This is a genomic window from Paenibacillus sp. 1_12, assembly GCF_900114475.1.
Classification (GTDB): Bacteria; Bacillota; Bacilli; order Paenibacillales; family NBRC-103111; genus Paenibacillus_S.
On the sequence record NZ_FOTE01000001.1, the window covers coordinates 115,344 to 230,686 of the forward strand.

At 45.4% G+C, this 115,343-nt stretch carries 105 protein-coding genes, 1 pseudogene and 2 other annotated features (1 of these 108 only partly in view); of the genes and pseudogenes, 16 read left to right on the forward strand and 90 right to left on the reverse strand.

The window, feature by feature from the left end; genetic code table 11:
- Nucleotides 1-134: 134 nt before the first annotated feature.
- The 14 genes from BM210_RS00455 to BM210_RS36130 all read right to left on the reverse strand — a co-directional run bounded on the left by BM210_RS00455 (nt 135) and on the right by BM210_RS36130 (nt 18,620).
- Nucleotides 135-1,460, reverse strand: coding sequence for a replication-associated recombination protein A (locus BM210_RS00455; RefSeq protein WP_091163500.1), 1,326 nt, complete (start codon nt 1,458-1,460; stop codon nt 135-137).
- A gap of 163 nt (nt 1,461-1,623) precedes the next feature.
- Nucleotides 1,624-2,376 carry a tRNA threonylcarbamoyladenosine dehydratase gene (locus tag BM210_RS00460; RefSeq protein WP_091163501.1) on the reverse strand — a complete coding sequence of 251 codons (753 nt, stop codon included), beginning with the start codon at nt 2,374-2,376 and terminating at the stop codon, nt 1,624-1,626.
- Between the two features lie 390 nt (nt 2,377-2,766).
- Nucleotides 2,767-4,548, reverse strand: a complete 1,782-nt coding sequence (gene aspS / locus BM210_RS00465) for an aspartate--tRNA ligase (RefSeq protein WP_091163502.1) — start codon at nt 4,546-4,548, stop codon at nt 2,767-2,769.
- Between the two features lie 69 nt (nt 4,549-4,617).
- Complete coding sequence (gene hisS, locus BM210_RS00470) at nt 4,618-5,895, reverse strand: histidine--tRNA ligase (protein ID WP_091163504.1); 1,278 nt, start codon at nt 5,893-5,895, stop codon at nt 4,618-4,620.
- 435 nt (nt 5,896-6,330) lie between these two features.
- Nucleotides 6,331-8,289, reverse strand: a complete 1,959-nt coding sequence (locus BM210_RS00475) for an FAD-dependent oxidoreductase (protein WP_091163506.1) — start codon at nt 8,287-8,289, stop codon at nt 6,331-6,333.
- A 255-nt stretch (nt 8,290-8,544) separates the two neighbouring features.
- Nucleotides 8,545-8,721 (reverse strand): hypothetical protein, encoded by a 177-nt coding sequence (locus tag BM210_RS34585; protein ID WP_177237566.1) that lies wholly within the window; start codon nt 8,719-8,721, stop codon nt 8,545-8,547.
- A gap of 156 nt (nt 8,722-8,877) precedes the next feature.
- On the reverse strand, nt 8,878-9,318 hold the full coding sequence (dtd, locus tag BM210_RS00480) for a D-aminoacyl-tRNA deacylase (protein WP_091163508.1): 441 nt from the start codon (nt 9,316-9,318) through the stop codon (nt 8,878-8,880).
- Nucleotides 9,319-9,378: 60 nt separating this feature from the next.
- Nucleotides 9,379-11,571 carry a RelA/SpoT family protein gene (locus tag BM210_RS00485; RefSeq protein WP_091163510.1) on the reverse strand — a complete coding sequence of 731 codons (2,193 nt, stop codon included), beginning with the start codon at nt 11,569-11,571 and terminating at the stop codon, nt 9,379-9,381.
- 145 nt (nt 11,572-11,716) lie between these two features.
- A complete protein-coding gene (locus tag BM210_RS00490; protein WP_091163512.1) occupies nt 11,717-12,229 on the reverse strand; it encodes an adenine phosphoribosyltransferase in 513 nt (170 codons plus the stop codon).
- Nucleotides 12,226-14,673 (reverse strand): single-stranded-DNA-specific exonuclease RecJ, encoded by a 2,448-nt coding sequence (recJ, locus tag BM210_RS00495; RefSeq protein WP_091163514.1) that lies wholly within the window; start codon nt 14,671-14,673, stop codon nt 12,226-12,228. The genes BM210_RS00490 and recJ overlap by 4 nt, the downstream gene beginning before the upstream one ends.
- A gap of 190 nt (nt 14,674-14,863) precedes the next feature.
- A complete protein-coding gene (locus BM210_RS00500) occupies nt 14,864-15,826 on the reverse strand; it encodes a cation diffusion facilitator family transporter (RefSeq protein WP_371263397.1) in 963 nt (320 codons plus the stop codon).
- A 53-nt stretch (nt 15,827-15,879) separates the two neighbouring features.
- Nucleotides 15,880-16,791, reverse strand: a complete 912-nt coding sequence (secF, locus tag BM210_RS00505) for a protein translocase subunit SecF (protein ID WP_256223181.1) — start codon at nt 16,789-16,791, stop codon at nt 15,880-15,882.
- Complete coding sequence (gene secD / locus BM210_RS00510; protein WP_091163518.1) at nt 16,781-18,007, reverse strand: protein translocase subunit SecD; 1,227 nt, start codon at nt 18,005-18,007, stop codon at nt 16,781-16,783. The genes secF and secD overlap by 11 nt, the downstream gene beginning before the upstream one ends.
- Nucleotides 18,008-18,119: 112 nt before the next feature.
- Nucleotides 18,120-18,620 carry a post-transcriptional regulator gene (locus tag BM210_RS36130; protein ID WP_371263398.1) on the reverse strand — a complete coding sequence of 167 codons (501 nt, stop codon included), beginning with the start codon at nt 18,618-18,620 and terminating at the stop codon, nt 18,120-18,122.
- Between the two features lie 164 nt (nt 18,621-18,784).
- Between BM210_RS36130 and spoVB the strand changes: the two genes are divergently transcribed.
- Entirely contained in the window at nt 18,785-20,350 is a 1,566-nt protein-coding gene (gene spoVB, locus BM210_RS00520; protein WP_091163519.1) for a stage V sporulation protein B, read from the forward strand.
- A 32-nt stretch (nt 20,351-20,382) separates the two neighbouring features.
- Here spoVB and BM210_RS00525 read toward each other — a convergent pair whose 3' ends face one another.
- On the reverse strand, nt 20,383-21,051 hold the full coding sequence (locus BM210_RS00525) for a DUF421 domain-containing protein (RefSeq protein WP_256223182.1): 669 nt from the start codon (nt 21,049-21,051) through the stop codon (nt 20,383-20,385).
- Nucleotides 21,052-21,328: 277 nt separating this feature from the next.
- Between BM210_RS00525 and BM210_RS00530 the strand changes: the two genes are divergently transcribed.
- From BM210_RS00530 to BM210_RS00545, 4 genes are read left to right on the forward strand one after another with little or no spacing between them, the layout of a single operon-like run.
- Entirely contained in the window at nt 21,329-22,297 is a 969-nt protein-coding gene (locus BM210_RS00530) for a metal ABC transporter solute-binding protein, Zn/Mn family (RefSeq protein ID WP_371263410.1), read from the forward strand.
- A 19-nt stretch (nt 22,298-22,316) separates the two neighbouring features.
- On the forward strand, nt 22,317-23,084 hold the full coding sequence (locus BM210_RS00535; RefSeq protein WP_371263399.1) for a metal ABC transporter ATP-binding protein: 768 nt from the start codon (nt 22,317-22,319) through the stop codon (nt 23,082-23,084).
- A 5-nt stretch (nt 23,085-23,089) separates the two neighbouring features.
- Nucleotides 23,090-24,025, forward strand: coding sequence for a metal ABC transporter permease (locus BM210_RS00540; RefSeq protein WP_091163525.1), 936 nt, complete (start codon nt 23,090-23,092; stop codon nt 24,023-24,025).
- A complete protein-coding gene (locus BM210_RS00545; RefSeq protein ID WP_091163527.1) occupies nt 24,022-24,918 on the forward strand; it encodes a metal ABC transporter permease in 897 nt (298 codons plus the stop codon). The genes BM210_RS00540 and BM210_RS00545 overlap by 4 nt, the downstream gene beginning before the upstream one ends.
- Before the next feature lie 93 nt (nt 24,919-25,011).
- Here BM210_RS00545 and BM210_RS00550 read toward each other — a convergent pair whose 3' ends face one another.
- Nucleotides 25,012-26,313 carry an SLC13 family permease gene (locus BM210_RS00550; protein ID WP_091163528.1) on the reverse strand — a complete coding sequence of 434 codons (1,302 nt, stop codon included), beginning with the start codon at nt 26,311-26,313 and terminating at the stop codon, nt 25,012-25,014.
- Between the two features lie 137 nt (nt 26,314-26,450).
- On the opposite strand from BM210_RS00550, the gene BM210_RS00555 reads away from it, so the two are divergent.
- Nucleotides 26,451-26,810: a TIGR04086 family membrane protein gene (locus BM210_RS00555; RefSeq protein ID WP_091163529.1), complete on the forward strand. Its 360-nt coding sequence runs from the start codon at nt 26,451-26,453 to the stop codon at nt 26,808-26,810.
- A gap of 62 nt (nt 26,811-26,872) precedes the next feature.
- Here BM210_RS00555 and yajC read toward each other — a convergent pair whose 3' ends face one another.
- The 14 genes from yajC to BM210_RS00625 form a co-directional block, all read right to left on the reverse strand.
- A complete protein-coding gene (gene yajC, locus BM210_RS00560) occupies nt 26,873-27,202 on the reverse strand; it encodes a preprotein translocase subunit YajC (RefSeq protein WP_091163531.1) in 330 nt (109 codons plus the stop codon).
- Between the two features lie 30 nt (nt 27,203-27,232).
- A complete protein-coding gene (gene tgt / locus BM210_RS00565) occupies nt 27,233-28,366 on the reverse strand; it encodes a tRNA guanosine(34) transglycosylase Tgt (protein ID WP_091163532.1) in 1,134 nt (377 codons plus the stop codon).
- 90 nt (nt 28,367-28,456) lie between these two features.
- A complete protein-coding gene (queA, locus tag BM210_RS00570; protein WP_091163534.1) occupies nt 28,457-29,509 on the reverse strand; it encodes a tRNA preQ1(34) S-adenosylmethionine ribosyltransferase-isomerase QueA in 1,053 nt (350 codons plus the stop codon).
- 7 nt (nt 29,510-29,516) lie between these two features.
- Nucleotides 29,517-31,679: a SpoIID/LytB domain-containing protein gene (locus BM210_RS00575; protein WP_218184881.1), complete on the reverse strand. Its 2,163-nt coding sequence runs from the start codon at nt 31,677-31,679 to the stop codon at nt 29,517-29,519.
- An 18-nt stretch (nt 31,680-31,697) separates the two neighbouring features.
- Nucleotides 31,698-32,708, reverse strand: a complete 1,011-nt coding sequence (ruvB, locus tag BM210_RS00580) for a Holliday junction branch migration DNA helicase RuvB (protein ID WP_091163535.1) — start codon at nt 32,706-32,708, stop codon at nt 31,698-31,700.
- 29 nt (nt 32,709-32,737) lie between these two features.
- The gene (gene ruvA / locus BM210_RS00585; protein ID WP_091163537.1) at nt 32,738-33,373 is read right to left on the reverse strand and encodes a Holliday junction branch migration protein RuvA; all 636 of its coding nucleotides are present in this window, start codon (nt 33,371-33,373) and stop codon (nt 32,738-32,740) included.
- The gene (gene ruvC, locus BM210_RS00590) at nt 33,370-33,873 is read right to left on the reverse strand and encodes a crossover junction endodeoxyribonuclease RuvC (RefSeq protein ID WP_091163538.1); all 504 of its coding nucleotides are present in this window, start codon (nt 33,871-33,873) and stop codon (nt 33,370-33,372) included. The genes ruvA and ruvC overlap by 4 nt, the downstream gene beginning before the upstream one ends.
- 151 nt (nt 33,874-34,024) lie before the next feature.
- The gene (locus BM210_RS00595; protein WP_091163539.1) at nt 34,025-34,723 is read right to left on the reverse strand and encodes a BofC C-terminal domain-containing protein; all 699 of its coding nucleotides are present in this window, start codon (nt 34,721-34,723) and stop codon (nt 34,025-34,027) included.
- A gap of 181 nt (nt 34,724-34,904) precedes the next feature.
- Nucleotides 34,905-36,680 carry a LysM peptidoglycan-binding domain-containing protein gene (locus BM210_RS00600; protein ID WP_091163541.1) on the reverse strand — a complete coding sequence of 592 codons (1,776 nt, stop codon included), beginning with the start codon at nt 36,678-36,680 and terminating at the stop codon, nt 34,905-34,907.
- Nucleotides 36,681-36,929: 249 nt separating this feature from the next.
- Nucleotides 36,930-37,808, reverse strand: coding sequence for a branched-chain-amino-acid transaminase (gene ilvE / locus BM210_RS00605; protein WP_091163543.1), 879 nt, complete (start codon nt 37,806-37,808; stop codon nt 36,930-36,932).
- Between the two features lie 8 nt (nt 37,809-37,816).
- Entirely contained in the window at nt 37,817-38,695 is an 879-nt protein-coding gene (pheA, locus tag BM210_RS00610; RefSeq protein WP_091163544.1) for a prephenate dehydratase, read from the reverse strand.
- A complete protein-coding gene (thrB, locus tag BM210_RS00615; protein WP_091163546.1) occupies nt 38,692-39,666 on the reverse strand; it encodes a homoserine kinase in 975 nt (324 codons plus the stop codon). The genes pheA and thrB overlap by 4 nt, the downstream gene beginning before the upstream one ends.
- Nucleotides 39,667-39,743: 77 nt before the next feature.
- Nucleotides 39,744-41,030, reverse strand: a complete 1,287-nt coding sequence (locus tag BM210_RS00620) for a homoserine dehydrogenase (RefSeq protein ID WP_091163547.1) — start codon at nt 41,028-41,030, stop codon at nt 39,744-39,746.
- Nucleotides 41,031-41,074: 44 nt separating this feature from the next.
- Nucleotides 41,075-41,557 carry an ACT domain-containing protein gene (locus tag BM210_RS00625; protein WP_256223231.1) on the reverse strand — a complete coding sequence of 161 codons (483 nt, stop codon included), beginning with the start codon at nt 41,555-41,557 and terminating at the stop codon, nt 41,075-41,077.
- Nucleotides 41,558-41,767: 210 nt separating this feature from the next.
- Here BM210_RS00625 and BM210_RS00630 point away from each other — a divergent pair, with 210 nt between their 5' ends.
- Nucleotides 41,768-42,271: an NUDIX domain-containing protein gene (locus BM210_RS00630; protein WP_091163549.1), complete on the forward strand. Its 504-nt coding sequence runs from the start codon at nt 41,768-41,770 to the stop codon at nt 42,269-42,271.
- Between the two features lie 113 nt (nt 42,272-42,384).
- Here the strand turns inward: BM210_RS00630 and BM210_RS00635 are convergent, their stop codons facing one another.
- From BM210_RS00635 to BM210_RS00675, 9 genes are all read right to left on the reverse strand, one after another.
- Complete coding sequence (locus BM210_RS00635) at nt 42,385-43,617, reverse strand: MFS transporter (protein WP_091163551.1); 1,233 nt, start codon at nt 43,615-43,617, stop codon at nt 42,385-42,387.
- A gap of 103 nt (nt 43,618-43,720) precedes the next feature.
- The gene (gene obgE, locus BM210_RS00640; RefSeq protein ID WP_091163553.1) at nt 43,721-45,022 is read right to left on the reverse strand and encodes a GTPase ObgE; all 1,302 of its coding nucleotides are present in this window, start codon (nt 45,020-45,022) and stop codon (nt 43,721-43,723) included.
- Between the two features lie 12 nt (nt 45,023-45,034).
- Nucleotides 45,035-45,679 carry a Spo0B domain-containing protein gene (locus BM210_RS00645; protein WP_091163554.1) on the reverse strand — a complete coding sequence of 215 codons (645 nt, stop codon included), beginning with the start codon at nt 45,677-45,679 and terminating at the stop codon, nt 45,035-45,037.
- An 81-nt stretch (nt 45,680-45,760) separates the two neighbouring features.
- Nucleotides 45,761-46,072, reverse strand: a complete 312-nt coding sequence (rpmA, locus tag BM210_RS00650; RefSeq protein WP_076231585.1) for a 50S ribosomal protein L27 — start codon at nt 46,070-46,072, stop codon at nt 45,761-45,763.
- 14 nt (nt 46,073-46,086) lie between these two features.
- Nucleotides 46,087-46,419: a ribosomal-processing cysteine protease Prp gene (locus BM210_RS00655; protein ID WP_091163556.1), complete on the reverse strand. Its 333-nt coding sequence runs from the start codon at nt 46,417-46,419 to the stop codon at nt 46,087-46,089.
- Nucleotides 46,420-46,429: 10 nt separating this feature from the next.
- Entirely contained in the window at nt 46,430-46,741 is a 312-nt protein-coding gene (gene rplU / locus BM210_RS00660; RefSeq protein ID WP_091163557.1) for a 50S ribosomal protein L21, read from the reverse strand.
- A gap of 14 nt (nt 46,742-46,755) precedes the next feature.
- Nucleotides 46,756-46,842 (reverse strand) — a sequence feature (ribosomal protein L21 leader region).
- A 74-nt stretch (nt 46,843-46,916) separates the two neighbouring features.
- Nucleotides 46,917-48,158, reverse strand: a complete 1,242-nt coding sequence (locus BM210_RS00665; RefSeq protein WP_091164625.1) for an Rne/Rng family ribonuclease — start codon at nt 48,156-48,158, stop codon at nt 46,917-46,919.
- 22 nt (nt 48,159-48,180) lie between these two features.
- Nucleotides 48,181-49,068, reverse strand: a complete 888-nt coding sequence (locus BM210_RS00670) for a site-2 protease family protein (protein WP_256223184.1) — start codon at nt 49,066-49,068, stop codon at nt 48,181-48,183.
- Nucleotides 49,061-49,831 (reverse strand): M23 family metallopeptidase, encoded by a 771-nt coding sequence (locus BM210_RS00675; protein WP_091163560.1) that lies wholly within the window; start codon nt 49,829-49,831, stop codon nt 49,061-49,063. Before BM210_RS00675 ends, BM210_RS00670 begins: the two co-directional genes overlap by 8 nt.
- Before the next feature lie 218 nt (nt 49,832-50,049).
- Between BM210_RS00675 and uraA the strand changes: the two genes are divergently transcribed.
- Nucleotides 50,050-51,324: a uracil permease gene (gene uraA, locus BM210_RS00680; RefSeq protein ID WP_256223185.1), complete on the forward strand. Its 1,275-nt coding sequence runs from the start codon at nt 50,050-50,052 to the stop codon at nt 51,322-51,324.
- 98 nt (nt 51,325-51,422) lie between these two features.
- Here the strand turns inward: uraA and BM210_RS00685 are convergent, their stop codons facing one another.
- From BM210_RS00685 to BM210_RS00750, 14 genes and pseudogenes are all read right to left on the reverse strand, one after another.
- Nucleotides 51,423-52,574 (reverse strand): FtsW/RodA/SpoVE family cell cycle protein, encoded by a 1,152-nt coding sequence (locus BM210_RS00685; RefSeq protein ID WP_091163562.1) that lies wholly within the window; start codon nt 52,572-52,574, stop codon nt 51,423-51,425.
- Nucleotides 52,575-52,581: 7 nt separating this feature from the next.
- Nucleotides 52,582-53,376: a septum site-determining protein MinD gene (gene minD, locus BM210_RS00690; RefSeq protein WP_091163564.1), complete on the reverse strand. Its 795-nt coding sequence runs from the start codon at nt 53,374-53,376 to the stop codon at nt 52,582-52,584.
- 19 nt (nt 53,377-53,395) lie between these two features.
- Nucleotides 53,396-54,046 carry a septum site-determining protein MinC gene (locus BM210_RS00695; RefSeq protein ID WP_091163565.1) on the reverse strand — a complete coding sequence of 217 codons (651 nt, stop codon included), beginning with the start codon at nt 54,044-54,046 and terminating at the stop codon, nt 53,396-53,398.
- A gap of 72 nt (nt 54,047-54,118) precedes the next feature.
- Nucleotides 54,119-54,643: a rod shape-determining protein MreD gene (gene mreD / locus BM210_RS00700; protein WP_091163567.1), complete on the reverse strand. Its 525-nt coding sequence runs from the start codon at nt 54,641-54,643 to the stop codon at nt 54,119-54,121.
- A gap of 7 nt (nt 54,644-54,650) precedes the next feature.
- Nucleotides 54,651-55,511, reverse strand: coding sequence for a rod shape-determining protein MreC (gene mreC, locus BM210_RS00705; RefSeq protein WP_091163568.1), 861 nt, complete (start codon nt 55,509-55,511; stop codon nt 54,651-54,653).
- Between the two features lie 32 nt (nt 55,512-55,543).
- The gene (locus BM210_RS00710; RefSeq protein ID WP_091163570.1) at nt 55,544-56,578 is read right to left on the reverse strand and encodes a rod shape-determining protein; all 1,035 of its coding nucleotides are present in this window, start codon (nt 56,576-56,578) and stop codon (nt 55,544-55,546) included.
- A gap of 33 nt (nt 56,579-56,611) precedes the next feature.
- A complete protein-coding gene (radC, locus tag BM210_RS00715; protein WP_091163572.1) occupies nt 56,612-57,301 on the reverse strand; it encodes a RadC family protein in 690 nt (229 codons plus the stop codon).
- Nucleotides 57,302-57,339: 38 nt separating this feature from the next.
- Nucleotides 57,340-57,531 (reverse strand): Maf family protein, encoded by a 192-nt coding sequence (locus BM210_RS00720; protein WP_256223186.1) that lies wholly within the window; start codon nt 57,529-57,531, stop codon nt 57,340-57,342.
- A gap of 410 nt (nt 57,532-57,941) precedes the next feature.
- Nucleotides 57,942-59,561 carry an extracellular solute-binding protein gene (locus BM210_RS00725; RefSeq protein ID WP_256223187.1) on the reverse strand — a complete coding sequence of 540 codons (1,620 nt, stop codon included), beginning with the start codon at nt 59,559-59,561 and terminating at the stop codon, nt 57,942-57,944.
- Between the two features lie 83 nt (nt 59,562-59,644).
- Complete coding sequence (locus BM210_RS00730; protein WP_091163575.1) at nt 59,645-60,505, reverse strand: carbohydrate ABC transporter permease; 861 nt, start codon at nt 60,503-60,505, stop codon at nt 59,645-59,647.
- 13 nt (nt 60,506-60,518) lie between these two features.
- Nucleotides 60,519-61,478 carry an ABC transporter permease gene (locus BM210_RS00735; RefSeq protein ID WP_091164630.1) on the reverse strand — a complete coding sequence of 320 codons (960 nt, stop codon included), beginning with the start codon at nt 61,476-61,478 and terminating at the stop codon, nt 60,519-60,521.
- A 144-nt stretch (nt 61,479-61,622) separates the two neighbouring features.
- Nucleotides 61,623-61,852: pseudogene (locus BM210_RS36135) on the reverse strand (family 43 glycosylhydrolase); the annotation flags it as partial.
- Nucleotides 61,853-62,554: 702 nt separating this feature from the next.
- The gene (locus tag BM210_RS00745; protein WP_091163577.1) at nt 62,555-63,346 is read right to left on the reverse strand and encodes a Maf family protein; all 792 of its coding nucleotides are present in this window, start codon (nt 63,344-63,346) and stop codon (nt 62,555-62,557) included.
- Between the two features lie 57 nt (nt 63,347-63,403).
- Nucleotides 63,404-63,646 (reverse strand): DUF4321 domain-containing protein, encoded by a 243-nt coding sequence (locus BM210_RS00750; protein WP_091163578.1) that lies wholly within the window; start codon nt 63,644-63,646, stop codon nt 63,404-63,406.
- A 260-nt stretch (nt 63,647-63,906) separates the two neighbouring features.
- Between BM210_RS00750 and BM210_RS00755 the strand changes: the two genes are divergently transcribed.
- A complete protein-coding gene (locus tag BM210_RS00755; protein WP_091163580.1) occupies nt 63,907-65,214 on the forward strand; it encodes an N-acetylmuramoyl-L-alanine amidase in 1,308 nt (435 codons plus the stop codon).
- 22 nt (nt 65,215-65,236) lie between these two features.
- On the opposite strand, the gene BM210_RS00760 is transcribed toward BM210_RS00755, so the two are convergent.
- The 8 genes from BM210_RS00760 to BM210_RS00795 form a co-directional block, all read right to left on the reverse strand.
- Nucleotides 65,237-66,649 carry an SPOR domain-containing protein gene (locus tag BM210_RS00760; protein WP_091163581.1) on the reverse strand — a complete coding sequence of 471 codons (1,413 nt, stop codon included), beginning with the start codon at nt 66,647-66,649 and terminating at the stop codon, nt 65,237-65,239.
- Between the two features lie 170 nt (nt 66,650-66,819).
- Nucleotides 66,820-67,326, reverse strand: coding sequence for a ferritin (locus BM210_RS00765; RefSeq protein WP_091163583.1), 507 nt, complete (start codon nt 67,324-67,326; stop codon nt 66,820-66,822).
- Nucleotides 67,327-67,471: 145 nt separating this feature from the next.
- Nucleotides 67,472-67,696, reverse strand: a complete 225-nt coding sequence (locus tag BM210_RS00770) for a DUF1450 domain-containing protein (RefSeq protein ID WP_091163585.1) — start codon at nt 67,694-67,696, stop codon at nt 67,472-67,474.
- A gap of 175 nt (nt 67,697-67,871) precedes the next feature.
- Nucleotides 67,872-69,257, reverse strand: a complete 1,386-nt coding sequence (murC, locus tag BM210_RS00775; protein WP_091163586.1) for a UDP-N-acetylmuramate--L-alanine ligase — start codon at nt 69,255-69,257, stop codon at nt 67,872-67,874.
- A gap of 7 nt (nt 69,258-69,264) precedes the next feature.
- Complete coding sequence (locus BM210_RS00780) at nt 69,265-70,650, reverse strand: bifunctional folylpolyglutamate synthase/dihydrofolate synthase (protein ID WP_091163588.1); 1,386 nt, start codon at nt 70,648-70,650, stop codon at nt 69,265-69,267.
- A 5-nt stretch (nt 70,651-70,655) separates the two neighbouring features.
- Nucleotides 70,656-73,313 (reverse strand): valine--tRNA ligase, encoded by a 2,658-nt coding sequence (locus BM210_RS00785; protein WP_091163590.1) that lies wholly within the window; start codon nt 73,311-73,313, stop codon nt 70,656-70,658.
- 114 nt (nt 73,314-73,427) lie between these two features.
- Nucleotides 73,428-73,765: a binding site (T-box leader), on the reverse strand.
- Between the two features lie 139 nt (nt 73,766-73,904).
- Nucleotides 73,905-74,942, reverse strand: a complete 1,038-nt coding sequence (locus tag BM210_RS00790; RefSeq protein WP_091163591.1) for a LysM peptidoglycan-binding domain-containing protein — start codon at nt 74,940-74,942, stop codon at nt 73,905-73,907.
- Between the two features lie 103 nt (nt 74,943-75,045).
- On the reverse strand, nt 75,046-75,921 hold the full coding sequence (locus BM210_RS00795) for an RluA family pseudouridine synthase (protein ID WP_091163593.1): 876 nt from the start codon (nt 75,919-75,921) through the stop codon (nt 75,046-75,048).
- 258 nt (nt 75,922-76,179) lie between these two features.
- Here BM210_RS00795 and BM210_RS00800 point away from each other — a divergent pair, with 258 nt between their 5' ends.
- Nucleotides 76,180-77,979: a phosphodiester glycosidase family protein gene (locus tag BM210_RS00800; protein WP_256223188.1), complete on the forward strand. Its 1,800-nt coding sequence runs from the start codon at nt 76,180-76,182 to the stop codon at nt 77,977-77,979.
- A 90-nt stretch (nt 77,980-78,069) separates the two neighbouring features.
- On the opposite strand, the gene hemL is transcribed toward BM210_RS00800, so the two are convergent.
- Entirely contained in the window at nt 78,070-79,374 is a 1,305-nt protein-coding gene (gene hemL, locus BM210_RS00805) for a glutamate-1-semialdehyde 2,1-aminomutase (RefSeq protein ID WP_091163595.1), read from the reverse strand.
- A gap of 111 nt (nt 79,375-79,485) precedes the next feature.
- On the opposite strand from hemL, the gene BM210_RS00810 reads away from it, so the two are divergent.
- The gene (locus tag BM210_RS00810) at nt 79,486-80,148 is read left to right on the forward strand and encodes a Crp/Fnr family transcriptional regulator (RefSeq protein WP_091163596.1); all 663 of its coding nucleotides are present in this window, start codon (nt 79,486-79,488) and stop codon (nt 80,146-80,148) included.
- 108 nt (nt 80,149-80,256) lie between these two features.
- Here BM210_RS00810 and hemH read toward each other — a convergent pair whose 3' ends face one another.
- The 15 genes from hemH to lonB all read right to left on the reverse strand — a co-directional run bounded on the left by hemH (nt 80,257) and on the right by lonB (nt 97,029).
- On the reverse strand, nt 80,257-81,192 hold the full coding sequence (hemH, locus tag BM210_RS00815; protein ID WP_091163598.1) for a ferrochelatase: 936 nt from the start codon (nt 81,190-81,192) through the stop codon (nt 80,257-80,259).
- Nucleotides 81,193-82,257 carry a uroporphyrinogen decarboxylase gene (gene hemE / locus BM210_RS00820; RefSeq protein ID WP_091163600.1) on the reverse strand — a complete coding sequence of 355 codons (1,065 nt, stop codon included), beginning with the start codon at nt 82,255-82,257 and terminating at the stop codon, nt 81,193-81,195.
- Nucleotides 82,258-82,512: 255 nt separating this feature from the next.
- Complete coding sequence (gene hemB, locus BM210_RS00825) at nt 82,513-83,511, reverse strand: porphobilinogen synthase (protein WP_091163601.1); 999 nt, start codon at nt 83,509-83,511, stop codon at nt 82,513-82,515.
- Nucleotides 83,512-83,543: 32 nt separating this feature from the next.
- Nucleotides 83,544-85,073, reverse strand: coding sequence for a uroporphyrinogen-III C-methyltransferase (cobA, locus tag BM210_RS00830; protein WP_091163603.1), 1,530 nt, complete (start codon nt 85,071-85,073; stop codon nt 83,544-83,546).
- 6 nt (nt 85,074-85,079) lie between these two features.
- Entirely contained in the window at nt 85,080-86,024 is a 945-nt protein-coding gene (gene hemC, locus BM210_RS00835) for a hydroxymethylbilane synthase (protein WP_091163604.1), read from the reverse strand.
- 10 nt (nt 86,025-86,034) lie between these two features.
- On the reverse strand, nt 86,035-86,739 hold the full coding sequence (locus BM210_RS00840; RefSeq protein WP_143100970.1) for a precorrin-2 dehydrogenase/sirohydrochlorin ferrochelatase family protein: 705 nt from the start codon (nt 86,737-86,739) through the stop codon (nt 86,035-86,037).
- Between the two features lie 4 nt (nt 86,740-86,743).
- Nucleotides 86,744-87,568, reverse strand: a complete 825-nt coding sequence (locus BM210_RS00845) for a cytochrome C assembly family protein (RefSeq protein ID WP_091163607.1) — start codon at nt 87,566-87,568, stop codon at nt 86,744-86,746.
- A gap of 21 nt (nt 87,569-87,589) precedes the next feature.
- Nucleotides 87,590-88,984 (reverse strand): glutamyl-tRNA reductase, encoded by a 1,395-nt coding sequence (gene hemA, locus BM210_RS00850; protein WP_091163609.1) that lies wholly within the window; start codon nt 88,982-88,984, stop codon nt 87,590-87,592.
- 190 nt (nt 88,985-89,174) lie between these two features.
- Nucleotides 89,175-89,702 carry an S-adenosylmethionine decarboxylase gene (locus BM210_RS00855; RefSeq protein ID WP_091163610.1) on the reverse strand — a complete coding sequence of 176 codons (528 nt, stop codon included), beginning with the start codon at nt 89,700-89,702 and terminating at the stop codon, nt 89,175-89,177.
- Nucleotides 89,703-89,897: 195 nt separating this feature from the next.
- A complete protein-coding gene (gene speD, locus BM210_RS00860) occupies nt 89,898-90,299 on the reverse strand; it encodes an adenosylmethionine decarboxylase (RefSeq protein WP_076231477.1) in 402 nt (133 codons plus the stop codon).
- A 254-nt stretch (nt 90,300-90,553) separates the two neighbouring features.
- Nucleotides 90,554-91,141 (reverse strand): non-ribosomal peptide synthetase module, encoded by a 588-nt coding sequence (locus tag BM210_RS00865; protein ID WP_091163612.1) that lies wholly within the window; start codon nt 91,139-91,141, stop codon nt 90,554-90,556.
- A gap of 274 nt (nt 91,142-91,415) precedes the next feature.
- Nucleotides 91,416-92,117, reverse strand: a complete 702-nt coding sequence (locus BM210_RS00870; protein ID WP_091163613.1) for a DNA alkylation repair protein — start codon at nt 92,115-92,117, stop codon at nt 91,416-91,418.
- 16 nt (nt 92,118-92,133) lie between these two features.
- The gene (gene yihA / locus BM210_RS00875) at nt 92,134-92,802 is read right to left on the reverse strand and encodes a ribosome biogenesis GTP-binding protein YihA/YsxC (protein WP_091163615.1); all 669 of its coding nucleotides are present in this window, start codon (nt 92,800-92,802) and stop codon (nt 92,134-92,136) included.
- Between the two features lie 41 nt (nt 92,803-92,843).
- Nucleotides 92,844-95,177, reverse strand: a complete 2,334-nt coding sequence (gene lon / locus BM210_RS00880) for an endopeptidase La (protein WP_091163616.1) — start codon at nt 95,175-95,177, stop codon at nt 92,844-92,846.
- A 148-nt stretch (nt 95,178-95,325) separates the two neighbouring features.
- Complete coding sequence (gene lonB / locus BM210_RS00885) at nt 95,326-97,029, reverse strand: ATP-dependent protease LonB (protein ID WP_091163618.1); 1,704 nt, start codon at nt 97,027-97,029, stop codon at nt 95,326-95,328.
- Between the two features lie 209 nt (nt 97,030-97,238).
- Here lonB and BM210_RS00890 point away from each other — a divergent pair, with 209 nt between their 5' ends.
- Nucleotides 97,239-97,943 carry an N-acetylmuramoyl-L-alanine amidase family protein gene (locus BM210_RS00890; protein ID WP_091163619.1) on the forward strand — a complete coding sequence of 235 codons (705 nt, stop codon included), beginning with the start codon at nt 97,239-97,241 and terminating at the stop codon, nt 97,941-97,943.
- On the opposite strand, the gene BM210_RS00895 is transcribed toward BM210_RS00890, so the two are convergent.
- From BM210_RS00895 to BM210_RS00925, 7 genes are all read right to left on the reverse strand, one after another.
- Nucleotides 97,940-98,713, reverse strand: coding sequence for a divergent polysaccharide deacetylase family protein (locus tag BM210_RS00895; protein WP_091163621.1), 774 nt, complete (start codon nt 98,711-98,713; stop codon nt 97,940-97,942). The genes BM210_RS00890 and BM210_RS00895 overlap by 4 nt on opposite strands.
- Before the next feature lie 207 nt (nt 98,714-98,920).
- On the reverse strand, nt 98,921-100,033 hold the full coding sequence (gene ispG / locus BM210_RS00900; protein WP_091164635.1) for a flavodoxin-dependent (E)-4-hydroxy-3-methylbut-2-enyl-diphosphate synthase: 1,113 nt from the start codon (nt 100,031-100,033) through the stop codon (nt 98,921-98,923).
- Between the two features lie 101 nt (nt 100,034-100,134).
- On the reverse strand, nt 100,135-101,406 hold the full coding sequence (gene clpX / locus BM210_RS00905) for an ATP-dependent protease ATP-binding subunit ClpX (RefSeq protein ID WP_091163623.1): 1,272 nt from the start codon (nt 101,404-101,406) through the stop codon (nt 100,135-100,137).
- Between the two features lie 11 nt (nt 101,407-101,417).
- Nucleotides 101,418-102,011, reverse strand: a complete 594-nt coding sequence (gene clpP / locus BM210_RS00910; protein WP_091163625.1) for an ATP-dependent Clp endopeptidase proteolytic subunit ClpP — start codon at nt 102,009-102,011, stop codon at nt 101,418-101,420.
- Nucleotides 102,012-102,559: 548 nt separating this feature from the next.
- Entirely contained in the window at nt 102,560-103,843 is a 1,284-nt protein-coding gene (gene tig / locus BM210_RS00915) for a trigger factor (RefSeq protein ID WP_091163626.1), read from the reverse strand.
- 135 nt (nt 103,844-103,978) lie between these two features.
- Nucleotides 103,979-104,890 (reverse strand): hypothetical protein, encoded by a 912-nt coding sequence (locus BM210_RS00920; protein ID WP_091163627.1) that lies wholly within the window; start codon nt 104,888-104,890, stop codon nt 103,979-103,981.
- A gap of 286 nt (nt 104,891-105,176) precedes the next feature.
- Nucleotides 105,177-105,524: a hypothetical protein gene (locus BM210_RS00925; protein ID WP_256223190.1), complete on the reverse strand. Its 348-nt coding sequence runs from the start codon at nt 105,522-105,524 to the stop codon at nt 105,177-105,179.
- Nucleotides 105,525-105,842: 318 nt separating this feature from the next.
- On the opposite strand from BM210_RS00925, the gene asnB reads away from it, so the two are divergent.
- Nucleotides 105,843-107,687, forward strand: a complete 1,845-nt coding sequence (gene asnB / locus BM210_RS00930; protein WP_091163630.1) for an asparagine synthase (glutamine-hydrolyzing) — start codon at nt 105,843-105,845, stop codon at nt 107,685-107,687.
- A 115-nt stretch (nt 107,688-107,802) separates the two neighbouring features.
- On the opposite strand, the gene BM210_RS00935 is transcribed toward asnB, so the two are convergent.
- The 3 genes from BM210_RS00935 to BM210_RS00945 form a co-directional block, all read right to left on the reverse strand.
- Nucleotides 107,803-108,516 (reverse strand): non-canonical purine NTP pyrophosphatase, encoded by a 714-nt coding sequence (locus BM210_RS00935; RefSeq protein WP_091163632.1) that lies wholly within the window; start codon nt 108,514-108,516, stop codon nt 107,803-107,805.
- Nucleotides 108,494-109,261, reverse strand: a complete 768-nt coding sequence (gene rph, locus BM210_RS00940; RefSeq protein ID WP_091163633.1) for a ribonuclease PH — start codon at nt 109,259-109,261, stop codon at nt 108,494-108,496. Before rph ends, BM210_RS00935 begins: the two co-directional genes overlap by 23 nt.
- A gap of 113 nt (nt 109,262-109,374) precedes the next feature.
- Nucleotides 109,375-110,427, reverse strand: a complete 1,053-nt coding sequence (locus tag BM210_RS00945) for a GerMN domain-containing protein (protein ID WP_091163635.1) — start codon at nt 110,425-110,427, stop codon at nt 109,375-109,377.
- 236 nt (nt 110,428-110,663) lie between these two features.
- Between BM210_RS00945 and BM210_RS36095 the strand changes: the two genes are divergently transcribed.
- Together BM210_RS36095 and BM210_RS00955 are read left to right on the forward strand one after the other, a co-directional pair.
- Nucleotides 110,664-111,548, forward strand: coding sequence for a sensor domain-containing protein (locus BM210_RS36095; RefSeq protein WP_177237568.1), 885 nt, complete (start codon nt 110,664-110,666; stop codon nt 111,546-111,548).
- Nucleotides 111,549-111,605: 57 nt separating this feature from the next.
- On the forward strand, nt 111,606-112,136 hold the full coding sequence (locus BM210_RS00955) for a phosphatidylglycerophosphatase A family protein (RefSeq protein ID WP_091163639.1): 531 nt from the start codon (nt 111,606-111,608) through the stop codon (nt 112,134-112,136).
- Nucleotides 112,137-112,414: 278 nt separating this feature from the next.
- On the opposite strand, the gene BM210_RS00960 is transcribed toward BM210_RS00955, so the two are convergent.
- Genes BM210_RS00960 through BM210_RS00970 form a run of 3 tightly spaced genes read right to left on the reverse strand, consistent with a single transcriptional unit; the run spans nt 112,415 to nt 114,841 of the window.
- Complete coding sequence (locus BM210_RS00960) at nt 112,415-113,086, reverse strand: AlkZ-related protein (RefSeq protein ID WP_091163640.1); 672 nt, start codon at nt 113,084-113,086, stop codon at nt 112,415-112,417.
- A 27-nt stretch (nt 113,087-113,113) separates the two neighbouring features.
- Nucleotides 113,114-114,094 carry an MBL fold metallo-hydrolase gene (locus BM210_RS00965; protein WP_091163642.1) on the reverse strand — a complete coding sequence of 327 codons (981 nt, stop codon included), beginning with the start codon at nt 114,092-114,094 and terminating at the stop codon, nt 113,114-113,116.
- A gap of 6 nt (nt 114,095-114,100) precedes the next feature.
- Nucleotides 114,101-114,841, reverse strand: coding sequence for a class I SAM-dependent methyltransferase (locus tag BM210_RS00970; RefSeq protein ID WP_091163643.1), 741 nt, complete (start codon nt 114,839-114,841; stop codon nt 114,101-114,103).
- Nucleotides 114,842-115,132: 291 nt separating this feature from the next.
- On the opposite strand from BM210_RS00970, the gene BM210_RS00975 reads away from it, so the two are divergent.
- A protein-coding gene (locus BM210_RS00975) for an ROK family protein (protein WP_091164638.1) crosses the window boundary here: on the forward strand, nt 115,133-115,343 show its beginning. The gene runs 1,001 nt beyond the window's last position; 211 of the gene's 1,212 nt are visible here — the first part of the coding sequence; it begins with the start codon at nt 115,133-115,135; its stop codon lies beyond the right edge, outside the window.

The window sequence follows — 115,343 nt, forward strand, 5'->3', positions numbered from 1 at the left end:
TATATATGATTAAACTATACAGTCAAACAGCGGGCTATGCTTAAAAGTTAACCAAATCAGTCAAAAAGCTTGATCAGTTAAACTTATACCGACAATTAGCCTAAAATGAGCCTAAAATGAGCTAGCCTGACCTATTATCGCGATTTTCGCTGCTTTTGCCCGTTTCTGCGCTCTTGATTGAGCCTTATCTTATCCTCCATGCCCTGCTCGGTTGCCTCGTAGAAGGACTGCTCCTGCAGCTTGTCTGGCAAATACTGCTGATCCACATAATGTCCCGGATAGTTATGGGGATATTGATAACCCACGTGCCCCAGCTTCTCCGATCCCTTGTAATGTGTATCACGCAAATGTATAGGTACCTCAGCTGCTCCCAGCTGCTCAAAGGCTCCCATGACTTTTCCAATAGCAATAGGTATCGCATTCGATTTGGGACTCTCAACGGCAAACAGAATCGCTTGAGCAATCACATACTTCGATTCCGGCCAGCCGATCTTATGATAGGCATCCATCGCCGTCACGGATTGCAGCATCGCTTGTGGATTAGCCAAACCTATATCCTCACTGCTGGCTACGATCAAGCGGCGCAGAAATGTCATCGGATCCATCCCCAGCTTCTCTACCGCATACAGGAACCAGAACAGCGCCGCGTCACTGGAGCCGCGGATGCTCTTGTGGAAGGCTGAGAGCACATCGTATTGCGTAGACTCATCCGCTTTGACGGTAGGACGCCGGATCGATTCCTCTGCCACCTCAAGTGTCAGATGGACCACCCCACTCGTATCCGGTGGAGTCGTTAGAGCAGCAAGCTCAAGCGCATTAAGGGCGCGACGAATATCGCCCCCAGCCATACGAGCAATATGCGCAAGCGCTTCCTCCGAAGCTGTAATGGGCAGTGAACCCAACCCACGCTCCCGGTCAACAAGCGCTCGGCGCAGCGCCACAAGAGAGTGCGCTTGAGTTAAGGCTTGAAGCTCAAATAGTGTCGATCTTGACAATAGTGCGCCATTCACATGGTGAAACGGATTTTCGGTCGTCGCTCCGATGAGCACAATAATCCCCTGTTCAACAGCTGGCAGCAGCGCATCCTGACGCGACGTATTGAAACGATGCACCTCGTCCAGAAACAAAATGGTTTTGCGACCGTATAACGTCTTGTTATCTTTTGCCTGTTCAATGACCTCACGCACATCTTTGACGGTTGCATCAACCGCGTTTAATTTAATAAATGTCCCTTGGGTGGCGTGGGATATAATGTTCGCAAGCGTTGTTTTCCCTGTACCCGGAGGGCCGTACAACAAAATCGAGGAGACCTGGTCCGCTTCTATGGCTCGTCGCAGCAGCTTGCCTGGACCTACGATTTGTTCCTGACCAATATATTCATCCAGTGTAACCGGTCGCATCCGATCTGCGAGCAGCTTCCCTGCAGGGCTTTTTTCCTCTGCTAATGAAAACAAATCCATTCTTCATCCACAACCTCTGTCGTATTCGTCAATCAGGTATTTATATACTAAAAAGCACAGGAAGAACTCCGTAAGGAGATTCCCCTATGCTTTCCATTATAAAGGACAATTTCGGCGTTTACAAAATGTGGTCCCACCGTTTGCTCGCTTCACTCCGAAATCTTCAGTCCCTATTCACCTTTTCCAGCAAATCCTTCACAACGACACTAACCGCAATTAATCCCGCTACAGGCGGTACGAAAGCATTGCTGGCCGGTGGCTGCTTGGCTTTACGGATTTCAGGTGCGTTTTCCGGAACAATTTTTTGGGTAACATCCACTCTTGGCTTGATGGGTGCTTCCGTCGAAAAGACGACCTTGACTCCCTTTTTGATTCCATCCTTGCGCAGCTTGTTTCTGATGACACGGGCTAATGGGTCCATTGAGGTTTTGGAAATATCGGCAACCTGAAACTTGGTAGGATCCATTTTATTAGCCGCGCCCATACTCGATATAATCGGTATTTTACGTTCCAGACATTGTTTGATTAAGTGAATTTTGTAGCTGATCGTATCCGAAGCATCTACTACATAATCCAAAGGATAAGCAAACAACTGCTCATACGTTTCCTCTGTATAAAACATTCGCAAGGAAACGACGTCGCATTCCGGGTTGATTTGCAAAATACGATCACGCATCAAATCGGCTTTCGGCTGGCCAACCGTCGACATAAGAGCATGCACCTGACGGTTAATATTCGTAATGTCGACGACATCCTTGTCGATCAGCACGAGTCTCCCGATACCTGTTCGGGCTAAAGCTTCAGCAGCTATACCGCCTACGCCGCCAATGCCTAATACCGCTACGCAGCTATTACGCAGGACTTCCAGGCCTTCCGGCCCGATAGCAAGCTCCGTTCTTGAAAACTGGTGCAGCATGATTAATACCTCCTAAATGACCCTCCCAAACCCTCCCTATAGGGAGGGCCCCAAAGGGCTTTGCCCTCTGGACTCCCATTGTGGTATGCATACGGTTGGGTTCTCGGGTCGCTTTCGTCCCTGTGGGACACGCTTGACTACTAGTGTAATGCACGTGTGCCAGACTGTGTGTTCTCGGGTCGCTTATCGTCCCTGTGGGACACGCTTGACTACTGGTGTGATGCACGAATGCGAGACTGTGTGTTCTCGGGTCGCTTTGGCCCCTGCGGGACGAAGCTTTACTGCTGGTGTGATGCACGAATGCGAGACTGTGTGTTCTCGGGTCGCTTTGGCCCCTGCGGGACGAAGCTTTACTGCTGGTGTAGAGACTTCACTTACTTACTTACTTACTTACGCCTTGGCAGCGGGCTGCTTAAGCGCTAGACGTATGGACAATTGTTCCAGTTGTTTATCGTCTACTGGACCTGGTGCATCTGTAAGCAAGCAGGTAGCGCTCGCGGTTTTAGGGAACGCAATCGTTTCACGCAGGTTGGTGCGTTTTGTAATTAACATCACTAGACGGTCAAAGCCGAAGGCAATTCCGCCGTGTGGAGGAGTTCCGTATTCAAAGGCTTCTAGAAGGAAGCCGAATTTTTCTTGCGCTTCTTCTTTACTGAAGCCGAGTGCCTTGAACATTTGCTCTTGAACCTCACGCTTGTAGATCCGCATCGAACCGCCGCCAACTTCGTAGCCGTTTAATACAAGGTCATAAGCTTGTGCTCTGATCTTGCCTGGATCAGTATCGAAGAAATGCATGTCTTCTTCGTTAGGACGGGTGAACGGATGGTGCTCGGCAACATAACGTTTGGCTTCTTCATCGTAGCCCAACAGCGGGAAGTCCATAACCCACGCGAATTTAAATTCATTCTCGTCGATTAGACCCAGATCGCGTCCGATTTTTAAACGAAGGTTACCTAATACATCAGCAACCACCTTTTTGGTATCTGCTGAGAATAACAGGAGATCGCCCTCTTCTGCTTCCAGACGAGTTTTTAACGCAGCAAGCTCTTCTTCTGAGAAGAATTTAACGATAGGGCCTTTCATTTCACCTTCCTTGAGTACAACCCAAGCCAGACCTTTAGCGCCGTAACGTCCGGCAAATACGCCCAAATCGTCAATTTCCTTACGACTCCAGCTGCCGCAGCCTTTAGCATTAAGTGCTTTAACTTGGCCACCTTTTTCAACAACGGAAGCAAATACTTTAACACCGGAATTAACCACGATATCGGAAACATCCTTGAGTTCCAATCCGAAACGCAAATCAGGTTTATCTGAGCCGTATTTGCCCATTGCGTCTGCATAGCTGATACGTTGGAACGGACGTGCAAGCTCGGTGCCAGTCGTTACTCTGAACAGCTCAACAGTAAGCTCCTCCATCATATCCAACAATTGATCCTGCGATAGGAAAGAAGTCTCAACGTCGACTTGTGTGAATTCAGGTTGACGGTCCGAACGCAAATCCTCGTCACGGAAGCAGCGAGCAATTTGGTAATAACGCTCCAAGCCGCCTACCATAAGCAATTGTTTAAAAATTTGCGGGGATTGCGGTAAAGCAAAAAATTCACCCGGATGCACACGGCTCGGTACCAAATAATCACGCGCGCCTTCTGGCGTGCTTTTGGTCAAAATCGGTGTTTCCACTTCCAAAAAGCCATTGGCATCCAGGAAATCACGGAATACTTTGGCAGCCTTGGAACGCAGCATCAGCGTACGCTGCATTTCCGGACGACGCAGGTCCAGGTAACGGTATTTCAAACGCAGAGATTCGTCGATTTCGATTCCGTCCTCGATGAAAAATGGCGGGTTTTTGGCAGCATTCAAAATTTCGATTTCTGTTACTTGAATTTCGATTTCACCGGTTTGCAGGTTAGCATTAATCGTAGCCGCATCACGCTCAACGACTTTTCCGCTTACAGCTAATACGTATTCGTTACGTGCACGGTCACCGATGGTCAAGGCTTCTCCTGAAAAATCAGGATTAAATACGATTTGAACCAAACCGCTGCGATCACGTAAGTCAATGAACAAGACGCCGCCCAAATCGCGTCTTCTTTGTACCCAACCGTTCAGAATAACGGTCTCTCCTACGTTCGCTTTCGTTAACGCTCCACAATGATGGGTTTTCAACAACATGACTATCATCAACCTCCAGGTTTTGTTAGATAAATTTTGCCATTTTTATTATTAAACTTAAAAAATTAATTAAAGATGCTTTAATGTCTTCATGTGTGCTACAAATTGCGCCAACTGCACGGTTTGCTGCTCGCCATTTTCCATTGACTTGATCGTGATCTCGCCGCGTGTTAGCTCATCATCACCGAGGATAGCAACATAAGAAGCTTTATAGCGATCAGCTGATTTCATTTGTGCCTTGATTTTACGGCCCAAATAATCCTTTTCTGCCTTCAGACCAGCCAGTCGAAGCAATTGCAATTGTTTGGTGACTTCCTTCTCGGCAGCTTCTCCCAAGCCTACTAAATAAATATCTAGCAGCTTTACAGCCGGAAGCTCGACATTTTGCGCCTGTAGGATGAGTAGAGTACGTTCCAGACCAAGTCCGAGTCCAACTCCAGGCTGATCATTGCTGCCTCCGCCAATTTGGCCTACAAGACCGTTATAGCGGCCTCCACCACCAATGGTATCAATTGCGCCGATACCCGCTGCCTTATACTCAAACGCCGTATGCGTGTAGTAATCAAGACCGCGGACCAAGCGTGGATTAATTCGGAAAGGAATATTCATCGCACTCAAATGCTCCTGGACCGCTGCAAAATGAGCCGTACATTCTTCATCCAAATATTCCAATATAGTTGGTGCGCCCTCGCAATGCTTTTGATCCACCTTGCAATCCAGTATACGCATTGGATTCCGATCATAGCGGGATTGGCAATCTGAGCAGAGCTGGTCTTTCACAGGAGCAAAAAACTCCTGAAGCTTCTGCTTGAATACGTCGCGACAGGCAATCGTTCCAACTGAGTTGATATCAACGGTTACATCCTTGATGCCAAGCTCATTGTAAAAAGTGTAACCAAGCGCGATCACTTCTGCATCAATACTAGGGTCAACTGATCCGAATGCTTCAATGCCGAATTGATGAAACTGCCGATAACGTCCAGCTTGCGGCTGCTCGTATCGGAACATGGGACCGATATAAAACAGCTTACTGACATCCGGCTCTCCAAATAGCTTATTTTCCACATAAGCTCGGACAACACCTGCGGTTCCTTCCGGCCTTAGTGAGAAGCTTAACGGCTTATTACGATCCCCTTTAGCTTCAAAGGTATACATTTCCTTTTCAACGATATCTGTGGTTTCACCAACACCACGTTGAAACAGCTCCGTGTTCTCAAAAATCGGTGTGCGAATTTCACGATAGTTGAATCGTTGGCACAGCTCACGCGCCTTGGATTCTACGTACTGCCATTTTTCAATCTCTCCAGGAAGCAGATCCTGGGTTCCCTTTGGTTTCTGAATACTCATGTACGGCTGCTCCTTTCTTGTTTTGCCGGATCTGGACGAAAATTAAAAAAGCTCCCGCCCCCGACATTAATTTGTCAGGGACGAGAGACTTATCAACGAAGTCATCCCGCGGTACCACCCACGATTTGCATCTTAGCGTTCCAGATGCACACTCAAAGCGGTTAACGCCCGCTATACGCAAATCGGCTACTATACGACATCTAATTGCCGTAGTTCCCCGTTTGTCCTCCGGGAGGTCTGTTCGTTCGTTTCACATAAGGAAGCTTGCAGCTTGAGCTTCCCTCTCTGTTTATGCGAGGGTACGAAGTACTTGATCCCATCAACGGATATATAATCCCATTCAATAACCATTATTGTAATAGCGAATTTTGGCAAAGTCAAGCCATTTGCTTGATAATGTGTGCTTAGAGCTTTCAAGCTCTCAGTTCATTATATTTATTTTGCCGCATTAATGTACTTGTATACATCGTTAATCAGCATATAAGTATCGCCATTCGTTAATTCCTGCTTTTTGGAAATCCCGTCCACAGTTCCTTTGCTTAGGATTCCTTTGGTCAGCAAATTGTTCAAAGCATTCTCTGCTGTTGCATCCTGCTTCAGTAGTGATGCAATCATTTGAGCTGCTGATTCCAGCGTCAATGGCTGCTTAGCAGGTTCATTAACCTTAGCGATCACCGTTGAAGGACTGCCTGACATCGCACTTGGTTTGAACTTGCGCATGCCCTCAAGCATATTGACCATTCGCTTCTGATTCGAAGCTACGTCCAGACTAAAATCATTCTTGTAACCGCCGCTGGAAAGTCCAAGGCTAATCGCTGTCTTTAAACCCTCGTAGGATTTGTGCTGCATATATGGAGCCGGCTGGATACTAAATGGCTTTAAGTCCATACCTTGATTATTCAGCATTGCGTGAAGCTTGGCAATGGATTCTTTAGATGCGGATAACTGCCGGAAGCTCATATTTTGCTCAATAGCGATCTTGACCGAAGCTCCTGCAGCTTCGCCCTCAGCCATACCGACAGGCACAACACGTGCACTCCCATGAGGAAGTGTATCATAGCTTGCTGCTCTGCCAACGACTAGCAATCCGTCAACCTTGAGCGGTACAATACTGCGGTAAGGCACCGCATATTTATCCGGATCAATGACGACAGCTCCATTGTCCTTAGGGCTTGTCCGCTGAATATCGACAGGGTATCCGCCAAATGCGATACGATCCCATTGATCACGATTTTCAAGCAAATCGATAATAGACAATCTATATTCACCTTGCATATGACGTGATTCACGCACGTACAGCTCAGGCGCAATGCCTGCCAGCTCCACCCCTTCAAATTCAGGGTACTGCTGCTTGAGATATGCCAGGACATGAGGCAACTCGTCTTTAGCAATCTGGAAAGCTTCTTGCCGTGATTTAGGGTCAAAAGGATCGACATCAAAAATTTGCAGTGCATTAACGAGCATCGTATTATCGTTTTGCCGTCCGCCGTTCAGGCCGCGCATCCTGACCTTTTCTTTATTTACAGCAGGGTAATCCTGCATCTTGGTTAAACCCCACAAACTCATTTCATTAATTCCGTAGGCACCAAGACCTTTATCCTCAGCTTGTATCGGCTTGCTGAAGCTGGCCCACCGTTCGGGTGTAATATCGTTGAGTCTGAATACGGCTGTAACCGCCATCCTGCTTTTGGGATCCATCAAGTCTTCGCGTCCTACTGTAAAAGGAACTCCAGCAGCAGCAGCAATATCTCCATCCTGTGTCGCATCAATAACTGCCTTCGCTTCGATAGCAAGCCTGCTGCCATCTGATTTGGTGACGACTACGCCTGTTACACGGGGAAGCGCTCCCGCTCCCGCAGGGGCCATTTGCGGCTCAATCTTCTTGGTTTTCATCAGCAGATCGATATTGGGTTCTCTGCTCACGATATCATTAAAAACATTAGCTGCAGTTACGACATCGAAGGAATCTCCTTCAGTGCGACCATACCATTCGCTGAATATTCCTTTATTCATAATGTCATGAGTAGATAATAGGCCTTTACTGGGCTCATAGTTCATATCTAGACTGTTCAACCAACCTAATGTCATTAATCCACCTAATATCTCGCGATCATAACCATCCACTAAAAGCGTTTTTAATCCGTTGCGCGCTGCGGATACCGCTGCAGTTATTCCTTCCGGATCTGTCCCCACTACGACGAGGTCATAGCTGTTCTTAATATTTTTCGTAACTTTTACTTCAGCTAGCTGCTGCGGCTTGCCAAGTCCTCCGCTTGAAACCCTTTTACTAGCTAACAAATATGTACCTGCTCCTATTACTGCCACTAGCAGCACGGCAAACACTGCCAACTGCCATCCTTTATTATTTCCAGTTGAATAGCCTGCTTTCCTCATCCTGCACCTCGTAAGTATCATTTTTATAGATCCATAAATTGCCAAATTGCCAGTTAAATAGCCCGTACCTTCTAAATACGAGACATCGATGACAATGGTTGCATTTGTTCGCTAAAATTCAACAAATGATCATAATTTGAGGCCTGTCCGCTTGATGTTCAGCCCAAAACTAGATTAAGTGTATCACAGGTCAAGAGCAGAAAAAAAAAAAAACCGCCATAGGGTACCCTGGCGATTTGCTTAATCTGCATGTTGTTAACGATAGGTTCGACGAGGCTGCTGCTTTAACTGCTCTGTAAAAGAGGAATAGTCTGCGGTCAGCTCATTGCCATTCAAACTGGCAGCAACCATCCCGACTGACTCCCCCAAACCACAGGAAAGCAACTGCTGCTCAGGCCGATAAACAATATTTTGATTTATGGACTTGCGCATGGGTATTAAGCTCCTTTGAGTAATAGCTGAACAAGCTGAAGACTCGTTCACTGCTGAGCTTATTATTTCCATATCAAAATATATTTATCCGTATGCTGATTCGTTTATGAAACGCTTTTTCACCAAATATCCTAACCATTCAAGCTATTCAAATAACTACTGGCTGTCGATAATTAAAGTGACCGGACCGTCGTTAACTAAAGATACATCCATCATCGCTCCAAACACTCCGGTTTCTACCTTTAAACCAAGTCTGCGAAGATGGTCATTAAATTGCTCATATAAGGGTTCAGCATGCTCCGGTTTGGCTGCAGCCATAAAGTTGGGCCGTCTGCCCTTACGACAATCCCCATAAAGTGTAAACTGAGAAATCGATAAGATTTCTCCTTCTGTTTCGGAGATGGAAAGATTCATTTTACCCGTCTCGTCCTCAAATATACGAAGTCCGGCTATTTTCTCAGCCGCATATCGGGCGTCCTGCTCTGTATCCTCATGAGTAACACCAACCAGTAGAACAAGTCCATGCCGAATCGAACCGACCGCTACACCTTCTACCTCAACGCTAGCCTGTTTACTACGCTGAACAACAATACGCACGTGCTTACACCTCAATCCTTCGTGCTAACCATTAGTCCCTAATTGGAATAACTCGTAACCTTAAGTTTGCATAATCCGATGCACCGAGTAGATGTCACGGATCCGTTTGATTTTTTCAACGACAGAGTGCAAATGCTCAATATTGCGAATCAATATCGACATATGAATTACCGCCATTTTGTTCTTGTCCGTACGGCCGGAGACAGCTGATATGATCGTTTTGCTTTCCGAAACTGCCTGCAGGACTTCATTTAACAAGCCCATACGGTCATGTCCGGCTATTTCAATCTCCACGTTATAGCTGGCTTCCACCGAATCTACCCACTCCACTTCAATCAGACGGTTGCCTTCTTCACTTCCATCAATTGCAGGAATGTTCGTACAATCCTCCCGATGCACGGAAACACCTCTGCCGCGGGTGATATAGCCAACAATGACATCACCCGGAACCGGGTTGCAGCAGCGTGCAAAACGAACAAGCAAATTGTCCACGCCTTTAACACGAACCCCATGTGTTGGCCTGCTTTTCTTCTCGGCAGGAGCTGTCTTGACTTCTTTAATCTCATTGGTGAGCTGGAGCGCTTGCTGCTGCGCTTCTTCTGCTTCTTTACGTAATTTATCAGTAAGACGGGTAACGATTTGTGCAGCTGTAATCCCACTAAAGCCAACCGCAGAGAACATATCCTCGACTTCATGGAAATTAAACTTTTTGGCAACCTCCATAAGCTCATTTTCTTTCATCAGGGTTGACGGCTCAAGACCCAATCGTTTCAGCTCACGTTCAATCGCTTCTTTACCCTTTTCTACATTTTCCTCACGCTTTTCCTTCTTGAACCACTGCCGAATTTTGCTGCGGGCATGTGAGGATTGGGCCAGCTTGATCCAGTCCTGACTTGGGCCATAAGAGTGCTTAGAGGTCAATATTTCAATGATATCTCCAGTTTTCAAACGATAGTCCAAAGAAACAATGCGACCATTTACTTTGGCACCAATGGTTCGGTTACCGATCTCCGTATGAATGCGATAGGCAAAATCAAGCGGAACCGAGCCGGCAGGCAGTTCGATAACCTCGCCTTTAGGCGTAAAAACAAATACAAGATCGGAGAAAAAGTCCATCTTTAATGATTCCACAAATTCGGAAGCGTCCTCAGCGTCCTGCTGAAGCTCCAATATTTCACGGAACCAGCTCATTTTATCTTCGAAGCTGCCTGATGGTACGACACTTCCCTCTTTATAGGCCCAGTGCGCAGCTACCCCGTATTCCGAAGTTCTATGCATATCACCAGTACGAATCTGTACTTCAAGCGGTTCACCTTTGGGACCAATTACGGTCGTATGCAGAGACTGGTACATATTCGATTTAGGCATAGCAATATAGTCCTTAAACCGTCCTGGCATAGGCTTCCAAAGTGTATGAATGATACCAAGTGTAGCATAACAATCCTTTATATTATCCACGATAATACGCAGCGCAAGCAGGTCATATATTTCATTGAACTGCTTATTGCGAGCTGTCATCTTTTTATAAATGCTATAGATGTGCTTAGGCCGACCGGAAATATCCGGCTCTATCCCCATCTCGGATAGCTTTTCGCTGACATTATGCACAACGTCCTCGATATATTGCTCACGTTCTACACGCTTTTTTTGCATCAAATTGACGATTCGGTAATATTGCTGCGGGTTTAGGTAACGAAGAGCAATGTCCTCCATTTCCCACTTGATCGCAGAGATCCCCAATCTGTTGGCAATCGGACAAAATATCTCGAGGGTTTCATCGGCAATACGCCGCTGACTTTCCTCAGATTGATATTTTAATGTGCGCATATTGTGCAGGCGATCGGCCAATTTGATGAGAATAACCCGAATATCCTGAGCCATTGCGACAAACATTTTACGATAATTTTCGTTTTGATGCTCTTCCTTGCTTTTGAATTTAATTTTCTCAAGCTTGGTCAAGCCATCAACGATCATAGCACAGGTTTTACCGAATTTGGCATTTACAATGTCCAGCGAAACGGTCGTATCTTCAACGACATCGTGAAGCAGCGCGGCGATGATTGAAGTTGCATCCATCTGCATGTTGACAACGATGTCCGCAACTGCTAATGGATGTAAAATATAAGGCTCGCCAGACTTGCGAACTTGCCCGGAATGGGCTTGCTCTGCAAATTCGTATGCTTCCCTTATACGCTTCAAATCATGTTCTTTTATAAACCCCGACGCCTTTTCAAGAAGCTGCTCAATCCCCATTCGCTTTACTCATTCCCTTAATTCGATTTTAGTCCATTATGCATTTTTCATAGGCAATACGTCAACTTATTTACGACAATTCGACAACTTTTGTCGAAAACAAAACCCGGATCTACTGTCCGGGTTTTGTATCAGAACGTACCTTTTAGTACGTTACCAGTGAAATAATATCTATCGGACCCAGCTTTTCGCGTCCATTCAGATCCAAAAGCTCAATCAAAAAAGCAGCCCCGATCACTTGTCCACCTAACTGCTCTATCAGGTTTATCGAGGTCGCAATGGTTCCACCTGTAGCCAATAAATCATCAGCAATTAGTACTTTCTGACCTGGCTTAATGGCATCTTGATGCATAGCAAGCTTATCCTTACCATATTCCAAAGCGTAATCGGCTTCAATCGTATGGCCCGGGAGCTTACCGCTTTTACGAATCGGTACGAAACCTACTCCTAATGCGATGGCGAGTGGTGCACCAATAACGAATCCTCTGGCTTCCGGTCCGGCGATACAGTCAATTTCCACTTCCTTTAACTGACGGGCCAGTTCGTTAATGACCTCCCGATACACAGGTCCATTTTGCAATAATGTAGTAATATCCTTAAAGCTGATGCCAGGCTGCGGAAAATCCTCAATCACACGGATATACGGTTTAAAATTCATACAATTCCCTCCAATAATGGTTTGTTCGATTGTTTTTGCTGCATTAGCCGTTCTTGCAGCTCCTGGCTACTTGAGTAAAGCAAGGCTTGCTCTATCTCGACATTTTGCTGCCGATTTTGGTAAATCTGAGATTGAGTTAGCTCTTTTTTGTCAGGTTTGTCTACAAGCTTATAACTGCCAGAAGCTTTTGTCATCAATCCCAGTTCGGTAAATACATCCAGCATAAATTGAATAAGACTCGAAGAAAGTCCTGAACGCTTCGACAGGCTGTCTATAAAAGCTGCCGGGGGTCTTGCTGCAGCCTGCTGTTGAACGGCTCCGTACACGGTTTTAAACATATCCCGCGATGGCAGAGCACCTTCATAGACAGTACCACCCTGATAAAATATAGCATATATTCGCTCCATACCCACTGCCGAACTAACAGCTGCACTCAGACCTGATAAGTCTGAAGGAAGATCGAAAAGAATAAGATCGGTCACCAATGGTAGGCTGACCTGCTTTGCAAGCTCATTCAAAGGCAGCAGACTATTATCCTTCTCTTTTATCAAGCACCATACCGGTAGCTCATTCACAAAGCGCCCGAGCATGCTCTCATTATGGGATTGAAACAAGATAATGCCTGCGTGTGCCTCGCCACCTGAGCGTCGACTATCAATCTCTTTGACCCTCTCCATCAGCTCGGCCAGCTTAGGCTCAATCTTGGCAATGCCCCGCCAGTCAAATAATTGCCTGTGAGCAATCCGTAAATCCTGAATCATCACCTGAGGCTTACGAACTCCGTTCCATTCATTTATGGAAAGCTCTCCAAGAACATCCATAGCTGCTGTAGATGATATCCAGGGCAGCAGCGCGCTTTTATGAAAGCCTACGGCATCGAGGGTAGCGGCACTTTCTTCCTTACTTGTCTTCAGAGTAATTTTCACATGCTGCTGTTCTTTACCTATGGTACGAAGCTCTTTATAATTGGCATTCCTAATGATTACCTTGGGTGTAGGATTCCCCATGCCGAAAGGTCCAAGCAGCTCCAGCTGTTGAACAGTTGTTACGCCGATTTCCTTTAGAGAGCATACCATATCTACATCCATATAGGGAGTATAGTCCTCGGTGCATAACCATTCTTCAGCCAAAACGTTCAAACGCCGCTCCAGCTCAGGCAAATGCTCTCTTGCGAGAGTTAATCCTGCGGCAGCCTGATGTCCACCGTAATGATCAAGCAGGTCTTGGCAATGACTTAATGCTTGATACAAATCATAGCCAGCGATGGATCGTGCAGAGCCTTTTGCCATGCCTGTCTCTTTATCGATACTTAACACAAGCGTAGGGCGATAATATTTGTCGACCAGTTTGGAAGCAACAATACCGACAACTCCTACATTCCAGCCCTCTTCCGCAACGACCAGCACCTGTTTGAGCGGCTCTGATTTGCTTTCCTGAACAATCGCATAGGCTTGCTTCGTCATCTCTTCAACAATTCTTTGACGTTCTTTGTTCAGCTGATCCAGCTGATAAGCCATACGTTCAGCATCCTGCTGACTATCGGTAGTGAGTAATCGAACCGCTTCGTCAGCATGCTCAAGCCTACCACTAGCATTGATCCGAGGGGCTAAAGTAAAACCAATATGCGTTGAATTGATATCTTTTAAGTTAATACCCGCCGCATCAAACAAAGCACGTATCCCTAAATTAGACGAAGACTGCATACGTTTAAGCCCTTGCTTGACGATCATCCGATTTTCATTCAATAAGGGCATCAAATCGGCTACCGTACCAATAGCTGCGAACTCCAACAGCTCAGCTGGCCAACGACCCAACAGCGCTTGAGCCAGCTTGAAAGCAACTCCAACGCCTGCCAGCTGCTTGAAAGGATATGGACAACCTGGTTTTTTAGGATTGATAATTGTACAGTCCTGCGGCAGGTGCTCAGGTGGTTCGTGATGATCCGTCACGATGATATCAAGACCTATCTGTCTAGCATAAGCAATTTCCTCCACGGCACTAATACCGGTGTCCACTGTAATAATCAATTGAACACCCTGCTGTTGAGCCAAATCTAGAGCCTTGTTATTTAATCCATATCCCTCATGAGTGCGGTGCGGGATATAATAATCAAAGGACGCCTGAAGTTGATTCAGCAAATGGATCATCAAGACGGTGCTGCTGATACCATCCGCATCATAATCGCCATATACACGAATCTTGTCACCTTGTTCAATAGCTATAAGAATACGATCAACTGCTTCTCCCATTCCATCTAAAAGGAACGGATCATGATTCCAATCCGTTCCTTCATCTAGAAAAGCTTTGGCATGTTCAATATTCGTCATTCCTCGGGCAATAAGCAGACGAGCAAGCAAAGGTTCTATCTGAAGCTCCTGCGCCAGCATTTCCACTTGATCGTCATCCGCTTCAGTTATGTTCCATTTTGCCTTTGCGTGAAGCATATTTTACCCTCCTGAGAGTTTTGCGTTGCAAAACTGGCTTCGTAAGCTTTTGCTTAGCTTTCCTTCGGAAAGCTTACTTCGTAAGCTTCTACTACCAACTGCTTAAAAATGTGGTGAATAATACGCGAAGCAGCCAAGGCGTCAGCGTTCGGCTTTGTTTCCATAGCAGCGAGACTTATTCACCTGGTTTTCAATGAAGCATTGAAGAAAATTGGTCCTGCTCTAAATCAATGTTATTTTTATAGGGATATCCCGCATCATATGGATTGACATGAATATAAACCTCTGCGACATGAATATGCCGCTTCAACAAGGCTTGCTTGACCGTTTTTGCGATGTCGTGGCCTTCTAGCACACTGATTCGCGGGTTTACACTAATTTTTATATCCACGATCACATAATGTCCTTGTTCCCGTGCGCGCAAATATTCGACAGCAATAACTCCTTTAATAACCTGCACGGTGCGCATCAGCTCTGCCACATCCTCATCATGAAGGGAATGCTCTAACGTCTGATGGATGGACTCCATTACAAGACGGTAGCCCATTCTCACAACTAGTATGGCTACAAACAGACCTGCTAGCGGGTCAAGGTAATACAGGTAATTATTTCCCAGGTAATGACCGAATAAGGCACCAACGACACCAATCAATACCACAAATGAAGAATATACACCCAAGCGATGTTTCCGGGCGCTTGTAATCAAATCCTGATTCGACATTTTTTTGCCTAAACGATATTTATATTGAAACATAACCTCTTTAAGTATAATCGATATGACAATAGCAATGAGTGCCGTAGCTTTCGGAGGCGAATCCACTCCATAATAAATCGTTTTGATCGATGAAAAACAAATCTCAATACCAATAACCAATAGTAAAACCGAAACAATAATAGCGGCAATGGATTCAGCCTTCCCTTGTTTATAGAGAGGATTTCCATCAGGCTGTTTTTTGGCAGCACGCAGTCCCATCAGCATAGCAAAAGAATTTCCAGCAGTTGAAACCGAATACAGGGCATCGGCAATGAGTGCCTTACTTCCTGAGAAATAACCGAATAGACCTTTCAAGGCAGCAAGAAAAATATTTCCAATGATTCCGATCCAGTAGGCGAATTCCGTTTTTTGAAAACGTTCCTCTGTCAAAAGAGCCACTCCCTAAAATTGATAGAAAAGCCGCGGAACCGTTCAGTTCACGCGGCCAGCTATTATTCTTTTACTGCAGCTGCTCTTGGTTTAGAACTCAAGGATTTGTTTTTAAGTAAATACCACAATGGGCTGGCAATACAAATCGAGGAATAAGCTCCGGATGTTAATCCGATAATTTTGGCAAGTGCAAAAAGCTTAATGGATTCGCTGCCGAACACAAACAAACAAACAGCTGCTAGCAATACAGTAAGAACCGTGTAAATATTTCTTCTCATCGTCTGCCAAATACTATTATTCAGCAAATTGGAAAGGTCTTGAGTTGTTTTAATTTTGGAGAAACGGAGATTTTCCCGCACCCTGTCAAAAATAACGATTTTATCATTGATCGAATAACCTATAGTTGTTAAAATCGCCGCCAAAAATGGCAAATTAACTTCAAAGCGGAAAATCGCAAACATCGCAATAACGACACACGCATCATGTAAAATCGCAATAATAGCTGCGACTGCAAAACGCCACTCAAATCGAATGCTTACATAAATACAAATTGCGATACTTGCAATAGCCACTGCATAGATAGCCTTAAGACCCAGCTCACGTGCAATATCCGGGGATACTGTATTGACCTCCTGGGACACCTTATCACCAAAAGTGGAAACCATGGCCGCATTAATTTGTTTGATCTGGTCATCCGAAAGAATCAAATCAAATCTGGCAGAAATATGATCATTATTACCGCCAATGGAAACGACCGACGGCTTCAGATTGATACCATTAAAGACTTCTTCCGCTTTTTCCTTGGTTACGGTTTGAGCTACGTTAATATCAAGCCCTGTTCCCGCTTTAAAATCAACACCGAAATTCAAGCCGAAAATCGATGTGACAATAAATCCTACAATCAATATAACGATAGAAATTGTGAAAAATTTGTTGCGGTTTTTCATAAAATCAAAATGGTTTCTATAATCCACGAATTTCTGCCTCCTTTACCCCGTAGTAAGAAGGTTTCTTGAACTTGTTACTTTTAATAATTAAGTACAATAACATTCTTGAGAAAAATATGTTGGTTAGTACACTCAGGACAATACTCATAATGGTGGTAAGCGCAAATCCACGAATGGCACCATTACCGACATAGTAAAGCACACCAGCAGAGATGATATTGGTAATGTTAGCGTCCATTATCGTCCGGAAGGAATGCTTGGAACCTGATTTAAGAGAAGACATCAAGCTTTTTCCACTGCGTATTTCTTCCTTGATTCGTTCATAGGTGATGATATTGGCATCAACAGCCATCCCGATACCAAGCACAAAGGCGGCTATACCAGGAAGCGTCAAGGTTGCATTCATCCAGTCAAACACGACCAGCAGCAGCCATGTATAAGTGATCAAGGTGATCGCTGCTACTAAGCCAGGCAAACGATAAAAAATGACCATAAATACTAAAATCAGGATGGAACCGATCAAGCCCGCTCTTACGGTTTGATCCAACGAGGATTTACCCAATGAAGCTCCAACTACCTGAGTATACTTTTCGGTAAGCTTCAAAGGCAAAGCACCCAAATTGATGGTTGATGCCAGTTCAGTAGCTTCCTCAAACGTATAGTTACCAGAGATCGTTGCACTGCCATCTGTGATAACCGTATTGACAACCGGCGCAGACAACTGACGCTCGTCCAGATAAATAGCGAGCGGCTTACCAACAAGCTTCTCGGTTACTTTTTTGAATTTGTCCGGATCTTTAACTTTAATATTGATTTGCGGCCGATTTGATTGGTCGAAGCCGATTTTGGCTGCATTTTCCACGAAATCACTGCCCAGCATTTCCTTCGTTCCATCTGGCCCGCGGAAAGTAAGCTCAGCAGGTTTTTTAATAACCTTACGAACTTCATCCTCATTTTTCACATCAGCCAAACGTACACGAATCCGGTCTTTCCCCTCGGTCGTAATCTCTGGTTCTGCGATACCCAGCCCATCCGCCCTTTTCATTAAACTGTTCGCTGTTTGTTTTAAAGATTCAAGTGTAACGGGTTTACCTTCCTCAATAGGTTCCGCTACGTAAAGGATTTCAAAACCACCCTTTAAGTCCAACCCTAGTTTAATTTTTGCAACTAAACTTGGGCTTGTCCAGGCTATCAGTGCGAACGTAACTAGCACTACAGCCACAAATATTGCAATCCGTTTCATATAAGTAACGATCTCCTTCCAATCTCAATAGTCCTATTATACTCACCTGCTAAAAACGAGTCAATTTGATGATTTGCGACACGCCCATACAACAGCAAAAAAATAACCCCTTCTAAGCGAAAGGGTTGCTTTTATATATACTCATCGTCATCCAGTTCATAAATTTCGTCACCTTTAACGACAAAATGTCATTCACAATTTGATGAAGCGCTGGCATCCCTGTTTTCTGATATTTATCGCTAACGCACTCCCAAATTTCCCTTCCCGTCACATGCTCATAGCCGATCATTCTAAATTCCTCTGCCTTGCTCGTACAAATACTTTCGATCAGCTCATTAAGTTCCAGCTCCGATAAAGCGACAGGCTCTTCTTCTTCGGGATCAATTGAGGAAGTTTCGGATTCCTCAGGTACCACATCATCTCCAGGATCTTTAATATCCTCATCCATTGCAACAAAGGCTTGGATCTCGGTCTGCACATTGGCTTCTGCCGCGTTCAACCCGGCTTCCGTATTCAGCTCAAGAAGTATCTGTTCCTGCTCGGTAGCTACCTGCTTCGTTTGTTCTTCTGAATGCTGGTTTTCGTACTCTTCCTTGCGCCCATCGTGCTCCACCTTCACAACCTCCTGCCCTAAACCAACTCTCTTCTTAACACTCTTATTCGCTACCAAGCAGGATTTTCCTTCCTGTACCTAATCAGGCAGTTAAATAATGTGCATGCATAGGGACAGGTACTGCATATCCATGTTAGTAGTCTCGGTAGGAAGAAGGAATCGATGTGACCAAACAATCATTTTTGAAGGGAACGCTAATTTTACTTGCAGCAGGAATTATTAATCGTATCCTTGGTTTTATTCCCCGAATTACGCTGCCCAGACTCATCGGTGCAGAAGGCGTGGGTTTATATCAAATGGGTTTCCCCTTTATGATCGTCATTTTAACATTAATAACCGGCGGTGTTCCAATTGCTGTCGCTAAGCTTATTGCTGAAGCTGAAGCAGAAAATAATGAAAGCAGAATCAGACGCATCCTCCGTCTGGCGATGACACTTACCGTGTCGCTCGGTATCGTCTTTACTTTAGCCAGTCTGCTTGGAGCGCACTGGATTGCTAACCACCTGCTTACCGATTCCAGAGTCTATTACACCTTTATATGTATGACTCCAATTATCATTTTGGTGGGAATTGGCTCTGTACTGCGCGGATACTTTCAAGGCAGACAAAATATGATTCCGACTGCAGTGTCACAGGTTGCGGAAACCTTCATACGTATTTTCACTGTTCTCGCCTTCGCCTACACGATGCTCCCCTACGGTATTGAATATGCGGCAGCAGGGGCAATGGCAGGCGTTATGGTTGGTGAAGCTGTTGCTCTCTTAGTACTTTACATCTACTATCGACGAAGCCGTAAAATGGCATCCCCTTTTCCTATTGCCAAAATCGGAACTATCCCGCTTGTTGGCCGTTGGGCGAATCTTAAACAACTTCTGAAGCTTGCATTGCCTATTACCGGAAGTAAGCTGGTTGGCTCGTGCTCGTATTTTCTTGAATCTATTCTGATCATTCGCAGCCTAGCCGCGGCAGGCATCGCAACTAAGCTGGCGACAGCACAATATGGGATGCTGCAAGGTATGATCATTCCAATTCTGCTTCTTCCAAGCGCATTGACCTATTCCTTGTCGGTTTCACTCATTCCCTCTTTGTCAGAAGCTGCAGCACGCAACGATATGAAAACCATTCATACACGGCTCCATCAATCTCTGAAGCTGGCTTTAGTTACAGGAGCACCCTTTGTCATGATTATGTTTGTTTTGGCTGAGCCGCTTTGCGATCTCATTTATGGACAAAGCCAAATCGCGCCTATGCTCAAAATGATGGCTCCGGTTGCTCTCTTTATTTATTTTCAGGCACCGCTGCAGGCGAGTCTGCAAGCTTTGAATCGTCCTGGTTCGGCTTTAATTAATACATTGGTTGGTTCTGTGATCAAGCTTGCGCTTATTGTTTGTCTTGCAGGGCAGCCTCAATTTGGCATTCTCGGGGCTGTAATGGCCATCAATGTAAACATTATGCTGGTGACTGTATTGCATTGGCACAGTGTCGTGAGACTGCTTCATTTCCGTATGCAGATGATTGACTTCGCCAAGGTTGGCTTAGCTATGCTGGTGTCAGGCTGGTGCAGCTACGTACTGATGTATACGCATTGGCTGGATAATGAAACTGTACGGTTTACGGTTTCTTGTATCACTGGTGTGCTTATTTATTTTTCCTGTTCACTTTTATTGCGGCTTATTGACCGCGGTGATCTGATGCGTGTACTGCTGCTTGGGCGCAAGCTTATCAAGTAAACCTGCATAGCCTTGACCGTGTTTGCTTGTTGTTACCTGCGACGATCCACAAACCATTTTCCCCGATGATCCAATGTACAGAAGAATACATCTCTGAATTCTTTGATCCCTTGCAGTTGGAGTTCACTCTTGAGCCAGAATCGTGTTTTCCCAAGCTTCTCCAAGTTCTCATCCTGCACCTTGCCATCCATAATCAGCGGTAACGGCAAGCCCTCGTAACGGAAAAGGCTTTTTCCCTCGGCAGGTGTTGCGGTAGGCTCCTTTTTCTCGACGACAGTAAGCTTGCCCGAGGGCTCAAGAATGGCAAACTCGACATTGGCCACGTCCATCACCTTACTCTGGCGCAGCTGCAGTAATAAGTCATCAAGGTTATAGCGCTGTCGTCTCATCTCCTCACGGTTGAGTTTTCCGTTCTCAATAATAAGTGAGCTCTTTCCTTCAAACAGTCTGCGGAGCTTTTCATTTTTCAAAGACAGATACGCAATAACCAGTTGAACGCCTACCAACGTGAACATCGGCAAAATACCATCGATCAGCGACTTATTCATATCCTCAAGCACAAACACAGCAATCTCTGCAATCATAATCGATATGACCAGATCAAAAACGGACAGCTTGCCAATTTCCCTTTTTCCCATAATTCTCATTGTCACAAACACAATAAAGTACACAAAAATGGTACGAAAAAAAAGCGTCAGCATATGGATTGTCCTCCTGAGCATATTCCAAGCCTATTGTAGCCTCTATCCTTGTACCTCATACTTGAGTCTATTTGCGAATTGTTGCCAGTATAAAAATAAAAGTTTCCCTAAAGAAACTATTTGTCTAATGGAAAATAATTGTTGCAAGGCAAACATTTTTGCTGTAGGATAAAATGCATATCGGAAATATAGGTTCGGCCCTATTTTTTTGCCCTAATTGTTTCCCTTGAACAAAATATTTGCATAAAGAAAACATTAAAAGGAGAGATACACAATGATGAAGGTTCGTCGGCAAAAAGCATCCACAGCTTTTAAGAAATTAGTTTTAATTGTAAGCAGCATTTGCTTTATGGCCGCAATAGCCGCCTGCTCGAGCATCGATATGTCAGACAAACCGGCAGCGGGTGAACCTAAACTTAAGGTAACAACTACTGTCGGCATGATTACTGATGTTGTACAGCAGGTCGGTGGACATCATGTTGATGTTACTGGTTTGATGAAGCCTGGCGTGGACCCCCATCTTTATAAAGCTTCACAGGGTGATATTCAAAAGCTGGATAAGGCCGATATTATTTTCTACAACGGCCTTCATCTTGAAGGGAAAATGGGCGATATCTTCGAAAAGATGTCCAAAAATAAAGTCACTGTTGCTGTATCCGAAAAAATCGATCGATCCAAACTGCGTTCCGGTGCCCAAATGGACAGTGAGTTCGACCCACATATCTGGTTTGATGTCACTCACTGGATGAAAGCAACAGAATCCATTCGTGACACCTTGATTAAGAAAGATCCCGCACATAGCGAGGACTACAAAAAAAATGCAGAAGCCTACCTCAAGCAGTTGGATGCACTGCATAAGGAGGTAACTGATCAAATTAAATCGATTCCAGAACAAAGCCGGGTGCTCGTTACCGCACACGATGCATTTGGTTATTTCGGAGATGCCTACGGGGTTAAGGTTATGGGTCTGCAAGGCATGAGCACGGCATCCGAAGCAGGAACGAAGGATGTAACAGATCTGCGTGATTTTCTGGTCAAAAATAAAATTAAAGCTGTATTTATTGAGTCCAGCGTCCCTCGAAAAGCCATCGATGCCGTTATTCAAGGTGCCAAGGAAAAAGGCCATGAGCTGACGATAGGCGGTGAGCTATTTTCCGATGCGATGGGTGAAGCCGGAACTCCTGAAGGCACCTACCTTGGAATGGTTCGCCATAATGTGAATACGATCGTCAAAGCACTTAAATAGATTATAAAAGGAGAAATGCATGATGAGCACAACACCGCTGCAAATCACGAATATGTCTGTTGCGTATTTAAAGAAACCCGTGCTTCGCAACGTTACCTTTGAGGCTCCGGAAGGAAAGCTGATCGGCATTGTAGGACCTAACGGAGCTGGAAAATCGACTTTAATTAAAGCTGCACTCGGATTGATTCCTAGTCTGACAGGTGATGTATCCATCTATGGACGTCCTTATTCGGAGCAAAGAAATCTGGTGGGCTATGTGCCGCAGCGTGAATCTGTAGACTGGGATTTCCCTACCCATGCGCTAGATGTCGTCATGATGGGTCGTTATGGGCATCTGGGATGGTTTAAGCATCCCGGAAAGGCTGATAAGAAAATCGCTATGGAATGCCTCGAAAAGGTCGGTATGGCCGACTTTGCGCATAGGCAGATCAGTCAGCTTTCCGGAGGCCAGCAGCAGCGGATTTTTTTGGCGAGGGCACTAGCTCAAGACGCTCAGCTGTACTTTATGGATGAACCCTTTGTTGGCGTAGATGCGGCAACGGAAAAAGCAATCATCACCCTGCTGAACGAATTAAAAATGCATAAAAAAACTGTTCTGGTCGTTCATCACGATTTAGCCACAGTCAAGGAATATTTCGATTGGGTCATGCTGCTGAATGTACAGATTATTGCCTTTGGTCCAACTGAGCAAGCTTTTACATCAACTAAGCTTCAGGAAACCTATGGTGGCAGATTGACGATGCTGGATCACGATAACCACTCTTCATTACTCATAGATTCGAGGTGAATGGTATGCTCTCATGGTTTCAATTATTTCTCGACCCGAATACGCAATGGATATTACTTGGTTGTATGCTGCTCGGATTAAGCAGTGGGGTTATCGGCTGTTTTGCCTATCTGCGTAAACAAGCCCTAATGGGGGATGCCTTATCGCATGCGGCGCTTCCGGGAATTTGCATCACTTTTATGTTGACAGGCTCCAAGTCGATTCTTCTATTTTTAATTGGAGCCGCTATTGCGGGAATCATTGCAACATTCGGAATTGGTTATGTAACAAGGCATACCCGAATCAAACAGGACTCTGCGCTCGCAATCGTGCTCTCTGTGTTTTTCGGCTTCGGTATCGTGCTGCTCACACAAATCCAGCATAGTGGAAGCGGGAATCAAAGTGGATTGGATAAGTTCCTGTTCGGTCAGGCCGCTTCAATGGTTAAATCCGATGTGATCATCATCTCGATCATTTGTCTGCTCTTGCTTGGCATCAGTACTTTATTAATCAAGGAATTCAAGCTGGTGAGCTTCGATCCCGGCTTTGCCCGCGGTATGGGATTCCCTGTTGCCTTTCTGGAGCAGCTCATTATGTTTCTTATTGTCATTGCCGTCGTTGTGGGCATACAGGCAGTAGGTGTCGTATTAATGGCCGCTCTGCTCATTACCCCAGCGGTATCCGCACGTTATTGGACCGATAAGCTTGGTTTCATGATTGTGATTGCCGGATTGTTCGGGGCTCTAAGCGGATTCATAGGTACTCTAATTAGCGCAAGCGGCAACAATTTACCAACAGGTCCCTTAACTGTGCTAGCAGCAACTGCCCTCTTTGTCCTCTCATTGTTAGCCGCCCCCCGCAGGGGTATCATCTCCAAGCTGCTCGTTCGAGCCTCGGTTCGCAACCGTGTGGTGCAAGAAGAAAAATCGCTACGTCTGGAGCAGAGAGGTGAAACTGGATGAGCACCTTCTGGATTATACTAACGGGGGCATTGGTTGCCAGCACCTGCGGTATCGTAGGCTGCTTCCTGGTGCTCCGGAAGATGGCGATGATAGGAGATGCGATTAGTCATGCTGTGCTTCCTGGCATCGTGATAGCTTTTCTGATCAGCGGTTCCAGAGATTCTCTATTCATGATGCTTGGTGCTGCAGCGATTGGTCTGATAACCGTCTTCTTGATTCAATTGTTCCATCAGAGCGGTGTGCAATCTGATGCGGCGATTGGTGTGGTGTTTACCGCGCTGTTCGCGGTTGGGGTCGTTCTGATCAGCATTTTTACCAAGAGCATCGATCTTGATCTTGATTGTGTATTGTATGGAGAAATTGCTTATGTGCCTTGGAATACCCTTCACATAGGCGGAATCGACATTGGACCCAAAGCGGTATGGGGCGTCGGCCTGGCCCTGCTGCTTACTATTATTATGATCTCCTTATTTTACAAGCAGTTTAAAATTTGCTCGTTTGATCCGGCAATGGCCGCAGCTGTTGGAATTCCCGTTATGTTGTTCCATTACCTGCTCATGGGTCTCGTTTCGATCAGCACGGTTGCTTCCTTTGAAAGTGTTGGCGCCATTCTTGTTGTTGGCATGCTCGTTATACCACCTGCGACAGCCTATCTGCTAACGGAAAAACTAAGTCGGATGATCATATACAGCATTGTCATGGGCTGCTGCTGCTCAGTTCTCGGATATTATGTCGCTCATCTGCTCGATGCATCTATTGCAGGGAGCATGATCTGCATAGCAGGTTGCTTCTTCATTCTGGCTCTGTTTTTTTCACCTACACATGGAGTTATCGTTCGTAAATGGAAACAAAAACAACTCATTCGCGAAGACATCATACAAACGCGGGTGTAAGGCTTTAATACGTCAGCAAGCTATCCATACCAAATAGCCGTAAATCGCCACAAGTGACGATTACGGCTATTTCCATAACACTTATAACTTCAACTAATAAAACATATAGCTCACATAAGCGGTTGCAATTAAAAGCGATATCAGCGTTAGCGGTGCTCCTGCCTTCAAAAAGGCTCTGAATGAGATTGGATGTCCCGCTCTGCCCGCAAGTCCAGCCGCAATAAGATTGCCTGTTGCCCCTACAAGCGTACCGCTTCCGCCTAACCCTGCACCCAAGGCTAAAGACCACCAAAGTGGATTTAATGCACCTTGCGATTGTATGCCCAAATCCTGAATGATCGGAATCATCAGCGTAACAAAAAATGTACTGTCCGTTGTTGCCGAAACCAATCCGGTTAACCATAGAATAAGCATCGAGATATACATCAGATTACCTGAGGTGAGCTCCATTGCTTTGACCACGATGACCTGCACGATTCCAGCTTCCATAACCCCACCAACTACGATGAACAAACCACATATGTAGAACAATGTGCTCCAATCCACAGAGCTGTGTATCTCTGTCCAGCCATGCTTTTTATAATTGGCTATACACATCAATAATGCCCCTGCTAACGCTACGTAAGCTACCTCAAAGCGAAGCAGCGGATGTAGCATGAAAGCGGCCAATACAAGGCCCCATACCGTCAATACCTTGATAACCAGCCTTTTGTCCTTAATATAGGTGCCCGGCTGTATCGACATTAGCTCACCCATAGGAGTTTGTGTGGACTTCCAAACTTTTGCATAAAAAAGACTTAAAAGCCCTACAGTAACGATCCAAATGATAAGCACAGGCGGCACAAGATTAACCAAAAAATCATTAAAGGTGAGTCCAGCCTTCGTTCCAATGATGACACTTGGCAAACTGCCAATCAGGGTCGCTGTACCACCGAGATTCGCAGTTATCGTGATGGTAATCACGAAGGGAACCGCACTAATTTTCATCAATTTGGCAATAGAAATCGTAATTGGAATGAGTAATAAAATAGCAGTCAAGCTATCCAGCCAAGCGGCAGCAGCCGTACTTAGCAGAGCCAAAACAATAAGCAGGATGATCGGCTTTCCCTTCGAGCCTTGTGCCGCTTTGGCAGCTGCATAGGAGAAAACCCCAGTTCGATTAGTCATTCCGATCATGATCATCAAACCAATCAACAGCCCTATCGCCTGCCAGGGCAAGTGGTACCAAAAGGCTGAACCCGCTTCCACAATACCTAATATTACCATTAGCAGCCCGCCGCCAAGCGCTGCATACGTGCGATGAATCAGCCCGGTAACTATCCATATAAAAGTGAATAAAGCAATAATAATGGCAGCTAGTACCTGCCAGTTGGCAAGGCTGTGAACCGAATCCATACAATCACTTCCTTTCACTTACAATAATGACATTCCCCGATAATTGATTCTGTAGGGATGGAACGACCTGTACTAATTTTATGTACGGGCCCATACAATGATGATAAGAACCTCTATCTGAAAGGAAGAGAACCGGAATGAAGTCATCCCCCTTATTATCCGGATTAACGGTTGCTATGATCTTCATGCTGCTCGGAACACTTATGACCTCGCTGCTGATGCTTGCGACCAATTTACAGGAAAGCTCTCTGTACAGCTACACCATGTCCATTCATGGAATAGCCATGCTGATCGGCGGCATGACAGCGGGAAAACGTAGTGGTGCGAAGGGTTGGTATCACGGAGGCATGCTAGGTTTGGTGTACACATGTATCATATGGCTCATTGGATTTCTGACTTATGATGCCGGATTTACTGAGCAAACCTTGTATCTGGCAGCGCTGACAATCATAACAGGTGCACTCGGAGGCATCCTCGGTATTAACTTCAAAAAGTAACGTACAGCAAAAATGCGAGTCCATCCATACCAGTGGAGGCTCGCATTTTCCCTTACAGCAACCTATTTCTTCTCTTCTACAGCAGGTTGGTTTGAAACAGCGTTGATTGCTGAACGTTCGAATGTAAGCTTGGTCACATCATTAACTCGTAAAACGATTGTATCGTCGGAAATTTCCAGAATCGTACCATGTAGACCACCAATGGTTACGACTTTATCACCTTTTTTCAAATTGCCCAGCATCATACCGCGAGTTTTTTGACGCTTTTGCTGTGGACGAATCAATAAGAAATACAACACAACAAACATTAGTACAAGTGGCCCATAAGTAACCAAATAACCTTGTAGTCCGGCATCACCAGCAGCAGCATCAGCAGCAACTAAAAACGACATTCCAATCTCCCCTTTTATCTTGAACTATAGTTAAAAACCTTTTCCGTTCTCATGTAATCCATACTTATCAAAAAAATGATCACGGAAATCAAGCAGACGATCCTCTAGAATCGCTTGTCGAACCTGACGCATCATCTCGACCAAAAAATGAAGGTTATGATAGGTCGTAAGACGAATACCAAACGTTTCATCCGCTTTGATCAAATGCCTGATATATGCTCTGGAATAATTCGTGCAGGTATAACAGGAGCATTCAGGATCCAGCGGACCAAAATCCTCCGCATACTGTGCATTACGGACTACAAGCCTACCCGAGCTGGTCATAACCGTACCATTGCGGGCAATACGAGTCGGCAACACGCAGTCAAACATATCAATGCCGCGAATAGACCCCTCAATAAGTGCGTCAGGAGACCCGACCCCCATCAAATAACGAGGCTTGTTGGCCGGTAGGATTGGAACCGTGTAATCCAGCATCTCATACATAAGCGGCTTGGATTCACCAACACTCAGTCCACCAATAGCATAACCCGGGAAATCCATGGAAGTCAACTCACTTGCGCTTTGTTTGCGCAGATCCTCATACATACCGCCCTGTACGATGGCAAATAGCGCCTGATCATGAGGACGAGCATGACTCTTCAGGCAGCGTTCAGCCCACCTTGTTGTCCGCTCTAATGAATTTTTCACATAGCTGTGTTCGGCGGGATACGGTGGACACTCATCAAAAGCCATAATAATATCGGCTCCCAGCGAGTTTTGTATCTCAATCGATTTCTCCGGAGAAATGAACAGCTTGTCACCATTCAAATGCGACTTGAAGGCAACGCCCTCCTCCGTGATTTTACGCATATTGCTAAGACTGAATACTTGAAAGCCACCACTGTCTGTCAAAATCGGACGGTCCCAGTTCATAAAGCCATGCAGTCCGCCTGCACGTCTTACAATGTCATGTCCCGGTCTGATGAACAGGTGATAGGTGTTACTCAAAATGATATGCGCGTCCATAGCTTTTAATTCTTCCGGGCTCATTGTCTTCACGGTAGCCTGAGTGCCTACGGGCATAAACGTAGGTGTCTCGATAATACCATGAGGTGTATGAACGCGCCCCAAACGGGCTCCGGATTGCTTGCATGTCTTAATATGCTCGTAGGTAATTGCCATCTCTGATCACTCTTCCTGCTTGAACTAATAAATGTTGTTCAAAAAGTCCCCTTTTGATCACGAAGTTTGAGTGGACTTTTTGAACTTGAACTAATAAATAAACATTGCATCGCCGAAGCTAAAAAACCGATATTCCTGATCGACAGCCTCACGGTAAGCGGCCAGTACCTGCTCTCTCCCAGCCATTGCGCTAATGAGCATTAGCAGCGTCGATTTCGGTAAATGAAAATTGGTCAATAATGCGTCCACAATTTGAAAGGTATAACCTGGATAAATAAAAATCCCAGTCCATCCACTGCCAGACTCAACCCGACCGGATTGCCCGCTGTTGCGTGCTGCCGTTTCCAACGTTCTCGCCGATGTAGTACCTACTGCGATCACCTTGCGCCCTCCTGCTTTGGCCGCATTAATACGGGCAGCAGCCTCTTCACTCACCTCGTAGAACTCTTCATGCATCTCATGGGTCTCCACATCTTCCACAGATACGGGTCTGAATGTTCCGAGTCCTACATGCAGCGTGATATACACTAATTGAATACCTTTTTGTTCCAGCTTACTCAAGTAAGCTTCGGTAAAATGAAGCCCTGCTGTAGGTGCTGCGGCAGAGCCCTCATGTTTGGCATAAACGGTTTGATAGCGCTCTTTCTCCGGAAGCTGCTCTTTGATATATGGCGGAAGCGGCATTTGACCTAACCGATCCAGCAGCTCAGGGAAAATCCCTTCGTAACTAAAGCGTACCACACGTCCACCCATATCGGATTCTTCCTCAACGGTAGCCGTAAGCATGTGTTGGCCCCCTGCATCTGCCTCACCAAAAAGAATGACAGCCCCCGTTTTTAACCGTTTACCCGGACGTACCAGCGCTTCCCACCGGTCACCCTCCAGCTGCTTCAGGAGCAGCAGCTCTGCTTTCGAGCCTGTACCCGATTTCACACCAAAAAGCCGTGCAGGCAGCACTCGTGTATCGTTCAACACGAGTACATCCCCGGCCTCCATATGATCAATCAAATCTGGGAATGCTTTATGATCCACCGCGCCTGTCGTTTTGTTCAACGTCAACAAACGCGAAGCTGTACGATCCTTTAAGGGAGTCTGAGCTATAAGTGAATCCGGTAAATCAAAATCGAACCATTCTACTTGCATATTCGCTTCATTCCTTGATTATCGAGACTCCTACATAGTAGGTCTGCAATATTTTTTTGTAATCATAGCCAAGCTCAGCATAACCCTTGGCTCCCCATTGGGACATTCCAAGGCCATGACCATTGCCGGTTCCTTTAAACACATACTGAGAAGCTTTATTCGTCATTCGTACTTTGTTGTCGCCACTGAGCACAAATAGCTGAGATGCGGTAGCCGGCTGCGCTGAGCCAGTCCCTCCTACAACCGTTATATTCGGCATAGAAGCTGACTGATTGCGCGTGACGCTATCTGCTCCCAATACAGTATACCTTCCCGTTTCCTCAATTTCAAACAGGGTACTAGGCAAGCCATTAAATAGTGTGCGCAACGCATCCGGATATTCAGGCTCCAATAGTAGGCCATTGGCTGTCATCTCGATCACTCGACCCGACAAACCACGTCCCTTGACTTCCAATCGGTCAAGAGCACCCGTGATCGGTTTCTTTAGCACTGTATTCACTTTTTCCTTAATCTTATCAGCATCATAAGGACCTCTGATCCACGAGTAAGCGTTCGATTCTACAGCTTGATCAAACACAACGAATCGGTCCCCGATATTGACCTTGAAGGCAGCAGGATTAGCTGTATTATCGACGTAAGGTGCGGGACGCACGGCAATATCTGTACCTGTAGATTCATAGTAAGGGAGACCCGCCGGATTTTTTTGACCCGTGTCCCTAACATAGGAAGAATGGATATAACCGTTATTCCCATTCGGCAATACGATTCGATACCAAATCGCTTTGCCTTTCTCCGCTCCTTCATCAGGAGTAGGTGTGCTTTTCAAGTAATTGACTTTATTGCCCCATACCTCGGTAGATTCAGCCGTCATTCCTCCTGCATTGGAATAAAATAAAGGGGAAATCAAGCTCGTTGAATCCATGATCACTTCTCCTTGCGTTGCCATGACAGCTTGCGAGGCAGTTGGAAATTCGGCACCTGCACCTTTGTAAGCCTGATCCAGAGTTGTATCTGTAAGATGGGCAATCTGATATTTGACACCCTGCTTTAACGCATAGGTGCGCGCTGCCACTGCTTGAGCCTTCAAAGCCTCGAGCGGCCATTCCTTGCTAAGCTCGGAACTCACAACCGATACCAGATACTGCTCAAAAGGCAGTTCATTAATAACAGCAAGCTTACCGTTCAGGCGTGACAATTCAATCACACCCCGATAGGAACGCTCCGACCGTTCCACAACAGTTACAGTTTCGGCTGATTTGGACGTAACAGAAAGTTTAACGCTTGTTCCCCCCAGCAAAAGCTGTTGAATGGTACCACCCGTCGTAGAGGAAGGATCAGCAAGCGTGCGTTTTAACACATAAGTAAGACCCGCATCCACTGGCTGAAGTGAAATGGACGGTACAACCGTACCCAGCTGCTGTTTGGCAGCTGTCAGCTCCGCTGCATCTGACCCAGCAGCTACGAGAACCGCATAGGCAGGCGCACCTGCAGCTGCGTCCAAATAAGCAACATCAGCATCCAATCCAGCTTGTCCCATGGCGGCTGCCTGCGACTGCGCTTCTGCTTCTGTCGCATAGCTGCCAGCATTCCAATGCAAAGGTCCCTTCACCGCAGCTGTGTAGCCTTTGCTAGCTGCTGTGAGATCGGCAACTGTCTTGGCTTTAGTCAAAGCAGCAGCTGCCAGCTCCTTCGTCGTAAATGGACCCAGCACCAACTGGTATACAGATTTCCCAAGCTTCGTACGTACGCTGATGCTGGCATCCATCTTTAAATCGGTCAGCTTTTTGGTTAAGGTTCGAGCCTGATTTGCATCTGGGGTTTCCAATACCATCACGCTATAAGAATCAAGCTCCACACGCAGCGGGCTTTTATCTGATGTCGCAAACAAAGGCCTTAGGCCAGACGCATTGATCAGACTGACATCCAACCCTTTATCAGCCGACAAAGTAACATCCGGCGTAAGTGCGCTGTATTTCCCTGTATCGATAAATAAGGCAATTCTAATCTTATCCAATTTGGGTACAGCCGCTGCAGAAGCCGGAGAGGTATGGCCTGACAGCATGCCTGCTAACAGGCAAATTATTAGCATGAACAAACTGACTCTGTATAAATTCTTTGTTGTCGATTTCGCACAACTTCTATAACGGAGCTGGTTTCGAAGCTTTCCCATTACCTTGTTTCCCCCTTATTACGGTGAGCTGTTTGGAATAGGCAATCCTAAATGCTGATAAGCGGTATGTGTTGCCATCCGACCACGCGGCGTACGCTGCAGGAAGCCAATTTGCAACAGATAAGGCTCGTAGACATCCTCTATCGTTTGACTTTCTTCACCTATTGTTGCTGCTATCGTATCCAATCCAACAGGTCCACCCTTAAAGCTAAGTATAATGGCCCGCAGCATTTTATGATCGATTTCATCCAATCCCAGATTATCTACCTGAATACTGATCAAAGCATCCTTCACGATATCCATCGTAATGATGCCGTCACCCTTAACCTGGGCAAAATCACGCACGCGCTTCAAGAGACGATTCGCGATACGTGGTGTTCCACGAGAACGCATCCCTATCTCTCGAGCTGCTTCTCCGATAATCTGGACTTGCAAAATATCTGCTGTTCGACTCACGATAAAAGTTAATTCTTCAATCGTGTAGTATTCCAATCTGCTAATAACTCCAAATCGGTCCCGCAGCGGAGCAGACAATAATCCCGCTCTTGTGGTTGCCCCAATTAAAGTGAATGCAGGCAAATCCAATCGTACCGTACGGGCGCTGGGTCCTTTACCGATAATAATATCAAGGGCGTAATCCTCCATTGCCGGATATAGGACTTCCTCGACGGTTCGGTTCAAACGATGAATTTCGTCGATAAATAGCACATCGCCCTCCTGCAGATTCGACAATATAGCCGCCAAATCTCCGGGACGTTCGATAGCCGGTCCTGAAGTCGTACGGATGTTTACTCCCAATTCATTGGCGATAATGTTCGACAACGTTGTTTTACCAAGTCCTGGAGGACCGTACAGTAGTACGTGGTCCAGCGCTTCCTTACGCATTTTGGCAGCATCTATGTAGATTTTCAGATTGCTTTTGGCCTGGGTCTGCCCGATGTACTCAGCCAAATAACGAGGACGCAGGCTGTATTCCATCATTTGTTCTTCTTCCATCATCAGGTTGGCTGATATAATCCGATCATCCATCATGGTGTCTCCTTTCATCGCACATAACTTTACCGCAACGACTGCTGGAACAGAGCCTGCAGCGCAAGCTTGATCACGATATCCACGGTTTCATCACCCTTGAGCTTTGCTTTAATCAGCTGCCCTGTTCGATCAGCCTCCGCTTCTGTATAACCAAGTCCAAGCAAAGCAGTCTTGGCCTCGCTCCAAATGCCGGATCCTTGAGGTGGGACTGCAAGATGACCTGTCCCCGTAATCGCCAGCATCGAATCATCACCAGCAGAAATAGCACCCAGCTTATCCTTCAAATCGAGAATCATCCTTTGTGCGGTTTTGCGTCCAATCCCCGGCAGCTTCATCAGGAAAGAAATGTTTTCTTGCTGAATCGAAGCCGCGATAACTTCCGGTCTGCCTCCAGCCAGCACGCCAATGGCAACCTTAGGTCCGATGCCGTTAACCTCCAAAAGCAAACGGAACAACGATTGTTCTTCACGAGTGGGGAAACCAAACAACAGATGCGCATCCTCGCGAACCTGATAATGAATAAACAAGGTTGTTTCTTCCCCATCCTTTGTTTGAACCGCATAAGGATTCGTACAAAACACCCGATAACCAACACCTTTTACATCCAGCACCAAATAATCCGGTTCTCTATGTACAACTATGCCTCTTAAAAAATCGATCATGGTTTGCGTACCTCATTTATCTTTTGTTGAAGAACAGCAGAATGAGCATGGCAGATCGCAATCGCCAAGGCATCCGCGACATCATCCGGCTTGGGCACAGCGGACAAATGAAGGAACAGCTTGACCATCTCCTGCACCTGTTTTTTTTCAGCTTTACCGTAGCCAACTACAGCTTGCTTCACTTGCAGTGGCGTATATTCACCAATTGAAAGTCCTTGTTGGACCGCTGCCAAAATGAGCACACCCCGCGCCTGTGACACCGCCATCGCCGTTGTAACGTTACGATTAAAAAACAACTTTTCGATCGCTATAGCATCCGGTTTATATTTATCGATTAATTGAACCATCGAATCATATACGGTCTTTAAACGTAAAGCACCATCCGTGTGAGCTTCTGTCTGAATACAGCCATACTGAACAGGGACCAGCCGACTTCCCTGCTTATCAATGACGCCAAATCCGACGATCGCAATACCGGGGTCAATTCCCATAACTCGCATTTCTTCCCCACTCCTAGCCTGCCAAAAGCGAACATATGTGTTCCATTATAGCAGATATCGCTTCCAATGAACACGCCAAAAAGTCCATTCAGCTCAAACCGACTGAATAGACTCTGTTGTTTTCCATAAAAATCTTTATTCTCCCGTTTGCCTATGGGGCCGGTGAAATCTTTAAGGCTTGTCCAGGGACGTCAACTGCATAATCACTGAACGTTGACAAAACGCTGTTGTATTCGGATAAATCCCTCACTTGAATGCCCCGATACAACTCTTTGATCGCGCTGTTAGGCAGGCTGCTTTTCAGATGCTCAATATTTAATTGAAAGAAGGTTTGGATCACACTTCCTCCTCCTACCCCTGGAACGCCCTCAAATAGAGACAAATTCCCACTGCTGTCCATTCCGAAATAAGCATTCTCTTTGCAGCGCGGCGACAGATCCTCGATGGTTTCCTTGAAATAAACACGACCATTGGCATCCATACTAACAGTTGCTTCTGGACTGCTCCTGTGATAATCCAAAATTTCGGCAGCACTCATTAAACCGATCGGCTGCAGCTCTTCACCGCAAACGTATATTTTTTGGGTAAAAGTTTCCCGCTGAGCTTTGATTTGGCTGATCATTTCCATCACTTCCTTCTCAGGCTGACTATGTCCATGGCCAATTACCATCTGCGCCTGCTCCTCCGGCTGCAAGGTAAGGGTAGTTCGGGAAGAATAATGCCAAACATAGGCAGCACTGGATACACTGACGAGCAGCCAAAATATCGTTAAATTCATCCAACGGCGCTTCCAGCGCAGACTTTTCTGCAATCGTTTTTTGAGCTTTTTGAGGAATGCAAGGATAACCATATGTACCCACCCCTTCTGTAAAATATCCGAACCTATGTAGCTTTTACTACCTATTTTCCCCTTGGTTACTTTCTTTATACACTAGAACCTGATTCTCCCTTACTCTCTGGGGAAGACAAAAAAACTGCGGCTTATCACATATAAGTGACAAACAGCAGTTTCCTTTGAAATTGATTGTTCGTTATCTGACCAGCCAAGGGGAATTCGTTGAGGCTTTACTCGTTTTTTGTGTTGATCTGCGGTTTCTTTGTGCCGGTTTAGCGGCTTTTGTGGAGATCGAAGCCTTTTTTCGACTGTTGGTTGTGTTTTGTACAGTCAATTTTTTTTCTTCCGATGCATCTGCATTAGTAGAGATTTCAGCTTTTGCTTTTGCTTCAGCTTCACTTTGCTGTCTGAGCAGCTGCTCGAGTTCATACCTGCTGTTGCAGCCGCAATCATGCATGCCTGCTCCATATGGAGACCAACCGTACGGCTGTACCATATGAGCCGGGTGCATAGACATCGGATACACGGAACCCGGGTATGCTGAGTTTGCAGCCATTGGTTCATAGCCCTGAGTATAGACTGGCATTTCTCCGTACGATACAGGGGATTGAGCAGTTGGCCAAGTCCCGTATGGCATTGGAGCATTCGGCATTTGCGCATTTGGCATTTGCGCATTCGGCATTTGTGCATTTGGCATTTGTGCATTTGGCATTTGAGAAATCGGCATCGCGTATGGATATGGCATGGCTTGGGTGTGCATCACTGGCCCACCGCAGCCGCAGCCACAATCACCGATAGATTGCTGCGGCTGTTGGTAAAAGGGATAATTAGGCATGCCGCCAAATGAAGCTTCAGCAGGCATGGAAGCCCCATAAGGTGATTCCGCAAACGGAGAAAGCATAGGCTCCGACCACATCGAATGCTGTGGTGCATTCATGTAGTCATGAGTAAACACTTCTGCTGCAGGCTCCTGATATTGCTGGAACAAGTTCATATCATGATGGGAATGCCCCCACATCTGTGCTTGTGTGCCATGTTCGAAGCCTTGATTATTGTCATGCCATGGATAAGTGTTCATAGATTCTATGGGCATCATAGGTGGTGCATATTGATTTTCAGGCTGCAGGAATTGTGGTTGTTCTTGCTGCATCGGCTTCATAGGAGGTGTATACGATTCTGGCTGCAGATATTGTGGCTGCTCTTGCGGCATCGGCTTCATCGGTGGTGTATACGATTCTGGCTGCAGGTATTGTGGTTGTTCTTGCTGCATCGGCTTCATCGGTGGTGTGTACGATTCTGGTTGTAGATATTGTGGCTGCTCTTGCTGCATCGGCTTCATAGGTGGTGTATACGACTCTGGCTGTAGGTATTCCGGATAGGGTGCTGCAGGTTTTAATGGCTTTTGAAACTCGATATTAGGGATCGGTTCTGGCATCGGAATCACCTTACTTGGCTGCACAGCTTCCTGGGGCTTCTCAGCTATTGGTGCAGGCGCAACCGCTATCGGAGCCGGGGCAGGTAATGGAACAGGAATAGGAGCCGTATTTGGCTTGTTAATGGGAGCGGTATTTGGTTTGTTATAATGGTGTTCAGCATGGTGCGGATGGTCATTTTGGTGCTGATGGGATTCATGATGCAGCTTTACTTTCGGAATGTACACAACCTCACCCGTCATCAAAATATTCGGATTTTTCAGCTGCGGATTTGCGGTTATCAACATTTGCAAGGGAACATTCCATGATTTCCCAAGCTTCCACAGGGTATCCCCTTGAACTACCACATGCTTATGCAAATAGTCGGTTGGCGGAATGACCGGCATCGGCGCATTTGGGATTTTCACCTTCATTCCCACATCAATCACATTCGGGTCCGTAATTTGCGGATTGTTCGCAATCAGCTTGTCGAGATCTACATTGTACTTGTTGGCGATTTCGTAGAGCGTGTCGCCTTTCTTCACCATATGAATTTTCACTTCACAAACCTCCTTGGCATTATCCTAATATCCACCTGCACGTGCCAAAACAAAATGACCTTACAGTTTATGCACCAAAGTAGGCATTTGACCATCATTACTGGAAAAAAACTAATATTAAACGTAAGAAAAACAGAGAGGTTGTCTCCCTTACCTACAGAAGCTTAGCTCTCAGCGCGTTGCTGGATAATACAAAAAGCCCCCTTTCTCCGCTTTATCAGCGGAAACAGGAGGCTATTGCAAGACCAATTATTCGTATACTTTGACACCATCAATATCAACGAGCTTGCGGAATTCCTTAAGCAGATGTGTAGTAATAGGGCCTGCTTTGCCTTCACCTATGGTTCTGGCATCCACCTCGCGAACCGCAATAACCTCTGCAGCAGTTCCGGTAAAGAACACCTCATCAGCCACATAAACATCATGCAGGGTGAATGGCTCTTCTTTTACCTTGTAGCCCAGCTTCTCACAAATTTCGATAATCGCAGCGCGCGTAATGCCTTCAAGAGCACCACAGTAGCAAGGAGGCGTGAAAACAACCCCTCTTTTGATGATGAAAATATTGTCGGACGAGCCCTCAGCTACATAGCCTTGGGAGTTCAGCATAATCGCCTCGCCTACGCCAGCCAGATTAGCTTGAATTTTAACCAGAATATTGTTCAGGTAGTTCAGTGATTTGATTTTTGGATTCAACGCATCCGGCACATTGCGGCGTGTGGAAACTGAAACGGTTTTCAAACCATTCACATAAGCCTCTTCCGGGTAAATCGACAGCTGCTCTACGATAATAATTATATTCGCCTTCGGTGAACGGCGCGGGTCTAATCCAAGATCGCCGGGACCACGGGAAACAACAAGACGGATGTATCCGTTTTGCAGCTCGTTTTTGCGAATTGTTTCGATCAGCACCTGCTGCATTTCTTCTTGAGGAAGCGGGATGTCAAGCATGATGGATTTAGCCGAATCATACAAGCGGTCTAAATGCTCTTTGCATTTGAAAATATTTCCGTTGTAGATCCGAATCCCTTCAAAGATACCGTCTCCGTACAAAAATCCATGATCATATACCGAAACTGTTGCATCTTCCTTGCTCACATACTTGCCGTTTAAATAAATAACTTGTGCCATACTAACAATTACACCTCCGAGTGTGTAGGTTTATAAGAATAGGTGGGATAACAACCCAATATGCGAACCTGACAGCCTATCGCTTCAATTTCCTGAAGGGCTGACGGGAGCAATACCGAATCAAGCGTTGCATCAATATCAATATAGAAATAATAATTGCCAAGCTTCTTCTTCGTCGGTCTGGATTCGATCTTGGACAAGTTGATTCTGCGCCAGGCAAAGGCTGAAAGCACCTGATGCAAAGCCCCCGGATAATCCTCCGGCAGCGTGACGAGAATTGTCGTTTTGTGAGACCTGTAGTTATCCTTCAGCTCAATCGGAGCTTGTCCGACCAAAACGAATCGTGTAAAGTTGTTCTGGTGATCCTGAACATCCTGTGCCCATATCTGGAGTCCGTATAGTGCGCCTGCTGATCGGGGAGCAAGTGCTGCTACCTCCGGATTTCCAAGCTCTTGCACGAGTCTTGCGGCTTCTCCGTTGCTGCTGACCTGTTCCAGTTCCACATGAGGCAAATACTGCCGTAAAAACTTGCGGCATTGGGTTAATGTCACACCATGCGAGACGATTTTCTTCAAGCTGCTGCAGCTTGTTTCCAACGTTTCACCGGGAGCCTGCCAAGCCATTAACTGTATCGAGATCGGGTAAATCCATTCGGCCTGCATGGGCAGATTCACCTCGTGCACCAGCCAATCCAGATGAAGGCTGACCGAACCGTCAAACGTGTTCTCGATCGGAATGACACTATAATCCGTTATTCCGTTTACCGTTGACATAAAAACATCGTCAATCAGCTTGCAATGCACGTATTCACAATCAGCGCTGTCCAGGAAATGGCGCGCCGATTCCTCGGTATATGTACCGGGACCCAAAAGTGCAATTCGCTTCATGTGCGAACGTCTCCTTTGATGTTTTCAAATAATGTACACCCTTCATCAAAGTGTGTCAACACCTGAACACCTTGCCTTGCAGGGTTCAGCCACATCAAGGTGGCTTCGATCCCTTCACTGCGCAGCGTGCCCTGCAGGAACTGCTCCAGCTCCGCTTTGCGGGAGCTGCTGCGATCAACGAGCGTGAGCATCGTCGGACCTGCGCCGCTTAAAGCAACGCCAAGGGCGCCGTGGTTCGTCGCCTCGGCGAGGATGTGCGCGAGCCCTGGTACAAGCGGGGCTCGGTAAGGCTGATGCAGCGCGTCTTTCATCGCGCGCGGGATCATGTCCAGCCGCCCGGTACAGAGGGCGGCTACGAGCACGGACGAATGGCCGACGTTGAAAACGGCATTCGTCAAGCTCTGCTCGCGCGGCAGGACGTGACGCGCTTTCTCTGTAGACAGCTGGAAGTGTGGAATCGCCACCAGCACTTCCAGCTGCTCATTCGGCTCGACGCGGATATATTCCGCGCGCTCGCCGTCCCAGAAGGCGACAACGAGACCGCCGAACAGCGAAGCGCCGACATTGTCAGGATGATGCTCCAGTGCTGTCGACATCTGGAACAAGGTGTCGTCAGACAAGGGACTCCCAATCAGCGCATTGGCGCATGCCAGAGCCCCTACAATAGCAGCTGCACTGCTGCCAAGCCCACGTGTTAGTGGAATATCGCTATACATCGAAATTTCCAATTCAGGGTGCGTGACTCCAGCTTTGTCGAACACCATCTGCGCTACTTTATAAATCAGGTTCGATTTATCTGTGGGAATTCCCTCCATCCCACTCCCGATCAGATGGATGCTGGTTTGTGCCGCTGTGCTCATTTCTATCCACGCATATAGATCAAGCGCCATACCAAGCGTGTCGAATCCAGGGCCCAGATTCGCCGTACTTCCCGGCACTTTTACGCGTACCTTGCCGCTATTCATACCCATCGTACGACTCCTTTTTCTGTTATAGAGGTGTTCAAAAAAGGACTTTTTGAACACGCACTATTAGCAATTTCTTGATGTTAGCCTTCCACCCGATAAACACTCTTGATCGAGTGAACCACGTTCATGCCTTCGAACTGCTTTAACACTTTTTTCATTGCCGCTTGATTTGCATCATGAGTAATTATGATAATTTCCGCTTTGGGATTCGTTTGATTTGGATGCTGCAGTACCGACTCAAGGCTTACTTCATGCTCGGCGAACACTTGCGTAATTTGAGCAAGCACACCCGCTTTATCCTCAACGTGAAGCAAAATGAAGTTCTTGGAAGCAATCTGCTCATCGGTTTTCAGCTTCTTTTCCTTATATGGAGCAAAAGCTCGCTGACCATTAATGCCCAGCTTCAAATTGCGTACAACCGCCACGAGATCCGCAACAATGGATGTAGCTGTTGGCATACCGCCCGCTCCAGGACCATAGAACATCGTTTCCCCTACGGCCTCACCATGCACATACACAGCATTGAAAACTCCATTCACCGAAGCCAAAGGATGCGATTTCTTCACCATGGTCGGCTGTACACTGATGCTGATACAATCGTCTTGACGCTCAGCAATTCCAAGCAGCTTCACCTCATAACCCAAACGTTTTCCGTAAGCAATGTCTTCCTTGGTTACTTGACTGATGCCGCGAACCTTAACATCACTTAAAGATACATTCGCATGGAATCCGAGTGTGGCAAGAATGGTCATTTTACGTGCTGCATCAAATCCTTCTACATCCGAAGTTGGGTCAGACTCAGCATAGCCCAAATCCTGTGCTTCCTTCAGAACATCATCATAAGCGGCGCCTTCCTGACTCATCTTCGACATGATGTAGTTGGTTGTACCGTTGACGATTCCCATAATCTTCGTAATACGATCGGAAGAAAAGCCCTCAACCAATGTCCGAATAATCGGAATACCGCCTGCAACACTGGCTTCGTACAAGACGTCACAGCCTTTTTCAGCCGCTTTGGCCAAAATCTCCTGTCCATGCAGCGCCATTAAATCCTTGTTGGCTGTAACGACATGCTTGCCTCTGTCCAACGCTTCAAGAATATAACCTTTGGCCAGCTCAATACCGCCCATAACCTCAATCACAATATCAATTTCCGGATCTTCAATAACATCACGCGGATTTTCCGTCATTACATCTGGACTGACATCAATGTCACGCTGCTTGCTTTTATCCTGAACCAATATTTTGGAAATCTCAATGGAGGCACCGGTTTGGCTCAGCAAATCCTGTTGGTGCCCCTTAATGATCCGGACGACACCTGTTCCTACAGTCCCAAGACCGAGTAATCCTACTTTAATTGCTTTCATTATGATTTCCTCCTTATATTTGCAAACGATCCTTCAGCTCTTATCTACCCCTGTCCAACCAAAGCAGCACGACTCACGCCATCCTGCGCTCTCAGCATCTCCAGCACAAAAGTCACATTTTCTTCCATCAATGAGGTTTCCACTGAAATGACCACATTGGCAATCCCCTGCAGTGGAATCGTTTGATGTATCGTTAGCACGTTACCCTCAAGTCCTGCAATCATCGCAAGCACTTTGGACAAAATGCCTGAACGATGCTCAAGATCCATTGAAATGGTAACGATTCGTTCCCGATCCAGCTTGCTTAGCGGAAATATTCCGTCCTTATACTTATAAAAGGCACTTCTGCTTAGTTCGACCTGTTCGACAGCCTCATGAATCGTTCTTACATGCCCACGAGCCAATAGCTCCTTGGCTTGCACGGTTTTAAGCAAGGCCTCAGGCAAAATATCTTCCCTGACCAAATAATACCGATCATGCTCATTTGGCTTTGTGTCACCCTTTTTTTTATCCGTCAGCGTAAAAATCCTCTCCAAAAAGACGAATGTTTCTACCTAGTGGACATTATATCGAAAACAACGGTTGGAGGCAATAGGCTTTTGCAAATAGCCAGTCATTTTCATAAAGTTTCCACATCTGTCGCCTTCCTAATCAAGTGTATTCATGGTAAAGTTGGTAAAATCAATAAACAAGCATGACGCTGCGAACACTTATATATCTAATAAAGGAGCAAATCGATGATTCGTGCACGTTTAATGGCAACCGCCATGTTGTTTCATGACAACGATCTTTTGATGATGAAAAGGTCTCCGACACGTACGTTAAATCCAGGAATGTGGGCAGCCGTAGGCGGCCATCTCGATCCGGGAGAGATTGGTTCCCCACGCAACGCCTGCTTACGTGAAGTATTCGAAGAAACAGGTTTTCATGAAGAGGAGATTATCGGTTTAAAGCTGCAGTACATTTTGATCCGGCTCAATCAGCAGGAAGTTCGGCAGCAATTTATTTACACGGCTCGTACGACCCGACGAGATGTTATTCAGACTGAGGAAGGCGTTCTGCACTGGATTCCGCGTGAGCAGGTGCTTGATCGTGAAATTCCGTTTATTTTCCACCGTCTGCTTGAGCATTATTTCGAACACGGCTCTGTTGATCATATCTGGGTCGGCACCGCTGGTTTCGATCACCACTCCACGCCTGAAGTACATTGGACAGCCTTGGTTGATCCCGAGATGAATTGAGCTTCCCGTTTCTAATAAAGGCGGCAGCTTTAATAAACAGCAAAAAACCGTATGGACGTAAGGTCCATTCGGTTTTTTTGTTGAGAATCTTTAAGATTTATCTTGATAATCCTTTAATAATTTACGCCTGAGCCTGATTTGGCCCAGTCTTTTCTCCAGCTGCGTGATACCGCATAGAAGGCTAACGTTACGACCAGAACAATTGAAGCGACTACCATAAATCCAGTAACATGAGACCCGGTAGCTTGCTTTAAAGGTCCTAAAATGTTATTCGGCAGCAAAAATCCTCCAAACCCTCCTGCTGCACCTACAATACCTGTGACAACTCCGATTTCTTTGGAGAAACGCTGCGGCACCAACTGGAAGATAGATCCATTTCCCATGCCTAGGCAAGCCATCATCACACTCGTAATCAGCAGCATCACCATAAAGGAGCTTGGCATTGTCGACACGAGAAAAGCACAGACGCAGACAACGGAGTAGAGAATCAGCATGAACCGCATGCCCCCTACCTTATCTGCTATGTATCCGCCTATGGGTCTAAAAAGACTGCCTGCAATAACCGTAATCGTAACTAGATAACCAATTTGAATTTTGGACAATCCACCTGCCATCGCATTTTCCCCATACACATCATAAAAGAAAATACTGAAATAACTGGAAAACCCGACAAACCCGCCAAACGTAATTGCATAAAAGACACTGAACCACCAGGTATCCTTATGTTTAAATGCCGACAAATAATCAAGGATTCCTTTGGGAGCCGGTTGATTTGGACTATCCTTCGCCATTAGGATATAAGCGATCAATACTAGCACCAACGGAATAATCGCAAGCCCAAATACATTGTGCCATCCCATACTTGCTGCCAGCTGCGGGCCAAAAAAGGTGGCAATTGCTGTACCGCTATTGCCTGCGCCTGCAATACCCATCGCTAAGCCTTGATACTGCGGCGGGTACCAACGACTTGCCAGAGAGAGGGATACAGCAAAGCTTGCGCCTGCAATCCCAAGTAAAAAACCGAGTGCCAGTACTTGATTAAAGGTCGTACCGCCCAGCCACCCCCACAATAGAGGCAGGATGGTCAGCAGCATACCGATAATTCCCGCTTTCCGAGATCCGATGCGATCAGCCAGAATTCCCATTGGTATTCTAAATATGGAGCCTCCCAATGTAGGAATCGCCACAATGGTTGCCTTTTGCCCATCCGTTAGTCCAAAATCCTTCGTTACGTATAAAGCCAAAGCACCAAATAACACCCAAATCATGAAACTAACATCGAAATATAGAAATGCTGACATCAAACTCGGAAAATGCCCTGATTTTTTAAAATTTTTAACTTCCAATCTATAATGCCTCCCTAGTCGGTATGAAAGGTTTACATAAAATAAGAGAAATGCCAGCTCACATTAAATACATGCGCAGCGGGTACTCCTCTTATCGAGCTAACTATTCTTTTTCAACAAACTCAAATTCAAAATCACCAATTTGAATGGTCTGTCCATCTACAGCACCACGAGTTCGAAGCGCTTGATCAATACCTTTTTTACGTAAAATCCGCGCAAATCGCTCAACCGCTTCCTGCGTACTGAAGTTCGTTCGTTTGATCAGCTTTTCAATACTTGGGCTTTCAATTACAAACGTGTCATTCTCACGTCGGATGGTGAATTCCTCATCATCCTGCGCTTCAAATTTGAATACCTTCCGCTCAGACAGATCAACGAGATCCTCCAGCAATGGCATATCAGGAATTGTTTCCAGCAGGTCCGCAACTTTGTACAAAAGCTCCTGAACACCGTTTTTGGTCACTGCCGATACAGGTATCACACGAATAGAAGGATCCGCTTCCGCAAGCTGGCGTGTAAATTCCTCCAAATAGACTTCTGCGTCTGGCATGTCCATTTTATTAGCAACAACAATTTGCGGCCGCTCACCCAGCTTAGCACTATACAGCGTTAGCTCATTGTTGATTTTTTGCCAATCATCAAAAGGATCACGTCCATCCGTAGCCGCCATATCGATGATATGAACAACAACACGCGTTCTTTCTACATGTCGCAGAAACTCATGGCCGAGACCTACGCCCTCATGAGCCCCTTCAATTAATCCTGGTAAGTCGGCCATCACAAAGCTTCGACCATCACCTACGTCAACAACACCCAAATTTGGAGTCAGCGTTGTAAAATGATAAGCAGCGATCTTAGGCTGAGCTGCGGATACAACAGACAGCAATGTTGATTTCCCTACACTCGGAAAACCTACCAAGCCGACATCAGCCATTACCTTAAGCTCAAGCACAAGCCAACGCTCCTGGCCTTCTTCCCCATTTTCGGCTATCTCCGGTGCAGGATTGTTCGCCGTAGCAAACTTCGCATTACCACGACCACCACGACCACCCTTGGCTACAATGACCTCCTGATCATGGCGTGTTAAATCTGCCATAATTTCGTGAGTATCATCATTAATCACTACCGTACCCGGAGGTACTCTAACGATTAAATCCTCAGCATTAGCGCCATGCTGCGTTTTGTTCCGGCCTTTAATTCCACGATCGGCTTTAAAATGCTTTTGGTATCTGAAGTCAACCAATGTGCGAAGACCTTCGTCTACCCGGAAAATAACGTTTCCTCCGTTACCTCCATCGCCACCGCCCGGCCCTCCATCAGGTACATACTTTTCTCTGCGGAATGCAACGAGGCCATCGCCTCCATCGCCGCCTTTAACATAAATCTTCGCTTTATCGATAAACATGCCTACACCTCTTTATATATTCAACGGCAATTCGATGTTCACTGCTATAGAATGCCCATCCCATTGATTTGTTTTCAATGTCATATTCATTTCGGATTGGAGCCTGACTCGTTCCAGAGCAGCCAACAGCTGATCACAAGCCTTGTCACATTGGTAATTAACATTTATTATCAGCTCACCCACCGTTTGGGTCAGCTTTAAAAGTAAACTATGCTCATGTTCATGATGAGCGACCGCATGTTCTTTAAAAACCTCAATAACCGCGATCAACAGTTGAGTCAATCTTTTGCAATCGAACGATAACTCATTTAAATGAATTTCATGTTCCATTTCAACTTCAAGCTTTAATTCCTTCACCTCGGCCTGTACCGAGAATATATATACAATCAGTTCGGGAACTCCGAGCTTCGAAATGTTACTTTCACGCTGAACCTTTAATTTGATGGTGTGCATCAAACTCTCCAGCTTTTCATACTTGCGGAGCTTGACATAGCCGAATATTAATTGAATCTCATTCATCCAATCGTGCCGATAGTGGTTAAATAAGCGAATCAATCGGAGATCCTGATCGAATTCTCTGTCATCACCCATTAAAATGGCCCCATTTTCACACTGATTACCGAAGCATTCTTCGCTGAACGGTCGATTCGAACCCATGTCAATCTCTCCGATCCCCTAGTCCAAATATAGAAAAATCCCCGGCGACACTGAATCGCCGGGGCTATCGTCGATGACGTATTATACTTCTACAGCTGCAGCCACCGGAGCGACTTCAAAAGGGTAAACACTTACTTTTTTGCGAGTACGACCATAACGCTCGAACTTCACAACGCCTTCGATCAAAGCAAACAACGTATCATCGGAACCGATACCTACGTTATTGCCCGGATGAATCTTAGTTCCGCGTTGGCGGTACAAGATGCTTCCAGCGCTAACTCCTTGGCCATCAGCACGTTTAGCGCCAAGACGCTTACCGATACTGTCACGACCGTTCTTCGTGGAACCTACACCCTTCTTGGATGCAAACATCTGAAGATTTAATTGTAACATGGTGTCAACCTCCTTCATTTCTTATTTTCTTGCAAATCTATATACGCACTGTACGATTGTTTAATAGTTTGCAGCATGACAACCATCGACTCCAAAATCATCTGCAGCTTTTCATCCAATACGTTATCCGCAAGCTCAGAAACATCAACTTCCAGCAAGCCATGCTTGGCTTGAGTTTTTAATTGAATTCCCAGCAATGCTTCAACCGAATTGACTGTACCTACCGTAACAGCAGATACACCTGCACAGACAATATCTTTGCCAGGCTCATCATACATGGCATGACCTTTTACTTGAAACGAATAGATACGACCGTCAGGCTTGCGCTTAATCTTTACACGAATCATCTGCTGATCCCTAAGCTTTGATAGCTTCGATTACAACTTTAGTGTAAGGTTGACGATGACCTTGTTTACGACGATAGTTTTTCTTGGCTTTGTATTTGTAAACGATGATTTTCTCACCTTTACCATGCTTTTCCACTTTCGCGGAAACAGCAGCTCCGGAAACCAATGGAGCTCCAAGAACTAAACCAGATTCTTTAGACACAGCCAAAACTTTGTCAAAAGTAACGGAATCGCCTTCACCAGCATTCAATTTTTCGATGTATAGTACATCGCCTTCTTGAACCTTGTATTGCTTACCACCTGTTTCAATAATTGCGTACATATTGTTGCACCTCCTTCATGTCTCAGACTCGCCTATAAGCAGGTGATGTGCTATCACAATAGACACATACTTATACCTGTTTCGCGCGGTTACAGCATGTTTTGCAACATACTCGAATATTTTATCACAGTGAACTTAACAAAGCAACACTTACTTTGTGGCAGATGATCACTGTTTATTTGGACCAAATCCAGCCATTTCCGTCGCAAGTCTTGCAGCGGGTTATGGGAAGCTTATCCGTGCCTGTCTTTATTTTTTTGCGTGTCAGCTCCATAAGTCCAAGCTTCGTCCAACCGACAACCACCGTTTTGGTTCGATCTTTACGTGTTTCTTCTACGAGTAATTCCAATACCTGCTGTCGATTCGATTCCAATCCCATATCGATGAAGTCTATAACGATTAGCCCTCCGATATCCCGTAGTCTGAGCAGTCTGGCAATATCCTTGGCCGCCATTAAATTCGTATCGTACACCGTCTGCTCCAAGCTGACGCTGCCTGTATATTTGCCCGTATTCACATCAAAAACGGTCAGTGCCTCCGTATAATCTACAATCAGATAGCCACCGTTATCCAACCATACTTTTCGTTTAAAACCACTTTGCAGCTGCTCGTCGACATGATAAGTTGCAAATAGCGATATCGACCGACTCTCAAACAAACGTACGTGCTCACATAACGAAGGCGCCGACGTCCGCAGCAGAGAAACGATGGAGTGGTATATTTCCTTATCATCGATCCAAAGCTCTTTAATATCCTCGCTAAATCCGTCGCGTACCCATCTGGAAAGAAGGCCAAAATCACTATAAACCTTCCGCGGCACGGCACCTGGCTTTTGGACCGATTTTTCTACCGTTAGCCAGCGCTGTCGAAGCTCCTCCAAATCGGCGGCAATCGTCGCTTCCGAAGCCCCTTGTGCAGCCGTTCGCACAATGAAGCCTTCTCCAGGGATTACCTTGCTTTCTGCAGCACGCTTTAGACGCAGCCGTTCCTCTTCATTTGCAATTTTTCGCGATACACCAATGTAATCCGCCTCAGGCATGTAAACTCCCCATCTGCCAGGAATGGAATGATGCGTCGTAACACGTGCTCCCTTCGTTCCAACAGGCTCCTTAACCACCTGAACGAGCAAGGTTTGTCCTTCCTGAACCAGGTCGGTGACCAACGGCTTCTGTTGGGGCTGTTTGTCTAAATGAGCAGGAAGCATATCGTCGATGTACAAAAATGCATTTTTCTCAAGTCCTATATCCAAAAATGCGGCCTGCATTCCTTGCAGTACCCGCATGACACGACCTAAATACATATTGCCAGCCAATTGCTCGGTTCCACGAGACTCGTTGTCATACTCAGCCAGCTTGCCATTTTCCAACACAGCTACTTCAATTTGATCTTGTCCGCATTGAACCAGAATTTGCTTCATCTTTTCCACCTCGCCTTCCATTTTACATGAAAAGCTCAGAAATCGCACATCCCCGCTTGGACTCATTAAAATAGGAATACAGCAACGGCTGTTCCGATACTACGGACCTTATGGACCCATGCTCGTCCAGTACATAAACTAAATGGTATTTTTCACGCATGAATAAACGAACAACATCCTTGATACGTCGACTCCCATTAACTACGATAGGTTGAGCCATTGTCCCCGCCCCCATTAATCGAACCAAAGCCGTTTCACGGTGCAGCAAAAAACGCATGAAATGGTAAGCTCTCCCTTTGTAGCTATACCAGTTGGAATAGATTAAAAAGATGCCAATCATCAGTAGATTCAGCTGAATGCCGCCTCCACGTACGACATGTAATACAGAGAGAATGGTAACAACCAGACTCAGCACAAGGCTTAAGCAGCAGCTAAGCGTGATTACACGATGATAAGGCAGCCATAAACTCATCAGAGACCCCAGCAGCTTCCCCCCATCGAGCGGCGTAATTGGGAGCAGATTAAACAAGGCGATATAGAGATTGGCTTCAATAAAGTAGGCGCTCCACTGCTCCGATACCAAACCCATCCATTGCAGCAAATAGGCAATTAGCATCATCCAGATGTTTTGCAAAGGGCCTGCTATCACTACAATGACTTCTTGCCAGACCGGCACGCTGCCAAGCTCCTCAACCACAGCCTCGCCTCCGTAGGGCAGCAGCAGCACTTCTTTAATGCGCCAGCCGAATCCTTTGGCAGCTAGTACATGACCCATTTCATGCACAAGCACAATTCCGAATAACGTAGCTATTTCTATAAAATAACCACCTGCTACGGACAGCAGCATCACAATTGAAAACAGCGGATGAATTCGAATGGGAACACCGAACCATCGATTCCACCTAATCAAAAGCAACCACATCCATCGGATTTAAATACTGATTATTCTTAGAAATGGCGAAATACAGATATCCAGCCTGCTTGGAGGTATTGGCGGAAACTTTGCCAATCGTTTCTCCTCCCTTTATCCAATCATTAAGCTCGACCTTTGCTTCAATCCAGCCATACACAGACTCTAGGCCATTCGCATGACGAATGACAACAGTAAAGCCCGTGTCATCCTTATTGCCTTTGTAAATAACCAAGCCTGTATCCAAAGCCGCTACTGTCGCATCGCCTTTCGTCTCAAGCGTTACGCCTAATCGACTTGATTCATAAGGAGCAATGACTGTTCCTCTCACCGGGGAGAAATAGTGCTTCTTAAGCGCCGTCACCTTCTGGGCCTCCTGCTGCTTACCTGGCATCCAGGCAGGAAGCAGCGACGGATTCCCGCCCCATTGCCGCTCATACCATAAAGTAACCATATGAAAATCAAAAGATTCATTCAGCGATGCTGAAATATGAGATTTGGCAATATTGGCCCAAGGATTATTCAATTGAAACAATCCCCACACCGTCGCAAATAACGCGCAGCTAATTACCAGTTTGATCCGAATGGAATGGGCATTTGGACGAAACGGCCAACCTCCCTCATCTTCAGGACCAGCTGTCGATTGCTCGGAATACTCACGCATCCATTTACGTTTCCACACATATTCAGGATCATTCCAACGCTCTGATGCCTCTCGCAGCTGTTCCATTTGTCTATGGTTCATTTTATCCCGTGTTTCCATGTCGATAATCCTCCTGCATCAGATAGGGCTTGTATATTCCATCCTATGAGCATGTACACTCGAATATAACAAGCAGAGATATTAACTGATCAAGGATTCCTACCCATTTCGAATTCCATGTATACAAGCCTATAGACATACTTAGAAAAAAAGAGTTCCCTTAAAATCGAAATATGTTAAAATATCGTTCGGGAAGTTATATAAAGGGAGGTCACACTGTGTCACGCATCATTCAAGTTGATGAACGCCCTACGTTGGGTGAAAGCATTCCGCTAAGTTTACAGCACTTATTTGCAATGTTCGGCTCCACCGTGCTCGTACCTGTTTTGTTTCAGGTCGATCCGGCAACCATCCTGTTAATGAACGGGATCGGTACTTTGCTTTACATTTTTATGACCAAAGGTAAAATCCCCGCTTTTCTGGGATCAAGCTTCGCCTTTCTGTCCCCAGTCTTCGTTGTTTTGGGCTCTAAAGGCTATAGCGCGGCATTAGGGGGATTTCTCGTTGTCGGTCTGATTTTTACAATCGTTGCTTTACTCATCCGTGCTGTGGGGACGCGATGGATTGATGTTGTGTTCCCCCCCGCAGCGATGGGCGCCATTGTATCCGTTATCGGATTGGAGCTGGTTCCGACAGCTGCTGGAATGGCCGGCTTTATCGCACCAGGCGGCGCTCCCGCAGGCTGGACGCTGGACGGGACAGCCGTGACCGTTTCGGTTTTCACTTTTGCAGTAGGAACTATCGGTTCAGTCTTATTTCGCGGCATTTTTAAAGTCATTCCGATATTGATTGCGATTATCGCCGGATATGTGCTTGCTGCGATGTTAGGATTGGTACATATCAGGGAAATCGTAGCATCTGCTCCTTGGTTCAAACTCCCGACTTACTATAGCCCTACATTCGACTTAGCCAGTATCTTGATTATCGCTCCGGCGGCTCTGGTCGTAATTGCTGAACATATCGGTCACCTAATCGTAACCGGAAACATGGTTGGCAAGGATTTATCCAAAGACCCAGGACTCAGCAAATCATTGCTCGGAAACGGTGTTTCAACAATGCTATCCTCCCTGGTAGGCTCTACGCCTAATACAACCTATGGTGAAAATATCGGGGTTATGGCGATCAGTCGAGTATATTCCGTTTGGGTTATCGGAGGGGCTGCGATAATGGCGATAGTCCTGTCCTTCATCGGAAAAATATCCGCATTAATCCAGACCATCCCGACACCCGTTATGGGTGGTGTTTCACTGCTGCTGTTTGGCGTAATCGCCGCATCGGGGATCCGGATGCTAGTAGAAACGAAGGTCGATTATTCCAAGCCAATCAACCTGATACTAACAACGGTTGTGCTCGTTATCGGCCTTAGCGGAGCGACGCTGAAATGGGGACAATTCGAGCTCAAAGGTATGGCTTTGGCTACCATAGTTACGATTATACTCAGCTTATTCTTCAAACTGCTGGAAGTGCTCAAGCTTACCAATGAAAAAGCCTAAGGGTTGTCATTTGTAAAAACAACAAGAACCTGCATACGGATCTAACTTTAATATCTGTGTTCACGCAACAAAAAAAGCACCTTCAGGGGTGCTTTTTTCTATGCTCGAAATGTGGGCTCTTTTTCCTGATGAATCCGGATACTGACCACTAAGGCAATACTCATCATATTTAATAGCAGCGACGTTCCCCCATAGCTGATAAAAGGAAGCGTAATTCCTGTCAACGGCATGATGCCAAGCAGCATACCTACATTTTCAAAAATTTGAAACACAAACATCGAAACCACGCCAACTATAACGTAAGCCCCGCCTTTATCATTACATTGTATCGAGATAAGAATCATCCGATAAATAAGCACAAAATAAAGCAGCAGTAAAACCGATGAACCTACAAAGCCGAATTCCTCCGCCAAAACAACAAATATGGAATCGGAATACGCATAAGGTATGAAATTACGATGTACGGAAGTACCCTGCAAATATCGCTCCCCCGACAAGCCGCCGGATCCAATTGCTTTGATTGAATTGACTACTTGAAAGCTGTGGTCCTTCGAGGCGTTATCTGGATCTATAAAGGTATCAATCCGGGTAACCCAATGTCCTTTACCCTGCATCTTCAAATACTGCTGAATCGGCTCATGAAAATGAGTGAATACATAATAAAATAAAAACAGCCCCGCTATCACTAATAAAATTCCTATCAAAAAGTGCGTATACTTGATGTTACCGATCCACAGCATCCCGACTAAAACGACCAGAAAAATAATCGCGTTCCCCAAATCCGGTTGAATCAGCACAAGTACAAAAGGAATCATTACAATAAAACCGATAGGTACGATGTCTGTCAAAAACAACAGCTTTTCCCCTTGCCTTCTCGCCATAAACGAGGCTAGGGCAATAATTAGCATGAGCTTCATAAATTCCGCAGGCTGGAATAGTAGATTGCCTGGAAGTTGAAACCAGCTCTTGGCTCCATTAATTTCCATCCCGAATTTATAGACCAGAATTAACAATACAAGTCCCGTCACATAAAAATACGGAGATATCTTCAACAAAATACGATAGTCAAGCAAGGCCACTCCGAGAAAGGCCAGTATACAAATAACATAAATCGTAATCGTTTTTTTCATATCGAACACAATATAGGGATCATCGAGCGTTGCGCTATAAACAAGCAGCGTGCTAATAACCATGAAAGACAAAAGAATGGCTACGATCAACAAATCGACTTTTTTTAGTTTTTGCAGCAAAACATGCTCATCCCATCCCGATAAACTTCTTGAATTTAGTCAATACCCCTGACTTTTCTTCTAATGGCATGAGTGGAACCGTATCGCCCAAAATACGACGAGCAATGTTACGATAGGCAATCGCTGCCGCAGAATTAGGATTCATAACCGTAGGCTCCCCTGAATTAGCCGCTTTAATCACATATTCATCATCAGGGACGATGCCTAATAGATCAATCGCAAGAACTGAGGTGATTTCATCAATACTGAGCATTTCACCCTTTTTCACCATGCTTTGACGAATACGGTTAATAACCAGCTTTGGCGAAAATATTTTCTCATTCTCAAGAAGTCCAATGATCCTGTCAGCATCACGCACGGCTGCATTTTCAGGTGTCGTTACCACAATAGCTTTGTCCGCTCCTGCCACCGCGTTTTTAAAGCCTTGTTCAATGCCTGCAGGGCAATCGATAATAACATATTCGAAATCGCGTTTTAGCTCCAAAATAATATCCCTAACCGCATCGGGGGAAATTGCACTCTTATCCTGAGTTTGCGCAGCCGGCAGCATGTACAGCTCATCGAAACGCTTGTCCTTGACCAATGCTTGCGCCAACCGACAGCGTCCTTCTGCTACATCGATCAAATTATAAATAATCCGATTTTCCAGACCCATGACCACATCCAGATTACGCAAACCGATATCGGTATCCACCATACAAACCTTCTTGCCATTGAGCGCCAGCGCCGTTCCGATATTAGCAGAGGTAGTCGTTTTACCGACCCCGCCCTTTCCCGAGGTTATGACAATTGCCTCACCCATAGTGCTCAACTCCTTCACATTACGGTTCCATAACTAATCTATGCAGATGGTGAATTTTATCAATTTCCATTTTCCCATCTTTGACATAGGCAAATTCCATAAAAGCTTCGTTCATTCCCCATTCATCCGGAGGCCGACTAATAATAGCTGAAATCCGCAGCTGAGTAGGTCTTAAATGAGAAGCTGCAATAATTGATTTATCGTTACCATCCACACCAGCGTGAGCCATTCCACGAAGCGATCCCATTACATAAATGCTGCCAGTGCTAATGAGCTCTCCTCCTGGATTCACATCACCCAGAAATAGGATGTTCCCTTCTTTAACCATCGTTTGACCCGATCGCACGATGCCTTTAATCAAATGCACATCACCCGTGTTGGCTAATATCGCTACTGGATCCACCGTCTGAGACTCGATGGACTGAATTAGCAAATTGCCCTTTTGGCCTATGATGCTTCGGATTTGTTCCTTTTGCTCATTTGAGGCAGCACGGGTACCCAATTTGACGTGAACATGAATGATCGGACCCGTCAATATTTTTTGATGTGTTTTTTCAAGTTTATGGTGCAGCTCTTCGATAATCTCTTCGAATGTGCAATTGTCATCCAGAAGAAATACAAGGCCTTCTTTTACACCTTTAATCATCACATGATGTTTTGTAGCGGCCATCCCCGTCCCTACCTCCCTACACCTATACAATTCGGCTTTTTTCGACGTAACTCCTGCTTGTTCAGCGAAAAATTATTCCTCTGCGTCAGTCTTTGCAGTCTGCATGCTTTCGAACAACTTCCTGACAGGAACGTAGACTAAAAGCGCGAATAGGAGATTTATCAGCATAGTAGGAAGCATCTGATGGAAAAATACCCATTGCAGGTCCAGATGGTTGATTTGGAACAGTTTGTACAACCCATAGATCATGGAGTCAAAAAATAAATTGCCCAGTGCCATGACAAGCATACTGACGATAATATTGGAGTGAAGACGGCGGTGCATCAAGCCAGCCAGATAGCCCGTCAAGCCCATTGCGAATGAAATTGGTCCCAGCATGGGGGAATAATAAATAAAGTCCTGCAGCAATCCAAATATAAGACCGTAAATCAGTGCGGTATGCCGATTAACATACAGACCGATATAGATCACAATCACGACGATAAAATGAGGAGCCACATAGATTTTGGATTGCCATACTGAAGGTATGATCCATTGCAATATGGTACCCTCCAAAATAAACAAAGCCAACAGGATCAGCCAGAGCCATTTGCGCATTATCGACTCACCCCTGCTCCGGAACAATAACGACAAATACTTCACGAAGGTGGTCAAAAGAAGCAAAAGGCTGAATCAGAGCCTCATGTGAGATGCCGAAGTTGCCTTGCTTTCTGGAGACGACTTTACCAATCTCGATTCCTTTTGGAAAAACCTGCCCCAAGCCGGAAGTAATAACGGTATCCCCTACTTCCAATTTATCGTTAGGATCAATCATGGTCATGACGAGCAGTTGTTCCCCAGGATCATAAGTGACAATGACACCAAAGCTTTCATTTTCTTTATTTTTCACGGTCACCGAGATCGCTTTGGATTCATTGGCCGTATCATCAATACCTTTAAGCGTCTGAACTGTAGAATAAAAGGAAGATACCTTCTTTACGCGTCCTACAAGTCCCTCGACAGACATAACGGCCATGTTCGGCTTGACGCCGTCCTGCTCACCCAGATTAATACTTACTGTATTATTGAGTAAATCAGGGTTAACGGCAACGACCTCCGCAATACGAAAGGTATAATTGCCCGCCTGCTTTTGACGCTCTGTAAAGTTTAAAGCTTCTTGCAGCCGTTTGTTCGTTTGTTCAAGATCATTCAATTTGGTCGTGTCGCGCGCGTACTTCGTTAAGGTTTGCTTCAGTACTTTGTTTTCTTCAAAAATCGTACGCACCTGCCGAATATCCTCAAAGAAACCCGCTATATAGCCAGCGGGCTTATAAATTATTCCTTGCGTCCAGGAAATCGTATCCGTAACAAATTTTTCCGGCCAACTCATTCGCTCACGCTTACCAAGCGTCAAACCCATCAGGGCAATAAAGCAAATGAAACCCAACAGCAATATTAATAATCGTTTATTCCCTAGTAATTTCAAAATAACCACCTTCTAATCTTACGCTTATGGATTTAACGTTTGGACTTACTGGTCGGACCCGATCTCATTTTGAACAAATGGAGATGCTCTAGCGCTCTGCCTGTTCCAATAGCAACACAATCAAGCGGATTCTCAGCGACAAGAACAGGCATGCCCGTTTCTCTTGCCAACAGCTTATCCAGATTAAGCAGTAATCCGCCTCCACCCGTAAGCACAATGCCACGATCCATAATATCAGCCGCAAGCTCTGGAGGACATTTCTCCAACGTTACCTTCACAGCTTCGACAATACTATTGACAGTATCGGTTAGTGCTTCCGTAATTTCAGTTGACGTAATCGCCATTGTTTTAGGTAAACCGCTAACCAAGTCTCGCCCACGGATTTCAAAACGAACCGGAGGGTCCATCGTAAGAGCAGAGCCGATCTCTATCTTGATTTGCTCAGACGTACGTTCACCAATCATTAAATTGTAGGTACGCTTAATGTATTGCGTGATGGCATCGTCCATCTCATCCCCGGCAACTCGAACCGAACGGCTCGTTACAATGCCTCCTAATGAAATAACTGCAACCTCTGTAGTGCCTCCGCCAATATCAACGACCATACTTCCCGTCGGCTCCCAGACAGGCAAATCGGCACCAATAGCTGCTGCAAACGGTTCTTCAATCGTATAAGCGTCACGAGCTCCTGCTTGACGTGTAGCATCCTCAACTGCTCTTTTTTCAACGGCAGTTATACCTGAAGGCACACATACCATAACGCTCGGGCGGTGTGGAAATAACAAACGCTGCTTTTGGGCTTGTCTGATAAAATATTTGATCATAGTCGAGGTCGTATCGAAATCGGCGATCACACCGTCTTTCATCGGTCTTATGGCGCGTATATTGCCTGGGGTACGTCCGATCATATTTCTTGCGTCATTTCCTACGGCTTCAATTGTTTTGGTATCTGTCCGGATTGCCACTACCGATGGCTCTCTGACTACGATCCCTTTCCCTTTCACATACACCAGTGTATTAGCAGTTCCTAAATCAATGCCCAAATCTTTCGTAAAACCACCAAACATGCTTAATACTCCCTTCGTATGTTCCAGTTTCTGTTACATCAAACCCTGCTCCTTCAAGCTGATAAAAGCTTGGTCACCAATAACAATATGATCCAGCACATCAATGCCGATAATGTCGCCCGCTTCGACGAGCCGCTGTGTCAATTGAATATCTTCAGAGCTCGGGGTCGGGTCCCCGCTCGGATGGTTATGTACACATATAATCGAAGCGCTGCTTCGTTTAATCGCCGCACGAAAAACTTCCCTTGGATGAACAATAGCTGCATTCAAGCTGCCCATGGAAAGTGTTTCCTGACCAACGACATGATTTTTAGTATTCAAAAACAAGCATACAAAATGCTCCTTTTGTAAATAACGCAGTTCTTCCATCATCAAATCAGCTACGTCCTGAGGGGAACGAACCGTAACGGTATCATTCAACACACTGCGTGCCAATCTGCGACCCAGCTCAATGCTGGCTTGAATCTGTAATCCTTTCGCCGAGCCAATGCCTTTGATCTCGGTTAGCTGCTCCAAGCTCATATCAACCAGACTGCGTAACCCGCCGGCATGACTTAACATCCGCTGTGCCAAATGGACAGCCGACTCCTGATAAGTACCAGTCCTCAGTAAAATCGCCAGAAGTTCCGCGTTGCTTAATGCTTGAGCCCCAACCTGCATCATGCGCTCTCTAGGACGTTCTTCGTTTGGGACATCGCGCAATGTTAAATTGTGCGATTCCATTCATTCCCCCCTGACATTGTGTATTTGTAGAAGTTTTATTATAGCATGATGCCGAGTGAAAGAACAGTTACGCCCAATTCACCTAGCATTTCACCAAACAGGCAGAAAGGCAACCCCACAACATTGAAATAGTCTCCTTCAATCCGTTCAATCAAGGTCGCTCCGATTCCCTGTATGGCAGAGGAACCGACTTTATCTAACTGTTTTCTCAGGGCGATCCATTTCAGCAAAATCCATAATGTTAACCCTCCTGAAGACACAATATAGGGAGGTTGCCATTGTCGACACCTCCCTAACCTATTCGCCAAATATCCAATTATCATTTAACCAAAAATCCATTAACCTAAGTCCACTCTAACTGTTATATCCATTAAATAATTCCCTTGGATTTCAGACTACGAAGATGCCAATCAACAAATACAACCTCACCATTTCGAACAGCTAATATAATATAGAAGCAAGCCGACATCCGAGGTCAGATCACCGCACGCCTTAACAACTCGCAATGGGTAATAAGAGACAGCAATTTTACATGGAGCGGCGGGCATGATAAGCTGCTTAGCATCGCGAATTTCCTTACATTCCGCGGCTTTCGCGAGTAATCATGCCCGCAGAGGCTCCATGTCAAATCGAGCCCTTATTATTTACTATTCTGAGCCTTGTAATTCTTTACATACTCGTCTTGAACTGCCTGGCCACCCTGACCCATGTACTGTTGAACCAATGTTTTATACAGGCTATCCACTTCGGCTGGCTTAGCAACAATTAGTTTTGCAAGCATTTGAGCTGAAAGATTCCTAAGCTCTGCATTGCTTTTTGCATCGGCTGCATTCGGTATTGAATAGAAGTATAGAGTATAATAGTCCACCATACCTACCTTTAAAGCATTCTCTGCCTCCTTTTCATAACCAGGATATCCTGCAGAAATTGCTGCATTATTCTTCTGCTGATCACCAAGCTCGATACCGTTTGAAAGTATATCATAGTCGAGGTTGTTCGCAACCGTCATCATTTTATCGCCTGCATTTGTTGTTCCTGTCTGTTTTGGAACACCATTAACCATATTGTAGTCCACACCTTCCTGACCGTTCTGGAGGAAGAGGGTTACCTTCGGGTCAGCCATCCAGTTGAGGTACTGTATGGCAAGGTCAACATTCTTGCTTGTTTTAGGTATAATGATATACATACCATTTGGGCTGTACCCGTTCTTAGGATGTTTGCCTGCATCATTCTGCCATGGATCGATAGGAATAAGCTCCCCGCCAGGAACGTTCTTTACAAGGTTGGCCAAGGTGCCGGGAGCTGTCCTGTACGGACCATCCCAGTTTGTCTGGAATGCTCCGACTTTTCCATTGGAAATATCCGCATCCAATAGTTTTCCATCCTTGTCAGTTGCGAAATTCGGGCTAATCAAGCCGGCATTATACATCTTGTTCATATATTGAACAGCTTTATCAAACCCTGGCATAGTCCAGTTTGCCAACCATATAGATTGCGCCTGAAGTGTTGCAAACTGTTCTTGAGTAAGATTAGATGGTTTAAAGGCTTCTGGTATATAGCTCAACCCGGGATTTTGAGGTTGCAGGGAATAACCATAAGGAATAACACCGCTTACATTTCCAGGATTCTTCTCTTTGAATGCAACCATGGTGTTATAGAACTGTTCCGATGTAGTAGGCACAGGAAGACCCAGTTTATCGAGCCAGTCTTTACGGATAAACGTATTTGAACCTGCGAGAACAGTCCTCTTGCCTGGTACAGAATATTGCTTGCCATTAAATTTACCATACTTTAATACATCATCGCCAAGATACTTTGTAAGCGTAGGTCCATGTTGCTTGAGAACTGAATCAAGCTCTGCCAAACCACCCTGCTGTACATAATTATAAACAAGTCCCTGATTGTATGTGTAGGAAATGTCAGGCGCCTCGCCGGCTGCCATCAATATGTTCAACTTGTCTACTTCCTGGGCTCTAGGAACTGAAACAAATTTTACTGTGGCATTAAACTGCTTGCCGAAATTATCGTTGATATACTTTGTCCAGAAGTTATTATTCAAATCCGGCTGGCCGGGCTTACCTCTGTCGAATACTTCGACAGTTAATGTTCGATGTTCTTTTGGAGCGGTACCATCTTGTTTGCCTGCTGTACCATCTTGTGCGCCGCTTGGCGAATTGCTCTGACACCCAGCCAATATAGACGACGCAATTGTTAGCGCTGCCACAGAAATGCAGATAGGTCTTACTGCCTTTGCCTTCAAAGAAACCACTCCTTTTTGATATTAGCAATTTTATTTATATAAATTCGTGAAATAGATTAAATAATCCATTTCACGTACCCATATCAACCTTTAACGGCACCAATCATAATGCCGGATACAAAATATTTCTGGAGCCACGGATACACCAGAAGAATCGGAACTGTACCAAACATAATGCTTGCCGCTTTCAATGCCTCTGAAGGCAGATTTACATTGACATTCTCACCGGACATTTGCTGCGAAAGATTGATGACATTATATAGCTTAAGCTGTATCGTATATAAGTTCTGGTCCGTAATGTAGAAAAGGGCATCCTGAAAATAATTCCACCTGAATACCGCATATAGTAAGCTGACTGTGGCAAGTGCCGGCTTGGAAAGAGGCAGCACAATCTTGAGCAGAATCTGCAGCTCGTTGCATCCGTCCAGATGCGCAGCTTCCTCCAGGCCGTCTGGCAAGCTCTGAAAGAACGATTTCAATATGATCATATAGTATACGCTCATCATCCCCGGAAGAATCAGTGCATATGAAGTGTTCAGCAGACCCAGATTTTTTACATTCAGATAATCCGGAATCAAACCGCCACTAAAATACATGGTAAACAACATCATTAGCAATAAAAAACTTCTGCCCTTGAGTCTTTTTTTAGTCAGCGGGTACGCCGCCAATATTGTAACTGTCAATGCAAAGAACGCAAATACAGCCGTCGTGATCACCGTATAAAACAATGAGTACAGCATACTGGCATCACCGAATACAACTTTATAGGCTTCTATATTAAAGTCTATAGGGTAGATGGTAACTGCCTGAGATATAATTGCTCTATTAGAGCTAAGTGATTGCGAAAGAATATAGAGAAAAGGAACTAGGCATATAAAAACCGCAATTATAACAGTAAATGCCGCTGTATAGTCAAAAATTTTATTTTTTACATATTGTGACATTGTCAGTACCTCCTCACCATATTCCATTTTCGCCTAATTTGCGCGTAATATAATTGGAAGTTATCAGGAATATTAAGCAAATAACAGACTGGAACAGGCCGACAGCCGCACCAACTGAAAAGTTCGCAGATTGAATACCTACACGATAAACATAGGTGCTGATAACGTCACCAAAGTCCATAACAAGGTTGTTTTGAATGGTGAATGGACGGTCGAAGTTGATAGCCATAATATTGCCGAGCTGCAGGATTAGAAGGATGGCAATGGTTGGTCTGATACCTGGAATCGTAATATGCCAAATTTTCCTCAATCTTCCTGCACCATCTACTTCAGCAGCCTCATACAACTGTTTGTCGATTCCCGTCATAGCAGCAAGATACAAAATTGTACCCCATCCTGCGTTCTGCCATACTCCAACTAAATTATAAGTTGCAACCCATGCATACTTGTTCGTGAGGAACGGTAACGCTTCTCCACCCATAGAGCTAATTAATGAATTTAACATACCTGTGGGAGAAAACAGCTGAGTAACAATTCCACCGATAATAACCCAGGAAAGGAAATGCGGCAGATATAGTATGGTCTGGCTTACTTTTTTAAACTTATTCCCTACCAGTTCATTTATTAAAATTGCCAAAATGATCGGTGCTGGAAATCCCACAATCAAATCCAAACCGTTAAGCATCAAAGTGTTTCTAACAACCTGAAAGAATTGTGGTGTTGCAAAAATTTGTTTGAATGTTGCAAAATTATTCCACGGACTCATGTTTACGCCCTGAAAAATGTTGTAATCCTTAAAAGCAATCTGTATGCCATACATGGGAGCATATTTAAATGTCAATATATATGCAACAGGGATAATCAACATAAGGTAAAGTATAAAATCCTGCTTTATATAGTAAGACAATCCTTTCTTTCTTTCCAACGGCTTTCCAACGCTATCCTTTTTATCCAGGGCAACACTACTATTCATTGCTTTCATAAACTACAACCTCCTTCGCTATACTTCGTGGATAAAGTTACGTTCAACGAATGGACGGCTCAATAATGAACCGTCTTTTTTCATGGGTTTTAGCCCGGTACAATACGAACTAAGGTAGCGCACATTTTTGTTTAGCAACGGTCTGCCTGTAAGATGAGCCAAATACCATTCGCATGTATGCGTTTGCACAATTGAAGCATGCCCGCACTTTTGCAGCGGATTTTTCCGGCCGCGTGCCATGACGTAAGGAAGAGATTGTCCGGATGCAGTTCATAAGGACCGTCAATCGTTTTCGACCTGGCCAAAGTGGCTGCGTGCTCATACCGGGTTCCGCCCTCTGCCGTAAGCAGGTAATAGCATGCACCTTCTTATCCGAATAAGTAAGCCAATACTTCCCGTCGTGGTAATTAAATATGGAGCCCATACCCCGCTAGAGTTCAGAGTTGCACCCCGGGAAATCATTCGAAAGTCGAAATATGTAATAATCGTCTTCAATCCTGCAAAAGCTCGGATCGGGATTATCCCCCCTCAGTACCGGGTATTAAATGTTTGCCATGGCCATCGCTCTCTCGTATTTCCCTTGGTTAGTTCAATGAATAAACTAATTGGTAGTGGATATGCTCGCCCCTCCTAATTTTATGTGGGGTGTTAACGCTTTCACAATCTGATTGTATCCCAGATTTTAGTCGATGTAAACCCTTCTTGTATTCTAGTAATATTAGTTTTGAATTAAGCTTGTCCCACCGCGGAAGATATATCAAGAAAACGATGCGCAGCTAGAGATATAGTCCTTCAACTACAGTAATATATTCCTAAATAAAGGAATTTTTATGATTATATTGGTGATATTCCAAAGGTATATCCTGCTCTATTAACCCCGATTTTTTTCTCCCATCGATCCCCTCCTCGTAAAATTTCCTTGCTTACTATGATTAAAGTGCTGTTTCATATTGAGCTTGAACGCAAACACATCGCCAAAATGAAAAAGGTGCCATAAATAACGGCACCTTTATCAACTATTTTTATTGCTAAAACCTTTGACATACCCAATTCCATAATGGTTGCACTTAGACTTTAAATGGGCTGATGTCAAACTTTAACAACATTTGGTAAAGTAAGTTGAGCGGAAGCCCCATTACACTGTAAAAGTCTCCCTCAATCTTCTCGATAAAGACCGCACCTAATCCCTGTACGCCGTACGAACCGGCCTTGTCGAGCGGATCGCCAGTTTCTATATAGGACCAAATTTCCTCATCAGACATCGGTCTAAATGTAACCTTACTGACAGTATGTCCAACAATTACCTCTGGCTTCCCAATGGACGATTCAGATAATACACGATACTGACCAACGCCTCCAAGGTGCATTGTGGTGTCATAAGACCCCGCTTTACCCATCGGTCCATTCGTATCGATATACTTATCAATCTGAGAAGAACTCATTGGCTTCATGTGGACTGCTGCAGCCCGATGGGCATACCGTTCATGTTCCGTATTCAGAGCCATACAAGCAATTCCACTGTAAACATGATGAACCTTTCCCTGCAGAGACCCCAGCATGCGTGCGGCATCTTGCCGGTCTCTTGGCTTGCCAAGCACCTGATCGCCCAGCACAACAATCGTATCGGAACCGATCACGATCCCCTCTGCCCGCTGCTCGGCTTTTAACATTTCGCAGACGGCTGCTGCTTTGCGACCGGACAGCTGCTCTACGATTTCAGAAGGACTCATTCCCGGCTCTGTATCCTCCTGAACATCGCTAACCCGAATTTCATAGGGAAGACCCAAGGTTTGAATTAATTCCTGCCTGCGTGGCGAGGACGATGCCAAAATGATTTTTTTTACGTCACATATCGACATATATAGACTCCTTGTCTCCAATAGGTTAAAGTTTAAGTAGTATTCCATTATGATCTGCTATAATCTGCGAAAAATCCAAAAAGCCGCAACAAGCCCCACCAAGCTGATTAAATTGAGCTTCATTTGAAATTGGAGATCGTACTTGATAACCAATAAATCTGCTTTTGGCTGCCAGGACAGATCAACTGACTTGGTCAGAAAGGCAAGTGCAGGCACTGAAACCAGCAATTGACCAACCAAACTTCCCGCTACTAATCCGATGAAAAGCAGCAAAATGAAGGTAAATGTATTCTTTTTCATAAATAGCTACACGTCCTTTGCATGTTAAAAATGAAGCTGTTAAAAAGGCTGCTGCTACTGCGCTCACCGTATTATAGCACATGCCTTAATCCTGTAATACAGCCTCTTAAATACTTAATAAGAAAGCATACCTTGGCAAGGCTAACAAGCGAAAATTTGAAAGTTAATGCTTACGAAGTCAGTTTTCTGACGAAAACTTTTAAAGTTAATGCTTACGAAGTCAGTTTTCTGACGAAAACTTTAAGGAGGAACCATTTTTTATGTATCGGTCTTATACCATTATTATTTTTATCCTTGTTTGTTTGTTAACGGCTCCATCTTCGTCATGGGCAATAAAAATTGTAGTTGACCCTGGTCATGGGGGATCGGATTCTGGGGCAGTGGGTGTGAATAAGCTGCTTGAAAAAAACGTTAATCTGGATATCGCTACAAAATTAACAAAGATGCTGGCAGATCGCGGCTATGAAACCGCTATATCCAGAGAAGATGACACGTTTCTGTCACTCAAAGAACGGGTTGACTTTACAAACGCGCAGCAAGCTGATTTGTTTGTCTCAATCCACGCCAACTCAATGCCAGGCAATTCCAAAACAAGTGGTGCTTTGATTTTGTATCACGATAATAATTATCCACAGGAGGACTATCCGGCAAGTCCGGAGATGGCTGAGCTTACGCCGCAGAGTAGGGAGTTTGCTAAGGTTGTTCTGAACCATTTTATAGACGCTACAGGCTTAGAAAATCGTGGTGTTGTAGCAAGCGCCGTATATGTGGTTCGTATGGGAGCCATTCCAAGTATACTGGTAGAAACTGCTTTTCTTTCGAATCGTCAGGATGCCGCGCTGCTGGCAAACGATAAAATGAGAACGACAATGGCACAGGCTATTGTGCAAGGCATTGAAGCTTATATGCCTCCGGATACACCGAGTGAGGTATTCACCGATATGCGTGAGCATTGGGCGCGGGAAGCTGTGCTTCGATTGAAAAATCAGGGGATTGTGGATGGCGTCGGCCGTCTATTTAAACCGAACCGTGAGCTGACCCGAGCGGAATGGATGACCCTGCTGGATCGGGTATTCGATTTGTCCAAGGTCATGCAGCCCGCAGCGAGTACTACCGTTTGCATGAGCAGCAGTACGGTTGCTGCTGTAGTCTACAAGAACGATGAGAGCTGTGCAAAGCCTCCAATGCCGTTATTTATGGATATAGCAGGTCACTGGGCAAATGACGCCATGAATAAGGCTGTCATCTCACATATCCTTGACGGCTATGACGACGCAACATTACGACCGGATCAACCAATTACTCGTGCAGAGGTTTCCGCTACGTTTCAGCGACTTGCACTTCCAGCAGTTGTTGGAGCAGTAACAGGTCCTGCGTCTTTCACCGATGTACCCACGGATAATTGGGCTGCCAAATCGATCTACAGTCTGCAGCTGGCTGGCTGGATAGAAGGTATCGCCGCTGATCAGTTTATGCCGAACCGGAGCATGACACGTGCCGAAGCAGCCTCTTTACTTGATCGATACGTACAAAGCACACAAAAAGCGCCAACCACTCAGCAGCCATAAGCTGAGCCGGTCGGCGTTTTTTTTATGTTGCCAGGATAACTTGCCTGAATTCTTTTTGCGCAAGTGCAGCCTGCAAAATCGCATTTTGCGTCTGCCATAGCATGGCAGCTGATGGGCTTTTGCGATATTCATCCAAAGAAGTCACAGCTGAATTCATCGCACTGTTTATTTTAAGAACGGCTGCCTTCCCTTCCTCGGAAAGCCCTTCGTTTACTCCCGCAGTCATTCCTGCCCAAGTCTGATGAGCTGTTTTCAAGGATTGCACCTGTGATGCATCCATTCCGGTTAGTTTGGCTTCGGTTAAGTGAGAAACTGTTAGTGGGGTGATTTGCTGAATCAGATTATCCCCTTGTAAGATAAAGGCCGACACAATGTCTGTGGACTTGCCTGTCCATTTGATTTTTGTTAACGCGGGCATGTCAACACTTTTAACGATAACATCAATCTTTTGTTGTTTAAATTGCTGGGCAAGACGGGCAGCTTCATCGCGATTGGAGGCCATCCCCACATATACAGGATACTTATCACCTACATCACTCACCGCAGCAAGACCTTTTTTCTTCATCTCCGACTGTGCGGCAGCAGCACCTTGTGAAGTGCTGAACACACCGCTTTGCAGGAAGGTCAGGGTTTTGGCTGGCACGTTAACAGCAGCCATCGCCCCGCCATTAGCGGATGCCGATACCGCAACCGAGCCGATTTTATCAGCTGCTTTGCCTGCAGAGCTGGCCGGAGCTATAGCACCGGAGACGGGAACGGCTTGATCGGTTGGTGCTGTTTTGGCTGGTACCGCAGCATTCGCCGTGACATTGGCAGCTGCAGGCACTGTCGCATTTGTTTTACTATCCTGCGAGTCCTGCGAAAACATCGAAAGCACAAGAAACCCGAAAGCTGCACCCGTAGCGACAGCTCCGGCAACCGATGCTGCGACCTTAAACCAAGAAGCCGCCTTTTTCCTTCTCCTAAGGAAGGTTTCCTCCGGCACATACCAACGATGATCTCGAATCGGATCCATATGGTCGTCTTGTCTAGTATCCTGTGCAAAAAATGGATCATCCTGTTCCAATAGCCTATGATTGGGCGCACCCGTATCCCGATTTAATTCATAATTCAGATCAACAATCGGTTCCTGACCAGATACTTTTATCGAACCTGGTCTTGATTCATGTCTGGGTTCATGTCTGGGTTCATGTCGGGTCCCATGACCTGACTCGCGAATCAGCTTCTCCACCCGCTGCGTTTCCGTATCAAACGAGCTTTCCCAGCCTCCAAAATCATTGGGGTATGGATTTAATGTCTGTGTGTCTACAGGGGTGACTTTATATTCTTCCGGGCGCAGCGGGATTACCTGCTGCTCTTTCGGTTTCCTCTCAGGATTCCCAACATTGTTTCTATATCCCTGATCAAACCGAAATGTCATTTTGGCTTTGCTCATTGTACTTCGCTCCCTTGTCCAAATTCGTATTATTAGACTATGAAAGGGAGCAGATGAATAGAACAATAACACTAGACTTTCGATAGCTCTGCACAAAAAAGCAGCTGATGACTGAACGAATCTATCGTCCAGGAATCAACTGCCTGCTGGTGATCATACAAAAATGCTATTTAAGGTGCAGGTGGCGTAAATACTCGACCAGCAAACTCCGTATCCATCATGAAAAATGCATTACTGTCCTTGTCAATCCGCTTCAGCTTATTAATGATGGTATCAAACATCGCTTCTTCTTCCACCTGCTCATCAATGAACCATTTCAAGAACTGAATCGTGGCATGCTCACGTTCATTCATCGCAATATCCGACAAGTCATAGATCCGCTTAGTAACGATCTGTTCGTGTTCATAAGCATGCTCAAATACATCAAGCATCGATTTATAATCGTTTTGGGGATTATCCATACCGATTACAACAGCTCTTCTGCCGCGGTCATTTAAAAACTTATAAATTTTCATTGCGTGAAATCGTTCTTCTTCAGCCTGCACAATATAGAAGTTGGCAAATCCGTCCAAGCTTTCTCCCGAACAATAAGCAGCCATGGCCAGGTACACATGGGAGGAGTAAAATTCGAAATTCATTTGATCGTTCAGAGCTGTACTTAAGGAATCATTCAACATACGAACACGCACCTTCCATGGATTATTTTTGTTGTAAACCCCACACGTAGAGTGGAAGTAGTATCACCACTATACACAAAATAGGAGAAAGAATCCACAATAGGCTCAAGCTCATCGTTAAAATCGTCCCTTCGTATGTACCTTATTAACCTATAACCTGCTTCAGCTCTTTGTAGAGCTTACGCGGGCTTGAAGCATAAATAACGTTTGATTTGCCTAACATTACAAAGCATTGCTTGGAGCATAGCTTGCAGTTTCCGAGGCAATCCTGCTTCTTTTGCTTAATTTCCGGAAAGCGTTCCTTAATGGATTTATAAACCTTTTTGGAACCAAGCTTCAAGTTTTTACAGCAGTATTTGATTTTTTTCATATCCTGCTCCTTATCTCACAAGTATGCGCTCGTATACAATGATAATAGTTATCATTATCAGTGTCAATGTTAATTTAGATAATTTAGACGAAGCCGGTGATTGTGCACGCAAAAAAGAACAAATCTTAACGTCATACTGCAGACGTCTTCGATTTGTTCTTTTTATAACTTTATTTTATTTGGATTCTGCTCGTTCATACAATGTACGGGCTAACCCGGACGCCGCTTTCCATATATCCCCGGCTCCCATTGTAAGTACCAGATCACCGCTTTTAACATGATCAAGTAAAAAAGCCTGTACTTCCTCTTTACTCGGAATATAGCAGACATGCGAATTACTGTTCTGACGGATCAACTCAACCAGCTTGGATGAGGTTATGCCCTCAATCTGCTGTTCGCCTGCTGGTGAATAAATATCCGTGATGATCACTTCATCCGCTTCAGAGAATGCTCGGCTGAATTGATCAAACAAAAAGTACGTACGCGTATATCTTTGAGGCTGAAATACAGCGATAATTCTTTTACCTGTCGCCTTGGCCGCGCTGATAGTTGCTTCAATCTCAGTTGGATGGTGTGCATAATCGTCAATGATCAGAATGTCGTTGACTTCACCAAGCACTTGAAAACGACGCTTAGCTCCACGAAAATCCATAATAGCTTCCGCAATCTGATCAAAGCTCAAACCCGCTTCCATGCAGGTAATCAATGTGGCCAGTGCATTGTATACATTATGTTTACCCGGCACAGACAATTGGATCACACCCAGCACACTGCCCTGATGTTCGACCTCAAAGCGCACCTTGCGATCACCAAGCTCTATGTTGCGGGCTGTATAATCGGCATCAGTTTCAATACCGTAAGTAATGACTTCACTTTTAATATCGGGTATCATCTCTTGAAGATACGTATCGTCCTTACAAACAATAGCCTTGCCTTCATCGCTCACCTGACTCAAAAACTGGGCATAAGCCTTTTTCAAGTTCTCAAAATCCCCATTGTAATTTTCCAGATGATCGGCTTCAATATTATTGACAAGTGCGATCAATGGATTGTATTGCAGAAAAGAGCCATCACTTTCATCAGCTTCCGCAACGACCCATTCTCCCTTGCCCGCCTTGGCATTACTGCCAACATTCATGATTTCGCCGCCAATAATGAAGGTAGGATCCATTTTACACTCCTCCAACACGAGTGCGATCATCGAAGATGTTGTTGTTTTGCCATGAGCACCGGCGACTGCAATCCCCTTCTTCTGGTTCATGAGACGCGCAAGCATTTGTGAACGATGCAGAATCGGAATATTCCATTCCTCCGCAGCTGCCATCTCCACATTATCTTTAGGCAGGGCTGTCGAATAGACGACAACATCGGCTCCTTTGACATTCTCTGCCTCATGCCCGATAAATACAGTTGCTCCCTTGGCAACGAGCTTTTCCGTAAGCTCCTGGGAAGCAAGGTCAGACCCCGATATACGGTAGCCCATTTCAAGCATGACCTTGGCAATAGCACTCATGCCATATCCGCCAATACCGATAAAATGAATGTGCTCAGATGTATTCACGCAGCTCTCACCAGCCTTTTTCAGAATCGGTTTGATGTAGGATCCAGGATCGGACGTCCCCTATTAAATACAAGGTGCCGGACACAACAGCCAGATCATTCTCCGCCGTTTTGCCTTTCACCAGCTCCAGCGCTGCCTTCCAGTCTGGCTCTACAACGATTTCAATATCGGGAAGGCCCAATTCTTGAATAAGGGAAGCAGCAAGCTCAGCAAGCTTAGCCGCCTCTTCCTTCTTATGCCACACCGGTTCCGTAAGAATTAATGTGTTCACCAATGGTAGTATATGCCGCAAATAACCTGAATGATTCTTGGTTGACAACATACCCATCACAAAATGCAATTTATTATAGTGATACGTATCGCGAAGGGCTTGTGCCAATACCGCACCACCCTCAGGGTTGTGGGCACCATCTATTAAAATACGAGGCTCCGTGGACACCATCTCCAATCGGCCTGCCCACCGCGTCTCCTTCATTGCTTTTAAAAGGATTTCATCCTCGATGATCAACGCATAGTATTGACGCAGCAGTTCAAGAGTCATTAGAGCTAGTGCTGCATTTTGCTGCTGGTGAATGCCATTCATAGAAATCGTAACCTGTTCAATCTTACGAAACGGCCCTTCAAAGTTGAAGATCTGCTCGTTTTCCTGTGTTGTAATCGTTTCATAACGAAACTTCCGGCCGCTTAAATAAAGCGTACTGTTTTTATCCTTGGCTTCCTGCTCAACAACTTCAATCACACCCGGTTGATCTACCGCGCTGACTATGGGAACCCCTGCCTTGATAATCGCAGCTTTCTCCGCAGCTACAAGCTCCAGAGTATCGCCCAGAATATCCATATGATCATGACCGACATTCGTAATAACCGTTAGTATCGGCTTAACGATATTCGTAGAATCCAGTCTTCCCCCTAATCCCGTTTCCCAAACCACATAATCCGGGCAAGAGATTCTTGCATAATAATAGATCGCTACAGCTGTAGATACTTCGAACATCGTCGGCTGCCCCAGCTCGGAAGCAGCCACTTGATCGACCAGAGGCTTCAGCTTGTTAACAGCAAGCAGCAAATCCTCATCGGCAATATTGACTCCGTTATAACGAATACGATCTGTATATTTCTCGATATACGGAGAGGTAAAGGTACCTACTCCGTAACCGCTTTGCTTAAGAGCCTCTGTCAGATAAGCACAAACCGAGCCTTTACCATTCGTGCCTGCAATGTGAATGAATTTCAGACGTCGCTCTGGATACTCAAGCAGCTCCATTAGTTTTTCCATCCGTTTGAGTCCTGGTCTGACACCGAACTTGACCAAGTTAACGATCCAATCAACCGCTTCTTCCACGCTTTGAAAACCATTAGATGATTGTACCTGCGGATCAGTCGTACTGCTCATCGAAATCATCCCCTCAGTTCTGCTAAACGAGCGATTACTTTATCCCGTTTGTCTGCATAATCAGCCAGCTTTGCTTTTTCCTCATCAATCACCTTAGCTGGAGCTTTCGCTACAAAGCCTTCATTTCCAAGCTTTTTCTCGATCCGCTCCACTTCGCCATGCAGCGATTGTAGCTCTTTTTCCAGACGGGCCAGTTCCTGCGAAATGTCGATTAACCCAGCAAGCGGCAGGTACAGCTCAGCCCCTGTAAGTATTCCGGTCATCGCTTTATCCGGGTTCGTCAGCGTCAGACTAATCTCAAGCAAGGAGGTATTGCTGAATCGGCGAATATATTCTTCATTGCGCTGCAGGATCGTCAGAGCTTCTTCGTTTGCCGGTTTGATCAGCAATTCGATCTTTTTGCTCATGGGCACGTTGACCTCAGCACGAATGTTACGAACCGTACGTATCACATCCATAAGCAGATTCATTTCCTGAACCGCATCGGCTGCCTCCCAATCCGCATTGTAAAGCGGCCACGCGGCAAGCGTAATCGTCTCTCCTTCATGCGGAAGGTGCTGCCAGATTTCCTCAGAAATGAAAGGCATAAACGGATGAATCAGGCGTTGTGTTTGATCCAATACATAGGCAAGCACGGATTGCGTCTTTTTCTTGGCTTCAGCATCAGCTCCATATAGGGACAGCTTACTGAATTCAATGTACCAGTCACACAAGTCATCCCATATAAAATTAGTTAACACGCGTCCTGTTTCACCAAATTCATAGGTGTCAATTAATCGGGTTACATCACGTACCGTTTCGTTCAAACGGTGCAGAATCCACCGATCAGCCGTACCTAATTGACCGCTCAGATCAATGTCCTTCACCGTGAAGCCAGTCAAATTCATCAATACAAAACGAGAAGCATTCCAAATTTTATTGGCAAAATTACGCGCCTGCTCGACCTTCTCCCAACGGAATCGCATATCCTGTCCGGCCGTTGATCCTGTTGACAACATAAAGCGCATAGCGTCAGCGCCGTATTTCTCAATAACTTCCTGCGGGTCTACACCGTTGCCCAGAGATTTGGACATTTTCTGGCCATCCTCAGCACGAACTAAGCCATGGATAAGCACATCCTTGAACGGAATTTGATCCGTAAATTCGAGTGCGGTAAAGATCATTCTGGACACCCAGAACGGAATAATATCATAGCCGGTAACCAGCAGGCTCGTAGGATAATAGCGGCTCAGATCCTCTGTTTGATCTGGCCATCCCAGAGTGGAAAACGGCCATAGCGCTGAGCTGAACCAAGTATCCAATACGTCCTCATCCTGACGGATGCTGCCGCCGTTAGCGCGAACAGAAGCCTCGGCTTCGCTGTGAGATACGAACATTTCCCCTGTTTCGTCATTGTACCACGCCGGAATCCGATGACCCCACCACAGCTGACGGGAAATACACCAGTCACGAACATTTTCGATCCATTGCAAATAACTTTTTTCGAAGCGTTCCGGTACAAAATTAGCGCCTGTTTTCGCGTTTTGAGCGGCAATGGCCTGCTCCGCCAACGGCTTCATCTTGACAAACCACTGTGTGGACAAGTAAGGCTCAACAATAGCTCCACTACGTTCACTGTGGCCGACTTGATGCACGTGATCCTCAATCTTCACCAATACACCAGATTCCTTCATGTCCGCAACAATTTGCTTGCGGCATTCGAAACGGTCCAAGCCTTGGTAAGGTCCCGCCTTATCGTTCATTGTTCCTGTTACATCCATTACCAATATTTGCGGCAAATCATGGCGCTTGCCCACTTCAAAGTCATTAGGATCGTGTGCTGGCGTAATTTTCACAGCTCCGCTTCCGAAATCCTTATCGACATATTCGTCAGCAATAATTGGAATCTCACGGCCAACAAACGGCAGAACCAACACCTTGCCGATCAAATGCTGATAACGCTCGTCCTCCGGATGCACAGCAACAGCAGAATCACCAAGCATGGTCTCCGGACGGGTTGTAGCGACCACAATAAATTCTTCGCTATCCTTGACTGTATATTTCAGATGGTACAGGTGTCCCTGTATTTCCTTGTGTTCAACTTCAATATCGGATAAAGCCGTCCTCGCCGCCGGATCCCAGTTAATAATATAGTTGCCGCGATAAATAAGCCCCTTTTCGTACAAGCGGACGAATACTTCACGGACCGCTTTTGACAGCCCTTCATCCAGAGTAAACCGCTCACGGGAATAGTCTAGAGAGAAGCCCATTTTTGCCCACTGCTGGTGAATTGAATCCGCATAGTGTTCCTTCCACTCCCATACCTTTTCAAGGAACTTTTCACGACCCAGATCGTAACGGGTAATACCTTCCTCACGCAGCTTCTGCTCTACTCTGGTTTGTGTCGCTATTCCGGCATGGTCAGACCCAGGCAGCCACAGCGCGTCATAGCCTTGCATTCTCTTGGTACGAATCATAATATCCTGCAATGTGCAATCCAGCGCATGCCCAATATGCAGCATACCCGTAACGTTTGGCGGGGGAATCACGATTGTATACGTCTCTGCATCCTTACGCTGCCCTGCTTTAAAATAATCGCCCTTCAACCAGTAATCGTACCATTTCTTTTCCGCTTCCTTCGGGTCATAGGTCGTCGGCATTTCTGTTGTTTTTATTTCTTCCATCGCGGGTTCCTCCATTTACATACTATTGGTCAATTTCTTGCAGGCTGGACTGGTTGAGGCTAACCATTTACCCATCCACTGCACTTCCATAGGCAACAAAAAAATCCCTTCGCCGCAAAGGACGAAAGGATATGCTTCCGTGGTACCACCTTTATTCCGCATACGAAAAAGAATTGGGCTGACAAGTCACTTCCGTTAAGGCATTCAAGACACCTCAACCTGCTTATCTCCACTATGCGGCACTTCAACAGATAACGGCTGATACCGGCAGCATCTATCCGCAATCCAAGCATACAATTACCATACAGGATGGCTGATTGAACTCTTAGACCTGCTTTTAATACTGCAACTCCAGGGCGACTTCGGCAAGTTACATCCTACGGAACCTCTCAGCGTAACAATTCCGCTCTCTGATGGGTTAGCTGCCTACTATTCCCTTTCCAAGTTATTGAAACATATGATTACATCTATGATAAACAACATTACCGACAGAGTCAATAACATATCCGCCTGTAAACCAAGGTTTTATCCTTATTATAGCCAAAAATGCCCGATTCAAACCCATAATAAGGTTGAATCGGGCATATTCGTTTATTTGGGAATATAGACGATCTGACCTACAGAAACTTCATGCTCGGCTAATCGGTTAAACAAGGCAATTTCTCGTGGATTTAATTCATATCGCTTCGCAATAATTTCCAATGTTTCTTCCTTCTGAACGATACACAGCCGAACGCGGCGGAATTCCTGCTTCTCGCTCGTTGAGCTTAGCAGCAGTTTTTTCCATTCTAATCGGTCGCCCGGAGAGGGTGCGTTTGATGCTGCTTCCGATTCAGCTAATCTTTGCTCCGCTTTAACGGATGAAGAACTTTGCAGCAGTGAGGTCAGACCGAATGGTTTTACAGGTTCCGGGGAATCGGATGGCTTCCCTGTAAAAGCAACTCTTGGCTCCTTCTTGTCCTCTGCCGCATAACTCGCCTCATAGATATCGGCTTGCTGATGCTGAAACACATCGAGGGCCTCATCGCTTTCATCATCCAGCCATTCCTCAGCTTCGTCTTCTGCATCTGCAGTCAACTCATTTGTGTCGTTTGGAGGATCATTGTAAGCTGAAGAAGGTGAACGCTCTTGAATCGATTGTGCGTAGTTGTCTTCGGTTAAAAATGGTACGGATGTGTCAGGTCTTGCAGGTGTAGGCGCCTCATGTACAAACAGCACCTCATCCGAGTTGTTATGCCAAATCTCATCTGCACTTGGAGCTACAATAACTTCTTCGAGCCCGTTCAAAGATAATACGCCTGTAATATTGAGGCTTCGAGCTGAAAGAATATCGACATCAAAATTTTCAATTTCAACGGCAATATCCTCAACACGATGCACCCGGTTCAACGGTAGTGTAATTTCAACCGGAATCAGGTGCTCCAACGTACGATTCACGGCATCCTGTTCATCTACATAGGTGCCGGACAAAAGCAGGTTACCGCGTAGTAGAGCTTGATCTCCTTGGGGCACAACCTGAATATGAGGAACCAGCTCCACATCCTCCAAATGTTTGATGCCGGCAACTCCCTCAGACAAATGCACCCGCTCATAAATATCGAACCGCAATCCATTCTGCTGCTCAGCCACTATCTTGTCCTCCCTCCGAAAACTAAATCTTGCAAACCGTATCCAGCGGTTAATCAGTTTCAGTTGTCTTTAGATTTATATGGTTTTCGGGGGATAAGCATGACTATATTTTTTGAAGTGCCGCATACAGCCTTTGAAAATCCTCCGGCCAAGGTGCAGCAACGCTGATATGCTCGCCCGTCAGGGGGTGATCGAATGATAAGCTCTCGCCATGCAGAGCCTGTCGAGAGATTCCGCTACTAGGTCCTCCATACAAGGAATCTCCCCATATCGGATGGCCTAAATAGCTTAAATGAACTCGGATTTGGTGAGTTTTCCCTGTTTCCAGGCGAAGGCGTACAAGCATACCCTGATTCAACTGCTCGACAACCTCGTAATGAGTTACAGCACGTTCTCCAGTCATCGATACGCGTCTGCGCGATGAATGGTGCCGATCCTTGCCGATAGGTGCATCGATAGTCCCGATTGAAACGTCTGTATGCCCTTGCACGATTGCTGCGTAGCAGCGTTCTATCGATTTACTCCGCATGGCTTCATCCATAATCAACTGCGCCCATTCATGCTTGGCATACAAAACAGGGCCTGTTGTATCCTCATCCAACCGATGGATATGACGTACTTTGCACTGCTGCCCCGTGCTCTCATAGTAAAATGCAACGGCATCAGCCAAAGTCATCTGTTCGCTGCCTTTCCATGATCCATCTCCATGAACCTTCATACCTTCCGGCTTATGGACAACCAGACAAAAATCGTCCTCATACAGCACTTCTAAATGTGACCATACTGGCATATGCTGTAGGGGCTCATTCGGAAATAGCTTCAGACGAACCCTAGTGCCTTTTATCGACACACCACCGCTATTAACGAGCTTTTTCAAAAAAAGTTCGGGCATTCGGATATAAGATCCAATATCAAGCTCTGATTCGAGCGGCTTTGGCAATAACAGCTCCAGCCACTCCCCCTTTTTGTTCCAAGACATCCTCACTGCTTTCGCACCTTCCTCATATATATAAAACCGTAAACTGCAAGACATCCAAAGACGAGAAAGAAACCAAACATGACAACCAATGTTTCCAATGTAATCCCGTACAAACTGTATTTATCCATGCTGTAATCGCCTCAATTCCAAAAACTTTATATTTCATTGTAGCAAATAAGCACTAAGACTTCTATTAAACTATCCAAATATATGATAGAATGAATAGTATTTATCTTGAACTTAGGAGAGGACTACACATTGAGTAATGCACTACAATTTTTCCAATCCACCCGGCAGCAGCTTCGTGATTGGAGTTGGTTCAAACGCTCACTTTTGGGATTTACTATACTGACCTTTATGGTTTCCAGTTTTATGTTTTTGACACCTGTCGGAACCGAAATGCGTATTTGGATGGCTAATACAGTTATTATTACACAGCATCGTGATTGGGCTTGGATATTCGTAGGTACAGAGCAGCGTGACAGCATGCTTCAAAAAATGCGACAGTTTATTGAAGAAAATGCTGAGGAAAAACAGCAGTTTAATATGGTTACCGTTCAACCTAACTTTGCGTTGACTCGTAAGAATCGATCTATAGATGAGTTAATTAAAGTAGAAGACGTCTCCGGCACATTCTGGAAAGGCAAACGGATGTATGTGTACGACCCCAAATCGATTCGTCTTATGACCCCTGAAAAACCGGGTGAGGGTGAAAAAATCTCTTCCATGGTGAAACGCACTGGTGCTGTAGCCGGAGTCAATGCTGGAGGCTTTGACGATCCCGAGGGCTTAGGTAATGGCTTTGCTGCTATTGGAGCTGTTATATCCGGCGGAGAAGTGATTTATACCGACCAGGATAGTAGTGTCGCTCAGCATATTGTCGGCTTCACCAAGGAAGGTACGCTCGTCATCGGTAAATATAATATGTTTGAATTACAAGAAATGGGCATATCCGAAGCGGCTTCATTTTATCCGCGTGTTATTGCCAACGGAAAACCGCTTCCCATCAATGACGTTAGCCGTGCGCCACGTACCGGAGTCGGACAAAAAGCGGATGGAACCGTCATTTTTATCGTCGCTGATGGTCGCTCGACCCAGAGTGTTGGAGCAACGTTGAAAGAAATCCAAGAATTGTTCCTTGCCGATGATGTAGTCAATGCAGGCTTTTTGGATGGTGGTGCTTCATCCGAGTTGGTTGTGAATGGCGAACTCGTGACCAAACCCTCCAGCCGTTATGGTGAACGCAGATTGCCTTCTGCTTATCTTGTTTATGATCATCCTGAGGATGCTGTAGCCAACAGGGTTTGGGACGGTCTAACAACAATTAATGCCGGAGGTGCTTTCGATCATCCCGACTTTTTGAAAGAGCAGGCTGCGCTTAAAGCCAAAGCCAAAAATAATCCAGCACCTGCTACGACACCAACGCCGACCAAACCAACAGAAACCGAAACAAAGACCGAAACGAAAGCTCCAGCTACAAATACGGGTACAACCAAACCATCCGGCACCACTGAGCCTACAAAACCTAGCACTCAATCGGATGCGACTAAACCCGCACAAGGCACAGACAGCAGTAAAACAACGACAACCCCTGCTGCAGGCGGAAACAAAGATAACGGAAAAGAAACCACACCCCCTGCCAGCACTCAACAAGGCGGCAGCGGCAATCCGGTAACAACAGACCCAACTAAACCTGCGGAACATACACCAACGGGAACGGGAGCTGCGGGAGCCGGTGCTACGAATCCAACGACAAACCCAACACCAACGACGGGCGGATCTTCACAGCAAGGGCAAGGTGATCATTCAGGAACGGGCAGCACATCTGCACCTGCTACGAATCCAACCACACCTGCAGCAAGCGATGCTGCCAAGAACACACCAGCTTCGTCGGGGGATACATCATCCAAGATCAACACACCAGCCACTGGCGATACAGGAGCTAAAAATACGCCTCCAGCCAATGTACCTGTTCCCTCTTCACCAACAGCACCTCCCAACGGATCAACTAGCACAACAGTTGTTCCTTCAGGTTCCACTTCCGTACCGGTCAAATAATAATAAAAAGGATCAACTCTCGCTTTCAACGAGGGCTGATCCTTTTTAATTTATGCCTATTTCACAACACGCAGTGAAAGATTGCTTTGTCTATAATTGTTTCAAAGAAGAACGATGAGCCTCAATTGTTTGCTCGATATCTTCATCTGTGTGTGCAGTTGATACGAACATTCCTTCATACTGGGAAGGGGCTACACTCACTCCATTATCGAGTAAAGCAGCAAAATAACGATTGAAACGCTGCTGATCAGATGTCTTAGCCGTCTCATAATTAGTTACCTGTTGATCTGTAAAGAAGGGGCATATCATCGAACCTACACGATTGATCGTACAGGCAATACCAAATTCGTTGGCATTTGAGATAAACCCAGCCTCTAATCGAGCAGATTTACGTTCCAATTCCTCATAAGCTCCCGGTTGACCTAACAAGCGCAGCGTCGTGTAACCAGCGGCCATAGCTAATGGATTACCTGACAGCGTTCCGGCTTGATAAATGGGGCCGCTTGGCGCTATCATCTCCATAATATCGCGTCTGCCTCCATAAGCACCAACCGGCAAACCTCCGCCGATTACTTTGCCAAGACAAGTAAGGTCCGGCTTAATCCCATATAGTCCCTGCGCACTGCCCAAGCCAACTCGAAAGCCCGTCATCACTTCATCGAATATTAGCAAGCTGCCATAACTTGTAGTAATATCCCGAAGACCCTGTAAAAAGCCCGGTTGAGGTGGCACGACACCCATGTTCCCTGCAATAGGCTCAACGATAACAGCGGCGATTTCTTCTCCATACTTTTCAAAGGCTACACGGATGGAATCGAGATCGTTGTAAGGTACCGTGATCGTATTGACAGCAACGCTTTCTGGCACCCCAGGACTATCTGGCAGTCCAAGAGTAGCAACGCCTGATCCTGCTTTAATCAGAAGTGCATCTGCATGACCATGATAGCATCCTTCAAATTTCAAAATTTTCGGACGGTTCGTATAACCACGGGCTAATCGCAAAGCACTCATGGTTGCTTCTGTACCGGAATTGACCATTCTTACCATCTCTAGGGAAGGAATTCTTTCAATAACCAGCTTGGCCATCCGTGTTTCAAGCTCAGTAGGCGCACCAAAGCTAGTCCCCAATTCTGCCGCTGCTTTAATAGCTTCTACGACTTCGGGATGACAATGACCTACAATTAGAGGTCCCCATGAGCCGATATAATCAATAAACTGATTTCCGTCAATATCGAACACTCTTGAGCCGACGCCCCGCTCCATAAAAAGAGGGGTTAAACCTACGGATTTAAATGCGCGAACCGGGCTATTAACACCTCCCGGAATGAACTGCTTGGCTTCAGCAAAAGCCTTTGATGAACGTGAATCGTCGCGTTTGGTTGGTTTCAATGTCATGACCCTTTCTTCACGATAAATTATCTTGAAAAGCAAGAAAAATCGATATATAATTATTCGAACTGATGGTAGACTTGGACTATTTTCCAGCAAAAGAAGCGAGGGAAAACAATGATCGACTTTTTGTGCAAGGTGCCCTTATTTTCCAGTCTTAACGAATCGCAATTAACGATAATATCTAATATTTGCTCTAAAAAAACGTTCAAAGCTAACACCATTTTATTTCAAGAAAAAGAGCTTGGTACTGTATTCTACATTGTTTTCAGCGGCTCTGTAAAAATTTACACGGCGGCCACTTCCGGTGAAGAGAAGATTCTCTCCTTGTTCCGAACAGGCGATAGCTTTGGAGAGCTGTCATTGATTGACGGCAAACCGCGTTCCGCTTCTGCACAAACGCTGGAAGACAGTGTCATGATCACTTTATCGGCGAATAACTTCTTGGATATGTTAAAGTCCAACTTCGACATTTCCCTTTGTATTATGCAGGAGCTGTGCAATCGCCTTCGCGACACAAACCAACATGTCCATGATCTTACGTTCCTGGATGCTAGATCAAGAGTAATCAAGAGCCTCATTAAACTTGCCAACAAAAATGGAATTCGTTCAGGCAGCGTCGTGACAATCAAGATGATGCTTAACTACGATGAGGTATCACAGATGGCAGGTGTACAAAAGCCTATTTTGATGCAGGTTATCCGTGACTTTCAGGAAAAACAAATATTGACCTTCCTCGGTAACGAGATGAAACTTGATCTTGCCAAGCTGAGAGGTTAATCTTATTGCAGGAAAGCCCGATTCAAGATCGGGCTTTTTTTATTTGCACAGATCGAGCATGGGCTGCAAAGTTCTTTGAACCAGCTTAGATAGATTACCTACGATCAATTAATTCTGCACGCAGAGTGCGTATACTGCATCACTCAACGTTTCCATATATAAAGGATCGGTGTTAAGTGAAGCCGTACGTTCCAAATGCAACTGCAGCTCCTTGGCTACTGTTTGCGCCTCAATATCCAGGTCATACAAGACCTCCAGATGATCAGATACAAAGCCCACTGGGCAGACAAGCACGTTGTGGATCTGCTCTTCCTTCACTACCGTACGCAATATATCAAGAATATCCGGTCCAAGCCAAGGTACTCCTGTACGACCCGCGCTTTGCCAGCCAAACTGCCAATTCGTAATCCCCGTTTGTGCCGCAACAGCCCGTGCAGTTTCCAGTAATTGCTCTGTATACGGGTCACCTGTTCCAAGAATGCTCTCAGGTAAGCTATGTGCAGTAAATACCACACGAACATCGGACTTTTTCGTATGTTCAAAACGCTGAAGCGCTTCATTTACACGTACAGAAAGCGCTTGGATCAGCTGCGGATGAAGGTGATAGCTTTCGACAAACTGAATAGAAAGTCCAAGCTCATCAGCTTTGTCTCGTGCCCGTTTGATATAGCTGCCTACACTCATATGGGAGAAATGCGGTGCTAGAACGATACCAACAGCCTGCTGAATGCCATCCTTGACCATCTGCTCTATTCCATTTTCAACATACGGCTCCGCATGCTTTAAGCCTTGATAGCAGACAAAAGACTGGTCAGGGTGATCAGCGTTCAACCGTTCTTCCAAAGCCTTTACCTGTTTATTCGTATTTTCCCTGAGCGGAAAAAAACCACCGACAATAGCTTCATATCGGTCCGTCAAATCCTTGAGCTGCTCGGCTGTAGGCGGCCTTCCTCTACGGATATGGGTATAATACGCCTCTACTTGAGCCAAGCTTTCAGGCGTCCCGTATGACATGACCAGTACACCAATTCGCTGTTTCGACATTTATACACCACTTCCTTGTTTGGCGGCAGCCAAAGCAGATGTTGAATAAGAATGAACAAAATCCGTCAGCTCGTGCAATTTATCAATAGACGCTTCTGGAAACAAACCATGTCCGAGATTAAAAATGTAGCCTGGCTCTTGAATACCCTGATCGATAATCAGCTTAGCCTGCTCCTTGATAACGGACATCGGCGCTGTAAGCACATAGGGATCCAAGTTGCCTTGAACAGCGAATTTCGACCCTAAACGCTTACGACCTTCAGACACGGATACACGCCAATCCAGACCAATGACATCAGCCTCTATCTCATGCAGAAAAGGAAGAAGCTCACCTGAGCTCACGCCCGGAAAATAAATTTTGGGCTGATCCAGATGATTAAGCTCGCTAAAAATACGCTTAATCGTAGGCAGCACAAAATATTGAAAATCTTTGGGTGATAGCGCGCCTACCCAGCTGTCGAAAAGCTGAACTGCTTTCGCACCAGCTGCGATATGAGCCTTAAGATATGTAATGACCATGTCGCCCAGTTTATCCATCAATTGAAACCAGACCGCAGGCTCGCTGTACATCAGCTCTTTAGTCCGGATATAGCTTTTGGAGGGCTTGCCTTCAATCAAATAACTGGCAATTGTGAATGGCGCTCCTGCGAACGTAATTAATGGAACTTGCAGTTCAGCAGCCAAAATCTCGATCGTTTTAATAACATGGGATAAGTCCTTTTCCACCTGGATCGGACGCAGCCGTTCCACATCAGCTGATGAGCGGATTGGGTTATGAATAACAGGCCCTATATTTTTGACAATATCAAAATCTATTCCAATCGAAGCGACTGGATTCATAATATCCGAGTACAATATAGCAGCATCCACACCGAGCTTCTTCACCGGCATCAATGTAACTTCGGCAGCCAGCTCAGGCTGTTGACAAATTTCAAGCAAGCTGTACTTTTCCTTAATAACGCGGTAATCCGGATCGTAGCGTCCCGCCTGCCTCATATACCATACTGGCAGTGTATCTACCTCCTGCTTTTTACAAGCTTTGATAAACGTATCCTTGTAGCTCATCCGCTTTTCCTCTTTTCCGTATACTCCTAAGAACTTTCCTTTTTGAAAAGTTGACCTCGTAAGCTTAAATTGATCTACTCATATTATGCCCTATTTAGCAGCATGTAACAACTGATTGCCCCTTTAGATTCCGACAAATGTATGACAAGGACCCACTTCCCACATGAAAAAGAAAGCTTTTCACATACAACCTAGGCTGTATGTGAAAAGCTTCTGTCTTCCATTTTATTGGATTAGGAATCTGTGTTTGTTAGGTTAACTTTGTTCACGCAGCCAACGAGCAACATCCTTGGCGAAATAAGTAATGATAAGATCCGCTCCTGCACGCTTGAAGCCAATCATCGTCTCCATAATGATAGCACGCTCATCGATCCACCCCTGCATGGCTGCAGCCTTGACCATTGAATACTCGGCACTTACGTTATATGCGACGAGCGGCAGGTCAAATTGATCACGCAGCTGACGAATGAGATCCATGTAAGCCAAGGCTGGTTTCACCATTAGGAAGTCTGCACCCTCGAATACATCAGACTGAGCTTCACGAAGTGCCTCACGCCCATTGGCCGGGTCCATCTGGTACGTCTTGCGATCACCAAACTGAGGAGCTGAATGAGCAGCCTCACGGAAAGGTCCATAGAATGCGGAAGCAAATTTGACCGAGTAGGACATAACCGGAATATTCTCATATCCCGCCTCATCCAAACCTTGGCGAATCGCATATACAAAACCATCCATCATATTGGAAGGAGCGATAATGTCAGCGCCTGCTTCAGCCTGTGCAACCGCAGTACGCACTAACAATTCTAGCGATTCATCGTTAAGCACATCAGCACGCTGTTTCTGCTCGTCGAAATGTACGACTCCACAGTGTCCATGGTCAGTAAATTGACATAGGCAAGTATCGGCGATCACAAGGATTTGCGGCTGCAGTTCTTTGATGCGACGTGTTGCCTGCTGAACAATTCCATGTGGATCATAGGCTGAGCTACCCTGTGCGTCTTTGTGGTCGGGAACCCCAAATAAAAGGATTGCCTGAATACCCAGATCAACAATCTCCTTAAGCTCTTCCTCCAGCAAATCCAACGAATAATGATACACACCCGGCATGGATGAAATCTCATCCTTAATTCCCGTTCCGTGTGTCACAAATATAGGATATATAAGATCATGAACCGTAACATTCGTTTCTCTGACTAAATTACGCAACGCAGCAGATCCTCTTAATCTGCGGTTACGAATGATTGGAAAACCCATAGACTTCTACCTCCCAGGATGTAATGTAATCTTTAACTCTTACATAGACTCTCAATCAAGGATTCTACTGTGGCCTCTTCCGCAAGATAATCAATGGTTAATCCGGCTTCGATTGCGGTTTGTGCAGTCATCGGCCCTATGCAGGCGATCTGGCAATCTTTGATCAGCTCAAGCGGATTATCCACACCAAATTCCTCTAAAGCACGGAACAAATTGGTCACTGTGGAGGAACTCGTGAACGTAATAATCTGCAGCATCTTCTGCTCTAGCATTTCGATAACCTCTGCGCCACCACTAGTTTCAAGCACCGTTTCGTAGACATCGACCTCAGTTACCTGCAAGCCCAATTCTCTCAGTCTCGCCGGAATGTATTCCTTGGCTATATCTGCAGTCGGCAGCAGAACCTGCTGACCCTGATTCAAATGTGGAGCAATCGATGCCAGCAGCTCATCTCCGTAAAACTTCGAGGGTAACAATTCAACAAGTAATCCCCGACTCCTGAGCGCCTCTGATGTCTTCGGACCTACAGCAGCAATCTTTGCCTTGTATAGCTTACGAATATCTATTTGGTGTTCACGGATAGCTTCAAAGAAATGATCCACACCGTTCACACTTGTGAAAATAACCCAATCAAAATCTTCCAGGCGTCGCAAAGCTTCCCCAAGCGCAGTACGTGCATCGGCTTGAGCAGTAGCCTGAATACGAATTACCGGAAACTCGACAGCTTCTCCACCTAAATCCTCGATGAGATTGGATAATTCACTTGCCTGACTTCTTGCACGAGTAACCAAAATACGTTTACTGAATAACGGTTTCTTTTCAAACCAGGCCAGCTTGTCTCGCAGCTTTACCACTTCACCGACAATGATAACTGCAGGTGATTTGAAATTAGCGGCCCGCACCTTCTCGACGATGTCAATCAAGGTTCCCGTGATGGTCTCTTGATCCATCCAGGTTCCCCAACGGATAAGAGCAACTGGAGTCGATGTCGTTTTACCACCTTCAATGAGCTTGTTGCATATAGATTCAAGGTTAGCCACACCCATCAAGAAGATCAGCGTACCTGACGCTTGCGACAGATTTTCCCAGTTCACACCATTGTAGGTTTTATTCTTGTATTCATGTCCGGTTACTATGGAAAAGGATGAAGTAAAGTCACGATGCGTCACCGGAATACCCGCATAAGCAGGAACCGCGATCGCAGAAGTAATTCCAGGTATAATTTCAAAAATAACCTCATTTTCAGCAAGCAGCTCCGCCTCCTCGCCAACCCGGCCAAAAACGCTCGGATCGCCTCCTTTTAAGCGCGTAACTGTCTTACCTTGCAGGGCCAAATCAACCAATAGCTGATTAATTTCCGACTGCTTAAGCATATGCTTGTCCGGCAGCTTGCCGACGAATATTTTCTCAGCACCAGGTTTTATATGCCTTAGCAGTCTTGGACTTGCCAAACGGTCGTATACAACGACATCGGCACGTTGTATCGCCTCTAATCCCCGAACTGTGATGAGCTTCGGATCGCCAGGTCCTGCCCCCACGAGATATACGACTCCTTTAGACACTTCTTTTCAACCCCTTACTCTATCCAAAATATCGGAAGCTCCACGCTCTATCAATGCATTTGCCAAATTAATTCCTAACAGCTCCGAATCCGTTCCGCTCAAAGTTTCCTTCAGCATCAGCTGACCATCAGGCGAGCCTACCATACCTGTCATGGTGATTTGATAAGCACCACTTGTAAGCTCACCTTCAACGGTTGCATAAGCACCTATGGGAACCTGACAGCCGCCATTAAGCCTTCCTAGAAAGCTTCGTTCTGCTGCCACAGCAAGCGCTGTCCGCTCATCGTTATAATACCCAAGCAACTCCAGCACTTCTTTATTATCGCCCTTGCATTCGATGCACAAGGCTCCTTGGCCAACAGCTGGCAGACAAACCTCTGGAGGTAAATAGGAGGTTATGCGGTCTGTCCAACCAACCCGATGCAATCCGGCAGCTGCCAGCAGGATCGCGTCAAAGCCTTCAGACTCCAGTTTTTTAAGCCTCGAATCAATATTCCCACGGAGGGACTCAATGTTGAGGTCAGGCCGATAATGCTGCAGCTGGGAAGAACGACGCAGGCTGCTTGTCCCTACTTTAGCACCTTGAGGAAAATCATCCAGTTGAAGCGAGCCTTGCGTAATTAAACAATCTCTCGGGTCCTCACGAAGAGGGATTGCTCCGATCACAAGACCTTCCGGAAGCTCCCAAGGCATGTCTTTCATACTATGAACAGCCAAATCGATTTCACCGTCCATCAACGCCTGTTCAATCTCTTTCACGAATAATCCTTTACCACCCACTTTGGATAGCGTGACGTCAAGAATACGATCACCTTTAGTAATAATTTTTTTAATTTCAAATTCATACGGGATGCCGTGTTTTTGACTGATTTCCCGTAAATGATCAACAACCTGTCCGGTTTGTGTCAGAGCCAACGCGCTCTGTCTTGTTCCCACCACGATCTTACGCATATGTCTCCCCCTATTTGATGTATTGTTGAATCCAAAGTCCGATTTGCTTCATTCCGTCCATTGTAGGCTCAGCAGCCATGAGGTCAATAAGCTCCTGCTTCCATGATGTATCCTTGCCTGAGGTGCGGATTAAGGACATAAGCTCCCAGTCGAGCATCATTCTGAACATTTGCTGCCTTACCGTCGTATCATTAACCTCTGATTGAATAAACAAACGAAGCTCCTGAACAATATCCAGATAAGCTTCGTATTCAAACCCGTAGGTTTGCTCCAGCTCTTGCTTGATTTTTCTGGCAATCGTTGGGCTGGCGCCTCCTGTAGATACAGAGATGAGCAGCTTGCCGCGACGGACCACAGCCGGTACGATAAAGCTGCTTCCTGACGTATTATCTGCTACTGTAACCAGCTTGCCCAGTGATTCTGCTTCCAGACGAACCGCTTCATTAATTTCCGGATTGTCGGTAGCGGCAAATACAAGCAATGACTGATCGATTTGCCGCATTCCTTTAGAGTAAAAACCACGAAGTATCGACAAAGCCCCCTGCTGCATCCATTGCTCGATCTGTGAGCTGCAGACAGGACTGATTACTGTTACAGACGCACCTGCTTCAATCAGCGAACCTGCCTTACGTTCAGCGACATGACCTCCACCAACAATCACGCAGCATTTATCCTTCAAATTCACGAGCAGCGGGTAATGGTTGATTTCGTTCATCGCATCACGACCATTGGTGAAACGATGAATAAAAATTCGCAAATACTACATTTAACGCCATAATGAAAAAAGCAGCCAAATTCCATAAAGCCAACTTATAACCCGGTGTCTTCAGCATCACTCGTTGAAATAAATAGAAAATATAGGCCAAAAGCACAAACCAGGAATTAATCACTTTCGGATCAAAAAATAACGAAACATTACCTTCAAGCGCAATCCAAACGAAACCAATCGACAACCCCAGCAGCAGCAACGGTGTTCCGATAATGACAGAAATGTACGAATATTGATCTGTTTTATCGAGACTTGGCAATCTCTGCATCAGCTTGGACCATTTTTTTCTCTTCAACTGCTGGTGCAGTAATAAATACATTCCGGAAAACACAGCAGCGGCAACAAATGCCGTATAGCTTAAGATTGATAAGGAAATATGAATGAAAAGCACTTCATCTTTAATATTCCAGGAAGCTAACGATGGCGATACTTTGGGGTTACTGAAAAAATTGAGAGCGAGAACCGTAAAGCCCAAAACATTCACCATAAATACAAAAAACTCAATTCGGATAAAACGATTCACAACCAGAGAAACCGTCACTAATAACCACGTCAGCATAAACAACGTTTCGAACATGGAAAAAGCTTCCGTTGGATTATGATAGACCAAACCGGATATTAAATAGACCGTTTGCAAAACCCATACAAAAGAAAGTAACCCTGTCCCTATCCGTTTTGCACTTCGGTTCGGACCAACAAAGTCCGAGAAGTAAAACAGTAGGCTCAGGGCGTAGATATAAATAATAGCATCGTATAACCAACTTTTCGTAACCATTAACCAAGGCACCTCTTCCGATTACGATTTGGACAAGGCCTCAGCAGGCTTTAGGGAAACCTTCGTTAGCAATTCTTCTTTCCAACGATTCTGTACGTCTTCAAGCTCTAGCTGACGAGCTGATTGCTCCGCACGTTCCTGCTCAACCAATTGCTCCTCTAAGGCGAATATTTTGGTGAAATAGTCCAGTGCCTCATCCCCATGCCGTTCCGAAGCCATTTCCTTAATACGGTTAACGGGATCTCGCAGCATTTGGTTCACGATGCTCTTGGTTAATTTACGTATAATCTTCAGTTCTCTTTCATCCAAATCAGGAAGCTTCTTCGTCAGACTGTCCATCGTCTCTTGATGAATGGAGCTTGCCTTAGTCTGTAACGCCTGAATTACCGGACTGATCCCCAATGTCTTGGTCCATTGCTCAAAAGCTTGCAGTTCAGCTGCGATCATTTGCTCAATCAAAACAGCCGTTTCCCGCCGTTCCTGTAAATGAGTATTCACAATCGATTGCAAATTATCAATGTCATACAAAAAGACGTTGGACAAGCTTCCGATAGCCGGATCCAGGTCTCTGGGAACTGCAATGTCAATCATGAATAACGGTCTTGAACGGCGCTTTTGCAGGACAGCCGCAACTTGTTCTCGAGTCAATACCAATTCAGCAGCTCCTGTCGAGCTTATGACGATATCAACCTCCTCCAAACAGGCATTCAGCTTGTCCATGGTACAGGCTACACCTTGAAACTTCTCAGCCAGCTCCTGGGCGCGTGTTAAAGTTCGATTGGCTACAATAACCTTATCTGCACCATTGGCATACAAATGCTTGACCGTTAATTCACTCATCTTGCCCGCGCCAATAATCAACACCTTTTTATGCTCATAGCTGCCAAAGATCCGTTTACCCAGCTCAACAGCGGCATAGCTGACAGAAACCGGATTATCGCCGATACCTGTTTCTGTATGTGCGCGTTTGGCAAAGGTTACTGCCTGTTTAAACAAAGTATTCAGCATAATTCCGGTCGTCTTGGTTTGTTGAGCCAAAGAAAAGGAATCCTTAACCTGCCCCAAAATTTGAGTCTCGCCAATAACCATCGAATCCAAGCCGCTCGCAACCCTGAATAAATGATCGATGGCTTTGTCATTTTCATAAATATACAAATGATTATTGAATTCGTCTCGCGGTACGCCAAACCAATTCTCAATAAACTCGCGAATATAGTGCCCGCATAATTGCTCGCGGTCTACGACAATATATAGCTCCGTTCGGTTGCAGGTGCCCACTATGACGGATTCCATGACGCTCTTCGTCTCTTTCAGCTGTTTAAGCGCCAAGGGAAGATCTCCTTCGACAAACGTAAATTTCTCCCGGATCGAAACGGGTGCCGTCCGGTAATTCAAGCCCGCCACAACAATATGCATAGGTGTCACCTGCCTCCCTCCAAATAATCTCTGTTTATTATAGCATATATCATTCTGGTTCTCCGACAAATTTTTTGTATAAACTGTGAAAGCTGCACGAGATGTAATGTACATTATTTTCAACCATTTCCTGCTGCTTTATACCGTAACACCTCAATAAATCACACAACATTCTTCCTGATAACGGAAGCTATTGCTGCATTTTTTTGCGAAGCATCTCGGATATGGTTTGATCGGCCTTCGTCATGAGCGCACTTTGCGACGAATTGATTTCAAGATGTGAAGAAAGCAATTTGCCGTATGCATCGAAATAAACGTTAAATTGCTTGTGCACCTCTACAAGCGTCTGCACTTCATCTGATCGCAAGGGCCGCTGCCCGCCCACCTGCAGACGCAGTATATACTGCATAAGGTCAGGTAGCCCTGCTAAAGGCGTAAGAGATTGATTGCCGAAGGCAAGCACAAGATGATCATGCGTAAAATTAGCCGTATATACAGCTTGTCGCAGCGTGTTCAGGCTTTCAGTATCCTTGGCTTTATCTACATTTTGCAAATAACTGCTTAACAGCTCCATCTGAAATAATGAAACCTGATACAGCATCTTCCCTGCATCCTGCTTCTCAGATTGACCTTGCATCATCGCATATATCTGGTACAACGGCCATCCTAACAAAAAAATCAGCAGCAGGTAAAATACAACCTTTCGTTTTCGTTTCATGGGGTCCCCCTAAAGTTTTGCGAAGCAAAACTGGCTTCGTAAGCATCTGCTGAGTTTTGCGAAGCAAAACTGACTACGTAAGCAAGTGCAGTACCTGTCTTGTACATTGTATGGGGGTATGTAAACAAAAATAATACCCGCGGAAGAATCCGGGGTATTATTTTTATAGTTAGTTTGATTGGCATACTTATTGCTCTATTTGATTAACTGCATTTGTTTGATAACGGGTGTTTCAACTACGAGTTCGCCCATACCACGGATTAGCTTCTTGGCATGAGTCGTTTCAGGCTTCAGTACAGAAACCATATAATCGATAGCCAATTGAGGATCTACAGTCTCACCACAAGTATAACAATCCAATGCGGCAAAACCTTTCTCAGGATAAGTATGAATGGAGAGATGACTTTCTGACAACAACACTAACACCGTTGCACCTTGTGGTTCGAATTGTTTGGCCTGTACCGACATCACGGACGCCCCACATGCTTCTGCTGCCTCCACCATTTGCGCTTGTAACCATTCTGCATTATTGAGAAGATCAAAATCAACCCCCCAAGTATCTACAGCAACGTGTCTTCCGAAAGTCGAATATTCCATCTTTCGGTTCCCCCTTCCTAGGAATAAAATGTTTGAAAAATTTCATCCGCTAGGACCTACGTCATTCACTTCTCGAGGGAGTAATCTCTCGCAACAATAATGTCCTGAGTGAATCCTGGTTCCTATTTTGTTTGTTTTCAACGAGATTAAAAGTACCATCTATTGAACGGAAATGCAACACTTTTTTTAAAAAGAAAAAAAATACCTCTGAATCCTTGGCGGAATCAGAAGTATTTGTTGATACCTATTTATTCTTAAGCCTCGAGTACAAACAATTGATGAGTCAGTTTACTTAAACGTTCATCAATCTGCTCACGAACAGCTAATTCACGAATGTCATTCCTCAAATCCAGCAAGCTGTTCACTTGAGATTTAATACGTAGTATTTCTTGCTCCACTTCATCCTTGCGGAATAAGCTCTCAAGCAGTCCTAACGTATCTTTATGTTCATATACGATCCGTTCAATCCCATCTTTACTTTCAATAATTCGGATTACAGAGCCGCGCTCATATTCATACACCATAATATAAGTTTCGTATATACGATGAACGGTTGCACTCCCTTTAAAATTCGCAACTGCTTTGCGCATCAAATTTACTAATGTTTTATTGCAGATACGACATGAGCCGAGACATACATAAGTACCGTAATGCAATTCGAACGACAGGACAATTTCTTGACCCGCATCGTCTAATAAAACGATTTCCTGATTTCCATTATCGAGTATTTTCACCTGCAGGGTTACTTGCTGATCGACAAACATTTGAATAAACATGGCCATTTCGGCTTCCGTTAATTGTAGGCAGGTTTTGACATATTCAGTCGCTAACCTCATTGCCATAAAAATCCCTCGATTCTTTTATTTCGAGCCTTTAACTCACCCTGCTGTAACCAAAAGCTATAACTTCATTATTTTATATATAGTATACTACATAAAACATTAATATTCCTGTTAGAAATTCATTAAATTCCGTTCTATTTTAGAAAATAACGCCTTTTCCTTGAAAAATTCCAAGCATATATCTGAATCCCTCTGTTTCCCTAACAAACTTCTGCGGTTCACTGCCATGTATACAAAAATAAGCAATCTACCTGTAGATTACTTAAAGAAAGAGCTATGGATTGGAACGAGACATATGCTCCGTGCGTTTAATCACTTTAAGCGCTTCACGATGACTGAGTGGTGACAGCTTATGCTGCTGCAAGAACTTAATGACAGCTTGCTCATCTGATTTGGACAGCTCTCTTAATGTCCAGCCTATAGCTTTGCGAATGAAAAATTCGTCTGAATCTTTACACAGCAAAATATATGAAAACAAGCGTTCCTGATCGGTTTGCTTTTTATATGTCAATTGATATAGAAGAGCTGAACGCTGCAGCCACATGTTATCCGATTGAATCCATCTCTCTGTGTAAGGAGAAATCAGCTCTGGATAACGCAAAAAAAATGCGCCCACCAAGTGAGAAGCAATCGTGTCTACCGTATCCCACCAAGATTTGCTGATGATCATTTTCTCCAAAAGATCAATATGCCCAGCGCTTGAGTTTTTCTTATATTTCTCTAACAACGATAGGGCTGCATATTGATATTCCCTCTCAGGTAAAGACCACAACTCCTCTACAACCTGTATAAGCTGCGCCTCTGTTAAACCATCAAACTTCTTTACCCAAGGCTTGGTTAGACCTGTTCTCACAGGGTTCGGAAGCCCAAGAAATTCAAACTGATCGCGCATATACTTCATCATAGGCATAGCGGCCTTTGCATCAGCCTGCTCCTTAAAACACTTTATGAGTTCATCGACACACGCTGATTGCATACGGCCACTGCTTTCCTTATGAATTGATTTCCAGTTCAGGCTTGATTTCAAGTGCAGGTTTAACCTCAGGTTCAAGCTTGATTTCCTTATCAGGGGCTGACCAGCCAATCTCCTGCTCAATGACCTGCCATAATTCGTCTTTACCAACCTCAAGCTCAGATGAAAACAATACCATGCGGTCATGCTTCTCCATTTGCAGCGTTTCTCTTATTATTTTAACATGCTTCTGCCAATGGCCCTTTGTTATTTTATCCGCTTTGGTCGTAACCACAACCAAAGGAACGTCATTATGCTTAAGCCAGGCAAACATGGTCTGGTCGTCCTTGGAAGGTGCGTGCCGAATATCAATGATTAAAAGCACCAGCTTGAGATGTTCGCGGTGCAGCAAATATGATTCGATAAACTTGCCCCATATCTCACGTTTTGATTTGGAAACCTGAGCATATCCATACCCAGGGAGATCGACTAAATATAAGTCCGCATTCACTTTATAATAATTGAGCTGCTGGGTTTTACCCGGCTTTGAGCTGGTACGTGCCAGATTTTTGCGCTGGATGAGCCGATTGATCAGTGATGACTTGCCGACATTCGAACGCCCTGCCAGAGCTATCTCGGGCAAGGCGTCGGCAGGATACTGACTCGGACCAACCGCGCTGATAATAAATTCAGCTTGATTGACCTTCATAATAAGTTCCACTCTCTCTTTAAGGAGCTGTGCTCCTTTACTTAAACTCCAACGGGCTTGACTAAAGCATATTCCAGTACTTCATCCACGTGCGCGACTGGAATAAATCTTAGTTCGTTTCGCACGCTTTCCGGAATTTCTTCCAAGTCCTTGGCATTGTCCTTCGGAATGATGATCGTACGAATACCCGCTCTATGGGCTGCCAGGCTTTTTTCCTTAAGCCCGCCAATCGGCAGTACACGACCACGAAGTGTAATCTCACCTGTCATGGCAACTTCCTTGGACACAGGTATGTTTGTTAAGGCTGAAATCAAGGCTGTCGCCATTGTAATGCCAGCAGACGGGCCATCCTTAGGTATTGCACCTTCGGGAATATGAATGTGTACATCGAGCTTTTCATGAAAGTCTGGCGCTATATGAAGCTGTGCAACGCGAGAACGGGTGTAGCTAAACGCTGCCTGTGCAGACTCTTTCATGACGTCTCCCAGCTTACCGGTAAGTGTCAGCTTCCCGTTTCCAGGCATCACAGTAACCTCAATGACGAGTGTATCACCGCCTACCTCTGTCCAAGCAAGCCCTGTAACCGCACCGATCTGATCCGTTTCCTCCGCCATACCATGATGGTATTTCGCAGGTCCAAGAAAATCTTTCACATTATCGGAATGAATCGTAACCGTTTCACCCAGACCAGACACAAGACGTTTCGCCGATTTGCGGCAAACAGCGGCTATCTGCTGCTCCAGATTACGCACGCCTGCTTCTCGCGTGTACTCCCTGACAATCTTCATGAGTGCTTGCTCATCAATAACCAATTGCTCTTCACGCAGTCCATGATCCTTCTGCTGCTTAGGCAATAAAAAATTACGGGCTATTTTATATTTCTCAATTTCAGTATAACCGGGAATGTAGAGAACTTCCATACGATCCAACAGCGGTCGTGGAATATTGTGCACTGCATTCGCCGTTGTCACAAACATGACATTGGATAAATCAAACGGAACCTCAATGTAGTGATCGCTAAAGGTACTGTTTTGTTCTGGATCAAGCACTTCAAGAAGTGCTGCCGCCGGATCTCCACGGAAATCCATCGCCATTTTATCTATTTCGTCCAGCAGAAAAACAGGGTTTGTTGTACCCGCATTTTTCATACCCTGAATAATTCTTCCTGGCATCGCCCCGACATACGTACGACGATGACCACGAATTTCTGCTTCATCACGCACACCGCCTAGTGAAATGCGGATGAACTGTCGTCCTAACGAGCGGGCGATCGAGCGGGCGATTGACGTTTTACCGACTCCCGGAGGACCTACCAGACATAGAATCGGACCTTTCAGCTTCTTTACCAGCTGCTGTACCGCCAAATACTCCAACACGCGCTCCTTAGGTTTTTCCAATCCGTAGTGATCCTCATTTAATATTTCCTCGGCATGGATAATATTCAGATCATCCTCGGTGAAATTAGACCAGGGAATGCCAAGCAGCCAATCGATATAATTTCGGATAACACTGCCCTCTGCAGAGGTTGCGGGCAGCTTTTCCAAACGATCAATTTCTTTCTCGATCTTTTCCTTAACCTTCTCGGGAACCTCGGTCTCTGCAAGCAAGGAGCGCAGCTCCTCAATCTCGCCTGTCCGTCCCTCTTTATCACCGAGTTCTTTTTGAATGGCCTTCATCTGCTCGCGAAGATAGTATTCCTTTTGTGTTTTTTCCATTTGTTTTTTGACGCGTTGACTGATTTTCCGTTCCAGCTCCAGTACTTCACGTTCGTTGTTTAAAATACTTAGCAGCTTTTCCAAACGATCTTTTACTGGAACCGTTTCAAGAATGTCCTGCTTGTCTTTGATCTTCAAGGATAAATGACTGCATATGACATCAGCCAAACGACCCGGCTCGTCAATATCGGAAACGGCTGCCAAGGTTTCCGGTGTTACCTTCTTTGACAAATTAATGTAATGCTCGAATTGATGCAGAACCGTACGCATTAAAGCATCGATTTCCGGATCGCTCGTTTCCTGCTCGGGAAGCTCTCTGACCTGTACCTCATAATACTCATCATTATTTAGAAATTCGGTGATCTCCGCACGCACTACACCTTCTACCAGTACTCTTATCGTGCCGTTAGGCAGTTTAAGCATTTGTCTGACTTTGGCAATTGTACCTATGCGATATATATCTTCGGTGGTAGGTTCTTCAATGTTAATCTCCGACTGCGAGCATAACAGAATCAAGCTGTCGTCCACCATGGACTTCTCAAGCGCTTTTACTGATTTCTCCCTGCCCACATCCAAATGCAGCACCATACTCGGGTAAACGAGCAGTCCACGCAAAGGAAGCAATGGCAAGCGCCGCACCTTTATTTTATTCGGTCCCATTCTGAAGCACCTCCTGAGAACTTTGCTTTGGGCAAAGTCGACTTCGTAACATTAGCTGACGTTTACATTTTATCAAAATTAAAATCAAAACACCAATCGCCCTCCCATGCTGATTGTCATCATGAAAAAGAAAAGCCGATGCTGCTTGTCATTCCAGCGCATCGGCGTGCAGAACCGTAATGGATGCGGCAGGTGCGAAATCTGGTTGTGCTCCATAGGCTTCCGGCAAAAACTTGAATTGTGATCCAAGTGCATAATCCAACACTTCTTCAATGGATTCCACAGGAATAACTTCTAGTCCGTGAAGCCCGCTGAATATTTCCTGCCAATTTTCTTTGGGAATGAGCACACGAGTGACGCCCGCTTGAAAAGCCGCTTCAACCTTTGCAACAACCCCACCCACTGGCTTAACTTTGCCATGAATGCCAACTTCCCCTGTCAAGGCCAATTGATTATCGACAGGTATTTGCAGTATCGCGGAAGCTATTGCAACCGCCATGGATATGCCCGCTGAAGGCCCGTCAATCGGGGTACCCCCAGGGAAATTGACATGAAGATCAAACTTGTAAGGGTTGATTTCGAGTCTTCTCAGTACGGTCATTACATTCTCTACGGAACCGCGTGCCATACTCTTGCGGCGGATCGTTCGAGATGACCCTCCCATCTCTTCCTCGTCTACGATGCCCGTTATGGTCAAGTTTCCCATTCCTCCATGAGTAACCGGGATAGCTGTGACCTCGATCTCCAATACCATCCCCAAATTCGGACCATACACAGCGAGTCCATTCACAAATCCGATCTCCGGCTTGGCTCCTACCTTCTTCTCTGGCCTTGGAGGAATTTGTGAGCTATTGACTACCCATTCCACGTCTGCTGCAGTTACTGTTTTACGAGCATCGGCTAATGCCATCCCAGCAGCTAACTGAATAATGTTAACCGCCTCTCTACCGTTCGTAGCATGTTTCTTTATGACCTCAACCGCGGCAGGATTAATCGGAAACCCGATTTTGGTAAATGCTTTTTCAGCGATCTCGCCAATCTCACCAGGTAGCAGCGGACGGAAAAAAATTTCCAGGCAGCGCGAACGGATAGCAGGAGGCAGCTCTTGTGGATTACGTGTAGTAGCACCAACCATCCTAAAATCAGCAGGCAAGCCATTTTGAAAAATATCATGAATATAGGAGGGAACATTGGTATCCTCCGAATTGTAATACGCACTTTCGAGAAATACTTTGCGATCCTCCAGCACTTTGAGAAGCTTGTTCATTTGATGGGGATGGAGCTCACCAATCTCATCAATAAATAAAATACCTCCATGCGCCTTCGTTACAGCTCCTGGCTTTGGCTGAGGAATACCCGCAACCCCCATTGAACCCGCACCCTGATAAATAGGATCATGTACAGACCCAATCAATGGATCCGCTATCCCACGCTCGTCGAACCGCGCTGTAGTCGCATCCACCTCGGTAAATTGGGCATCATGACGAAACGGGGAATCTTTGTTGCTCTTGGCTTCTTCCAAAACTACACGTGCAGCAGCTGTTTTCCCTACTCCCGGTGGGCCGTAAATAAGAACATGTTGAGGATTGGACCCGCACAAGGCTGCTTTCAGTGCCCTTAAGCCTTCCTTTTGTCCAACAATATCGTTTATCGCTGTCGGTCTTGTTTTTTCGGATAAGGGCTTATTTAACGAGATAGCACGAAGCTTACGCAGCTTTTCCATTTCCTTCTTCGATTCTTTATCAATGGCAGTGCGATTCGTCTGCTGATTGCGCAGCAAATTCCAAAAATACATACCAATCACTACAGCAAAAAACAGCTGGATAACCATTAAAATCACACTAATATTCATTAGGGTCCCTCCTCAGAATTTTCGCAGAAAATTTACTTTGCAGCATACATTCGTTTCTTGCAAATAGCATCACAAGTACCATGCATGGTAGTATTCCCCTCATCATGACGTACTAATCCTTACCTGAGAAAGTTTTCAAGCATGTATGATAACAAAACATAGGAGAACGATATAAGGAGTGAATATGACGGAGGGGGAACCGACCACGTATGCGAATACGAATACTGATCTCAACTGCTCTGATTCTGAGTGTGATACTTTCCTGCCCGATCAGCGGTAAGGCAACGTCTAAGCCTTATCCCTATATGATCAATCCCTTTTTAACAAATGTCGACGTACTGCTGGATGTTGGTCACGGAGGCATAGACAGCGGGACTCTTCATGGAGATGTGTATGAAAAAGATATCAATTTGGAAATGGGCAAAATTACGTATAGCCTGTTGCGGGAAAAAGGGCTGCGTGTGCTGCTCAATCGGATGGATGATTACGCCCTCAGCAGTGAAAACCTCTGGTTTCGCAATCGTTCCAGGCATTTGAAGGACTTAGCTCAACGAAGTCATCTGGCAAATGAAATTCGTCCGAAGATCGTCATCAGCCTTCATGTCAATTGGGCAACCAATACCAGAGCCCGCGGACCTGTTGTACTTCACCAAAAAAGCGATTCTAGTAAGCAGCTAGCCACCAGTTTGCAGCGATCGCTGAATCATTTGTATACAACTGAAACAGCTCCGGTCTACGGAAAAACTTATTTTTTGCTAAAGCATATTCAGGTTCCCGCTGTCATTGTGGAGATGGGATTCATTTCTAATGAACAGGATCGTGAGCAAATGATGCAGCCTCAAAAGCAGCGTCAGCTCGCCGAAGCTATCTCAGTCGGAATATTAGCCTATCTGAAAAAAGAGCCAGCCCACTAAGGGGCTAGCTGGGAGATCTTCACAAATTCAGCGATTTGCTGCAAGGCCGGCACTGATTGCTGGATAATAGCTGCGGTATGTTTACCAGGAACACCAACATGGCCAATCACAACTGTAGTTTCGTTATCTTTAACATGTGCCTCTAATTTTCTAGCCTGTTTGAGAATATGGGCGCGTGTATATTGATCATCCATAAAAATGTGGTTTTCAAGCGTCCTTACCCCTAGCTCCTTGGCCAAGGACTGTACAACACTTTTGTGCGTTGTTTTGCTATCCAAATAAATGAGATGGTTTTGCTTGCACACATCCAGGATGATGCGCATCACTCTCGGGTCTGCAGTTACCTTGGAACCCATATGATTATTCATCCCAATGGCAAAAGGCACATCATTAATAGCTGCCTGCACTCGGGTTCGGATTTCTTCATCCGATAAATCCGTGGTAATGGCGCCGGGACCTAACCAGCTTTTTTTACCGCGTACCGGTTCCATCGGCATATGGACCAATACGTCGTGACCGAGTCGATGCGCCCATTCGGCATCACGCCTAGTCGTCGGCAAAAATGGCATGACCGCTGCTGTAAAAGGAATCTTTAACGCCATCATTTCATCAGTTCCACGCATGTCGTTGCCAAAATCGTCAATCACAATCGCTATCTTTTTCGTAATGGCAGGGACTTCTTGATTAGATTGCTCTGCTCTCAGAATGCCTGAACCAAGGCATGTTAGTACGACGGTACTTGTAATAAGCCATTTTGCAGCTTTGTGCATCGTTAACCTCCTTGTGCTTCCATAAAAAGCTGATTTCGTAACCCTCTGCGAATTTTTGGCAATATGCGGCAACGTATCTTCACAGACAATTGGTTTCACTTGCCTGCTTTCCTATGTTATTTGTCAATATCGGCCAGCCTATACAAATAAACAAAAAAGCAGTGTCCCCCTCGTACGGAGAACGCTGCTTTCATTATTTTAAGATTATTAGGATTGAATGGAATGATGCTTTCTGCCAGGTATTTCACCTGTTCTACCAAAGTGTTCCACGATGATATCGATCTCTTTCTTGAGCTCAGCCAGCAGTTCAGCCTCCGGAACTTTACGAATCATTTCTCCGTAACGGAACAGCATGCCTTCACCGCGGGCGCCAGCAATCCCGATATCAGCCTCTCTAGCTTCTCCTGGACCGTTAACAGCGCAACCGAGGACAGATACCTTGATAGGCACCTTAATCTTGGCTATATAGTCTTCTACTTCATTAGCGATCGAGAACAAATCAATATCCAACCTTCCGCATGTCGGGCAGGAAACTAATGTTGCTGCGTTAGTAATCAAACCGAAGGTTTTCAATAGCTCACGAGCTACTTTGATTTCTTCTACAGGATCTGCGCTGAGCGAAATACGCAACGTATTGCCCAATCCCATATTCAGCAATGCGCCGATACCTGCTGCACTTTTGACTGAACCGGTGAATAAGGTTCCTGCCTCGGTTATACCAAGATGCAGCGGATAGCGGAATGCTTCTCCGGCTTTTTTGTAAGCAGCAATGGCCATAGGCACATCGGATGCTTTTAAGGAAACGATGATGTCATGGAAATCGAGCTCTTCGAGAATATTAATATGAAACAGTGCACTTTCAACCATAGCTTCCGGTGTTGGGTATCCGTACTTTTCCAGCAAGTGATTTTCTAAAGACCCTGCGTTTACTCCGATCCGAATAGGGATTCCTCGCTCTTTGCAGGCTTTGACAACAGCTTCTACTTTTTCACGACGTCCGATATTACCTGGATTGATTCGAACCTTGTCAATCCCATTCTCAATCGCCATCAGTGCAAGACGATGATCAAAATGAATATCCGCTACCAAAGGAATATGAATTTGTCTTTTGATTTCTTTGATCGCTTCCGCGGCCTCTTTGTTGTTAACGGTAACACGCACCAACTGACATCCGGCTTCTTCCAAACGGTGAATTTCAGCAACCGTTGCTTTGACATCAGCAGTTTTAGTTGTGCACATGCTCTGCATAATGACCTCGTTGCTTCCACCGATTGTCAAATCCCCTACTTTAACGGGAATGGTCTCCGCTCTGTGAAACATAACATATATCTCTCCCATGATACCAAACATCCTCCGCTCCGATTCAAAGCCGGATTGGCCAATAAATGGATTGGAGGCTGCTATGGTTAATATACTAAAGCTTAGGCGCTTTCTTCCTTTTTCTTCAACGACTTACCTTCTTTACTGCCTGCTGTGATCTCGGGTGCAACCTTGGATTGTACAGCTTCCTTGGTTACCACGCAGCTGGAGTTTTCAGTATGAGAAGGTGCTTCATACATCACTTCAAGCATGATGCTCTCAATAATGGCTCTCAAGCCGCGGGCACCCGTATTACGTTTGATCGCTTCACGAGCAATTTCCTCGAGCGCTTCCGGATTGAACTCCAGTGATACGCTATCCATCTCAAGCAGCTTTTGATACTGCTTGACAAGCGCATTTTTGGGCTCTGTCAGGATACGAACAAGCGCCGGCTCATCAAGCGGCTCCAAGGTCGAGATAACCGGAAGACGTCCAACGAATTCGGGAATCAAACCGAAACGCAGCAAATCCTCTGGCAATACCATAGACAAGTACTCGCCCGGCTTCAAATCAACTTTAAGCCCGTCTGTACCAAAACCTATCACCTTTTTGCCAAGTCTGCGTTTAATGATTTGCTCCAGACCATCGAAGGCACCGCCGCAAATAAACAGGATGTTCGTTGTATCGATCTGAATGAACTCCTGATGCGGATGCTTGCGGCCGCCTTGCGGTGGAACCGAAGCTACTGTACCTTCCAGGATCTTCAATAGAGCTTGCTGAACGCCTTCACCGGATACATCGCGTGTAATCGATGGGTTTTCCGATTTACGTGCAACCTTATCAATTTCATCGATATATATGATACCGCGTTCTGCTTTTTCCACATCGTAATCAGCGGCCTGAATTAGCTTTAACAAAATATTTTCAACGTCTTCACCCACATAGCCAGCTTCTGTTAAAGAAGTAGCATCTGCAATAGCAAAAGGCACGTTCAAAATTTTGGCTAATGTTTGAGCAAGCAGCGTTTTACCGCTTCCTGTTGGTCCCAGAAGAACGATATTGCTCTTTTGCAATTCAACCTCTTCGGATTTGCTTTGCTGCGAATTAATCCGCTTGTAGTGGTTATACACCGCTACAGACAACGATTTCTTAGCTTGTTCCTGACCAATGACGTATTGATCCAAAATATTACGGATTTCCTTCGGCTTTGGTACATCCTTTAAATCAAGCTCTTCTTCGTGTCCCAATTCTTCCTCAACGATTTCTGTGCAAAGCTCGATACATTCATCGCATATATAAACTCCCGGCCCAGCTACCAGCTTACGTACTTGTTCCTGTGATTTGCCGCAGAATGAGCATTTGAGTTGGCCTTTTTCATCGTTAAATTTAAACATGGGATCACTCCTTATCCATTCAATTCGCTACGAGAGATGACCGCATCAATGAGCCCATAATTCTTGGCTTCTTCTGCACTCATGAAATTATCACGGTCGGTATCGCGCTCAATTTTTTCATATGGCTGCCCTGTCCGGTCTACATATATCTGATTCAGCTTTTGCTTAGTTTTGATAATCCAATCGGCATGAATCTTAATGTCTGAAGCTTGGCCTCTGACACCGCCCAATGGCTGATGTATCATGACTTCACTATTAGGCAAAGCAAAACGTTTGCCAGGTGCACCCGCTGTTAGCAACAGAGAACCCATACTGGCTGCCATGCCTACGCAAATAGTTGAAACATCCGGCTTAATGAACTGCATCGTATCATATATACCCAATCCGGCAGTAACAGAACCACCAGGAGAATTGATGTACAAATGAATATCCTTCTCGGCATCACTCGCAGACAGGAATAGCAGCTGAGCAATAACGAGGTTGGCAACATCATCGTCAATGCCGCTACCGATAAAGATGATCCGGTCCTTTAATAGGCGGGAATAAATATCATACGAGCGTTCTCCGCGTCCTTCCTGCTCGACAACCATAGGTATCAGACCCATTGTTCCAACCCCTTTACTTCAAAATGTGGTTCATTTTTTATTGTATCAGAAAAGAAAACATTACACCAATTCAATACCCTCCCAAACCCTCCCTACAGGGAGGGCCCCAAAGGACGCTGCCCTCTGGACTCCCTTGACAGTGGAGAAGCTGTGGTGTTCTCGGGTCGCTTTCGTTCCTACGGAACACGCTCGACATGAGGCGTATTGGTGCGTTGAGGTGCTGTGGTGTTCTCGGGTCGCTTTGGCCCCTTCGGGACAAGCTTTACATTTAGTGCAGTGTATTGGTGCGTTGAGCTGCTGTCCTTCGGGACAAGTGTTACTTTAAGTGTAAAGGGTTCAATCTTATTCTATGTATAACATCTCTAACATAGGCGTCCCTGCTAAGGGACGCCTATGTTAGGCGAACGCAGGTAATACCACCATATTCGGCCATAATCTTATGTGATTATCGTTTTTAAAGACAGAAACACCTGAGATTCTGCTGCAGGTGGATTAAATTACCTATAAAGAAAGGCACGCATAATTATACGTGCCTGACTGCTATAGATTTATTTGCTTTCTAGAACCAGGAAACCAACTGTTTTTCTAATAAGCAGATCATGTTTAAGATCCTCGATACTTCCGTTTGCACTCAGAATCGCATGAAGCTCTTCAGGAGTACGTTGGTAAGAAGGAGCCATGCTGCTCAATTCTGCCTGAATTTCAACTTCAGGAACAGTAAAGCCTTCTGCTTTTGCAATAGCTTCCAGAACCAGGTTGTTGCGAACGCGTTTTTCAGCATCATCACGCATTTGGCCTCTTAAAGCCTCATCGTTTTGACCTGTAAACTGATAGTACATTTCGATATTCATTCCTTGTGTACGCAGGCGATTTTCGAATTCTTTAACCATTTGTGTGGTTTCATTGTCGATCATCACTGCAGGAATGTCGATTTGTGCTGCTGCAGCCGCTTTTTCAACAACATCTGCTTCTTTTTGGCGCTCAATTTCAGCTTTTTTGCGAACACTCAGGTTGTTTTTAAGATCGGATTTGAACTCTTCCAATGTTTCAAACTCACTGATATCCTTAGCAAACTCATCATCCAATGCAGGAAGATTTTTGCGTTTGATGTCATGCAATTGGATTTTGAAGACTGCTTCTTTGCCTTGCAAATCTTCGGATTGGTAATTTTCAGGGAAAGTAACCGTAATATCCTTCAAATCACCTTTGTTCAATCCAACAACTTGCTCTTCAAAACCTGGAATAAAGCTGCCGCTTCCGAGTTCAAGGGAATACTTCTCGGCACTGCCGCCTTCAAATGCGACTCCATCGACGAACCCTTCGAAATCGATAGAAACTACATCGCCATTCTCAGCTGGACCTTCTTCAAGAGGAACCAATTCGGCATGACGCTTTTGCAGTTTGTCCAGTTCTTCTGTAATTTCTTCTTCAGTAACTTCAGCTTCCTTAACTTCAAGCGTCAGTCCTTTGTATTCGCCTAATTCTACTTCTGGCTTTACAACAACTTTTGCTTTGAATTTCAGGATTTGGCCTTTGGCAAATTGTTCAACATCAACCTCAGGACGATCAACCGGAGTAATACCCGTTTCTTCAACCGCTTCCACGTAAGCCTCAGGAACAACGATATCCAAAGCGTCTTGGTACAAGCTTTCTACTCCGAATTTCGCTTCAAAGATCGAGCGAGGCACTTTACCTTTACGGAAGCCCGGTACGTTTACTTTTTGAACTACTTTTTTGAATGCTTTGTCGAGAGCCGCAGCCACTTGATCTACTTCAACCTCAATATCAAGAACGCCTACGTTCTTCTCTATTTTTTCCCAGCTTGCTTTCATTTTATGCTTTCCCCTCCAAAAATTATCCATTACAATTCGTTATTTCCCATAGGGTAAACACGAAATGTTGTTCCGTCAATATAACCATTCTATTATAACATATACTTTTCTTTTTTCAAGCAAAGTAGATAAAAATCATTTAACTGGACTTTGCGAGAAAAACACTGAAGCAAATTGAAGAATAATCCGATACGACTGTTCCCATTGAAACATTAAATCGTTCGTGATCCCATAAAGCTCAAGTACATCATCCTTTGTTCCGCTGTTGAACACTTTCTCAAGCATTACAAAATGCAGCGCGGCAGCCCAGACATCAATACCTGCTCGATCCAATCGAAGCATTTGCCCATATGTAGCCGTTCCATAAATATAAGCAAGAAATTCATTCCAGGTCTCTTGAGCATAATAAAATAAAGCTGGCTGACTGATTTGACTCATTTCCTGAAATCGTTCCATAATCTCATTCATGGGTGATGGAAAATCTTCAAAGCTTTTGGGAGTATCCTCCACATCCACTGTAATACTCTCCCCATGCTTGTCCAGCGTAATCGGACCTGTAGCTCCGCGAAGCTTGAGTGTTTGAAGCCCTTTATACTGGATCAAAGGATGCTGCTCGTGAGCAGTCAACCATTCAATAATTTTGGAGTCGATAGCTGGATGCTCGATGAAAGCTAATTGATCCAAAGCCAAAAGCTGATTTTCTATCGATTGCGGCTGCTGAAGCAGAGCGAGCAGTTTTTCCGCGTATCCACTGTCAGCCTTAGCTTTGACCGACAAATGCTGCCTGAGCAATTCCATTTCAGTCAAATCCTCTTCCTCTTCGCCTGGAGTAAATACCTCTTCTGGAAACATCGTTTGCAACCACTCTAAGAGCGCCTGCCACTCTTCTTCAATCCTTGCATCCTGATGATGACAGGTCAATAAAAAGCCCAGCAGTTGAATGGCCTCGCCATAGCGTTCAGTCTCCAGCATTCGGGTAAGTTCGAATTGGTAAAACTCGACGGTTTTAGGAAAAAGAATGACATTCTCGTTCGGCTTCTCGGACAAAAGCCCATCACCTCCTCCTCGGCTTTAATGTTGAGAGCAGTTTAACCGATTGGCCGATGGATTGCAAAAGCTGTTGAATGCTGTTAATCAGTTGCCTCAGTATGTAATCCATAATTGGGTGTTCATTATTGATCTGCACACGATCTGCAAAGTTAAACGGCCAACACCTCCTTGATGCCTTTTTCATTGTGTATTACCCGTTTTGAGGTTAATTGAATATTCGACAAGCTGAAAAAACAAAAACAACGGAAGGTAGTCCTTCCGCTGTCATAATGGTTTAGCTTGTTTATACAATTTTCATGGCTGCTTGAATTAATTTAGCTTTAATATCGGGATCCTGATCAATAAAAGCATACATTTTGTCGATCGTTTCTTTATTTTGCAAATAATCCTTTTCCGATTGAATCGCTTCATGGGACCATTCAAGCAATGACTTTTCAGCTGCTCCCAAATCGTTCAAAGCGGTATGAAGGCTTGTCTCTTCAATGAGCTCTTCAATTTTCTCTTGATTAACTACACCAAGGACTTTGACAACTGCCAGCTTATTTTGAAACGCCTCATTCGCTTTCTCGAAGCGTTCTTTGGCTTCTTTATATTCGCTCTGCGCCTTGGAGAATTTTGTTTTCTTCATCATAATCACCTCATCATTCTTGATCGAATCAGTTTACCCATGAACATGAACATATCAAAGCGTAAACTGAAAAACCTGTTTAATTTCACTATTCGCCATACGATTAGAGTGGGATAAATTCTCTCGTTCTATTCATCATGAACGAATACAATAATAAAGCTCTAACGCATAGTTTAAACGGTAATTTGTTTTTTGTCTATCTTTTCCTCTTGCAAGGACAGACATTTTCTGATTTTACACCGCATAACCTTTATCATCTGCTGTCGCTGTCGAATGGCTAGTCATTCACCAACACAAACACTCTAAGAGAGGATGAAGGTTATGTGCGGAATTACAGGATGGATCGACTGGCAAAAAGATTTAACGCAGTATCCATCCATTTTAGAGCAAATGACGTATACACTTCTAAATCGGGGACCCGATGCTTCCGGCACTTGGATTACCCAACATTGTGCTCTAGGGCACAGACGTCTTAGCGTTATGGACCCAGACAACGGAGCTCAACCAATGGTGCGCCACTATGGAGAAAATGTGTTTACTATTGTGTACAATGGAGAATTATATAATGCTCCCGAGTTAAAAAAAGAGCTTGAGCTTCGCGGACATGTATTCCGCACGACTTGCGATACGGAGGTCCTGCTTGTTTCGTATATCGAATGGGGCCGCTCCTGCGTAGATCGGTTGAATGGAATTTATGCATTCGGCGTATGGAATTCACAAGATCAATCGTTATTTCTTGTACGCGACCGATTAGGGGTTAAACCGCTATTTTATTCCTACACAAATGGTCGGCTGCTGTTCGGCTCCGAGCCCAAATCGATATTGGCCCATCCCGATTTTCCTGCAGAAATCAGCGGAGAAGGACTCGCCGAGATCTTTGCTGTGGGTCCGGCACGCACACCCGGCCATGGAATTTACAGCAATATGTCAGAGCTGAAGCCAGGGCATTGGCTGAATATGGATCGCAATGGTATAAGTATACGCACGTACTGGAAGCTGGAGAGCAAGCCGCATGAGGACGACATCGATACGACGGCGCAGCAGATTCACAGCTTGCTTCAAGACACCGTAGAGCGTCAAATGGCCTCCGATGTCCCCATCTGCACACTATTGTCAGGTGGACTCGATTCAAGCGCTCTAAGCACGATCGCAGCTCGTTATAATCAGGAAAATGATTTGGGGCAGCTCCATACCTTTTCAATCGATTATGTCGATAATGACAAATATTTTAAATCCAACGCCTTTCAGCCCAACTCGGATGCTCCGTGGATTAAGCGAATGACGGATTTTCTGGGGAGCGAGCATCATTTCCTCGAATTCGACACCCCTGAGCTTGTTGAAGCGCTAAAAACCGCCGTATATGCTCGTGATTTGCCCGGTATGGCTGATGTAGACGGCTCTCTATACTTGTTCTGCCGCGAAATCAAAAAAGCAGCAACCGTAGCCATTTCCGGGGAGGCAGCCGACGAAATATTTGGTGGTTATCCCTGGTTCCATAAGGAAGAAACGCTAAATGCCAATACGTTTCCATGGTCGCTTGCAACGAAGGATCGTGTCAATCTGCTATCACCTGATTTTCTAGACTGGGTAAAGCCTGAGCAATATGTTCAAGAACGTTACCGTCAAGCACTATCCGAGGTGCCGCGGCTATCGGGAGAAAATCATGACCAGAATCGGATGCGTGAGATGTCTTATTTGAACATCACCCGCTTTATGCCTACTCTGCTCGACCGCAAGGACCGCATGAGTATGGCTGTAGGGCTTGAGGTACGGGTTCCGTTTTGCGATCATCGACTTGTGGAATATGTATGGAACATACCATGGGAAATGAAATCGGCTGGAGATAGAGAAAAAGGCATTTTGCGAAGAGCGCTTCGCGGTGTATTGCCGGAGGACGTCTTGACTCGTAAAAAAAGCCCTTACCCCAAGACGCACAATCCGAGCTATCTGGAAGCTGTACGTACCTGGGTGCTGGACATTTTGAATGATCCGAACTCTCCGCTGCTTACCTTTATCGATGTTGATAAGATCCGTACCCTAGCTGAAGGTGATGCCAGCCAGTTCAATTTGCCTTGGTTTGGGCAGCTGATGACAGGTCCACAGCTGTTTGCTTATTTGGCTCAAGCCGATACTTGGCTCAGGCACTATAAGGTGTCGGTCCGTTAGGAAATCCTGCCCAATTCGAACCGAATTGTGGCTGAAAAAAGCAAAACAGGGCAGCAGCCGGATTAAATCGGCTGCTGCCCTTTCCTCTTAATTCTTGGGACTTCTGACAATGCTGTTAAGATTTCGTTGCAATAACTTCCATTAAGGATTGAAGGGCATGGCCCCGGTGGCTGATACGGTTCTTTTGTTCGCTGGAAAGCTCAGCCATCGTTTGTCCGTACTCTGGAATGTAGAATAGCGGATCATAACCGAAACCATGATTCCCTCGAGGAGCATTGATGATTTCACCTTCACATTCTCCTTGCGCCTGTGCAACGATCTGTCCACTCGCATCAACCAGGCACAACGCGCACACAAATCGTGCACGACTTAAAGAGTCAGGGTTATGTGAAGGAGTCGAAGGTTCTGCAGATGGCTCCCCTTTCCCGTACCCATCAGGAATAAGTTTTCCCGAATCTATTTGTCCATCACGTTTATTCATGTCAAATGCCAGCAGCGTTTTTAACAGCTTGTTGTTATTCTGTTCGTCCGTTGCCCGCTCACCTGCATAACGTGCCGAATAGACACCGGGTTCTCCATTCAACGCATCCACACACAGCCCGGAATCATCGGCTACTACCGGAACCCCCAATGACAAGGCTATGGTGTGAGCTTTTTTATAGGCATTTTCTGCAAAAGTCGCTCCGTCCTCAACGATCTCAGGTAGTCCACTGTAATCACGCAGGCTCTTGATGGAGATAGGCTCGGATGAAAACAAGGCTGCAAACTCTCTTACCTTCCCTTCGTTGCTGGTGGCAACTACGATTTCAGCTCCGAGCAGCTGCCGCATGGGAAATCCTCCTGATTCGTGCTGAGATCTCCGGTCCTAACGCCTCTTCCTGTGCAATAATCATTTCTTGAATTCCGGACTCAGCGAGCGCCAGAAGTTCATTAAGCTCATCCCGGGAAAATGGAGATTCTTCTCCGGTTCCCTGCACCTCTACAAACTTGCCGTCCCCTGTCATGACGACATTCATATCCACCTTGGCCTTTGAGTCCTCTTCATAATTCAAATCGAGACAAGATTTCTCATTTACAACCCCAACGCTGATAGCACCCAAAAAATCCCGGATCGGATACGACTTGAGATTACGATCCTTGGCAAGCTTATCAATTGCAAAAGCCATCGCAATAAAAGCGCCAGTGATTGAAGTAGTACGTGTACCTCCATCAGCCTGAATAACGTCGCAATCCAAAGTAATCGAACGCTCACCAAGCGCTTCGAGATTGATTACAGACCGAAGCGCGCGCCCGATCAAGCGTTGAATTTCCATCGTTCGTCCACCAAGCTTGCCTTTAGCCGATTCCCGCTGGTTGCGAACCTGCGTTGCTCTTGGGAGCATTGAATATTCCGCTGTAACCCAGCCTTTCCCTTGGCCTTTCATGAAAGGTGGAACTCTTTCTTCAATCGTTGCCGTACATATGACCTTGGTCTCACCAACCTCAATAAATACCGAACCTTCGGCATGCTTATTATAATGCGTAGTAATCGCAGTCACTCTTGTTTGGTTATACTGTCTACCGTCGCTTCTCATTGTGAACTCGGTTCCTCCTTAAAATGACCCTAATTAACTTTACTCATTGTAACAGAGTCCCATAGGCAGTTCCAACAAAATAAGGGAGCCTCGGCTCCCTTATCTATCACTTGCTATAATTTGGATGGATTCACCTCTGACGGTCTGCTTACAGGCTTACTATAGCTTTGATTATCGCTGGCACTGACTTTAGCATCTCCATTGACTGTAATTTGCACCTTGGTTGCGGTTCCCGCATTTTCCGTAAGGGACAAAACAACTGCCCTCATTGCATTGCCGGGAGCTTTTTTATCTGGACCCAGTACCTTATCTGAAAAATCTACGGTGATCAAATCTCCCGCTTTCTGAATATGCTTAAGCTCCGAGCCGGGCGTCATGACAGCAGAAAGTCCTTTTTTCTGATCGGGTCCTACGATAAGCTGTTCAATGACGGCCTGTGCGACGTTATCTGTACGTTTAACCAATCGTGTGACTGGGACGTAATAGCTGTATAGATCTTTATTTTGTCCCAGGAAATAAAGGGTAACCGGTGTTGATTGGCCAAACTCCACGCCTTCTGGCTTCTCCAGATTAATTCCAAACGCTCTGGTAAGAGGCTCATCGAGTGGTGTTCCACCCTGCGGCATTTCCTTCAACGCTTTTCCTTCCACACGCAGCTGTACTTTGTCCACAGAAGGGAATCCGGTTAATGTCCATACGATGGCTTCTAATATTTTTCTTTCATCCTGTACATTATAATCCGTGAATGCTTTGGACAAATCGACAACGGCCATCTTCTGATCCTTCAATATATTGATCCCTTTGACTGTCGTTCCTTTAGGCAAAATTCCTATAAAGCCGGAGGGCATGCTTTTAGAAGCTGCACTTCCTTCAACCATCGATTCCAATGCCGTTTTGGCAACCTCTACTGATTTTTCAACTTGTAAGGCAATGGGAGCAATAAAGCCCTTCTCATCTTTGGCATAAACGGTTATAGCCGCTAGATTCTGGGCGGGCTTGCCGCTGACCGGTTGGGTTAAAGTGGTTGCTGCAGCGGTATCAACTCCTGTCGGTGGAGGGTCAATAGGCTGTGATTGTTCCTTGGTACCCAGCAGGGAACAGCCCGATGTCAGCAATACAATTATGCCTGTCACAGCTGCCAATCGAATCCCTTGATATTGTTTCATGATAGTTCCTCCTACGAATATAAGTTGTTTGTCCAATTCTCTTATTCCCACTATACGAAGGACAGCCTTCTTTTATGACAACCTGTTTTGTGAAATATCAGACCGAAATGAGTATTGTATTGCTTTTATGTATTGATTATTTTTATAATAGGTTATGATTACAATGATCTATTTGCTTAGAGCATATGTAGTTCAAAAGTATTAGAAGTCTCTCCCATAATAACGAGGTGATGACGATGCAGCCGAACCCTTTTGGAAACGACGTTTTTTTCCGTCAACTATTTAATCAAAGCACCGATCTGATACAAGGCATTACACTCGATTCCACTCTTTCCTATATTTCTCCATCCTGCTCTACCCTGCTTAATCGCTCCCCTGAAGAGCTGCTGGGACAACAGTGCTACAGTCATATATATGAAGACGATCTCATACGATTTCAACAGGCACTTAGGCAGCTGATTCACGAGCAGACACCATTTAATATCCAATATCGATACGTGCTGCCGAACGGATCCTTAATATGGCTGGAAAGCAAAGGCTCACTCATTCACATGGAGAATAGCTTGGCTGGTGTCGGATTTATCACACGAGATGTAAGCGAGCACAAGAGTATTGAAGAACAGCTAATCCAGCTGGCTTATTATGATTCCTTAACCGCTCTACCCAACCGCAGACTGTTTCACGATCGCTGTTATCAGTCTCTGTTGGCTGCCAAAAGGTATCATCGCAAGATGGCCCTTCTCTATTTGGATTTGGACGACTTCAAGTTGATCAATGACAATTACGGTCATGCGGTTGGTGACGATCTGCTCAAGATGGTAGCAGCACGCTTGTCCCATTGTGTTCGAGACCCCGATACGGTTTGCCGCTTGGGCGGTGATGAATTTGTTATTTTACTGCAGCAGTTTGAGCAAAAGGAAGACATTGTGAAGGTATCCGAGCGAGTACTGGATGCGATTAGCAGCCGTTTTGTTATCCAACATCATGATATTTTTATCACCTGTAGCATGGGTGCTGCCTACTATCCACAAGACGGTACAGACGGCAATGAGTTGCTTGATATGGCCGATGCCGCCATGTATCAAGCCAAAAAAAGCGGTAAAAATGATATAGCATTATAAACGGATGTTCATAAACCCATTTGATCATGTACGTTATAAGAAGAGGAGAGATCCCCCATGACCGTACCCTATAACTTAAATTCAGCAAGTGTGGCGAATGCTGCCAAGAGCTGGTTGATACAAAGAGGCGTTAATGTCATAGATATGGCAGAATTAACTTATTTCTTGCAAAAGGATTACTACCCGACCTTGACGATGGAACAATGTATCGAAAGCGTAAATGCCGTCATTGAGAAACGAGAGGTCCAAAATGCGATCCTGACGGGCATTCAATTAGATATACTTGCCGAGGAAGGTAAGCTAATGCCTCCATTGCAAGAAATGATCGAGAACGATGAAGGGCTTTATGGATGTGATGAAATTCTCGCTCTTTCAATTGTTAATGTATATGGAAGTATTGGATTAACAAATTTTGGATATGTAGATAAACTCAAGCCTGGCATCCTCAAAATGCTTAACGATAAACACGGCGAACACAAGCACACCTTCCTCGACGATATAGTAGGTGCAATTGCCGCTTCTGCCAGCAGTCGCATCGCACACCGCAAACAAGCGGAAAAGGAAATCGATCATCCCGCAGGACCATAACGATGACAGTAGTTCATTAGTGCAGCTGTTCATTAGTCAAATGACTGAACTACATTTACATGGTGTGAACAAAAAACACAGCAAGCTTAGCCCCTCCAGGCTTTGCTTGCTGTGTTTTTTCAAGACATTTCCATTTATGAACGACTTTTCGATTCTTAGCCCCATAAGGGTAAGAATCCGTCTGCAAAGGCGAACACTTCGTTTCTCCAGAAAGGATCCGCTTTCTCCGCTCGGGCTGTATGTTTCTTTTGTCCATCTTATATAGCTAATATTATCTATTACCTGCTTAGCGCTTTAACAACAAAGCTGTAGGCCGTTTCACTCCAGCGTTGCCTACATTCTGCCAGCAGCTTATTCTTCGCTTCTTCCACAGAAAGCCGCACGGTACTCAGTCCATGCTGAGTGATCCAAGCCTCTGACAATATGTAGCAGGTACTGTTCCATCCACTCTTGTTGCCCTGCTCATTCAAACGATCAGAGATTCCCGCAATGACCACCTCCGTCGAGCTTTGAAGCTCGATTAACGTTTTATCGAATTGAGCTTTGTCTTCTTTACCCGCCAAACCAACTGCTCTACGCAATGCTTTTACATCAATGCCAGGATTTTCGCGTATCGTCTCATAGAGCTTCACTGCATGTCTGGATGCCAGTCCATCCTGATAACGTTCTTCAACAGTCATCGGAAGCTCCAATGCCCGACACCATAATGGAAACAGCTGAGAATCAATTAGCATAGGCTTCTTCTTGAAAAAGCGACCGTAGGCTGCAATCCCTTCACTGGCAAAGCGGTCTCTCCACAGCCACGGATCACTGGCTTCATCCGTATGCCAGGCAGTATGCTCTGTTATGGATTCCAAAGAAGGATGATCTGGAATAAAGCTCGATAACGGCAATACGCCAATTTCTCTAACCACAGATCCAGCTTCTTCAAAGGTATGAATCTTTGCCAATACTACTCACCTCATCATCATTCCTTATTATCGAATCGCTTGAAAATACACAATGCCATCCTGCTCTGAACGATTCAAATCAACCTTATCCTGTAAATAAATCAGATGAGCCAATGTCTCGGACAATGCGAATCGCAATTGATGCAGCGTAAGTCTATCGCCAAATGTATCGCGGCAAACCTGATACGTAGTCTTCGGTTGATCGATCAACGCTTGTCGCATCGTTGCAAGCCGTGCTTCATGATGTTCAATCAGCTCCTGTGTTCTGCGAGTAAAAGTCTCAAACGGCTCGCGATGCCCAGGATAAGCCCAGGCTACATCGTATCGGCTTACTTGGGAAAGACTCTGCAAAAAGCTCCCCAGCGGGTTCTCATCGATCCCTCCCGGCAAATAGCTGATGTTGGGTGATATTTGCGGAATTACATGGTCCCCGCACAACATCTCCTTCGATTCCTCTCGGTAGAAGCAAACATGACCCGCAGCATGTCCAGGCGTATGGATCGTCTCATAGTCATGGTCTCCAAGCCGTATAAGCTCACCTATAGGGATCAGTGAAACCTGCGGCTGCGGTGATACCATAGCGACGAATTCATCCATATGTGCCCGCATAGGCTGCATAAGCTCGGCAGGCAGGCCGTGAGCTTGGAACAAAGCTAGCAGAGAAGCTGTCATAGGCTGTCCCTCTCCCCATAGCAAACGCGCCTGCTCATAACCTACCGAGGACATCCGAACCGGCGCTGCAGATCGCTCTTGGAACCAACCGGCAAGCCCATAATGATCCGGATGGTGGTGAGTAAGCACAATTTGCTCAATATCGCGATAAGAGATACCCAACTCCCGCATCACTTGCTCCCAGCATTGCTCAGAAGCATCCGTATGAAGGCCCGGATCGATCAGGGTATAACCATCACCACCGCGAATGAAATAGCTGTTCACCCACCGAAGCGGAAATGGCAGCGGTACTTTGATTTGATGTATCGAATCATTATGTAACGTGATTAAGCCCATTCGTTTCTATCCTTTCCGCCGTCCAACAAATATCATTCTTTTCGATTCGGCTTTATTGTATGGAGATGCGTCATAATCACCATACACATGGACGACCTCAAGCCCCACACGTTCCAGCATAGCCAAGAAGGTTTCCTGATGATACAGCTTGACCTGCTCCAGATAGGTACGATCCTCTGATTCAGGCTCGCTAATGACAATGGTTTTGCGAACAAACCCGTCTTCGATTCTTCGAGTCTCTGCAATAGAGCTATTTCCTTCTTGACGTTTTGAAAAAGGAACCAGGTTCCTTTCCACATACTCCGGGTTCAAGAAGTCGATAATAAACTGCCCTTGACCGGAAGGCTTCAGGAGACGGTAAATTTCAAGCAGCACTTTCTCGTTCTCGTCATCTTGTTCAAAATAGCCGAATGAAGTAAATAAATTAACGACGGCATCGAATTGCCGGGTGATCTGCACATCACGCATATCTCCTTGAATCCATTCGACTTTCTGCTCAGTATCCACTCGAACAGCTTCTTTCAGCAGTACGCCAGACAAATCGATACCTGTTACCTTGTAGCCAAAATCAGTTAGTGCCATCGAGTGTCTACCCATCCCACAGCATAAATCGAGTATTTCAGCACCTGGATCAAGCTGCAGCCATTCAATCATTCCTTTGACCTCATTATAGGCTCCCTGCATATCGCGGTGCTTATAAACGAGTAAATAATCATCACCAAAGCTTTTTTTATACCAATCCGACATGTATATTCTCCTTTGCTGCAAGCTATCTATGGGAAAATAATCCTCATAACCCTGCTTAGACCTTAATCAATCTTACCAAATTTTTAATTGGGAGTCACAACATACCGAAAAAAAGTAAGCAGTAAGGTAAAGTTCATCCCAGACATACTTTATTTTAAAATGGAATTAAGGATGCTATACTAGCGTTGGAACCGTCAACATCGCAATATTTACTTGGTGGTATATTTCATTTTGTTGTATACTATAAGCCTATAAATTAGCTTGGGATACTTGGGATTGGACGGGATAATGATGCAGCTTATTGCAATAGAGGAACGGATTAGTGGTCGTAAGCATAAGGAAATCTATGATTGGATACGTCGTCAGGATACGGTTTCCAAAATTGATTTATTAGAGCACAGTCAAATGACGGGAAGCACATTAACCCGGACATTGGAGGAGCTAACTGATCAAGGATGGCTGCTTGAAGCAGGTTTTGGGGAATCCACCGGAGGTCGGAGGC

Bases quoted from the DNA above. Each gene is read 5' to 3' on its own strand.
- BM210_RS00455 (WP_091163500.1), bottom strand. From the start codon at position 1,460: ATGGATTTGTTTTCATTAGCAGAGGAAAAAAGCCCTGCAGGGAAGCTG.
- BM210_RS00460 (WP_091163501.1), bottom strand. From the start codon at position 2,376: ATGCTGCACCAGTTTTCAAGAACGGAGCTTGCTATCGGGCCGGAAGGC.
- aspS (WP_091163502.1), bottom strand. From the start codon at position 4,548: ATGTTGTTGAAAACCCATCATTGTGGAGCGTTAACGAAAGCGAACGTA.
- hisS (WP_091163504.1), bottom strand. From the start codon at position 5,895: ATGAGTATTCAGAAACCAAAGGGAACCCAGGATCTGCTTCCTGGAGAG.
- BM210_RS00475 (WP_091163506.1), bottom strand. From the start codon at position 8,289: ATGAGGAAAGCAGGCTATTCAACTGGAAATAATAAAGGATGGCAGTTG.
- BM210_RS34585 (WP_177237566.1), bottom strand. From the start codon at position 8,721: ATGCGCAAGTCCATAAATCAAAATATTGTTTATCGGCCTGAGCAGCAG.
- BM210_RS00485 (WP_091163510.1), bottom strand. From the start codon at position 11,571: ATGGGGATTGAGCAGCTTCTTGAAAAGGCGTCGGGGTTTATAAAAGAA.
- BM210_RS00490 (WP_091163512.1), bottom strand. From the start codon at position 12,229: ATGAATTTTAAACCGTATATCCGTGTGATTGAGGATTTTCCGCAGCCT.
- recJ (WP_091163514.1), bottom strand. From the start codon at position 14,673: ATGCTTCACGCAAAGGCAAAATGGAACATAACTGAAGCGGATGACGAT.
- secD (WP_091163518.1), bottom strand. From the start codon at position 18,007: ATGAAACGGATTGCAATATTTGTGGCTGTAGTGCTAGTTACGTTCGCA.
- BM210_RS00525 (WP_256223182.1), bottom strand. From the start codon at position 21,051: ATGCTGACGCTTTTTTTTCGTACCATTTTTGTGTACTTTATTGTGTTT.
- BM210_RS00530 (WP_371263410.1), top strand. From the start codon at position 21,329: ATGAAGGTTCGTCGGCAAAAAGCATCCACAGCTTTTAAGAAATTAGTT.
- BM210_RS00535 (WP_371263399.1), top strand. From the start codon at position 22,317: ATGATGAGCACAACACCGCTGCAAATCACGAATATGTCTGTTGCGTAT.
- BM210_RS00540 (WP_091163525.1), top strand. From the start codon at position 23,090: ATGCTCTCATGGTTTCAATTATTTCTCGACCCGAATACGCAATGGATA.
- BM210_RS00545 (WP_091163527.1), top strand. From the start codon at position 24,022: ATGAGCACCTTCTGGATTATACTAACGGGGGCATTGGTTGCCAGCACC.
- BM210_RS00550 (WP_091163528.1), bottom strand. From the start codon at position 26,313: ATGGATTCGGTTCACAGCCTTGCCAACTGGCAGGTACTAGCTGCCATT.
- BM210_RS00555 (WP_091163529.1), top strand. From the start codon at position 26,451: ATGAAGTCATCCCCCTTATTATCCGGATTAACGGTTGCTATGATCTTC.
- yajC (WP_091163531.1), bottom strand. From the start codon at position 27,202: ATGTCGTTTTTAGTTGCTGCTGATGCTGCTGCTGGTGATGCCGGACTA.
- tgt (WP_091163532.1), bottom strand. From the start codon at position 28,366: ATGGCAATTACCTACGAGCATATTAAGACATGCAAGCAATCCGGAGCC.
- queA (WP_091163534.1), bottom strand. From the start codon at position 29,509: ATGCAAGTAGAATGGTTCGATTTTGATTTACCGGATTCACTTATAGCT.
- BM210_RS00575 (WP_218184881.1), bottom strand. From the start codon at position 31,679: ATGGGAAAGCTTCGAAACCAGCTCCGTTATAGAAGTTGTGCGAAATCG.
- ruvB (WP_091163535.1), bottom strand. From the start codon at position 32,708: ATGGATGATCGGATTATATCAGCCAACCTGATGATGGAAGAAGAACAA.
- ruvA (WP_091163537.1), bottom strand. From the start codon at position 33,373: ATGATCGATTTTTTAAGAGGCATAGTTGTACATAGAGAACCGGATTAT.
- ruvC (WP_091163538.1), bottom strand. From the start codon at position 33,873: ATGCGAGTTATGGGAATTGACCCCGGTATTGCGATCGTCGGATTTGGC.
- BM210_RS00595 (WP_091163539.1), bottom strand. From the start codon at position 34,723: ATGGTTATCCTTGCATTCCTCAAAAAGCTCAAAAAACGATTGCAGAAA.
- ilvE (WP_091163543.1), bottom strand. From the start codon at position 37,808: ATGGCACAAGTTATTTATTTAAACGGCAAGTATGTGAGCAAGGAAGAT.
- pheA (WP_091163544.1), bottom strand. From the start codon at position 38,695: ATGAAGCGAATTGCACTTTTGGGTCCCGGTACATATACCGAGGAATCG.
- thrB (WP_091163546.1), bottom strand. From the start codon at position 39,666: ATGGGTATGAATAGCGGCAAGGTACGCGTAAAAGTGCCGGGAAGTACG.
- BM210_RS00620 (WP_091163547.1), bottom strand. From the start codon at position 41,030: ATGAAAGCAATTAAAGTAGGATTACTCGGTCTTGGGACTGTAGGAACA.
- BM210_RS00630 (WP_091163549.1), top strand. From the start codon at position 41,768: ATGATTCGTGCACGTTTAATGGCAACCGCCATGTTGTTTCATGACAAC.
- obgE (WP_091163553.1), bottom strand. From the start codon at position 45,022: ATGTTTATCGATAAAGCGAAGATTTATGTTAAAGGCGGCGATGGAGGC.
- BM210_RS00645 (WP_091163554.1), bottom strand. From the start codon at position 45,679: ATGGGTTCGAATCGACCGTTCAGCGAAGAATGCTTCGGTAATCAGTGT.
- rpmA (WP_076231585.1), bottom strand. From the start codon at position 46,072: ATGTTACAATTAAATCTTCAGATGTTTGCATCCAAGAAGGGTGTAGGT.
- BM210_RS00655 (WP_091163556.1), bottom strand. From the start codon at position 46,419: ATGATTCGTGTAAAGATTAAGCGCAAGCCTGACGGTCGTATCTATTCG.
- rplU (WP_091163557.1), bottom strand. From the start codon at position 46,741: ATGTACGCAATTATTGAAACAGGTGGTAAGCAATACAAGGTTCAAGAA.
- BM210_RS00665 (WP_091164625.1), bottom strand. From the start codon at position 48,158: ATGAAGCAAATTCTGGTTCAATGCGGACAAGATCAAATTGAAGTAGCT.
- BM210_RS00675 (WP_091163560.1), bottom strand. From the start codon at position 49,831: ATGGAAACACGGGATAAAATGAACCATAGACAAATGGAACAGCTGCGA.
- minD (WP_091163564.1), bottom strand. From the start codon at position 53,376: ATGGGTGAGGCAATTGTCATAACCTCGGGAAAGGGCGGGGTCGGTAAA.
- BM210_RS00695 (WP_091163565.1), bottom strand. From the start codon at position 54,046: ATGGCCGCTACAAAACATCATGTGATGATTAAAGGTGTAAAAGAAGGC.
- mreD (WP_091163567.1), bottom strand. From the start codon at position 54,643: ATGCGCAAATGGCTCTGGCTGATCCTGTTGGCTTTGTTTATTTTGGAG.
- BM210_RS00710 (WP_091163570.1), bottom strand. From the start codon at position 56,578: ATGTTTGGTGGTTTTACGAAAGATTTGGGCATTGATTTAGGAACTGCT.
- radC (WP_091163572.1), bottom strand. From the start codon at position 57,301: ATGGAATCGCACAATTTAACATTGCGCGATGTCCCAAACGAAGAACGT.
- BM210_RS00730 (WP_091163575.1), bottom strand. From the start codon at position 60,505: ATGTCACAATATGTAAAAAATAAAATTTTTGACTATACAGCGGCATTT.
- BM210_RS00735 (WP_091164630.1), bottom strand. From the start codon at position 61,478: ATGAATAGTAGTGTTGCCCTGGATAAAAAGGATAGCGTTGGAAAGCCG.
- BM210_RS00745 (WP_091163577.1), bottom strand. From the start codon at position 63,346: ATGTCGATATGTGACGTAAAAAAAATCATTTTGGCATCGTCCTCGCCA.
- BM210_RS00750 (WP_091163578.1), bottom strand. From the start codon at position 63,646: ATGAAAAAGAATACATTTACCTTCATTTTGCTGCTTTTCATCGGATTA.
- BM210_RS00755 (WP_091163580.1), top strand. From the start codon at position 63,907: ATGTATCGGTCTTATACCATTATTATTTTTATCCTTGTTTGTTTGTTA.
- BM210_RS00760 (WP_091163581.1), bottom strand. From the start codon at position 66,649: ATGAGCAAAGCCAAAATGACATTTCGGTTTGATCAGGGATATAGAAAC.
- BM210_RS00765 (WP_091163583.1), bottom strand. From the start codon at position 67,326: ATGTTGAATGATTCCTTAAGTACAGCTCTGAACGATCAAATGAATTTC.
- BM210_RS00770 (WP_091163585.1), bottom strand. From the start codon at position 67,696: ATGAAAAAAATCAAATACTGCTGTAAAAACTTGAAGCTTGGTTCCAAA.
- BM210_RS00780 (WP_091163588.1), bottom strand. From the start codon at position 70,650: ATGAGCAGTACGACTGATCCGCAGGTACAATCATCTAATGGTTTTCAA.
- BM210_RS00785 (WP_091163590.1), bottom strand. From the start codon at position 73,313: ATGGAAGAAATAAAAACAACAGAAATGCCGACGACCTATGACCCGAAG.
- BM210_RS00795 (WP_091163593.1), bottom strand. From the start codon at position 75,921: ATGTCTTGGAACAAAAAGGGGGAGTGGCTGGAGCTGTTATTGCCAAAG.
- hemL (WP_091163595.1), bottom strand. From the start codon at position 79,374: ATGACATTGAAACCAACCAAACGCGACGATTCACGTTCATCAAAGGCT.
- BM210_RS00810 (WP_091163596.1), top strand. From the start codon at position 79,486: ATGATCGACTTTTTGTGCAAGGTGCCCTTATTTTCCAGTCTTAACGAA.
- hemH (WP_091163598.1), bottom strand. From the start codon at position 81,192: ATGTCGAAACAGCGAATTGGTGTACTGGTCATGTCATACGGGACGCCT.
- hemE (WP_091163600.1), bottom strand. From the start codon at position 82,257: ATGAGCTACAAGGATACGTTTATCAAAGCTTGTAAAAAGCAGGAGGTA.
- hemB (WP_091163601.1), bottom strand. From the start codon at position 83,511: ATGGGTTTTCCAATCATTCGTAACCGCAGATTAAGAGGATCTGCTGCG.
- hemC (WP_091163604.1), bottom strand. From the start codon at position 86,024: ATGCGTAAGATCGTGGTGGGAACAAGACAGAGCGCGTTGGCTCTGACA.
- BM210_RS00840 (WP_143100970.1), bottom strand. From the start codon at position 86,739: ATGAACGAAATCAACCATTACCCGCTGCTCGTGAATTTGAAGGATAAA.
- BM210_RS00845 (WP_091163607.1), bottom strand. From the start codon at position 87,568: ATGGTTACGAAAAGTTGGTTATACGATGCTATTATTTATATCTACGCC.
- hemA (WP_091163609.1), bottom strand. From the start codon at position 88,984: ATGCATATTGTTGTGGCGGGCTTGAATTACCGGACGGCACCCGTTTCG.
- BM210_RS00855 (WP_091163610.1), bottom strand. From the start codon at position 89,702: ATGAAACGAAAACGAAAGGTTGTATTTTACCTGCTGCTGATTTTTTTG.
- speD (WP_076231477.1), bottom strand. From the start codon at position 90,299: ATGGAATATTCGACTTTCGGAAGACACGTTGCTGTAGATACTTGGGGG.
- BM210_RS00865 (WP_091163612.1), bottom strand. From the start codon at position 91,141: ATGGCAATGAGGTTAGCGACTGAATATGTCAAAACCTGCCTACAATTA.
- BM210_RS00870 (WP_091163613.1), bottom strand. From the start codon at position 92,117: ATGCAATCAGCGTGTGTCGATGAACTCATAAAGTGTTTTAAGGAGCAG.
- yihA (WP_091163615.1), bottom strand. From the start codon at position 92,802: ATGAAGGTCAATCAAGCTGAATTTATTATCAGCGCGGTTGGTCCGAGT.
- lon (WP_091163616.1), bottom strand. From the start codon at position 95,177: ATGGGACCGAATAAAATAAAGGTGCGGCGCTTGCCATTGCTTCCTTTG.
- lonB (WP_091163618.1), bottom strand. From the start codon at position 97,029: ATGAATATTAGTGTGATTTTAATGGTTATCCAGCTGTTTTTTGCTGTA.
- BM210_RS00890 (WP_091163619.1), top strand. From the start codon at position 97,239: ATGCGAATACGAATACTGATCTCAACTGCTCTGATTCTGAGTGTGATA.
- BM210_RS00895 (WP_091163621.1), bottom strand. From the start codon at position 98,713: ATGCACAAAGCTGCAAAATGGCTTATTACAAGTACCGTCGTACTAACA.
- ispG (WP_091164635.1), bottom strand. From the start codon at position 100,033: ATGTTTCACAGAGCGGAGACCATTCCCGTTAAAGTAGGGGATTTGACA.
- clpX (WP_091163623.1), bottom strand. From the start codon at position 101,406: ATGTTTAAATTTAACGATGAAAAAGGCCAACTCAAATGCTCATTCTGC.
- clpP (WP_091163625.1), bottom strand. From the start codon at position 102,011: ATGGGTCTGATACCTATGGTTGTCGAGCAGGAAGGACGCGGAGAACGC.
- tig (WP_091163626.1), bottom strand. From the start codon at position 103,843: ATGAAAGCAAGCTGGGAAAAAATAGAGAAGAACGTAGGCGTTCTTGAT.
- BM210_RS00925 (WP_256223190.1), bottom strand. From the start codon at position 105,524: ATGATGAAGAAAACAAAATTCTCCAAGGCGCAGAGCGAATATAAAGAA.
- asnB (WP_091163630.1), top strand. From the start codon at position 105,843: ATGTGCGGAATTACAGGATGGATCGACTGGCAAAAAGATTTAACGCAG.
- BM210_RS00935 (WP_091163632.1), bottom strand. From the start codon at position 108,516: ATGCGGCAGCTGCTCGGAGCTGAAATCGTAGTTGCCACCAGCAACGAA.
- rph (WP_091163633.1), bottom strand. From the start codon at position 109,261: ATGAGAAGCGACGGTAGACAGTATAACCAAACAAGAGTGACTGCGATT.
- BM210_RS00945 (WP_091163635.1), bottom strand. From the start codon at position 110,427: ATGAAACAATATCAAGGGATTCGATTGGCAGCTGTGACAGGCATAATT.
- BM210_RS36095 (WP_177237568.1), top strand. From the start codon at position 110,664: ATGCAGCCGAACCCTTTTGGAAACGACGTTTTTTTCCGTCAACTATTT.
- BM210_RS00955 (WP_091163639.1), top strand. From the start codon at position 111,606: ATGACCGTACCCTATAACTTAAATTCAGCAAGTGTGGCGAATGCTGCC.
- BM210_RS00965 (WP_091163642.1), bottom strand. From the start codon at position 114,094: ATGGGCTTAATCACGTTACATAATGATTCGATACATCAAATCAAAGTA.
- BM210_RS00970 (WP_091163643.1), bottom strand. From the start codon at position 114,841: ATGTCGGATTGGTATAAAAAAAGCTTTGGTGATGATTATTTACTCGTT.